The following is a 113,278-nucleotide window of genomic DNA, read 5'->3' as shown; positions in this document are numbered from 1 at the left end:
TCGCCGCAGAGCTGTCCCTGGACGACGTGGTCGACGCGGTGCTGGCCGGCTTCGCCGACGGAGAGAAGGCCGCGGCGGCCGAAGGGCACGTGATCGTGGTGCGCTGCCTGGTGACGGCCATGCGGCACGCCGCGCGCTCACGCGAGATCGCCGAGCTGGCGATCCGGTTCCGCGACAAGGGTGTCGTCGGCTTCGACATCGCCGGCGCCGAGGCGGGTTACCCTCCGACTCGTCATCTCGACGCGTTCGAGTACATGCGCGGCAACAACGCGCGCTTCACCATTCATGCCGGCGAGGCATTCGGCCTCCCGTCCATCCACGAGGCCCTGGCGTTCTGCGGGGCAGACCGGCTGGGGCATGGGGTGCGGATCGTCGACGACATCGAGGTGCTGCCCGACGGCACCGCTGTGCTGGGCCGGCTCGCGGCCATCCTGCGTGACAAGCGCGTCCCGCTGGAGATGTGTCCGAGCTCCAATGTGCAGACCGGCGCGGTGGAGAGCATCGAAAACCACCCGTTCGACCTGCTGGCTCGACTGCGATTCCGGGTCACGGTCAACACCGACAACCGGCTGATGAGCGACACCACCATGAGCCAGGAGATGCTGCGGCTCGTCGAGGCTTTCGGTTACGGATGGAGTGACCTGGAACGGTTCACCATCAACGCGATGAAGTCGGCCTTCATCCACTTCGACGAACGGCTGGCGATCATCGACGAAGTGATCAAGCCCCGCTACGCGGTGCTCATCGGCTAGAACGGCGGCGGTTCGTCACCGGGCTGGGGTGGCACGGGGTCGCGTCGTCGACGGTTGCCGGCCCGCTCGGCGCGAATCCCGGCAGTTCGCTCCTGGCGTCGGCTGCGCCTGCGCTTGGGCATCATCGCGGCTCGCTCACCACAGTCGTCCTCAGCGCGCTTAGAGGGTACCGGCAGGTCGCCGGTCGGCACCGTCAGCGACGGGAACAACAGGGCACTACCGGGTGTGGTCACGTAGGTGTGACCGGACGGAGCCGTCCAGATGACCGTGCCGTCTGGCAGCTGTTTGTCGCTCCAGCCCCAGAACGTCTTGAGCAAATGATGAAAACGGCAAAGGCACTTCAGGTTGGACGCGTGCGTGGGTCCGCCCGCGCTGTGCGGAATCGTATGGTCCACGTCGCAATGGGTCGCCGGTCGATCGCAGCCCGGCGCCCGGCACGTCAAGTCGCGAGCACGAACGAAGTCGGCGAGCTTCGTCGACGGGTGATATCTCGGCTCGGGAGGTGCGTCGACCGGGACGGTCAGGGGCTGCAGCTTCGCCGATCGGGCCAGTTCGCGGAGCACCTCGGCGGGGATGAGGCCGTTGCCCTGGACCATGGCCGGGTTCTCGCTGGAGCCGTCCAGGGCGGACTGGTTTGCCACGACGTGCACCACCACCCCGCTGCGCTGTCCGCGTGCGGAGCTCAGGTCGCACTCGGCGCGGCCACACCCGCACGCCAGCTGGTCGGCACCGGCCGCGAGCGCACCCAGGGCGTCCGCCCGCCGCTGTGCCACTGTCCGGGGATCATCCGGGCACACGGTGGCGGCCAGTTCGTTCAGCCGCCGGTCCAGTGCCTCCCCGGCGGTGGCGAACACGACGCCGTTCAGATAGGAGAACCCTGTTTCGCTGGCGGTGACGTCGAACCGACGGTCGGCGATGTCCTCTCGGCTGCGCCGGACGGCGTCACGATCGACCTTGGCCACGACGCGGTCCACCGCTGCGGCCAGCCGGTGCGAGGTCATTGATTGCCAGCGCCGCGCACGCGCCGCCAACTGGGCGTCAACCGCCGCGCGTGCGGTCTCGTCGGTCACCAGCTCGGTCCGGTAGACGATGACGCGAAACAGCCTGAAGTCGATGTCACCAGCCCGGAAGGTGTCGGCGACCAGGGGAAGTTGCTCCCGCATGGCGCGGGCGTACCGCAGATTGCTGCGGCCCATCGCGACGCTGGTACGCAGCGCCGCGGCGACTTCGGCCGCCACCGCGTCATCGGTGTCGATCGCCCACTGTTCGCGTTCGCCGTGCTGAGTGAGCCGCAGCGCGTACAGCTCGCCGATGGCGTCCAGCTTGTTGGCCGCCGCCATCGCCTCGGAGCGGGCCGCGTGCCCCATCCGGGTGAGCAGCTCGGCAGGACTATCGAACATGTGTTCGAGTATGCCAGCGGGGTGTGACAATTCTCGATACCGGAACGTTGCGGCCACTGAGCTGCAGCGATACCGTTATTGACAGCCGCTCCATGTAACTTGGAATGATGTCCAAGCGCGCCATCTTCAAAGGCGTGTCCGCAGATCGTTTTTTCCACGGCCTGGGGCGGATCATTGTCCGTCACCCTTTGCTGGTCATCGCGGCTTGGATCGCCCTTGCCGGGGCACTGTTCATCCTCATTCGGCCGCTCGCGGTGGTGGCTGCGGAGAAGACGCCGGACTTCCTGCCGAAGAACGCTCCGGTCCTGGTCACCGGTCAGGAGATGCAGAAGGCCTTCAAGGAGGCCGACACCGGCAACTTCTCGGCGATCATTCTCAGCAACGAGAACGGCCTGACGCCGGCGGACGAGGCGACGTATCGCAACCTCGTGGACAAGCTCAGGGCCGACACGAAGAATGTGACGTCTCTTCAGGACTTCGTCCGCATCCCCGAGTTGCGCGAAGTCATGACCAGCAAGGACCAGAAGGCGTGGAACTTGCCGGTCAGCCTGGCCGGCACCATGGGCACCCCGTCGGGTCAGGAGGCGTACCGCAATTTCGCCAAGACGGTGAAAGACGCGACCGCGGGGTCGTCGCTGCAGGTCAACGTGGTCGGCGGCGCGGCGACGTTCGAGGATCTCAATGAAGTCGGCGTGAAAGACCAGCACCTGATCGAGGCGGTCACCGTCGTCATGGTGTTCGGGATCCTCATCATCGTCTACCGCAGTCTCGTCGCCATGATCATGCCGCTGATCACGATCGGCGTCTCGCTCGTCGTTGCGCAGCAGTTGGTGGCCGGTCTCGGCGAGTTGGGGCTCGGCGTTGGAAGCCAGACCATCGTCCTGATGACCGGCATGATGATGGGCGCCGGGATCGACTACGCCGTCTTCCTCTACAGCCGCTACCAGGAACTCCTCAAGACCGGCATGGCGTCCGACGACGCGCTGGTCGAGGCACTGGTCTCCATCGGCGAGGTGATCGCCGGGTCGGCGGGCACCGTCGCCCTGACCTTCCTCGGGATGTCGTTCACCAAACTGGCGATCTTCTCGACAGTGGGCCCAGTCCTGGCGGTCACCATCACCGTCGGCTTCCTCGCCGCGATCACGCTGCTCCCGGCGCTGATCGTGCTCGCCGGCCGGCGCGGCTGGGTCAAGCAACGCAAGGACCTCACTCGCCGGATGTGGCGGCGGTCCGGCATTCAGATCGTCCGCAGGCCTGCCCTGTACCTCGTCACCAGCGTCATCATTCTGGGAGCCCTGGCCGCATGTACCGCGCTGACCAAGTTCAACTACGACGACCGCAAGAACCTGCCGCCTGATTCGGAGAGCAATCGCAGCTATCAGGTGATGGACAAGCACTTCCCGATCAGCAGCACCCTCCAGCAGTTCCTCTTCATCCAGTCACCGAACGATCTGCGTAGCCCCAAGGCGCTGGCCGACATGGAGCAGATGGCTGCCCGGGTGGCGCAGCTGCCCAACATCGACATGGTGCGGGGTCTCACCCGGCCGACCGGGCAGATGCTCGAACAGGCCAAGGCCACGTATCAGGCCGGTGAGGTGGGAACCAAGCTCGGTGAGGCGTCGGACCTGATCGCGACCAACGACGACAAGCTGTCGCAGCTCACCGGCGGCGCCGACAAGATGGCCGACGTGCTGAACCAGATCCGCAACCAGCTGGTGGGTTCCATTGTCAGCGTGCGCGGGCTGGCCAGCGCGCTGGACGACATGTCCCGCAAGTACGGCGGAGCCACCACGCTCAACCAGCTCGACAAGACGGCGGCACTGCTGGGCAGCATGCGCTCGCTTGGCGACGCGCTGGGCCTCAACGTGGCCCGGATCAGTGATGTGACCGATTGGGCGACCCCGTTGGTCAACGCGCTCAACCAGAGTCCGCAATGCGACGCCGATCCCGAGTGCGTGGCGTCCCGCTCGGATCTGCAGCGCATCGTCGATTCGAGCAACACCCCGGCGATGGCGGCAATCGCCGACATCGGCCGCCAGTTGCAGGCGACGAACGGGACCGAGAAGCTCGACGACCTGGTGAAGACGCTCGGCCAGAACATCCAAAAGGCCACGACCGCCGCGCGATCCCTGGGCGTAGGCGAACCGGGCGGCGTGGAGAAGAAGATCAACGACGCGGTCCAGGGGGCGAACCTGCTGGCCGATTCGAGTCGTCAACTGGCAATGGGTGTCCAGCTTCTGGTCGACCAGACGCGCAACCTTGGAAACGGGTTGGACCAGGCTTCGGCGTTCCTACTGGCGATGAAGCGGGAGGCCGCCGACCCGCCGATGTCCGGCTTCTACATTCCCCCGCAGATCCTCAGCCAGGACGAGTTCAAGAAGGCCGCCAAACTGTTCATCTCGGAGGACGGACATTCTGCCCGATACCTGGTTCAAACCGCCCTGAACCCGTTCAGTACCCAGGCGATGGACCAGGTCACGGCCATTGTCGACACCGCCAACAGCGCACGCCCTAATACGATGCTCGATGGTGCCACCATTTCTATGGTCGGCTTGTCTTCGATCAACGCCGACGTTCGCAGCTATTACAACGGCGACATCCGTTACATCATGATCATGACCCTGGTCGTGGTGTTCCTGATCTTGGTCGTGCTGCTGCGCGCACTGGTCGCACCGCTGTATCTCGTTGTCTCGGTGGTGCTTTCGTACGGCGCGGCGCTCGGCATCGGGGTCGTGGTGTTCCAGCTCATCCTCAAGCAGGAACTGTCCTGGGGTGTGCCCGGAATGGCTTTCATGGTCCTGGTGGCCGTCGGCGCCGACTACAACCTGCTGTTGATATCGCGGATCCGGGATGAGGCGAAGTACGGGGTGCGCTCGGCCGTTATCCGGACGGTCGGCGCGACGGGCGGAGTGATCACGTCGGCGGGCCTGATCTTCGCTGCGTCGATGCTGGCCATCACCGTCAGCAGCATTCTCACCGCCGTGCAGATGGGCTTCGTGATCGGTGTCGGCCTGCTGTTGGACACCTTCATCGTGCGGACGCTCACAGTTCCGGCGATGGCTGTCCTTGTCGGAGAAGCGAACTGGTGGCCCTCCCAGCCCCCGCGGGTGAAGTACCAGGAGGCCAAGTTGGCCGCCCGCGCGGCGGCCGCCGCCGAGGGTTCGGTCGCGCCACTGGAGTCCGACACCGACACCGACACCGACGAGCTTGCGCCCCTCACTCCGGACGCGGCCGAATCAGGACCTCTCGCAGCCGGTCTGCGAATTGGGTTGGCGCCCCGAGGAATCCGCCGTGGTCTCCCGGGAACTCCGCAACTTTGACCCCCAGCAGTTCGGCGAGCTCGACGCTGGTGCGGTAGGTGAGGGGGTGTCCGGAGTCCTCGCCGACCCCCACCACGATGTGGTGCGCCGACAGCGCCCCTCTGTCGGGTAGATACCTGGTCGTCGGCCGCAGTTCGTGTTCGAAGAAGCGGTGACCATGAACCGGTGCCACGCGGGACCGAAGCCCTCGGCGCGGAACGTGTCGACGATCGCATCGGTCGCGCCGCGCTGCTGCTCGGCATCGGGCAACAACTCCAGCAGCGGCGGTTCGTGGGCCACCAGCGTCCGGACCCGGTCGGCACGGCCGGCCACCAGCACGTCGGCGTCGGCCGCACCCAGGTCGTCGAGGATTGCCGCGACGTCGTCGGCGCGCTGATCGGGGGTGGCGTCGTCGTCCGGGGCGGAGGTGGCGCTCGTGCCGTGTCCCCGCGGGTCGTAGGTGACCACGGTGTGATCGCCCGCCAAGGCCTCGGCCAGCGGGGCGAACTCCGCGGCGCCCATCGGTGAGCCGATCACCAGCAGCAGCGGTCCCTCGCCGCGGATCTCGTAGTGCAGGGTGGCCCCGGGAACGGTGACGTGTCGATTGATCATGCCGGTACTGACTGCTCGGCCGGACTCAACTCATCGTCACTCGCGGCGCAGCCGCGACTCCACGAAGCGTTCCAGCTCTTCCCACTCCTTGACCGCCGCCGCGTACGGGGCGCCGGGGCGCGGGTGCTCGTCGGGCTCAAGCACATAGTTGACCAGCTTGCCCAGCGAACGGTCGTCACCGAGCAGCCGGTCGACGGTGTCTTCCTCGGAGTAGTCCCCGACGTCGCGAACCAGCTCCACGGCCAGCTCGAGCTGATCGCGGTCGATGGCGTCCGGCCCGTCGGAGATGTCGTCGGACAGCCCGGTCAGCACGTAGATGTTGTCGTCGGTGACCTCGACGCGCAGCGAGCCGTCGGTGGCCGCGGTGCGGATGTCGTCGTAGGTACTCAGGTCGGACAGGTCGTGGTCGTGCTCGTCGGCCAGGTACCGGGCCAGTGCCCGCTCGGATCCGAACACGCTGATGCGGCCGTTGCGGCCGAGGAAGATCGGCCGGTCGTCGAAGTAGCAGCGCAGCGTGTACAGCGTGCCGCCGGCCGTCATGATCCGCACCGGGTCGATTCCGACCTCGGCCCAGAAGTCCTCGTCGCTGGCGAGCACCACGGCCGCGTGCGGGGCGGCCTCGACCGCCGACTCGGAATCCTCGTCGCCGTCTTCGGAGTCGGCGATATCCTCCTCGTCGATCTCCTCTTCGTACGGTTCGGTCAGTTCGTCGGCGGCCAGCTTGGAGGCCCGCTCGTCGACGTCCGGCGTGGAGATCACCTCGTCGATCGCCGCCAGCACGCCGTCCCAGCCCCGCGCCACGATGTCACCGATATTGCTCCAGCGCTTGAGCCCCGCCTTACCGGTGAACTGCTCGATGCCGCCGGCCACCAGGCCGAGGTTGGGGTTGCCGTTGAAGAAGCGGGTGACTGCGGGCAGTTCGCACACCGAACCGATCGACGACACCACAGCCAGCGTGTTGGCCAGCGTGGTCACCGACTCCTCGGTTGGCTTGTCGGCCAGCAGCTCCTCGACGGCGATCAGGTCGGCATGCCGGTTCTCCCGCGGCTCGAGCTTGTGCGCATTCGCCGCGGCCAGAGCCTCCCACGCCGGGTGGTCGGCCAGGTCGTTGTCGGTGTTGGTCCGCACGAACGCGACCAGGTCGGCCACCGATTCGAAGGCGTAGAGGTCGTCGTCCTTGCCGAGGAACGCCTCCCACTCGTCGCCGGCGTCGCGCCAGCGCGGGGCCCACAGTGTGTACAGGTCACCAGCGGTCACACCCAAGCGGACCGGAACGAGCTCAGCAGCCATGCCGGACAGCCTAACGACGCCGTCTGGACACCCTTGCACTAGCAGGCCGCATACAGTCTCTGCGCATGGATGTGCGTGTCGTCAACCACCCGCTGGCCGCCACACGGCTGACCACCTTGCGTGACGAGCGCACCGGCAACGCCGCGTTCCGTTCGGCGCTGCGCGACCTGACCCACATGCTGGTCTATGAGGCCACTCGTGACGCGGTGTGCGAGGAGATCAGCGTGCGCACTCCGCTGGCCGACACCATCGGTGCGCGGCTGGCCCGCCCGCCGCTGCTGGTGCCCGTGCTACGCGCCGGCCTGGGCATGGTGGACCAGGCGCACGCCCTCATTCCCGAGGCGCGGGTCGGCTTCGTCGGTGTCGTCCGCGACGAGACCACCCACCAGCCGACGCCCTACCTGGAGTCGCTGCCCGCCGACCTGAGCGCCCAGCCGGTGATGGTGCTCGACCCGATGCTGGCCACCGGCGGCTCGATGGCCTACACGATCGGGCTGCTGCACGGCCGCGGCGCGGTAGAAATCACGGTGGTGTGTGTGGTGTGCGCACCCGAGGGGATCGCCGCCCTGGAAAAGGCCGCGCCGGAGGCCAAGCTCTACACCGCCGCCATCGACGACGGGCTCAACGACATCGCCTACATCGTGCCGGGACTCGGCGATGCCGGCGACCGTCAGTTCGGGCCGCGCTGACTACCACCCGCGCGCGGCGTCGAGCAGTTCTCGCTGGATCTCGGCGGCGGCGCGGCGCGCCGCGGTCAGCTCGCCGGCGACAGCCCGGCGAACTTCGGTGTAGCACTTGACTTTCGGCTCGGTACCCGACGGGCGCACCACCACCCGCACCGAGGTCTGCTCATCGCCTCCGGCCAGGATCAGCGCGTCGGTGCGCTGCTGGCCGAGTGCCTCGAGCAGGTCGCTGGCGGTGACCGGAAAGCCGGCCAGCTGGACGGGGGGGTGCGCCCGCAGCCGGGCCATCATCGCCGCCGCCTGACCCGGGTCCTCCACGCGGCGTGACAGCGCCGCCGTGGTGTGCACACCGTGGCGCAACGCCAGCCCGTCGAGGGCCCCCGGCACCGAATCGCGTCGCATCCCAAGGGCAGCCACCAGGTCGCACGCCAGCACCGCGGCGCTGATGCCGTCCTTGTCACGCACGGCGGCCGGGTCGACGCAGTGGCCGATTGCCTCCTCGTAGGCGTACACCAGCTTCGCCCCGGGGATTCCGGCATCGGCACGGGCCAGCCACTTGAATCCGGTCAGGGTCTGCACGTGGCGGGCGCCGTGATCGGCCGCGATCGCGGCGAGCAGCTGGGAGGAGACGACGCTACTGGCCACCACGCTGGCGGCGGCCTGCCCGGCTGGCATCGCGGCCAAGATGTAATCGCCTAGCAGCCAACCGGTTTCGTCACCGGAGAGCATACGCCAGCCGGCGACGGTGGGGATGCCGACCGCGCAGCGGTCGGCATCGGGATCCAGCGCGATGGCGATGTCGGCGCCGACGCGGGCAGCCAGCGCGAGCAGGCCGTCGGTGGCGCCGGGCTCCTCCGGGTTGGGGAAGGCCACGGTCGGGAAGTCCGGATCGGGCGCGAATTGGCTTGCCACCGTGTGCACGTCGGCGAAGCCGGCCAGATGCAGCGCGCGCAGCGCCAGCTCACCGCCGACGCCGTGCATGGCTGTCAGCGCCACCCGAACAGATCCCGCACCACGGCGCACGGCGGCGGCGCGCTGGACGTAGGCGTCCACGAGTTCGGTGCCGGTGGCGGTGACAGATTCGCGGGGGATCTCATCAGCCGGCGGAGCGGCGGCCATCGCCGCCTCGATGTCGCGGTCGGTCGGGGAGATGATCTGCAGGCCGCCGTCGAAGTACACCTTGTAGCCGTTGTCGCTCGCCGGGTTGTGGGAGGCGGTGATCTGCACGCCGGCGGCCGCGACGGTGTGACGGACCGCGAACGCGACGACGGGCGTCGGCACCGGGTGCGGGAAGGCGAGCACCGAAAAGCCCTGCGCGGCAATCACTTCAGCGGTTGCTGAGGCGAAAGCGTCCGAGCCGTGCCGGGCATCGCGGCCGACGACCACCGTGGAGCCGCCCAGGCCTCGATCCTTGAGCACCTGGGCCACCGCCCAGCTGGCCCGGGTCACCACCGCCACGTTCATCGAGTCGGGTCCGCCGCGGACCGGGCCGCGCAGCCCGGCTGTGCCGAAGGTCATCGGGTGTGCGAACCGCGCGGCCAGTTCGTCGGCGTCGCGTGCGGCCAGCTCGGCAGCGGTCACCGGATCGGGATCGTGGGCGATCCATTCCTCGGGCCTCATGGGTCGGTCAGCGACTGCACTGGCACCTGCAGACGCGCGTGCTCATAACCAAGTTATACCTGCGGCTGACTCAGAGGCGGGCCAGCACCGACCCCAGCAGCGAACCCATCGCCGTCGCGGACGCGCGGCCGGCGGCCAGCACCTCGGCGTGACTGAGCGGCTCGCCGGTCATCCCGGCGGCCAGGTTGGTCACCAACGACACTGCGAGCACTTCGGCGCCCGCCGCCCGCGCGGCGATCGTCTCGTGCACCGTCGACATGCCGACCAGGTCGGCGCCCAGCGTGCGCAGCATCCTGATCTCGGCCGGCGTCTCGTAATGCGGGCCGGGAAGCCCGGCGTACACGCCCTCGGCCAGGGTGGGGTCGACCTCACGGGCCAGGGCCCGAAGCCGCGGCGAGTACGCGTCGACCAGGTCCACGAACTGCGCACCGGTCAGCGGGGAGCGGGCGGTCAGGTTCAGGTGGTCGCTGATCAGCACCGGCTGGCCGACCCGGTAGTCCGATCGAAGGCCGCCCGCCGCGTTCGTCAGGACCACGACCTCGGCGCCAGCTGCGCGCGCCGTGCGCACCGGGTGGACCACGTCACACAGTTCGTGGCCCTCGTAGGCGTGGATCCGGCCGAGGAACACCAGGACGTTATGCGAGCCGATCGGGACCGACAGCACGCGACCGCGATGCCCGAGGGCGGATGGGGGGATGAAGCCCGGCAGCCCGGACATCGGGACCTCGGCGGCCGGTGTGCCCAGCGCCTCGGCTGCCGGAGCCCAGCCCGAGCCGAGGATGATGGCCACATGGTGGCGAGGCACACCGGTGCGCTCGGCGATGACGGATGCCGCGTGCTCGGCGTCTGGACCCACAGCCAGGCAGCCTATCGTCGTGACGACGATGCGTCCGGGGAAGAATGCGATACTTCCGGGATGCCAACGATCACCGCGTCGACCCGCACCGAGGACGTCGTCGCGGCCCGTCGCAGCGATCTGATCGAGCTCTCGCACTCCATTCACGCCGAGCCGGAGCTGGCGTTCAACGAACACCGCAGCTGTGCGAAGACCCAGGCCCTGGTGGCCGAGCGCGGGTTCGCGGTCTGTGCGGCGCCCGGCGGGCTGTCCACCGCGTTCCGGGCCGACTACGGATCCGGCCCATTGGTCATCGGCATCTGCGCCGAATATGACGCCCTACCCGGGATCGGGCACGCCTGCGGACACAACATCATCGCCGCCTCGGCCGTAGGCACCGCCCTGGCGCTGGCGGACGTCGCCGACGACCTCGGGCTGACGGTGGCCCTGATCGGCACACCCGCCGAGGAGTCCGGTGGCGGCAAGGCCCTGCTGATCGAGGCCGGCGTGTTCGACGACGTCGCCGCCGCGGTCATGCTCCATCCCGGGCCCATCGACATCGCCGCCGCGCGCTCGCTGTCGCTGTCCGAAGTGACGGTGACCTACACCGGTCGCGAGTCGCACGCCGCCGTCGCGCCGTACCTGGGTGTCAACGCCGCCGACGCGGTGACCGTCGCGCAGGTCGCCATCGGGCTGCTGCGTCAGCAGATGGCCCCGGGCCAGATGGCGCACGGCATCGTCACCGATGGCGGATCTGCCACCAACGTCATCCCCGGCCGGGCCCGGCTGCAGTACACGATGCGGGCCATCGACAGCGCCTCGCGGCGGGCGCTTGAGGACAAGATGCGTGGCTGCTTCGAGGCGGGCGCGGTGGCGACCGGATGCCGCTACGACATCGTCGAGGCGGCTCCGGCGTACGCCGAACTAACCCCCGACAGCTGGCTGGCCGAGGTGTTCCGCGCCGAGATGATCCGGCTCGGGCGGACCCCGGTGCCGGCCGAGGTGGAGGCCGCCATGCCGCTGGGCAGCACCGACATGGGCAACGTCACGCAACTGCTTCCCGGCATCCATCCCGTCGTCGGCATCGACGCCGGGGGGGCGCTAATCCACCAGCCGGGCTTCGCCGCGGCGGCCGCCGGGCCGAGCGCCGACCGGGCCGTGATCGAGGGCGCAATCATGTTGGCGCGCACGGTCGTTGCACTGGCCGAGACGACCGCCGAGCGGGACCGGGTGCTGGATTGCAAGGCGGTCCGGCCATGAGTCTGGCCGACACCGCCGAATCCTGGCTGGCCGCTCACTACGACGACCTGGTGGAGTGGCGCCGCCACATCCACCGCCATCCCGAACTGGGTCGCCAGGAGTTCGCCACCACCCAGTTCGTCGCCGACCGGCTGGTCGAGGCGGGGCTCAACCCCAAGGTGCTGCCCGGCGGGACGGGTCTGACGTGCGATTTCGGCCCGGAGCATGCGCCGCGGATCGCGTTGCGCGCCGACATGGACGCGCTGCCGATGGCCGAGCGAACCGGCGCCCCGCACAGCTCGACCGTGCCCAACGTCGCCCACGCCTGTGGCCACGACGCGCACACCGCGATGCTGCTCGGCGCCGCGACGGCGCTGGCCTCGGTGCCCCAACTTCCGGTCGCGGTGCGGCTGCTCTTCCAGCCCGCCGAGGAGCTGATGCCCGGCGGCGCCATCGACGCGATCGCGGCCGGCGCGCTGACCGGGGTGTCGCGGATCTTCGCGCTGCATTGCGATCCTCGGCTGGCGGTCGGCCGGGTGGCGATCATCCCCGGCCCGATTACTTCGGCGGCGGACTCGCTCGAAATCACCCTGCACTCGCCGGGCGGGCACACCTCGCGGCCGCACCTGACCTCGGATCTGGTCTATGGGATGGGCACGTTGATCACCGGCCTGCCCGGGGTGCTCTCGCGGCGGATCGACCCGCGGCACAGCACGGTGATGGTGTGGGGTGCGGCCAACGCCGGCGTCGCGGCCAACGCCATTCCGCAGACCGGCACCCTCGCGGGCACCGTTCGCACCGCGAGCAGGGAAACCTGGGTGTCGATGGAAGCCCTTGTCCGCGAGACGGTGTCGGGCCTGTTGGCGCCGCTGGGCATCGAACATTCGCTGCGGTACCATCGCGGGGTTCCGCCGGTGGTCAACGAGGAGCGCTCCACCCAGATCATGACGCACGCCATCGAGGCCGTGAACCCCGAGGCGCTGGCCGACACCCGGCAGTCCGGGGGCGGCGAGGACTTCTCCTGGTATCTCGAGCAGGTGCCCGGCGCCATGGCCCGCCTGGGTGTGTGGAGCGGCCAGGGGCCGCAGCTGGATCTGCATCAGCCGACGTTCGACTTGGACGAGCGTGCGCTGGCGGTCGGGGTGCGGGTGTTGGTCAACGTTGTCGACCAGACGGGGGACTTCTGATGAAACTGTTGGTGACCGGCGGGGCCGGATATGTGGGCAGCGTGTGCGCCAAGGTGCTCCTCGAGGAGGGGCATGAGGTGGTGGTGGTCGACGACTTGTCGACCGGCAACGCCGATGCGGTGCCCGAGGGCGCGCGGTTCGTGCAGGCCGACATGGCCGACGCGGCCCCGGAGCTGCTCGGTGACGGGTTCTTCGACGGGGTGCTGCATTTCGCGGCCAAGTCCCTGGTGGGCGAATCGGTGGTGGCACCGGAGCTGTACTGGCACGGCAACGTCGTCAAGACGCTGCAGCTGCTCGAGGCGATGCGCGCGGCGGGCACCCCGCGGCTGGTGTTCTCCTCGACGGCCGCCACCTACGGCGAGCCGGAGTCGGTGCCGATCACTGAGGATGCGCCGACGCGGCCGACGAACGCCTATGGCGCCACCAAGCTCGCCATCGACCACGCGATCACGTCGTATGCCGCCGCGCACGGCATGGCGGCCACCAGCTTGCGCTACTTCAACGTCGCCGGCGCCTACGCCGGTCTGGGTGAGCGCCACGCCACCGAGACACACCTCATTCCGCTGGTGTTGCAGGTGGCCACCGGCAAGCGCGAGGAGATCCTGGTGTTCGGCGACGACTGGCCGACCCCGGACGGGACGTGCATCCGCGACTACATCCACGTCCGCGACCTCGCCGATGCGCATGTGCTGGCGCTGCAGACCGCGCAGCCGGGCGCGCACCGGATCTACAACCTGGGCAACGGGACCGGCTTCTCGGTGCGCGAGGTCATCGCGTGCTGCGAACGGGTGGTCGGCAAACCGATCGCCGCGCGCGACGTGGAGCGCCGAGCCGGCGACCCGGCCGTGCTGATCGCCTCCAGCGAGAAGGCGATCGCCGAGCTGGGCTGGAAGCCCCGCCACACGACTCTCGACGAGATCGTCGCGGCCGCTTGGGAGTTCACCCAGTCGCGTGCCTAGCCCCCCGGCCGTGAGTGTGCGTGTCGGCGCAGCGACCCACCGTGCGGGTGGGCATTTCGTGCACGCTCGTCGTCCACAGGGGTGACTTTTCGGTCGCTCAACGGGCGAGCAGCATCACCGGCGTGCATGACGAGCTCACTGCGCTTTTCGACAGCCAGGGCGGGGTGGCGACGGCCGGGCAGATCCTTACCGTTGTGAGTCGGCGCCATCTTGAGATGCTGCTGGAATGTACTGCATTAGAACGTATCTGGCGTGGGGTGTACAGCCTCGGTGTAGCTGACTCGGATCGCAGGCTCAGAGGTCTCGACTTGCTCTGCGGCGAGGTCGTCGGCATCTGCATGGACACTGCGGCCTGCGCTTACGGTTTCGACACCCAGGGTGGCAGCGACTTGCATGTGCTGAACCCCGCTGGACATCAGCTGCGGCATGCCGAAGGGCTTTTCGTGCACCGCCGTGACGGTGCGCCGCTGATCACGGTGTCGGGGCGGCCGACAACGACACCGGCGTGGACGGCCGTCGAAGTGGCTCGCACATTGCGGCGCCCGAGGGCCCTTGCCACGCTCGATGCCGCACTGCGCTCGGGGCGTTGCAGCCGCGACGGGCTGTCGCGAGTCGTGGCGGCGCAGCAGGGGCGCCGGGGCATCGTGAACGTCCGCGACCTCGTTCCGCACGCCGACGGCAGAGCCGAGTCTCCGATGGAAAGCGAGGCCCGCCTCGTCATGATCGACGGCGGCCTGCCCACCCCGGTACTGCAGTACGAGCTTGTCGATGCCCGAGGAAGGTTGCGCAGGCTCGACTTCGCGTGGCCGGAACACACGGTTGCCGCCGAGTACGACAGCGGTGAATGGCACCTCGGCGCCGAAGCGCTTCGGCGCGATCGGGAGAAGCTAGCGGCATTGCAGGACCTCGGTTGGCTCGTCGTGCCGATCGTCGCCGACGACGTGCGGCGCCACCCAAGTGCGCTGGTCGGGCGCATTCATGCCCATCTAGTTGCGCGTGGGTGTGCGTGAAGTGCACGCTGCCACGGCGTGTCGGCGTGCCGACACGCACGCTCGTGAGGAGAAGCTAGCCGCCGCCGTGGCCCGGTCCGATGTTGCGGGCCGGACGGGTCCGCAGATCGCGTACATACTCCGCCGGGGCTCCGGCGATCTCGGCCGCGTCGGCCATCACCCCGAGGTAGCGGGCCGACGGTAGGCCACCCTCCCAGGCGTCCACCACGTACAGCCACGCCAGCACGGGATCGGTTGTGGTGTCCGAGGATTCGCGCTCGATGCGGCACCGGATCTTCTTGTGGAAACCCAGCTCGGACCCTTCCCAGCGGTCCAGGGTCTCCTCGTCGGCCGGCGTCATGTCGTAGAGCACGACGAACACGCGGGAGTCCGGGTCTTCGACAAGGGTGGCCAGCGCGCCCTCCCAGCCGATGTCCTCACCGGCGAAGGTCAGGCGCCAGCCGTGCAGCCAGCCCGTGCCGGCCATCGGGGAGTGGGGTGCCCGCTCCAGCATCTGCTCTGGATGCATGTTGGAGCCGTAGGCGGCGTAGAGCGGCACGGGGGAAAGCCTAAAGGTTCTTCGGGCGAGGAGCGCAGGGACCTGGTGATTAGATAGGCGCGTGACGACGCGGATCGTGATCATCGGCGGGGGCCCGGCGGGCTACGAGGCCGCGCTGGTCGCCGCATCCCGGGGCAAGGACGTCGCCGAGGTCACCATCGTCGACTCCGACGGGATCGGCGGGGCATGCGTGCTCTTCGACTGCGTTCCGTCCAAGACCTTCATCGCCTCGACCGGCTTGCGCACCGAACTGCGCCGTGCCTCGGGCCTTGGCTTCGACATCGGCGTCGAACACGCCAAGATCTCGCTGCCGCAGATCAACAACCGCGTCAAGACGCTGGCCCGCTCGCAGTCCGCCGACATCGGCACCCAGCTGCTGCGGGAGAAGGTCAACGTGGTTGCCGGCCGCGGTGAGCTGATCGACGACGTGCCCGGATTGGCGCACCACCGTGTGAGAGTCACCACACACGACGGCAAGATCGGCATCCTCGAGGCCGACGTGGTGCTCATCGCCACCGGCGCGAGTCCCCGGGTGCTGCCCAGCGCCGTGCCCGACGGCGAGCGCATCCTGAACTGGCGTCAGCTCTACGACCTCGACGAGTTGCCCGAGCACCTGGTGATCGTCGGCTCCGGCGTCACCGGCGCGGAGTTCTGCAACGCCTACACCGAGCTCGGCGTCACCGTCACCGTCGTCGCCAGCCGCGACCAGATCCTGCCGCACGAGGACAGCGACGCCGCCGCCGTGCTGGAAGAGGTGTTCGCCGAACGCGGTGTGACGCTGGTCAAGAACGCCCGCGCCGACTCGGTGGTCCGCACCACCGACGGCGTGCGGGTGACCATTGCCGACGGCCGCACCGTCGACGGCAGCCACGCCCTGATGACCGTCGGCTCGGTGCCCAACACCGGCGACCTAGGCCTCGAGCGGGTGGGCATCGAACTGGGCCCCGGCAAATACATCCCGGTCGACCGCGTGTCGCGGACCGCGGCCTCGGGCATCTACGCAGCCGGCGATTGCACCGGGCTGCTGCCGCTGGCCTCGGTCGCGGCGATGCAGGGCCGCATCGCGATGTACCACGCGCTCGGTGAGGGAGTGTCCCCGATCCGGCTGCGCACTGTGGCCTCGGCCACGTTCACCCGTCCCGAGATCGCCGCCGTGGGGGTGCCGCAGACCGCGATCGACGACGGGACCGTGCCCGCGCGCACCCTGAACCTGCCGCTGAGCACCAACGCCAGGGCCAAGATGTCGCTGCTGCGCCGCGGCTTCGTCAAGATCTTCTGCCGCCCGGCCTCTGGCATGGTCATCGGTGGGGTGGTGGTCGCCCCGATCGCCTCGGAGCTGATCCTGCCCATCGCGCTGGCGGTGCAGACCCGGACCTCGGTGACCGAACTGGCACAGACATTGTCGGTGTACCCGTCGCTGTCCGGATCGATCGTCGAGGCCGCCCGCCGTCTCATGGCCCACGACGATCTCGACTAGCCTGGGCCCTATGAGCGACCCGATCCTCCGACCGGGCAACGGCCAGACCCTCCTCGGACCAGCGCAGCGGGCAGAGGCATGGGAGCGGCTGGGCAGCGAGCAGTTCGACGTCATCGTCATCGGCGGCGGCGTCGTCGGCGCCGGCTGCGCCCTGGACGCCGCGACCCGCGGTCTGAAGGTGGCGCTGGTCGAGGCGCGCGACTTCGCCTCGGGCACGTCGAGCCGCAGTTCGAAGATGTTCCACGGCGGTCTGCGCTACCTCGAACAGCTGGAATTCGGCCTGGTTCGCGAGGCGCTGCACGAGCGCGAACTCTCGCTGACCACGCTGGCGCCGCACCTGGTCAAGCCGCTGCCGTTCCTGTTCCCGTTGACCAAGCGGGTGTGGGAGCGGCCCTACATCGCCGCCGGCATCTTCCTCTACGACCAGCTCGGTGGCGCAAAATCCGTTCCCGCGCAAAAGCATTTGACGAAATCCGGTGCGCTGCGGCTGGCGCCTGGGCTCAAGCGCAGCTCACTGATCGGCGGTATCCGCTACTACGACACCGTGGTCGACGACGCCCGGCACACCATGACGGTGGCGCGCACCGCGGCGCACTACGGCGCGGTGGTGCGGACCTCGACCCAGGTGGTGTCGCTTCTGCGCGAGGGTGACCGGGTGGTCGGCGTGGCGGTCCGTGACTCCGAGGACGGCGCGGTCACCGAGGTGCGTGGTCACGTGGTGATCAACGCCACCGGGGTGTGGACCGACGAGATCCAGGCGCTGTCCAAGGAACGCGGCCGGTTTCGGGTGCGCGCGTCCAAAGGCGTGCACGTGGTCGTCCCGCGCGACCGGATCGTGTCCGAGGTGGCGATCATCCTGCGCACCGAGAAGTCGGTGCTGTTCGTCATCCCGTGGGGCACACACTGGATCATCGGGACCACCGACACCGACTGGAATCTCGACCTGGCTCACCCGGCGGCGACCAAGGTCGACATCGACTACATCCTCGACACCGTCAACTCCGTGCTGGCCACCCCGCTGACCCACGACGACATCGACGGTGTGTACGCCGGGCTGCGGCCGCTGCTGGCCGGGGAGAGCGAAGAGACCTCGAAGCTGTCTCGTGAGCACGCGGTGGCGGTGCCCTCGCCGGGACTGGTGGCCATCGCGGGCGGCAAGTACACCACCTACCGGGTGATGGCCGAAGACGCCGTCGACGCCGCCGCCGAGTACATCCCGGCGCGGGTTGCACCGTCGATCACCGAGAAGGTGCCGCTGATGGGTGCCGACGGCTACTTCGCGCTGGTCAACCAGACCCAGACGGTGGGCGCCCGCTACGACCTGCACCCGTACCGGGTGCGCCACCTGCTGGACCGCTACGGCTCGCTGATCGGGGAGGTGCTGCAGCTGGCGGTCGACCGGCCGGAGCTTCTCGAGCCGATCACCGACGCCCCGGTGTACTTGAAAGTCGAGGCGGCCTACGCGGCGGCCGCCGAGGGAGCGTTGCACCTCGAGGACATCCTGGCCCGGCGGATGCGGATCTCGATCGAGTACCCGCACCGCGGCGTGGACTGCGCCGCTGAGGTCGCCGGCATCGTCGCGCCGATCTTGGGCTGGAGCGACGCCGACTGCGCCCGCGAGGTCGCGACGTACCTGGCGCGGGTGGAGGCCGAGGTGCTTTCGCAGGCTCAGCCCGATGACGCCTCGGCCGACGCGCTGCGCGCCTCGGCGCCGGAGGCCCGCGCGGAGATTCTCGAACCGGTGCCGCAGATTTGAGGCCGCCACCGCTGCCGGTGCGCGACGGGCTGGGGCCGGCGCGGCTGCGGCTGCAGGGCGGTAATGTCGCCGATGAGTTCGGCCGACGGTTCGGCCCGGACGGCCGGGCCAAGGTGCTCGCCGGTGAGGTCGTCGACGCCGACGGCGTGGTGATCACCCCGGCCACCGTGCTGGCGCCCGGCGCGCACGTCTTCCTCTACCGGCAGTTGCCCGAGGAGGTGTCGGTTCCCTTTGAGATCCCGGTGCTCCACCGCGACGACGACATCGTCGTCGCGGACAAGCCGCACTTCTTGGCCACCATGCCCCGCGGCGGCCATGTCGTCCAGACCACGCTGGTGCGGCTGCGCCGTGAGCTCGGCCTGCCTGAACTCAGTCCGGCGCACCGGCTGGACCGGCTAACGGCGGGGGTGCTGCTGTTCACCGTGCGCCGGGAGGTTCGTGGTGCGTACCAGACGTTGTTCGCCCAGGGTCAGGTGCGCAAGACGTATCTGGCCCGCTCGTCGGTGCCGCGCCGTATCGACTTCCCGACGGTGGTGCGCAGCCGGATCATCAAGCGGCGCGGTCAACTACAAGCCGTGGAGGAGCCCGGCGAGCCGAACGCCGAGACGTTGGTGGAGGCGCTGGGTGACGGCCGCTATCAGCTGACCCCACGTACCGGGCGCACTCACCAACTGCGGGTGCACATGGCGAGACTGGGCATTCCGATCGACAACGACCCGCTCTATCCCGACGTCATCGACGTGGCCGCCGACGATTTCTCGGCACCCCTGCGCCTGGTGGCGCGGCGGCTGGAGTTCGACGACCCGATCACCGGGGTGCAGCGGAACTTCGTCAGCTCAGCTGAGCTGTAGGGCGACCTGGTCGCCACCTCACCGTCGGTGCTGGGCTGACGTCGGTGCTGGGCTGAAAGGTCGCAGTGCCCTTGCGGCTGTGGCCTTCGGTCCCTAGCCGCGGGGCGTGATCTGGGTCACGATTTGGCCCATGGATGACGACCACGAGCAGATTCTCATTGCCGCGTACGCCGATCTCGAGCGTGCCCGCACCGACTTCCACGAGTTGGAGAAGAGGGTCAAGCACGGTCTGGAGTTGCGGGCCGCCGCCCTGATCACCAAGGACGCCGACGGGCACCCACAGGTGGTCGAGGCGACCAATCGGCACGGACGGGTTGGCGCGGGAATCGGCGTGGGCCTGGGATTCCTGCTGGGCGTGTTCATCCCGCCGATCGGCCTCGGCGCTGTGCTCGGTGGGGCAGCCGGTGCGTTGGCGGCTTCCTTCGCCGAGCACGAGCTGCGCATCGGCCTACGTCACGAGATCGGCGAGGCCCTCGAAGCAGGCACCGGTGTGGTGCTCACGGTGGTCTATCCGAACGGCCGGGCCCCCGTCGAGAACACGCTGTACCGCGCCACGAAGATGACGGTGTTGAGGATGGATAAGTCGACGGTCAACACCCTCGAGGATGCGGTGGCCAAGGCGATGAGCGAGATCGGTCACCCCGTCAGCACTGGCACGCCGGACACCAGTATGTAACCCTCTCACCGGCGGCATCCGAGGACTCGGCGCGCTGGATCGGGGTGCCGCAGCGGCGGCACAGTTGGCCCGCCCGGCCGTATACCCACAGTTCCTGGCCCGGTCTGAGATTGCCGGTTGTGGTGCGGTTCCATCGGGCCCGGTTGGCCCACAACATGTCTCGAGCGCGTGTGGCGACCCGTAGCGGATCGGCCAGGGTACTGACCGGGCTGGTGGGCAACCGGCCGAACACGAAGCACAGCTCGTTGCAGTACACATTGCCCACCCCGGCCAACACCCGCTGGTCCAGCAGTGCGGCGGCGATCGGACGATCGGGGTCGACGGTCAGGTTGGCCGCCGCGACTTTGGGATCCCAGTCTGGGCCGAGCAGATCGGGGCCGAGGTGGGCGACGACGTCCATGTCGTGTTCGCAGTCCAGAACCTCCAGCACTCCCAGGTCGATACCCGCGGCCTGAATATCAGCTGTCTCCAGCAGGATTCGAACCTTGGAGGCCTGCCTAGTGGGTTTCCCGCGGGGTGTGACCCGCCAGCTGCCGTCCATCTTCAGGTGCGAGTGAATGCTGGCCGGCCCGACCCGGATGAACAGGTGCTTGCCTCGACTGATCACCTCGTCGACGGCGTGGCCGGTCAGGTCGACGGTGGCGTACTGCGGCACCCGAACGTCGCAGCGGGTCAGTGTCTTGCCCACCAGCGCATCGCGCAGGTTGGCCGCGGTGTGGAAGACGGTGTCGCCCTCGGGCATCGATCAACCATAGGAGCTCAGGCGACGCGGACCTCGATCTCACCGGGCTCCGTCGCTGCCGTGCCGGGCGCTGGTGGTGCGACGGACTGGTAGTGCCCGCCGGCCGGTGTAGTGAATTCGGCTGTGTGCCTGCCGCTTTCGTTGAACCTCGTTGTCACCGTCCAGCCGGCAGCCTCTTTGGTGTAGTTGCAGGCCTCGCAGATGCCCAGGCCGTTGAGCGCGCTGGTGGGTCCGCCGCGGCTATACGGCTTGGCATGGTCGCGGTGGCGGATGGGTGCATCGCAGTACGGCATCCGGCAGCGCTGGTCACGCAGTTCGATAAACTCAGCCAAAGCCTTGGGGAACAGCCGTGAGCGCGAGTCCATGGCCACCAGCGCCCCACTGTCCGGTCGGGCGTAGAGTCGGCGCAGCGCGGCCCGCGACCGCCGGTCGGCCACGGCGCCGGTGACCAACTTCTGCGCGACCGCCGAGGGCACCGAGCCGTAGCCCGCGATGGCCGCCGACGCCGACTCCGCCCCGAAGAGCGCCTGGTCGGAGATCACCACGTTGATCGTGACCGGGACCGCCTGGCCGGCCGGCCGCCCGGTCACCCGCTCGAGCAGGGTGTCGGCCATCACCTGGCCGCGCGAGCGCCCGTCGCAGCTCAGGTCGGCTTCCCGCTTGAGCGCCGCGTACACCGACACCCCCTGCGCGACCGGCAGCAGCGCCGTCACATAGGTCATCGTGTCGGGTGCGGGCCGGATGGTGACCGTGCGCTCGGATTCGGCCTTGGCGGCGCGGTCGACGACCGCATGCGGATCCAGCCGGTAGGCGATGGCCTTGGCCGCGGCCGTCAGCGCCGCATCGCCGAGACCCTCCAGCGCGGCGGGGTCTGAACACAGTTCGGCATCCAGCCGGCGGCGGTCCTCGAGGTCAAGGCAGGCGGACTCGCGCACCACGAGGGTGGCCCGCCATTCCGACAGCACGCCGGTCTCCAGGGCCACCAGCGTGTGCGGCATTTCGTGCACCAGGGCCTTCGCGAACCCCAGGTGCCGGCCACCACGAGCCGGTGAATCCCGCCGGGCCAGCGCCACCTCGGTGGCGACCCCGCGCCCGCGCCGGGCCGCCGGGACACCGGCCGCCATCTCCGCGGACCGCCGCGCCTGATCCAGGGCTACCGCCAACCGCGCCTGGCCCGCCGCGGCCGCGGCCTTGAGCCGCTCGAGGGCGGCGATGCGCTCGACCAGCACCGACTCGCCGGCACCGGTATCGATCTCCAATGACTCGAACATGTGTTCGATAGTAGATCACCCCACCGACAGAGATCGTGAGGGCAGTTACCGAATCCGAAGCCCCCGCGGGGTGCGGGCGAATCCAGCATCGACCAGGGCGTCGGCAGTGATCCGGCGATCCGGGTGCGCGGCGGCCTCCAGGGCCGGGACCCCGTCGAGCTTCTCGACCAGGATGCCGCCGATGCGGCCACTGCTGACCAGGTCGGCCAGTGCACCAGCGGCGGCGCGCTGCGCCTCCGCATCGGCGCTGAAGTTCAGCAGCGAGCGTCCACCGCGTTCGGAGAACCACACCAGATCGCCGTCGACCAGCACGACCAGCGCGCCGGCCTTGCGGCCGGGCCGGTGGCCGGCGTCGGTGTCCGCCCTTGCCGGCCACGGCAAGGCCGCGCCGTACGGGTTCGCGGGGTCGGCGGCAGCAAGCACGGTCGCCTGGTAGTCCGGGCGCTCCGGGTCGACCCCGTCGAGGTAGGTACGCAAGCGATCCACGGTCGAGGCCACGGCGAACTGCGCGCCGCCCAGCGACTCGACGAAGTAGCCGCGCTGGCAGCGCCCGGCCTCCTCGAACCCGCTGAGCACCTTGTACAGCGTCGCGAAGCCGCCAGGTATGCCTTCATTAGCGACCGCGCCCTTGGTCAGCACGCCGTGGCGGTTCAGCAGCAGCTCCGCGGAGAAGTGTGCCCGCACAGTCGAATCCGGCTCCGCCGCTGGCAATGCCGACCAGCGTCCGGCGACTGTCGGGTCGACCGGCCGATTCTGCGGGTGTGCGACCGAGTAGCGGCTGAGCCTCGGGGCCCGGCGCTGTCGGTGCGCGGGTGCGGCGGGCCGACGGGTGCCCGGCGTGCGTCCGCCGGACAGCATCGCCCGTACCGGGGCGAAGGTGTCGCCGGTGACCCAGCCCGCCCAGATCAGTTCCCACAGGGCGGTTTTGACCTCATCCTCCGACCCCTGCACGAGCTGGCGGAAGAAGAACGCACCCCGTGATTCACCGGGTGAGCCGAGCACGTCGAAGATCGCGCGGTGGGCGCCGGTGAACTCGATCGCGGCCGGTGCGGCCAGGGTGAGCGCAGCGGTGTCGGCGTGGTGGAAGGCGATCCAGCCGTCGCTGCCGGAGATCGATCCGGCGCCCGACCAGGTGACCTCACCGGAGGCCAGTAGCTCGTCGAGCATCGCCGGCTGGTAGTCGCGAACCCGTGGCGCGAACACCAGCGGTTCGACGGCCGACGCCGGGATCGGCACGCCCGCAAGCTGATCGATGACACCGGCCAAACCGTCGACCCCGGAGGTCGCCGAGCGGCCGACCTGCTGCCAGGCGGGCAGGAACCGCGCGTAGGCGGCGGTGCTGACCGGCTCCACCTGGGCGCGCAACGCGGCCAGCGAACGTCGGCGCAGGATCCGCAGCACCTCGGCCTCACACCACTGGTCGGCATCGTCGGCGGCCACGAACTCACCGCGAACCAGCTTGCCGTCCAATGCCATTCGGCCCAGCACGTCGGCGGCCACGCGCAGGCCGAGACCGAACCGGGCGGCCGCCTCGGCGGTGGTGAACGGGCCCTGGGTCCGCGCAAACCGGCCCAGCAGCTCGCCGAGCGGATCGGGCACGGTCTCGGTGAAACTCGTCGGCACGCCGACCGGAACGGCCACCCCGACCGCGTCCCGCAACCGGCCGATGTCCTCGATGCCCACCCACCACGACTGGCCCGCATACGACACCGGCAGAACGCGTTTGGCGGCGTGCAAACCGGCCAGCCAGCCGCCGACATCGGTAGCCGTCGAGCGCACGGCGATCTCGGCCTCGGTGAGCGGGCCGAGCAGGCGCAGCAGGTCTGCCACTGCCTCGGCATCGCGAGCCTTGCGGTCGTCGGTCAGATGCTGCAGCTGCCGCGACGTGGCGGCGATGATCTCGGGGTCGAGCAGCTCACGCAGTTCGACGCGGCCGAGGAGTTCGGCCAACAGGGTGCTGTCCAGTGACAGGGCCGCCGCACGACGCTCGGCCAGCGGACTGTCGCCCTCGAAGATGAACGCGCCGACGTACCCGAACAGCAGCGACGCCGCGAACGGTGAGGGAGTCTGGGTCTCGACCTCCACCAGTCGCACCCGGCGCTGCTCGATGCGGCTCATCAGGTCGGTCAGGGTGGGCACGTCGTAGACGTCCTGCAGACACTCCCGGACCGTCTCCAACACGATCGGGAAGTCCGGGTATTTGCGTGCCACCTCGAGCAATTGGGCCGCGCGCTGCCGCTGCTGCCACAGCGGCGAGCGCTTGCCGGGATGCCGCCTCGGCAGCAGCAGAGCCCGCGCCGCACACTCCCGGAACCGGGAGGCGAACAGCGCCGAGCCGCCGACTTCGGTGGTCACCAGCGGCTCGATCTCGTCGGGTGCGAAGACGAACAACTCCGCACCGGGCGGGGTGTCCTCGGTGTCGGGCAGCCGCACCACGATGCCGTCATCCGATGCGGTCGGCTTCTCGTCGAGGCCGTAGCGCTCCAACAGGCGCCGGCTGACCGCCAACGCCAGCGGCCCGTGCACCTTCAGTCCGTACGGTGAGTGCAGGATCACCCGCCAGTCGCCCAGTTCGTCGCGGAAACGCTCCACCAACAACGTGGTGTCACTGGGCACAACCTTGGTGGCGGTGCGCTGCTCGTCGAGCAGTTGCCAGAGGTTGTCCGTGGCGTAGTCGGCGAAACCCAGCTCCGCACAGCGTATTTCGAAGCCCTCACGGCCCATCGCCGCGAGCTCGCCGGTGAACCGCCCGACCGCCTGGCCCAGTTCGGCGGGCCTTCCGGCGTCGTCGCCGCGCCAAAACGGCAGCCGCGCCGGCTGCCCCGGCGCCGGGATGACCAGCACCCGGTCGTGAGTGATCTCGGTGATCCGCCAACTGGTAGCGCCCAGCGAGATGACGTCGCCGGGTCGCGACTCGTAGACCATCTCCTCGTCGAGTTCGCCTACCCGTGAGGGCTTTTCGGAGTCGGTGGCAAGGTACACGGTGAACATGCCGCGGTCGGGGATCGCGCCGCCGGAGGTGACGGCCAGCCGCTGGGCGCCCGGCCGGGCGGTGAGCGTACCGGTGTCGCGGTCGTAGACCAGCCGCGGCCGCAGTTCGGCGAAGTCGGTGGACGGATACTTGCCGGAGAGCAGGTCCAGCGTGGCCTCGAAGACACTGCGCGGCAACGTCGCGAACGGGGCGCTGCGACGCACGACGTCGAACCACTTGTCGGCGCTCACCGACTCGAGTGCGCAGACCGCCACGGTATGCTGGGCCAGGATGTCGAGCGGATTGGCGGGCACCCGCATGGTCTCGATCTGGCCGGCGAGCATGCGTTGCACGCTGACCGCGCAGCCGATCAGGTCGGTGCGGTGCTTTGGAAACAGCACGCCACGCGAGATCTCGCCCACCTGGTGGCCGGCCCGGCCGATCCGTTGCAGCCCGCTGGCCACCGACGGCGGGGCCTCCACCTGGATCACCAGGTCGACCGCTCCCATGTCGATGCCCAGTTCCAGGCTCGACGTCGCCACGACGGACTTGAGCCGCCCGGTCTTCAGGTCATCCTCGACGGCCGCGCGCCGCTCCTTGGACACCGAGCCGTGGTGGGCGCGGGCCAGCAGCGCCTCGGCGCCGTAGGTCTGCCCACTGGCCATCTCGTGGGCGGGCGGGCCGCCGGGCACCTCCCGGTTGGGCGCCGCTGCCAGTTCGATACCGGAGCGTTCGGCGTGAATCTCGTTGATGCGGGCGGTGAGTCGCTCGGCCAGCCGCCGGGAGTTGGCGAACACGATAGTCGAGTTGTGCGCCTCGATCAGGTCGACGATTCGGGCCTCGACATCCGGCCAGATGGTGTTGTTCTCCAGGTTGGCCATGTCCGGCACTGGCACCTGCACCGTGAGCTCGAACGTCTTGGCCGCGGGCGGCGCGACGATGGTCGTCGGTCTGCTACCGGACAGGAACCGGGCGACCTCTTCGGGTGGACGGACCGTCGCCGACAGCCCGATCCGCTGGGCCGGCGTCTCCAGCAGCGCGTCGAGGCGTTCCAGCGACAGCGCCAGGTGCGCGCCGCGTTTGGTGCCTGCCACGGCGTGCACCTCGTCGACGATCACCGTCTGCACCTCGGCCAGCGTCTCGCGGGCCGCCGAGGTCAGCATCAGGAACAGTGACTCCGGCGTGGTGATCAGGATGTCCGGCGGCTTGGTGATCAGTTGACGGCGCTGGGCCGGGGGAGTGTCCCCAGAGCGCACCCCGACGCTGATCTGCGGGACGGGCAGTCCGTCGCGTTCGGCGATGCGGGTGATCCCGGTCAGCGGGGTGCGCAAGTTCCGCTCGACGTCGACCGCCAGCGCCTTGAGTGGCGAGACGTACAGCACCCGGGTGCCTTGGCCTTCTCGTAAGGCCAGCTGGTCGATCGCCCACAGGAACGCCGCCAGCGTCTTGCCCGACCCGGTCGGGGCGATGACCAGGGTGTTGTCCCCGTCGGCGATGGCCAACCAGGCCGCGGTCTGGGCCGGGGTTGGCTCGACGAAGGTGCCCTCGAACCAGCCCCGGGTCAGCGGGCTGAACCGGGCCATCGGGGCCAACGGGTTGGGGGAACTCACCTGTTCCAGAGTGCCAGGTGGCACCGACAAATTTGCGTGCGCGGTCCGCGGCGCAGCCATACCGGTGGCTGAAGTGCTCGTCAGAGCGGGGGTGCAGTGACGTCGACCGCCATGGTGCCATCAGAACCTCCGTGCGCGACGGACGCGAGGACGACGAAGAGACACGACGAAGAGACACGCTGTGAAAGCCTCCGCCTGAGAGGCGTTTACTGATCCCCGAGCCATACATGAGGGCGACCATTATGAGGGCTGTGCTGCAGCACCCTAGGACCCTCCGGTTCGCGAAGAGCCGTGTCGGCCGGTGCTCCCCGCGAGCGCGACGGTGGATGATGATCGGTCCGGTGAGTGCCGGGCGGGCTGATGAGCGACGCGATCGGAGTGAATCGCCCCTGGACCTGCCGCCTGCAGTTCTGAGACTGGCTGGTGTGGCGGGCGCAGCCGAACTGGCGCCGACGTTGGACAGACGTCCCGCGATCTGGGAGAACACGAAGGCCACTGCACAGTAGGTGAAGATGATCGGCGCGAAGATGATGACGCTGGGAATGATCACAATCGGGGCGACCGCATTCAAGAAGTGATCGGTCGTCGTCGCTGATGCGGAGCTGCCGGCCTGCCTACCGCGTACCGGCGCCGAGGCGATGGGTGCGGTGGTGGTGGTGTTCTGCAGAAGCGCCCTCGACGCCGCTGTCGACGAGACCGCGAAGGAGGCGGTCCTCACGTGGTCGCCGACCGGCGCGGCCGTGACGAGCCCGATCGCGAGGATGCCGGCACAGAGGGCTGCGCCGCCGGCGGAGAAAGGGGCCCGCGCGGGCGGGTTCGGCGTGACCGCATCCATCACTATTGCCTGCGGTGCGAGGCAGGGTTGCCCGTGGAACCGGGGCGGCAGACGATGCGGCGGCGGAAGGGGGCCGAGGCGTCGCCGCCCTGTTGGCCCCGAGGCCTGAGGTGAGCTTCTGGGGGGCCGAAACCACCAGCACGAGTCCCAGAAACGCAAAGGTTCACCTGTTGACCGGCTAAGTTGGTGTTGGAGGTCGACGGGATGCGTTGCGCAAGAACGGCGCTCGGAGATAGCGCCGATTCCAGGCTGTATGTGAGCCCAGGACTACTCAGCCTCGGCGGTGCGGCTCAGCAATCCGGCCAACTCCTCGCGGCTGGCGGTTCCGGTCCTGACCATCGCGCGGTAGATGTGGCTCTCGACGGTGCGCACCGACAAAGTCAGCCGCGCCGCCACTTCGCTGGGCCAGTGCCGCCGCGCGGTCCGAACACCCCAACGCCGATCCGCGGCGGTCCTCGTCGCGGTACGCGAGGGCGGCGTGGGCTGCGGCGTCGACGGCGGCAAGCACGTCCCCGAACTTCTCGAATTCGTCTGACGCGGAGACTAACTCAGCTGCATCCCCGTCGTGCAGCACGGAAGCGAAGCGTGCGGCCAGGCCGACGCGCAGCCCCTCGACAATCGAGGCGAGCTCGGTGAGCCGGGGAACGCAGCTGCGGTCCCCGAATTGGGTTGCAGTCTGCAGACACATCACTTCTGCAGGAATTGCCCTTTGGCAGCGGCTCTTTCTGCCGCGGCCAGCGCTGTGGCGATCGCCTCGCTGACTGCCCCCTGTCCGGCAGCCACCCACGCTCGTGCCAGGCTGCGTTCGTAGTCCAGTGACCGGAAAGCCCTTGGCCGCTTGTCGAGGGAAGCGAGCCCAGCGGAGGCTTCCGTGGTTGCGCTGCGCATTGCCAGCGCCGTCACGCGTGTGACCTGGTAGCGGTATCCTCAGCCTCATGGCCTCGTCGAGCAGCGAGACCGCAGCGTCGAGGCGCCCCGCCGAGTTGTGCGCGACCCGCCACTGCGGCGCCCAGTAGTTGCGCCGCCCCTGGCAGATCAGCTGCCTGCCGACGTACCCGCTCGGCCACATCCAGGGCATCGGCAATCCGCCCGGCCAGCAGCAGTGCGGATGTCGATGTCCGCGGTGGCCCACCGGCTCGGGAAGAACTGCACCGATCCCTGAAGCCGCTGCACCTCCTCCACGGTGCGCGGAACCAGTTCGGGGTTGTCCCGCACCAGATCCCAGGAAGCCTGGTTGCGCAGCAGTGGCACTTTGTTGAGATCGACCACCAAGCGCATGAGCGCAGAGACTAGCCCGGCTCGGCGGCCGTGACCGAGGATCGGTGTCGACCGCTACCTTGATCCTGGTGTTCGGGCTCACGTTCGAACGGCCTGGGCCAGCGCGGCCGGGATTCCGGGGACCCGCGCGACCGCGTCGAGCAGGGCGTGGGCGCAGGAGTCGGCCAGCCAGTTGGCGTCGACCGACGGATCCAGGATGCGCTGGCGGCACAGCTCGAAGGTGAACGCCAGCCAGCCGTAGACGATCACCTGCAGGTCGCGTTCGACCTTGGAGCCCAGATCTCCGGACACCACATCGGTGACCGCCGCCATGATCCGCTGCATCTGCCGCTCGTTGTCGACGTCGTCGATGCCGCGTAACACCGGGTCGGTGCGGCCCATCCCAATGTAGGCCGCCCACGCACCGTGCGGATGCTCCTCGTCGTACCGCATGTAGGCCAGTACGCCGCTGCGCAGTCGGTCGAACAGGGTTTGCCCCTCGGCCGCCGGGGTGTTGGTGGCCTCGAAAAGCCGCTCGCTCTCCGCGCGGACCACGGCGGCGAAGAAGGCCCGTTTGTCGGGAAAGTAGTGGTACATCAGGGCACGCGACACCCCGGCCCGTTCGGCGATCTCGTCGATGCGGACCTCGTCGTAGGGTCGCTGCCCGAAGACCTCGGCGCCCAGGGCGAGCAGCTCGCTGCGCCGGTCCTTCGGGGATAGGCGTCGGCGGGCGGTCGGCTCGGACATGCGCCCATACTGGCACATGTACAACAGCCGCTGACGATTCACGAACGCGTGGCGCCGATGGGTAACGCAGCGCCGGCGCAGGATGGGACTGCGCCCGTCGGCCGGGGCAGGCGGCCTCGTTCGGGCATCGACGGTTGCTCCTAGCCGAAATGCACGCCCTGAGCCAGCGGCAGCTCCGAGGAGTAGTTGACCGTGTTGGTGGTCCGCCGCATGTAGGCCTTCCACGAGTCCGACCCGGACTCTCGGCCGCCACCGGTCTGCTTCTCGCCGCCGAACGCCCCGCCGATCTCCGCACCCGAGGTACCGATGTTGACGTTGGCGATCCCGCAGTCCGAACCGTCGGCGGCCAGGAACCGCTCCGCCTCGCGGACGTCGGTGGTGAAGATCGCTGACGAAAGACCCTGCGGGACAGCATTGTTCAGTGCAATCGCCTCGTCGAGCGTCTTGTAGGTCAGCACGTAGAGAATCGGTGCGAACGTCTCGTGGTGCACCACCTCGGTCTGGGCGGGCATCCGCACCACCGCGGGCGCGACGTAGAACGCGTTCTCACCGTTCTGGCCGCCGATGTGGTGACGCTCGCCGCCGATCACCTCGCCGCCGTCGGCGCGGGCCTGCTCCAGCGCGCCGACCATGTTGCGGTAGGCGGTCTCGTGGATCAGCGGTCCGACCAGCGTTCCGTCCGCCGCCGGGTCACCGATCGGAAGGGTGCGGCAGGCGGCGACGATCCGCTCGACCAGCGCGTCGACCATCGAGGAGTGCACAATCAGCCGCCGCAGTGTGGTGCAGCGCTGACCCGCGGTGCCGGCCGCCGAGAAGACGATGGCGCGCACGGCAAGGTCGAGGTCGGCCGACGGGGTCACGATGGCCGCGTTGTTGCCGCCGAGTTCGAGCAGGACCCGGCCGAAGCGCTCGGCGACCCGCGGGCCGACCTGCCGTCCCATCTGTAACGAACCGGTGGCCGACACCAGCGCCACCCGCGGATCGTTGACCAGCAGTTCGCCGACCTCGCGCCCGCCGAGCACCAGCCGGCTCACCGCGGACGGGGCGCCGACGTCGGCGGCCGCCCGCTCGATCAGCGACTGGCAGGCGATCGCGGTCAACGGGGTGAGTTCGGAGGGCTTCCACACCACCGTGTCGCCGCACACCAGCGCCACCGCGGAGTTCCACGCCCACACCGCGACCGGAAAGTTGAATGCGGTGATGACACCGACGACGCCGAGGGGATGCCAGGTCTCCATCAGACGGTGACCGGGACGCTCGGAGGCGATGGTGCGGCCGTACAGCTGACGGGACAGCCCGACGGCGAAGTCGCAGATGTCGATCATCTCCTGGACCTCGCCGAGCGCCTCGGAGGTGATCTTGCCCGCCTCGATGCTCACCAGCGTGGCCAAATCGGCCTTGTGTGCGCGCAGTAGCTCGCCAAGGCGCGCCACCAGTCGGCCGCGCACCGGTGCCGGCGTGCCACGCCAATCCGGAAATGCTTGCGCTGCTTCGGAAATCGCGGCATCAGCCTCGGCGGGGGTGGTCTCGGCGACGGTGAACAGGACCTCGCCGGTCACCGGGGTGCTGGCCTGCCGGCCGGGTACGCCCGGTTCGGCGAGATCCACCTCGGCACCGATGGCGTCGAAGGCGTGGCGTACCCGGGCCTGCAGTTCGGCGAGGGTGGGCAACGCGGTGGCGGTGGTGGTGCTCATGCGGGCGGCTCCTGGGCGGTTGCGTCATACAGGTCATACGGATCGTGGATGTGGTGACCGATGGCGGCGGCCATCCAGTCCAGGCCGTAGCCGGATTCGTCAGCCCCGGCGGCTGCTTCGGTGTCGACGTCGAGGTTCGACCGGAAGATCCCCGCCGCCGAGGCGGGCAGGAAGTCCTCGTAGACCACCGGTGCCGCCGGGTCGCCCTGGTGGTAGTAGGCCAGCCCCGCCGACGCCATCTCGTCGTCGGTGTTCGGGAAGTAGTCGCCCCACACCGCGGCGGGGTCGGCGGTGGCCATGGCGGCATCGAACTGTTCGCGGCCCTTGCGGGTCAGCGCGACCCCACGCGCCTCGACCTCGCCGAAGCGCACCCGCAGCGTGCCCTCGCTCACCGTGCCGTCCGCCTCGCGGAACCGCCGCGGCTCGGCGAGCGCACGAAAAGACGTCTGGCGCAACAACACATCCGGACCGTCCCAGCGCGGCGGTCCCTGGATGGCGTCGATCATCGCGATTCCGCGCTCGGTCATCCGCCGGTAGAGGTCGTCGATGTCCAGGACACGCGGGGTCAGATGGTTGATGTGGGTGGTATTCACCCCGGCGATGTCGGCGGCCACCGCCGACACGGCGGTCAGTTCGGCGTACCAGGCGCGGTCCACCGGTTCGGACGACAAGACGAACGACGCCACCGCACGCGCGAGGAAGTCCCCGGCTCGGTCCGCGGCACCGCAGCCACCGTCGGCCGCGATCCGGCGGGCGTCGGCGATCAGCGCGGGATCGAACAACCGACGCCCACCGAGGAACCGCTCCACCCTGGACCGCAGGTCGCTGTCGAAGAACCGGCCGTCGCGCATGGCCAGCATCGACGTGAACACCCGAAACGGGTTGTGCGCCAGCTCTTTGGAGTCGACGGGCCGAAAGACCGTGGACACTACCGGAACGGGGGAGGCGGCGTCGCGCAGGTCGTAGAAGCCGACCGGGTACATGCCGAACGCCGCGAACAGGTCTGCGACGTCCGCCAGTTCGGCCGGGGTGCCGACGCGGATCGCGCCGTGCCGTTCGGCGGTGACCCGGTCCAGCGACCCCAGTCGCTCGGCTTCGGGGTGGGCGGCCATGTAGTCGCGGTTGACGGCCTCGCTGGCCTCCACGAGCGTGGTGTATGCGGGCACCTCGGCGCCGTACATCGTCGACAGGGCGGCGGCGAAGCGGGCACGCAGCTGCCAGGTCGGGATCTGCGGTGTGCTCATCGGGCGCATCCCGTCCGATAGTGTGCGGCCATGGCGGAGAGCGGGGAACCGGCCCGCGGCCTCGACGAGATCGACCGTACGCTGGTGCGTGAGCTCGTCGCCGACGGCCGGGCCACGCTGGCGCACCTGGCCGCGACCACGGGCCTTTCGGTGTCGGCGGTGCAGTCGCGGGTGCGGCGGCTGGAGGCCCGCAATGTGGTGACCGGATACAGTGCCCGCGTCGACCCCGAGGCGTTCGGGCACATGCTGTCGGCGTTCGTCGCGATCACCCCTTTGGATCCTTCTCAACCTGATGATGCGCCTACTCGCCTGGAGCACATCGCCGAAATCGAGGCATGCTACTCGGTGGCCGGCGAGGAGAGCTACATCCTGTTCGTGCGCGTCGAGTCACCGCGGGACTTGGAAACGCTGCTGCAGCAGATCCGCACCGCCGCGAACGTACGTACCCGAAGCACGATCATTCTAAACACATTTTACAGTAATCGCGCATATCTACCGGAATAGTTCCGGCACGGACGGGCTAGAATCCGTTATTTTCTAGGCTGAAGGACGTTTGACGGGTGCCTTCTTGACGGCCTTCTCGGCCGGGGCCTTCTTCGCCGCCGCTTTCTTCGCGGGCGCCTTCTTGGCCGCCGCTTTCTTCGCGGGCGCCTTCTTGGCCGCCGCTTTCTTCGCGGGCGCAGGCGCGGCGGGGGCCAGCACGTGCTGATCCTCGCGCTGCTCGACCTCCGAGAAGTGCCGGGCGACCAGTGCCGAACCCAGTCCCATCGCCAGCGCCACCGGCCAGTCGATCAACTCGAGTACGGCCAGACCACCCAGTACGCCGTAGAACGCCAGCTGGTCAGGTGGGGGAACCCGCACGGCGCCGATCAGGGGCAGCCGGATCGAGAAGCGGCGGGCCTCCGCGACACGCTTGGATGCGTCGCGCTGGGCCGCCGCGAGCGACCTAGTCATTGTGAACATGTTCGTGTCCTATTCACTCTCGAGACCCGTTGAGGTCATGGGACTTCGCTTGCCTGGAGTTGTGACCGAAGCCCTGCGCCTCAGCGGACCCGACGCCCTCGTCATGGTGGGGGTTCGACTGCTGACGCCCCCGGTTCGGGAGATCTACGCCCTGCTGGTCCAAGCCGGCATCGTCGTCGTCGACGACTGACCCGGCGACCAGCGCGTAGCCCTTCGAACCGATCCACTCCAGCACCGCCGGAGCCAGCGCCGACAGCGAGGCGGCGACCGCGGTGGCGAGGAAGGCCTGACCCCAGCCCAGCGGATCCACCGGGGTGCATCCGAAGATCTGGCTCACCCCCGGTGTGCTGATCACCGCGGCCAGCACGAGGAACGAGCCTGCCGCCGTCGAAACCACAAGCGGCGCACGGGAATCCGCGAGCGTCTGGGCCAGCTGCGTGGAGACCAGGCCGATCAGTGCGATCGTCGCAGCCCGCCGCTGGGTACCGGTCATCCGGCCCATCAGCCAAGCCAGCGTGGCGCCCGCGGTGGTGGCCGTGCCGCGGATGGCGATCGCCCGCCACATCGCCGACTCGTCGCGGTGCAGCGTGCCGGTGCCGCCCTGGTTGCTGACGGCCAGCGCGGCGGCGGGCAGCGCGTCGGTGAGCATGTTGACCAGCAGCATCTGGCGCGCGTTGAGCACCGACCGTCCGGTCGCCAAACTGGTGATCAGCGCGAACGCCACTTCGCCGGCATTGCCGCCCAGCAGCATCGACACCGCCGACTGCACCCGGCGCCACAACTGCTCGCCTTCGTCGAGCGCGTCGAGCAGGGCCTCGATTCGGCCGTCGAGCAGCATCACGTCGGCGGCGGTGCGGGCCGGGTCGCTGCCCGGGGCGGCCACCCCGATACCGACGCTGGCGGCCCGGATCGCCGCTGCGTCGTTGGCGCCGTCGCCGACCATCGCAGTCACCAGACCGATGCGCTCGAGCGTCTGCACCACGTCGATCTTGTGCTCCGGCGACATCCGCGCGAAGACCAGCCGCTCAACCACGGCCTGCTCCCGCTCGCCGACCGACATCGACTCCCACTCGCTGCCGGTGATCACCTGCTCCTCGGTGACCGCGAGGCCGAGGTCGTTGGCGATCACCGCGGCCGTCACGGGGTGGTCGCCGGTGATCAGGCGGACCCCGATGCCGCGGGCGCCGAGATCGGCCAGCAGCGCCGCCGCAGTCGGGCGCGGTGTGTCGGCCAAGCCGAGCAGCCCGATGGGCGTCAGCCCTGAGCCGCACAGCTGTTCCATCGCGGCCGGGTCGGCGGCCGCCTGGGCGGCCTCCAGCTCGGTCAGCTCTCGCTCGGCCACGGCCAGCACCCGCAGCCCCTCGGCGGCAAGGCGCTCGATCGCCGGCCCCAGCCGATCGCGGTCGCCGTTCAGGGCCGCTGAGAGCACCTCGGGTGCGCCCTTGATCGTCAGCCGGGTTCCGACGAGTGCGGCGGCGAACGGCCGTCCGGACTGGAACGGCAGGTACGCGTCGCGCTCCGATGCGTCGACGGGCCCGGCGGCGCGGCGCACCGCGGCGTCGGTGGCGTGGTCGGCGCGGCCGTTGCGGGCGAAGACGGTGCTCAACGCGGCGCGGACGACGTCGTCGCGGCTATGGCCGCGTACCGGCTGCACCTGCTTGACCTGCAGCCGATTCTCGCTGAGTGTGCCGGTCTTGTCGAAGCACACCACATCGAGGCGGGCCAGCGCCTCCACCGAGTTGGCGTTGCGGATCAGCACGTGCTCGCTGGACAGTCGGCGGGCGGCCGCCAACTGTGCCAGCGTCGCGACGAGGGGCAGGCCTTCGGGCACCGCCGCGACCATCAGAGCCACCGCGCTGCCGACCGCCTCGCGCAGCGGCGTGCCGCGCAGCGCCGAGAAGGCGCCGACGGCCGCCCCGCTGGCCAGGCTCCACGGCAGCGCCCGGCTGGTGATGTGGGCCAGTTGGCGCTGCAGGCCGATCTGGCGGCTCTTGGTCGGGGCCATCGCCATCGCGCGGTGTATCTCGGTGCTGCGCCCGACCGTGGTCACCACCGCAACCGCGGTGCCGGCCACCATCGTCGTGCCGGCGTAGACCATGCCGGACCGTTCGGCCAGCGGCGCACCCGGCGTCGGGTCGGTCTGCTTGGGCACCGGCAACGACTCGCCCGTCAAAGTCGACTCGTCGACCTCGACGTTGGCGGCCTCGATGAGCCGCGCGTCGGCCGGCACCACCTCGCCGGCGTGGATCTCGATCACGTCACCAGGTCGCAGCGTCCCCGCCGCGACATCCTCGGTGGCGCCCTCGTCGAGCGGGCCCACGCGGCGTCGGGCCAGTGGATCCTGCACGGCCAGCAGGCGGCGCAGCACCCGCTCGGCATGCAGCTGCTGTTCGGAGGACAGCGCGGCGTTGGCCAGCAGGACTCCGCCGACCAGGGCGGCATCCAACGGGGAGCCGAGCAGCGCGCTGGCCACCGCGCCGGTGGCCAGGATCGGCGTGATCGGGTCGGCCAGATTGGTCCGCATCTCGCCGACGAACTCACCGGCCAGCGACCAGGTGGCCGACGCGGCCCGCCCGGCCAGACGCGCTGGCGCCAACAGCAGATTCGGCGCGGCAGACGGCTGTCTGGGTGCCGATGCGGGGCGGGGCAGTAGTCGTTGCACCTCGCTGACCGGCAGGGAGTACCACTCGTGGCCGGGCTCGGGAGCGGGCAGTGCGTCGCCGAAAACCTTGTTGCCCGCGGTGAATCCGGCCCATAGACCGCCGAGCACACCGGCGTTGACCGACTCGGGGCCATTGCCCGGCACGCCGGGGATCAGCATCAGCGCGCCGATGGCCGAGCTGGACATCGACAGCCGCACACCGTGACTGCCGGCCGCGCGGGCCGCGGGCATCGCGTGCAGGATCCGCCAGACCGCGAGAAGGTCAGGGACGAACATGTCGGCGCCCCACGGCGGCACCGCGCCCCGCATGATGCCGATGGTGATCCCAGCCTCGTGCGCGGCGGTCATGTCGGAGGTGGTCACCAGCGCCACCGTCGCGCCGTCGGCGCCCGCCTGCGCGACGGCGTCGGCCAGGGTGTCGTCCAAAGACCCGGTCATCGGGAAGAGCGTGTCGAAACCCTGTGTCAGCGAACGCAATCCGTCGTCGTCGACGGAGACCAACCGCACCCCGGCCCGGCGCGCCTCGGCGACCACCGCGGTGGCGAACGGGTCGCGGACCGGACTGACCAGCGCTTCGCCGGCGCGCCCGGCGCCGCGGATCGACGACAGCTTGTGCCAGCCGGGCCCGAGCTTGCCGTCCTCGAGCGCGAACTGGGCCGCCTCCCACGCCTTGGTGCGATGCAAGTTGGTCACCCCGCGGACCCGGGTGATGGTCAGCTCATCGGTGTAGAGGGCGCGCGGATCGATAACGATGACGTCGACGCGGTCCAGTGCGCGCAGCACGCGGGGCCGCACCACCAGGGCGTCGTGATGAGTGGTCAGCCCACAGGTCATCGCAGCGCCGAATGCCTCCCGGGTGGCCCGCGTCGGCTTGGGTGCGGTAACCAGGGCGGTGGCCCCGGTGATCGCCGGGTTGCGCGACAGTGCGCCGATCACCGCGGCGGCGCTCAGGCCGATCCAGCCGAACCGGTTGGCGAAGTCCTCGCCGGGCCCGGCGGCGAAGATCGCGGTGCCTGGCGCGGGCGAACCGCCCTCGGGGCAGTTCTGCGCCAGCAGTTCTTCGTGGCGGCCCCAGGCCAGCCGCGCGTTCCAGGCTTCGACGGTCAGCATGGTCCGCGCCACCGCTTCGGCGGCGGCCGACGTCGGTGACACCGTCAGCGCTGCGGTCACCGAGTTGGCCACCGAGAACAGCAGATCGGTGCCTTCCGGGCCGAGCCGGCGGACCAGTTGATGGCGCACCGCGGGGATGTGGTCGGCCACCGTCGGGACCACCGACACCAGGTCGGGCACACCGGGCAGGCGCAGCGCCGTGCCGACGAGAGAGACGCCGAGGCTGGCGGTCGCGGCAGCAGCACCGAGCGCGCGGGCCACCAGAACGGAGTCGTCGCCGGGCAGGGTCAGTGGATGCTGACGGCGCGCGGGCTCGGTGCGGGCCCGCCGCTCGGCGTCGGCGACCACATCCGACAGGTTCTCGGCCGGTCCCTCCGGGGCCACGGTGACCACCAGTCGGGCCACCGAGCGGTTGAGCACCGCGTCGGTGACGCCCGGCACGGCGCGAACGGCGGCCAGCACCTCCTCGGCGATGGCAACCGCGTCCGGCCCGGCCAACCCGCGCACCTCGATCCAACGGCGCGCGCCGCGCCGGCTGATCCGCCGGTGCGGGGGGCCGCCGATCGCCTCGACCGCCATTCCCGCTGCCGCTCGGCCGACGGCGCGCGCGCCGGGGACAGCGCCGAGCGCGCGGCTTCCCACCCGGACGGCAGTGCTACCGCCGAGCAGCGCCGCGCCGCCGGCCAGCCCGACGGCGGTCGCGGTGAGCTGAATCGGTGCGGCGATCAACCCCCCGAGACCGGGCAGGCCAGGTCTGAATGACATGTCAGAGACGGTACCCGGCAAACATGACGTCTACGCTGTGAGCCCTTGACGCGGCACGCTTCGTAAATATTGCTTTCGAATAGCTAAAAGTTCATAAAGATTACGATAGAATCGCCTAATGACGGAACTGTTGTCGCGCGAAGACGTGGTGTCGGTGGTCCCGGATGCCCACCGGGGGTCGGCCATCGAACCTGGGAACGTGCATACGGTGCTGGCCCGCAGCATCCTGGCCGACGGACTGGACCTGGTGCTGGACCTGGACCGCTCGACCGGTGCCCATCTGGTGGACGCCCGCGACGGCAAGCACTACCTCGACATGTTCACCTTCTTCGCGTCCTCGGTGCTGGGGATGAACCACCCGGCACTGGCCGGCGACGAGCGGTTCCGCGCCGAGCTGGCGCAGGCCGCCGTGAACAAACCGTCGAACTCCGACGTCTACACCGTGCCGATGGCCCGGTTCGTCGAGACCTTCGCCCGCGTGCTGGGTGACCCGGCGCTACCACACCTGTTCTTCGTCGACGGCGGAGCGCTGGCGGTGGAGAACGCGCTCAAGGTCGCGTTCGACTGGAAGAGCCGGCACAACGAGGCGCGCGGCATCGACCCGGCGCTGGGCACCCGGGTGCTGCACCTGCGCGGCGCCTTCCATGGCCGAAGCGGCTACACGCTGTCGCTGACCAACACCGACCCCAACAAGGTGGCCCGGTTCCCGAAGTTCGACTGGCCGCGGATCGACGCGCCGTACATCCGCCCCGGCGCCGATATGGACGCGGTGGAGGCCGAGTCACTGCGGCAGGCCCGCGCCGCCTTCGAGGCCCACCCGCACGACGTCGCCTGCTTCATCGCCGAGCCAATCCAGGGCGAGGGCGGCGACCGGCACTTCCGTCCGCAGTTCTTCGCCGCCATGCGCAAGCTGTGCGACGAGTTCGATGCGCTGATGATCGCCGACGAGGTGCAGACCGGATGCGGCATCACTGGCACCGCGTGGGCCTACCAGCAGCTCGGGTTCACCCCGGACGTCGTGGCGTTCGGCAAGAAGACTCAGGTCTGCGGCATCATGGCGGGCCGGCGCGTCGACGAGGTGGCCGACAACGTGTTCACCGTCAGCTCACGGATCAACTCGACCTGGGGCGGCAACCTGGTCGACATGGTCCGCTGTCGCCGGATCCTCGAAGTGATCGAGGCCGACGGGCTCTTCGCGCACGCCGCGGGGATGGGCGCGCACCTGCGCGGCGCACTCGCGGAGCTGGCTCTTGAACTCCCGGAGTTGGTTTACGACGTGCGCGGCCGTGGGCTGATGTGTGCGTTCAGCCTTCCCACGACCGCGCGACGCGATGCCCTCCTGGCCGCGCTGTGGGAGCGCGGCGTGATCATGCTCGGCAGCGGAGCGGATAGCGTCCGGTTCCGGCCCGCGCTGACCGTGACGCGCGCGGAACTGGACCGGGCGGTGTCCGCGGTGCGGGAGGTATTGCTCGGCGCGGTCTAGCATTCGGGGCATGCGGCTGCCTGCGCTTCTGGGTCTGGTGGCGGTGGCGCTCGCCGGGTGCGCGCAGACCGTCGCCGGCAGCGCGGTTTCCAACCCGGCCCAGGCGATCACGCCCCTGCGCGCCGATGACACCGATCAGGTACTGATCAGCGCGTCACAGTTGCGCGACATCGTGGGAGTGAAGCTGCAGACCGACGCCGACCAGGCGCGGCCCATACCGGGCACGTCCGCGGTACCGGCCTGCTCGGCACTGGACGCCGCCGGGATGCAGGCGTTCCTCGGCGACAGGTGGTCCGGGTTTCACGTGCTGTTGTTCACCGACGGCGACAAGCATGACCACGTGGTGGCCGAGGCCGTTGCCGTGTATCCCGATGCCCGTTCTGCGACAACGCAATTCAGCTCCGGTACCAACAGCGCGAAGGCCTGCGATGGTCAGCGGGCGTTGAGTGCCGGCGGCGACGCCGCGTGGAAGTTCACCGTCCCGGAGATCAATGCCGACACCGTGCGATGGAGCAAGCATCAGATTGGCATCCCGTTCGACTGGACCTGCTACGGCGAGGCCAGGCTGCGCAACAACGCCATCGTCCAGGCCATGGCGTGTCAGGGCGACGACGGCGGGCAGGTCACCGTCACCACGATGACCGACCGGATGTCGGCGAGCGTGTGGGAGTTGTCGGGCCACTGAGCACAACCAGCACCTCACCGCGCTCGCTGGGTGCGGGCTGGTGGAAGCGGTGCCCGTGGGGCGCGAGATCCAGAGCGGTCACGGTAAAACGTAATAGTCTTCGGCGTATGTCCGAGGAGGCCACAGACCTGACCGATGACGCCGGGGTTGAGCACGCCCTGGCCGGGGGAACCCCACAACGGGTCGGCTGGTTCCGGTTCTATTTCGACGACCAGCGCTGGGAATGGTGCCCGCAGGTGCAGCGGATGCACGGCTACGAGCCCGGAACCGTGCAACCGACCACCGAACTCGTGCTGTCCCACAAACATCCCGACGACTACGGTCAGGTCGCTGCCACGCTGGAAGAGATCCGCCGCACGTCGGGCGCGTTCAGCACCCGCCACCGCATCGTCGACACCCACGGCGACGTCCACGACGTCGTCGTGGTCGGCGATCAGCTGCACGACGACAGCGGCGCCGTCATCGGTACCCACGGTTTCTACGTCGACGTCACACCCACGCTGAGCCAGGAGAAACGGGAACTGCTCAACGAGGCGGTCGCCGAGATCGCCGAATCCCGGGCCGCCATCGAACAGGCCAAGGGGATGCTGATGGTGGTCTACCGGATCAGCGCCGACACCGCGTTCGAGCTCCTGCGCTGGCGGTCACAGGAAACCAACGTCAAACTGCGGGTGCTCGCCGAACAGATCGCCGAGGACTTCCTGGCCCTCGAGTACGACGAAGCCCTGCCGGCCCGCGGTGTCTACGACCACCTGTTGCTCACCGCGCACACCCGCGTCGGCGACTGATATGCCCTTCGGGTCAGTAACTGCGGATCAGTGCGATCAGTTTTTCCTTGCTCAGGCCCGAGTAGCCCGAGATTCCAAGTTGCTTCGCCCTCTTCTTGAGCTCGGCCACGGTCCAGCCCTCATAGGCGCAGGACCGACTCGGGCGAAACAACCGGATATCGTCGACACCGGTCTTCGCCGCAGCGGTGTTCGACATCTCCTACCCCTTTGCTGAGGTTCTCCTCTACCTCGCAGGAGGCTGTACCCGCGTCGGCCCGCGGGCCAAACGTTGTCCTGACTAGCGGATCTCGTCCTCGTCGGGATCTTCGACGATCTGTCGCTGCTCCTGCCAGTCTGATTCGTTGCTCTCCAGCGGCGCGGGCCCGTCATCGAGGGGTACCCGCTCGCCGGGGTCTACGCTCTCCAGGTCAGCCGGTTCGGCCGCAGGACGAACCTGCTCGACGGCGTCGGCGACGGGGACGTCGTCCGGGAAGGATTCGGGCTCAGTCATCATGAGCCAAGATACCCATGAGCGGGTATCGCGGTGATCGGACGTCGGCCATGTGGACTCACCAGGTTTGACAAGTGCCATCGGCGGGGTACGAGGGAGCCACCATGACGATGACATCCTGGGCAGCGCTGTGCTCGATACCCTCACGCGCGTCGAGTACCCCGGCCAACCGCCTCGCCACACGATCATGGATAGCCCGACACGGGACCGGAGTAGTGTCGGGACGACCTTGCCAGGAGGCCAGATGACGGATGACGAAAGCCGAAGCGGCGGCCACCAGCGCAGCGCTGGTGCGGTCGAGTTGAGGGTTGCTGCGCGGCTGGAGAACCTGGCCGTGCTGCGCACACTTGTCGGCGCAGTCGGGACATTCGAAGACCTGGATTTCGATGCCGTCGCAGATCTGCGACTGGCGGTGGATGAGGCCTGTACACGGCTTATCCGCTCGGCGGCGGCCGACGCCGCCCTGGTGGTGGTCGTCGACGCGCACGAGGACGCCGTGGTGGTCGAGGCCTCCACCCACTGCGACACCTCTGACGTCGTCACTCCCGGCAGCTTCAGCTGGCACGTGCTCAGCTCGCTGACCGACGATGTGCAGACGTTCCACAACGGTCACGAGCCCAGTTGCGATGGGCAGGTCTTCGGCGTCACCCTGACCACGAGGCGGGCGGGCTCCGCACGGTGAGTTCCCGAGCGGCCAACAGTTCGTCCCCGCGGGCGAACTCGGAGTACGCCGACGTCCCGGACATGTTCCGGGAGTTGGCGAAGCTCGAGCCCGACTCACCGGAATTCCAGCGTCATCGAGACCGGATCGTCGAGCGTTGCCTGCCGCTGGCCGACCACATCGCCCGCCGCTTCGACGGCCGCGGCGAGCCGCGCGACGACCTGGTCCAAGTGGCGCGCGTCGGCCTGGTCAATGCCGTCATCCGGTTCGACGTCGAGACCGGTTCGGATTTCGTGTCGTTCGCGGTGCCCACCATCATGGGCGAGGTCCGCCGGCACTTCCGCGACAACAGCTGGTCGGTGAAGGTGCCACGCCGGCTCAAAGAACTTCACCTGCGGCTCGGAGCTGCCACCTCGGAGCTGTCCCAGCGGTTGGGTCGGGCGCCGACCGCCACCGAGCTGGCCGAGGAACTCGGGATGGACCGCGAAGAGGTGGTCGAAGGCCTGGTCGCCGGCAGCTCCTACAACACCCTGTCGATCGACAGCGGTGGCAGCGACGAGGACGCCCCGGCAATCGTCGACACCCTGGGCGAGGTGGACCTGAGCCTGGATCAGATCGAGAACCGGGAAGCGCTGCGACCGTTGCTCGCAGCACTTCCCGAGCGGGAGCGCACTGTGCTACTCCTGCGGTTCTTCGAATCGTTGACGCAGACCCAGATCGCCGAGCGGGTCGAGATTTCCCAGATGCACGTCTCGCGCCTGCTCGCGAAGTCGCTAGCTAGGCTCCGCGACCAACTACAATAGCCGGCGGGGTTCGCCGTCGAAGGCCTCGCCGAAGCGGCGCACCGCCTCGGCGGCCGCCGCCGCGGCGCCGTCGTGGCCCTGTCGCGCCCGCGTCGCCGGCGCGGTGTTGGCCGGGTCGAGGGTCACCTCGGCGAGCAGTTCACCGGTGGTGGGTTCGCACACGGCCCACGAGTAGCCGGTATCTGCCGCCCAGCGGGCCAGACTGTCGTCGACATAGCCCGGGTCGTGCTCGCCGAGTTCGGCCAGTGCCGGTCGGTCGTCGATCCGGTCGTCGGCGCGCAGAGCACGCAAATACCAAGTGCCGGCGTTGATTTCGACGGGCTCCATGTCAGCGGCAGGGGCCGTAGAGCAGTATGCCGACCACGGGCAGCGCCAGCCATGCCAGCCAGCCGTGCGGCACCAGCACGGTGAAGGCCAGCGCGATCAGTGGGATGAGCGCCATCACGTACGCGCGCCAGTCGCGGGTGGTCTCGACGGGCGAGGCGGAGACCTCCGGCTTGGCCGGCAGGTCGGCGAACACCGGCTCGAGGTCGGCGCGGGTCACCGCGGCGGCGATCGCCGCGCTGCGTTCGGAGAACTCGTCGGGAGTCAACCGCCCCTCGGAGAACTGCTTGCTCAGCAGGTCCATGGCTTGCTCGCGCTCGGCAGTGCCGATGCGAATTCGTTCGGTTTCCTCGCCCACGGGTACATCATGCTCGATAACGACGACGCCTTTTACTTGATCTCGCAGAGCACGGTGCCCTGCGTGATCGCGAAGCCGGCCTCAGCGGAGAGTCCGGTGATGACACCGTCCTTGTGAGCGGTCACCGGGTTCTCCATCTTCATGGCCTCCAGCACCACGACGAGTTCGCCGGTCGCGACCGTCTGGCCCTCCTCGACGGCAACCTTGACGACAGTGCCCTGCATCGGGGCGGTGACGGCGTCACCGGAGGCGGCGGCACCGGCGTGCGCACCACGCTTGCGCGCCTTCGGCTTCTTGCGGATCACACCGGACTCGGCGGACCCACCGCCGCTGCCGAGCGCGAGGTCGCCGGGCAGCGACACCTCGATGCGGCGCCCGCCGACCTCGACGATGACCTTCTGCCGCGGCTGGGCTTCTTCCGCGTCGACCGGACCGCCGCCGGTGAACGGCTCGATGGTGTTGTTCCATTCGGTCTCGATCCAGCGGGTGTGCACCGTGAAACCGTTCTCGTCACCGATGAACGCCGGATCACTGACCACCGCGCGGTGGAACGGGATGACGGTGGCCAGGCCCTCGATGGTGAACTCGTCAAGAGCCCTGCGGGCGCGTTGCAATGCTTCTTGCCGAGTCGCGCCGGTGACGATCAGCTTGGCCAGCATCGAATCGAACTGCCCGCCGATCACCGAACCGGACTCCACGCCCGAATCCAGCCGCACGCCGGGGCCGGTGGGCGGGTCGAACAAGTTGACCGGGCCAGGGGCAGGCAGGAAGCCGCGGCCGGCATCCTCACCGTTGATGCGGAACTCGATCGAGTGGCCGCGCGGCGCCGGGTCCTCGGTGATGTCCAGCGCCTCACCGTTGGCGATGCGGAACTGCTCGCGCACCAGGTCGATCCCGGAAGTCTCCTCGGTGACCGGGTGCTCCACCTGCAGGCGGGTGTTCACCTCGAGGAAGGAGATCAGGCCGTCCTGGCCGACCAGGTACTCGACGGTGCCGGCGCCGTAGTAGTGCGCCTCCTTGCAGATCCGCTTCGCGGACTCGTGAATCTCCTTGCGCTGGGCGTCGGTCAAAAACGGCGCGGGCGCCTCCTCGACGAGCTTCTGGAATCGGCGCTGCAGCGAGCAGTCGCGGGTGCCGGCGACGACGACGTTGCCGTGCTGGTCGGCGATCACCTGGGCCTCGACGTGGCGCGGCTTGTCCAGGTAGCGCTCGACGAAGCACTCGCCGCGACCGAACGCGGCGAGTGCTTCGCGGGTGGCCGACTCGAACAGCTCGGGGATCTCCTCGATGCTGCGGGCGACCTTCATGCCGCGACCGCCGCCGCCGAAGGCGGCCTTGATGGCGATCGGGACGCCGTACTCCTCGGCGAAGGCCACCACCTCGTCGGCGTCCTTGACCGGATCGGGGGTGCCGGGCACCAGCGGCGCCTTGGCGCGCGCGGCGATGTGGCGGGCGGTGACCTTGTCGCCGAGGTCCCGGATGGACTGCGGGCCGGGCCCGATCCAGATCAGTCCGGCATCGATGACGGCCTGGGCGAAGTCGGCATTCTCGGCCAGGAAGCCGTAACCCGGGTGGATGGCGTTGGCGCCGGACTTGGCCGCGGCGTCGAGCAGCTTGCCGAAGTCCAGGTAGGACTCCGCCGAGGTCTGCCCGCCCAGGGCGAACGCCTCGTCGGCGAGCCGCACGTGCGGCGCGTCGGCGTCGGGTTCGGCATAGACCGCCACACTGGCCAGACCCGCATCCCTGGCAGCCCGGATCACCCGGACCGCGATCTCGCCGCGGTTGGCGACGAGGACCTTGGAGATGGTCTGACTTGGCGTCTGATTGGGCACCGCGCCTCCTCGTTACACGTGACTCTAAGAACGTCTTAAAACAGGTTCGCACGGCAGTCTAGGCGGCGCTCGTTCGGCGCGAACGAGCCGGTGGCCCTACTATCGAGTAAGTTCAGTGGGCTTCCCGCAGACGGCGCTTGATCCGGGCCAGCATCGCCGACATCCCGCGCAGCCGAAGCGGACTGATCAGGGCCGCCAGGCCCAGTTCGGAATAGAAGTCGTCGGGCACGGCCAGGATGTCAGCGGTAGTTTGCCCGTCGAGGCCGGCCGCCAGGATCGAGGCGAACCCGCGTGTCGTCGGCGCTTCGGCGGGCGCGCTGAAGAACAGCCGGATGTGGTCGGCGTCGGAGGCGTCGACGTGCAGGAAGAGCGGCGACTGGCATTCGGGGACCGGTTCCATCGCCGCCTCTTCGAGGTCGGCGGGCAGCGGCGGCAACTCGTTGGCGAACTCCAGCAACAACGTGAGTTTGTCCTGGCCCTGCACGTCGGCGAAGTCCGAGACCACTTCGGCCAGGGCCGCCGGCATGCTCACGATGGACCGGGAACTGATCCTGGTTCGCCGCCGGCGACGATCGGCACCCGCACGGTGTTGCCCCACTCGGTCCAGGATCCGTCGTAGTTGCGCACGCCCGGGATGCCCAGCAGGTAGGTCAGCACGAACCAGGTGTGGCTGGACCGCTCACCGATGCGGCAGTAGGCGATGATGTCGTCGCCGGGTTTGACGAAGGAATAGACCTCCTCCAACTCGGCGCGGTTGCGGAAGCGGCCGCTGTCCTCGGCGGCTTTGGCCCACGGCACCGATACCGCAGTCGGAATGTGCCCGCCGCGCAGTGCGCCCTCTTCGGGATAGTCGGGCATGTGGGTGCGCTCCCCGGTGTACTCCTGGGGCGAGCGGACGTCGATCAGCGTCGAACGGCCAAGGGAGGCCAGCACATCGTCCTTGTAGGCGCGAATGGCCGCGTCGTTGCGCTCCACGACGGGATAGCCGGTGGTGGTCTTGCTCGGCACGTCCAGCGTGGTGTCGCGGCCCTCGGAGATCCACAGATCGCGTCCGCCGTTGAGCAGTCGGACGTCCTGATGACCGAACAACGTGAACACCCACAGCGCGTAGGCCGCCCACCAGTTGCTCTTGTCGCCGTAGATCACGACGGTGTCGTCGCGGGAAATGCCCTTGCGGTTCATCAGTTCGGCGAACTGCTCACCGGTGATGTAGTCCCGCACGTACGGGTCGTTGAGATCGGTTTGCCAGTCGATCTTGACCGCGCCGGGAACGTGGCCGATGTCGTAGAGCAGCACATCCTCGTCGGACTCCACGATCGCGAGGCCCTTGGAGCCCAGATGGGCTGACAGCCAATCGGCGGTGACCAGCCGTTCGGGATGGGCGTAGTCCTTGAGGGAGGGGCTGGGATCTGCAGGAAGCGGCACGGCGTCGAGCCTACCGCCGATCACCGGACCGGATTGGCCGCCCACAGGTCGCCGATCGACAGTCCCACGGCGTTGAAGAGCTCGTGGGTCAGCGCCAACCCAAGGCCCACGACGTTGGACGGATCACCGTCCACACCGTCGACGAACCAGCCGCCCAGCCCGTCGAGGGTGAACGCTCCGGCAACGTTGAGGGGTTCGCCGCTGGCAATGTAGTCGGCCAGGTCGGTGTCGTTGGGTGTGGAGAACCGCACGGTGGTCACCGCGGCGCGGGTCCGGCTCTGCACGGCCGCGCCGTTGACAACGCGGATGACGCAGTGCCCGGTGAAGAGGTGACCGTCCCGGCCTGCCATCGAATTCCATTGCTGCGCAGCCTGTTCCAGGGTCCCCGGTTTGCCGCTGAGCCGGCCGTCGACGAAAAGCATCGAATCGCAGCCGATCACAACACAATCCGCGGCTACGTCGTCATCGAGGACCGCGCGCACCGCCTCTGCCTTGGCCTGTGCCAGGGCGTTGACCACATCAGCGGGATCGGCGCCGGATCCCAGGCGCGCCACGATGGCGTCCTCGTCGACACCGGAGACGACCACCAGCGGATCGATTCCGGCGCTGCGCAGCACCCGCAGTCGGCCGGAGGAGGCCGAACCCAGAACTACGCGGGTTCCGGTCATTTGCGCATGTGCGTCCGCTCCAGCAGCGTCACCCGCTGCCAGCTGGTGACGGTGTAACGCAGCTTGTCCACCGGGTGGCCCCACAGGTTGACCTCCTGGGGACCGGGCGCGTGCCGGCCGCCACCGGCACTGGCCAGACCGGTGAGCAGCGCCGCAATATCCTCGTCGGTCGGGTCGCCCCGCTCGATACGGATCTCGGGCACGCCCGGTTCGGGGGCGTCCAGCGTGATATCGCGCGGGTCGCTGACTTCGGTGATGTCCGCGTGCTTCACAGGAGCCCTCCAATTGTCAGCGTCACAGCGGAATGTTCCCGTGCTTCTTCGGCGGTACCTGAGCGATCTTGCGCTCCAGCAGCCGCAGGGCGGTTGCGATGTAGCCGCGGGTGTGTGACGGCGGGATCACCGCGTCGACGTACCCTCGCTCGGCGGCGATGTACGGGTTCACCAGGGTGTCCTCGTAGTCCTGCTGGAGCTCGAGGCGCAGGGCGTCGACATCCTCGCCGTTCTGCGCCGCCGCCTTGAGCTGCGACCGGTAGACGAACCCGACCGCGCCCGAGGCGCCCATGACCGCGATCTGAGCCGTCGGCCAGGCGACGTTGACATCGCAGCCCATGTCCTTGGACCCCATGACGCAGTACGCGCCGCCGTAGGCCTTGCGGGTGATGACCGTGATCTTGGCGACGGTGGCCTCGCCGTAGGCGTAGAGCAGCTTGGCGCCGCGCCGGATGATGCCGTTGTACTCCTGGTCGGTGCCGGGCAGGAAGCCGGGAACGTCGACCAGCATCACTATCGGAATGTTGAAGCAGTCGCAGGTCCGCACGAAGCGGGCGGCCTTCTCCGAGGCGTTGATGTCCAGGCAGCCGGCGAACTGGGTGGGCTGGTTGGCGACGATGCCCACCGCGCGGCCGTCGATCCGGCCGAAGCCGACGATGATGTTCTGCGCGTAACCCGCCTGGACCTCGAGGAACTCGTCGTCGTCGAGGATGCGGGTGATCACCTCATGCATGTCGTACGGCTGGTTCGGCGAGTCCGGGATCAGCGTGTCGAGCTCGAGGTCCTCGTCGGTCAGGTTGTCCTCGATGGCGCCAGGGTGCGGCGGGGCGGGGTAGCGCGGTGGGTCGGCGTAGTTGTTGGGCGGCAGATAGCTCAGCAGGTCGCGGACGTAGTCCAGGGCGTCCTGCTCGCCGGAGGCGACGTAGTGCACGGTGCCCGACTTGGCCATGTGGGTGTGGGCGCCGCCCAGCTCCTCCATGGTGACGTCCTCGCCGGTGACCGTCTTGATGACGTCGGGTCCGGTGATGAACATCTGGCTGGTCTGGTCGACCATGATGACGAAGTCGGTCAGCGCGGGGGAGTAGACGTGTCCGCCCGCGGCCGCGCCCATGATCAGCGAGATCTGCGGGATCACGCCGGACGCCAGGATGTTGTTGCGGAAGATCCGGCTGTAGAGGCCGAGTGAGACCACACCCTCCTGGATGCGGGCGCCCGCGCCGTCGTTGATGCCGATGAGCGGCCGGCCGGTCTTGACGGCCAGCTCCTGCACCTTGACGATCTTCTCGCCGTAGACCTCGCCCAAGCTGCCGCCGAACACCGTCGCATCCTGGCTGAAGATGCAGACCTCGCGGTTGTCGATGGTGCCGTAGCCGGTCACCACGCCGTCGCCGACGGGGCGGTTGTCCTGCAGGCCGAAGTTGGTGCTGCGGTGTTTGGCCAGAGCATCGAGTTCGACGAACGAGCCCTCGTCGAGCAGCGCCAGGATGCGTTCGCGGGCGGTCAGCTTGCCCTTGGCGTGGACCTTGTCCACCGCGGCCTCACCCACCGGGTGCTGCGCCTCCTCGGCGCGCTTGCGTAGGTCGGCCAGCTTGCCGGCCGTGGTGTGGATGTCGATCGTGTGCTCGGCCGCCGGTTCCCTAACGCTCGTCATGGTTGCCGATGGTATCGGCAACCTTAAGGAGGCGCTAAGGGCACTGGGTGTCTTGCCAACCCGCCCGCCGTGCCGTAGGAGATGACCATGGGATATCCGGAGAACGTCCTGGCCGATGACGAGCAGGTGGTGCTGCATCGGCACCCGCACTGGAAGCGGCTGATCGGACCGGTCCTCGTGTTGTTGATCACCACCGCGCTCGCGGCGTTCGTGGCCGCAGTGGTCAACAGCACCAGTTGGGATCCGACGGCCAAGAAGGTGCTCTACATCGTGATCGCCGCGATCTGGGCGATCCTGGTCGGCTGGCTGACGGTGTGGCGGTTCTTCTGCTGGCTGACAACGCATTTCGTGATCACCGACCGCCGGGTGATGTTCCGCCACGGGCTGCTGACCCGCTCGGGCATCGACATTCCGCTGGCCCGGGTCAACAGCGTGGAGTTCCGGCACGGACTGCTCGACCGGATGCTGCGCACAGGCACGCTGATCATCGAGTCGGCGTCGCAGGATCCCCTCGAGTTCCACGACATTCCGCGTGTGGAACAGGTGCACTCACTGCTGTATCACGAAGTCTTCGACACCCTGGGTTCCGAAGAATCGCCCAGTTGACGCGGTATCCGACGGCGTCGCAGCGGTGTGACATTGCCGGTCTCGGACCCGGACTCGTACTCGTCCTCCAGCGCTTCGGCCAGACCACCCGCGGTGAGGGAGGACTCCAGCGCCCTTTCGTGATCGCCGCTCAGCTCGTCGGGGAACACCCAACGCCGGAACGCCCAGAACCGGAATGCCATCTGCAGCAGGTTGCCGATGACGTAGGCCGCCAGGAAGTCCGAAATGTTCTCGATGGTCAGCGAGACGTGCGGCACCCGCAGCTCGAGCACGTAGCTGGAGAACCACAGCGGAGCCATGCTCAGCAGCACGCCGACACCACTGAATCCGAAGAACAGCAGGGCTTCGTGATGGCGTTCGCGGCCGCCGCGGTTGCGGAAGCTCCACTCCCGGTTGAGCACGTAGGACGCGATCACCGCGACGATGCCGGAGATGACCTTGGCGGTCACCGGCTTGGGCTCGAGGATCGTCAGCTTCAGTGTGTAGAAGATCGCCGAGTCGATGACGAACGTCGTGGCGCCGACGATCGCGAACTTGATGAGCTCGTGATGCCGCTCGGCGAAGGGCCGGATCGGACGGGGCAACCGCGCGATCGTGGCATCAGCGAAAGACACAAAGAGCAAGTCTACGGAAGTAACCGCAGGTGTGCGTACTTGCGCAGGTCTGACACCATGATGGCCGTGTCGAACAGCCCCAGACCTCCCATCGTCGCCATGGTCGGCGGTGGGCAGCTGGCCAGGATGACTCACCAGGCTGCAATCGCGCTGGGCCAGAGCCTGCGGGTGCTGGCCGTCAGCCCGGAGGACCCCGCCGCCCAGGTGACCCCGGACGTCGTGATCGGCGAGCACACCGACCTCGACGCCCTGCGCCGGGTGGCTGCCGGCGCCGACGCGCTGACCTTCGACCACGAGCATGTACCGACCGCCATGCTCGACACCCTGGTCGCTGAGGGCGTGACGGTGGCGCCGCCGCCCGACGCGCTGATGCACGCCCAAGACAAGGTGGCGATGCGGCGCAAGCTGGAGGCGCTGGGCGCCCCGATCCCGCGGTACGCCGCCGTGTCGGCCGTCGGGGACGTCGACGCGTTCGCGGCCCGCATCGGCGGCCCGGTGGCGATCAAGACTGTGCGCGGCGGCTACGACGGCCGTGGGGTGGTGCTGGCCCGGGATCTGGCGCATGCGCGCGAGGTGGTCGAGGGCTTCCTGGCCGACGGCGTGCCGGTGTTGCTGGAGGAGCGGGTGTCGATGCGCCGCGAGCTCTCCGCGCTGGTGGCTCGCTCGCCCTTCGGTCAGGGCGCGGCCTGGCCGATCGTGGAGACGGTGCAACGAGACGGCATCTGCGTGACGGTGCTGGCGCCGGCGCCGGGCCTGTCCGACGAGCTGGCCTCCTCGGCCGAACAGTTGGGTCTGCGGCTGGCCGCCGAGCTCGGCGTGGTCGGCGTGCTGGCGGTCGAGCTGTTCGAGACCACCTACGGCACGCTGCTGGTCAACGAGTTGGCGATGCGGCCGCACAACTCCGGGCACTGGACGATGGACGGCGCGGTCACCAGTCAGTTCGAGCAGCATCTGCGGGCAGTGCTCGACTATCCGCTCGGGGACACCAGCGCGATCGCCCCGGTGACGGTGATGGCCAATGTGCTTGGCGCGCCGCAGACTCCGTCAATGGGTTTCGACGAGCGACTGCACCATCTGTTCGGCCGCATCCCGGAGGCCAAGGTCCACCTGTACGGCAAGGCCGAACGGCCGGGCCGCAAGGTCGGACACGTCAACATCGTCGGCACCGACGGTTCTGAAGTGGAACGCGTACGGGAACGTGCCGAACGGGCGGCACACTGGTTGTCGCACGCAGAGTGGACCGACGGATGGGACGGGCATGCCTAACGCACCCCTAGTCGGCGTGATCATGGGCAGTGACAGCGACTGGCCCGTCATGGAGGACGCCGCGCTGGCGCTAGCCGAGTTCGAGGTGCCCTTCGAGGTGGGCATCGTATCGGCGCACCGCACGCCGGGCCGGATGCTAGAGTACGCCCGCGGTGCGGCCGAGCGCGGAATCCGGGTGATCATCGCGGGGGCGGGTGGTGCGGCGCATCTGCCGGGGATGGTGGCCTCGGTCACGCCGCTGCCGGTGATCGGGGTGCCGGTGCCGCTGGCCAAACTCGACGGGATAGATTCGCTGCTGTCGATCGTGCAGATGCCGGCGGGCGTGCCGGTGGCGACGGTGTCCATCGGCGGCGCCCGCAACGCCGGGCTGCTGGCGGTACGGATCCTGGCCGCGTCGGATACGGCGCTGCTGAAGAAGATGGAGAACTTCCAGGACGATCTGGAGGCGCAGGTTCTGGCCAAGGACCGGGCGCTGCGTGAGCGATTACTCGGAGAATGATCCCGCGGGTAAAGTCGCCGACGGACAAGCAAGGAGGCTGTGATGGCTGGCTGGAGCGGAGATTCGTCGTTTGACGTTTTCAAGATGCCCGAGGAGCACGATGAACTGCGGACAGCGATCCGGGCGCTGGCGGAGAAGGAGATCGCTCCCTTCGCCGCCGAGTGCGACGAGAACGCGCGGTTCCCGCAGGAGGCCCTGGAGGCTCTGAACGCCTCGGGTTTCAACGCGGTGCATGTTCCCGAGGAGTACGGCGGTCAGGGTGCAGACTCGCTGGCGGCCTGCGTCGTCATCGAGGAAGTCGCCCGGATCGACGCCTCGGCGTCATTGATCCCGGCCGTCAACAAGCTGGGCACGATGGGCCTGATCCTGCGCGGCTCGGATGAGTTGAAGAAGAAGGTGCTGCCCGACATCGCTGGCGGCCTGATGGCGTCCTACGCGCTGTCCGAGCGCGAAGCCGGCAGCGACGCCGCCGCGATGCGCACCCGCGCCAAAGCCGACGGCGACGACTGGATCCTCAGCGGCGCCAAGTGCTGGATCACCAATGGCGGCAAGTCCACCTGGTACACCGTGATGGCGGTGACCGACCCGGACAAGGGTGCCAACGGCATCTCGGCCTTCATGGTGCACGTCGATGACGAAGGTTTCACGGTGGGCCCCAAGGAGCGCAAGCTCGGCATCAAGGGTTCACCGACCACCGAGTTGTACTTCGAGAACTGCCGGATCCCGGGTGACCGGATCATCGGTGAGCCGGGCACCGGTTTCAAGACAGCGCTGGCCACCCTCGACCACACCCGTCCGACCATCGGTGCGCAGGCCGTGGGGATCGCGCAGGGTGCATTGGACGCCGCGATCGCATACACCAAGGACCGCAAGCAGTTTGGCACGTCGATCTCCGATTTCCAGGGTGTGCAGTTCATGCTCGCCGACATGGCGATGAAGGTCGAGGCGGCCCGGCTGATGGTCTACTCGGCCGCCGCGCGCGCCGAGCGCGGCGAAGGCAACCTCGGCTTCATCTCGGCGGCCTCGAAATGCTTCGCCTCCGATGTCGCAATGGAGGTGACCACCGACGCCGTTCAGTTGTTCGGCGGGGCAGGTTACACCGTCGACTTCCCGGTGGAGCGGATGATGCGCGACGCCAAGATCACCCAGATCTACGAGGGCACCAACCAGATTCAGCGGGTCGTGATGTCCCGCGCCCTGCTGCGCTAGCCGGCGGCTGGGCGCAGGTGGGTGATGTCGCCCGCCGACACCGTCACCACCTCGGTGCCGGTATCGATGAGCAGGCGACCGATCGCGTCGACTTCTGTTGCGGTCCCGATGATTTCGTGATCGCCGGGCAGGATGGCCCGAACCCGGCCGCCCAGCGTCAGGCTGTGGCTGCGGTAGTCCTCGACGAGGGCCTCATCGGGGCTCTTGGCGCCCTGCCAGCGCCGGATGCGGGTGCTCAGCTCGCGCAGGATGGTGACTGCCAGGAGGTCGCGGTCGAGCACCGAGGCGCCGAGCGTCTTCAGTGAGATGGCCCTGGGATCGGGCGCTTCCTCGGCGGTCAGCGTCACGTTCAACCCTAGGCCGACGACGATCACCGGATCGGGCGAGGCCACCTCGGCGAGGATCCCGGCCAGCTTGCCGGTGCCCACCAGGACGTCGTTGGGCCACTTCACCCCGGCTTCGATGCCCGTGGTCTCCCGGACGGCGTCGACCAGTGCCACGCCGGTCAGCAGCGGAAGCCATCCCCAGGCCGAGGGCGGAACTCCTTCTGCGCTGACACCGATCGACAGGGCGATCTGCGAGCGCGGCGGGGCCGACCAGCTGCGGCCGTTGCGTCCCCGGCCCGCGCTCTGGTGTTCGGCGAGCAGCACGGTGCCGGCGACGTCCTCGCCTGCGGCGTGCCGGGCCAGCAGGTCGGCGTTGGTGGAGCCGGTGGACTCCACCACGTCGAGGGGTCGTAGTGGGAGGCCGGTGAGCTGTTGGCGCAGCGATGCGAGGTTCAGCGGGGCCCGGTCCACGTCGGCCAGCCTACGATGCTCCGCACTTGGGGCAGATGATCGGACCGAGGATGGCGACGCACCGCTCGCTGGGAGGAACGCCACTGCTGGGTTTAGGTGGGTTGGCCGGCGTGCCCAGTGTTGGCCTTGGTCTCACGCCAGATCCCGCGTGACCTTCTCCGTCTGGCGTCGCCGATCCAGAACCGCCGGATCGGGATTGGCGACCTGCACGAGCGACGCCCCGGCGACGAAAACCGCCAGCAGATTGGCGACGATCTGCTCAGACGTGGACCACGGCGCCGACGACATCACCCGGTCGCAGGTCGAGAACCCTTGAGCTGCAGCCGAATCCCGGGCCTCCTCCAGTATGTCGGCAACGCTGCGGCCGGCTAGAGCCGGGCCCGGACGCTGCTCGGCCACCACCTGGTCGCCGTGCACTCGCACCGCGGTGGCGTAGTCGGTCACCCCGATCGGCAGGTCGGCCACCGGCTTGCCGAACGGATCCAGCGACAGCACTGCCACCTCCCCGCCGCCGACTGCCTCATCGGCCTCGTCCAGTCGGTCACAAGTGCACAACGCGAGGTCCGCCGGGCCGGACAGCACAACTTCGGCGCCGGTCCACCAGACGCCCAGCAGGACCGCCGCGGTCTGCCAGTGCGCCGGCAGCAGCACCGCCACCCGAGTGCCCGGCCGTGCGCCGAGTTCGTCGCGTAACAGGTTGGCGGTCTTGGCCGCCCAGTTGGCCAGCGTCACCGTCGACAGCTCGATGCGTTCGCGGGTCGCATCGTCGTAGTAGGTGATCCGCGGACCCATCGGATCGCCGCGCAGCAACGGATCCAGAACGGCGTCAGTCAGATTCATCAGTTGACGCACTTGGGGTCGTCGGACCCCGCGGTGATGATCGGCGACGGCGGGGGCGGCGCCTGGTCGCCGGCCTGACCCGCGGCCTGGCTCACCGTCGCCGCCGTCGGCAGCGTGCCGTCCAACCCGGAGCCCGGCCCGGTGTAATCCGACGCCAGCACCACCCGCGCGGTGCCCGCCGGGATCGAGCCGTCGGCCACCACGGGCAGACCGCCGAGCTCCTTGGCGACGGCCTGGGCGCCGAAGTCGTCTTCCTTGGCGGCCTGCACCTGGCTGCGCGTGACGTGGTCCTTGTCGTTATTGCCCACGTTGCCTGCCGTGAATCCCTTGGCGGCCAACACTTCCGATACCGCCGCGGCCAGTCCGTTGATCTCGGAGTCGTTGACCACCTCGGTGGTGGTCTGATCCGGCGAGTAGGCCACCTTCTCGGTCTTGCCCTCGTCCTGGTCGTGCAGCAGACTGGCCACCCAGTGGTGAACCTGGGACGGGTCCACCCGGACCACCGACTGCATTCCGTCATCGCTCCAGCCGGCCTCGTCGAGCACCGGAATGGTGGCGAAGGCGACGTTGCCGCCGGCGAGGTGCTCGAGCTGCTTGACGAAATCCATGATGTCCCAGCCCGACGAGAGCACCACCGAGCGCTGGATCGCTCCCTCCAGCCGGTTCAGCGTCGCTGGACTGGTCAACGTCTTGCCCGAAATGATTTGGTGGGCAAGCTGAGCCATCACCACCTGCTGGCGCACCACCCGGTCCAGGTCACCCCGCGGCAGGTCGTGGCGCTGCCGGACGAAGCTGAGCGCCTGCGGCCCGCTGAGCTTCTGCCAGCCCGCGGGGAAGTCCGCACCGGAAAGGGGTTCGTACACGGCGTCTTTGAGGCACACATCCGCCCCGCCGAGGGCGTCGGTGATCAACGAGAAGCCCAGCAGGCCGATCTCGGCGTAGTGGTCGACCGTCACTCCGGTCAGGTCGGCAACGGTCTTGATGAGCGCTTCGCGACCCGCCTCGGTGGCCTTGGGCTCAGCCTGGATGGGGTCCATGCCCTGCTCCTCGACGAGCTCCTTCATCTTCTCCAGCTTCACCTGGCCGTAGACGCCGTTGATCTTCGTCTTGTCCAGGCCGGGCGCCTTGACGTAGGAATCGCGCGGGATCGAGATCGCGGTGGCCGACTTCCCGTTGTTGGGGATGCGCACCAGGATGATCGTGTCGGTGTTCGTCGAGATGTCGTCGCCGGCGTGCAGCGTCGCGAGCTCGTCCTCGGACAGCGGATTGCCGTGGGCGTCGGTGCGGCTGTCCATACCCACCAGCAGGATGTCGATCGCGCCGTCCTGGCCGCCACCGCCCAACTCGGCGGTGCTGAAGTGGAAGATGCCGCCCTCGAACGAGCGGATCTTGCCCCAGGCCACACCGGTGCCGACCATCACCGTCACCGCGATCAACGCGACCACGGTGCGAGCCACCCGCCGGGCGCCCGTCACTGCTTCGGTGTCAGCAGGCATCAGCCAAGGCTACTGGCGAGAAGGGCGCATCCCCGGTAGCCGAAACCGGCGTGCCAGACTCGAAGTCGTGACGAAACGGATCGTGATCACCGGGGCCGGCGGCCAGGTCGGGCGGCTTCTCGCAGGTGAGGCCGCCCGCCGGGGCTACGAGGTGAGTGCCCTGACGCACCGGGAATGGGACATCACCGACGCACCAGCCGCCGAGCGGTTCGTGGCCGAGAACGACCTGGTGGTCAACTGCGCGGCCTTCACCAACGTCGACGGCGCCGAATCCGAACCCGACGGCGCCTACGCCATCAACGCCACCGGCGCGGAGAACGTCGCCCGCGCCTGCGCCCGGGTTGGCGCCCGCCTGGTGCACATCTCCACCGATTACGTCTTTGGGGGCGAGCCCGTCGGCGGTGAGCGACGTCACCCCTACGACGTCGGAGACACCACCAACCCTCTCAGCGTCTACGGCCGCACCAAGCTCGCCGGTGAACTCGCCGTGCTGGCCGCGCTGCCCGACGCCAGCATCGTGCGGACCTCATGGGTCTACACAGGCGGCGCGGGCAACGACTTCGTTGCCGTCATGCGCAGGCTGGCCGGCACCGACCGCACCGTCGACGTCGTCGACGACCAGATCGGATCGCCCACTTACGCCAAGGACCTGGTCGGCGCGCTGCTCGAGGTCGGCGAGGGTCATATCCGCGAGCCGATCCTGCATGCCGCCAACGAGGGTGCGGTCAGCCGCTTCGAGCAGGCCCGCGCCGTTTTCGAGGAGGTCGGCGCCGACCCGGAGCGGGTTTGTCCGGTCAGTACCGCACAGGCCCCCCGCCCCGCCCACCGGCCGGTGTACTCCGCGCTGTCGATGACGACGTCGGTGCGGGCCGGTCTGACCCCGCTGCGGCCATGGCGCCAGGCTCTGGCCGACGCGCTTGCCCGGCCAGCTGACGACGGAAAGATAACCTCTACGTCGTGACCTCCAGCCGACCCCTGACCGTGGTGACGGTGACGTACTCCCCGGGGTCGCATCTGGATCGCTTCCTGTCGTCGCTGACGGTTGCCACCGATCGGCCACTGACCGTCGTGCTGGCCGACAACGGGTCGGTCGACGGGGCGCCGGAAGAGGCGCTGGAGCGCTACCCCGGCACCCGGCTGCTGCGCACCGGCGGCAACATGGGCTACGGCAGCGCGGTCAACCGCGCCGTCGCCATGGTGCCCGCGGACGACGAGTTCGTGATCGTCGTCAATCCCGACGTGGTGTGGAGTCCCGGCAGCATCGACGCGCTGCTCGAAGCCGCCGAGCGCTGGCCGCGGGCGGGCACCCTGGGACCGCTGATCCGCGACCCCGACGGCTCGGTGTACCCGTCGGCACGGCACCTGCCCAGCCTGGTGCGCGGCGGCATGCACGCCGTGGTCGGGTTCGCCTGGAAGCGCAACCCATGGACCAAGGCCTACCGCCAGGAGTACCTCGAGCCCAGCGAGCGGCCGGTCGGCTGGCTCTCGGGCTCGTGTCTGTTGGTCCGCCGGGCGGCATTCGACCAGGTCGGCGGATTCGACGAGCGCTACTTCATGTACATGGAAGACGTCGACCTCGGCGACCGTCTGGGCCGGGCCGGCTGGCTCAACGTCTACGTCCCGTCCGCGGAGATCCTGCACGACAAGGGACACTCCACCGGTCGCGATCCGGCCAGAAACCTGCGCGCCCATCACGACAGCACCTATATTTATCTTTCCGATCGTCATTTCGGATGGTGGCGGGCGCCTCTGCGGTGGACCATTAAGGGCGCGCTCAAGGTGCGCTCCTGCGCAGCGGTACGCAAGTCGAAACGGGAGCTGGCGAAAGGGTTGGGGGCTCGGTGAGTGACGTGAATCCGGCGGCGGTCGACGCCGTTGTACTAGTCGGCGGCAAGGGCACCCGGTTGCGGCCGCTGACGCTCTCGGCCGCCAAGCCCATGCTTCCGACCGCCGGACTGCCGTTTCTGACCCACCTACTGTCCCGGATCGCCGACGCCGGCATCGAGCACGTCATCCTCGGCACCTCCTACCAGGCGGCCACCTTCGAAAGCGAGTTCGGCGACGGCTCCAAGCTGGGTCTGCGGATCGAGTACGTCACCGAGGAACACCCGCTGGGTACCGGTGGCGGCATCGCCAACGTGGTACCGAAGCTGCGCAACGACACCGTGATGGTGTTCAACGGCGACGTGCTCTCCGGTATGGACCTGCGGCAGATGCTGGCCGCCCACAACGACAGCGACGCCGACCTGACTCTGCACCTGGTCCGGGTAAGCGACCCGCGGGCCTTCGGCTGCGTGCCCACCGACGCCGACGATCGCGTGCTCGCGTTCCTGGAGAAGACCGAGGACCCGCCGACCGACCAGATCAACGCCGGCACCTACATCTTCAAGCGGGACATCATCGACCGTATCCCGCGTGGGCGCGAGGTGTCCGTGGAGCGCGAGGTGTTCCCGGCGCTGCTGGCCGACGGGGTCAAGGTGTGCGGCCACGTCGACTCCAGCTACTGGCGCGACATGGGCACGCCGGAGGATTTCGTACGCGGCTCGGCGGATCTGGTGCGCGGCCTGGCACCCTCGCCGGCGCTCGGCGGACGGCGCGGGGAGAGCCTGGTGCATGACGGAGCATCGGTGGCGCCGGGCGCGGTGCTGATCGGCGGAACCGTGGTGGGCCGCGGCGCCGAGATCGGACCCGGCGTGCGGCTCGACGGTGCGGTGATCTTCGATGGCGCCAAGATCGAGGCCGGCTCGGTGGTGGAGCGCTCGATCGTCGGCTTCGGCTCCCGAATCGGGCCGCGGGCGCTGATCCGCGACGGCATCATCGGCGACGGCGCCGACATCGGTGCACGCTGCGAACTGCTGCGCGGTGCCCGGGTGTGGCCCGGCGTGCTGATCCCGGACTGCGGAATCCGCTACTCGTCGGACATCTAACGCGCGCGCCGGCCGGCGACCGCGGCCAGGTGCGCGAGCGCGGTGTCGCTGCCCTCGGGCAGCTCGTCAATCGGCCACCAGCGCAGGTCCAATGACTCGTCGCTGATGACGATCTCCGCCTGCGCGGGCGCCCGCGCGATGAACTGCAGATCCAGGTGCCGCGTCGGCACACCCAGGGAACACGTGACCGGATGGACGTGGATGGCCCCGAGATCGGCGTCGATGCTCAGGCCCTCGATGCCGGATTCCTCGGTGGCCTCCCGCAGCGCAGCGGCGACGATGTCGGAATCCTCTGCCTCGCAATGCCCGCCGAGCTGTACCCAGCGCCCCAGCCTTGGATGCAACGTGAGCAGCATCTCATCGCCGGAGTCTGAGACCACCAGCGCCGAGGCGGTGACATGGCCTGGGACACAACTGCGTTGGCATGCGTCGGGGCGCGCATGCAGGTACGCCAGCACGGCGTGGCGACACGTGTCCTGGTCGGAGTTGGGCGCCTCCCACCCGGTGAGGAGTTCGATGGCCGAATCCCTGACGCTCATTTGCGCACCAGCAGATCGCCGACCGGTGCGGGATCGCGCGGCTCGGGGGGCTCGAGCGGATAGCCGATCGCGACGGCGCCCAACGGTTCCCAATCCTGCGGCAGTCCGAGGGCATCGCGCACCAGAGCGGGGGTAAAGATCGTCGAGCCGATCCAGCAGCTGCCCACCCCGCGGACCGCGAGCGCGACGAGCAGCCCCTGCACCGCCGCTCCGACCGCGACCGTGAACATGGTGTGCTCGGCGGCGGTGCGGACCGGATCCGGATAGCTGTGGGCGCCTTCGGGAACGAGGAACGGAATCACGACCTCGGGGGCGTCGTAGAGGATCTGCCCACGGGACACCCGCTTTTCGACGCTGTCCGCCGGCCTGCCGTCACCGGTCAGGTCGGCCCGCCAGGCGTCCTTCATCCGGTCCAGCACGTTGACTCGCCCGCCGTGGTCCTGCAGCCAGACGAAGCGCACCGGGCGGGTGTGGTGGGGAGCCGGAGCGGTGAGCGCCTCGGCGACCGCCGACTCGATGAGCGCGGGGTCGACTGGATCGTCGGCGAACCGGCGCACCGAACGGCGCAGCAGTTGTGCTTGGCGACGGCCCAATTCGATCGACTCGGCGGTGCCGAGCCAGAACAGATCGTCCTCGCCACCGCGCAACAGGCGCGCAGCGGTGGATCCGTCGTCGGCCAGACCCAGCCCGCGCACCACGGCGATGGGCACCGCGGTCAGCTTGCCCTTGACCAGATCGGCCGCCGCGGCGATCTCGTCGGCCACGGCGACTTCGGTCACCAGCAGTTCGTTGCCGTGCGTGTCGATCGCACCGGCGTAGCCGTAGAGCACGGGCAGCCCCGCCGAGCCGATCGCCGCATCGGTCTGGCCGTTGCGCCAGGCGCGGCCCATGGTGTCGGTGATCAGCACGGCGACGTCGACGCCCAATCGATCGCGCAGCGCGGAGCGCAGCGATGCGGCACTGCCGTCGGGATCAACTGGGAGCAAGGCCAATTCGGTCGTCCCGATGTTCGAGCCGTCGACGCCCGCCGCGGCCTGTACGAGGCCGATGCGGTTCTCGGTGATCAGCGTTCGGCCCTTGCGTGCCAGAACCCGCACCGCCTCGGAGTCGATCAGTCTGCGGCGCAGCGCATCCCGCTCCTCGGGGTCGGCGGGTGCCGCCACGATGCGTCCCTCGCACTTGGACACCACCTTGCTGGTGACGACGACGACGTCACCGTCGCGCAACCACGGTGCGGCCGCCGCGACCGCCGCGGCGAGATCATCACCGGGGCGGAACTCGGGAAGACCGCTGACGGGCAGGATCTCGATCGGTGCCGCCGTGCCGTGCTCGTGGCTCACAGAGCCACGCCCGCGAGTTCCAGTGCGGCGCGGACCATCTGGGCAGTGGCCTGCGGATCGGACATCAGCAGCGGGATCGCTTTCACGGTGATCCCGGGTATTTCGGCGTGGTCGCCCTCGGAGATCAGCCAATAGTCCAGGATCCCGGTGCCCGACCGTGCGCCGTAGTGCCGGCCAACGGCTTGGGAGGTGGTTTCCACGCCGATCACCGACAGGCATTCGTCGGCCATGCCGCGCAACGGCTTTCCGTCGATGATGGGGGAGTAGCCGACCACCGGGGCGCCGGTGGAGCGCAGCGCCGCGCGGATGCCTGGAATGTTGAGGATCGCGCCGATGCTCACGACGGGGTTCGACGGCGCCAGCATGACCACCTCGGCGTCGTTGATCGCGTCGGCGACACCCGGTGCGGCCTTGGCGTTCTCCACGCCGATGAAGGCGAAGCTGTGGGTGGGCACCTGGGCGCGATAGCGCACCCACCACTCCTGGAAGTGGATTGCCTTGCGATCGCCGGATTCCGGGTCTGTGATCACGACGTGTGTCTCGCAGCGGTCGTCACTGGCTGGCAACAGCCTGGCTCCCGGTGACCACCGGTGGCATAGCGCTTCGGTCACTTGCGAAAGGGGATATCCCGCACGAAGCATCTGACTGCGCACCAGATGCGTCGCCAAATCTCGGTCACCCAGACCGAACCAGGCGGGCTGCGCTCCATAGGCGGCCAATTCCTCTTTCGCATTCCACGTCTCGTTGCGGTGTCCCCACCCCCGCTCGGGATCGATTGCGCCGCCGAGGGTGTACATGCACGTGTCGAGATCCGGACAGATCCGCACGCCGTGCATCCACGCGTCATCGCCGATGTTGACCACCGCGGTGAGTTCGTGATCAAGATCGCTTGTGGCCCCTGAGATCTGGCCGGCGAACTGGCCCAGGCCGAGCAGTCGTTGCACCCCCAGCAGGAACCGGGCGCCCCCCACGCCGCCGACCAGAACGGTGATCTTCACAACGATCGACACTAGGCGGTCAGGTCATTGGGCGCCGCACGCGGTCACGATCAAGTCACCTCCGAGACACGCCGGGGCATCGACTCGCCGAATTCCCGCAGGAAAGTGGTATCAAATTCTGTTGAATCGCTTGACCGGACCATCGTGGGCGTGTCTAATCACATCTGTGTCATTTCGCGGTCCATGCGCCGTTTTCGGTGTCGCAGACCGAGATTCGACCGTATGTTCGAACTGGGATGGCCACACTTTCATAGTGGGCGACTGATGCAGGTATCTACGAAACCAGGTGAGGAGGCGGAAATGTCCTATCAGCACTTCATTGGCGCGTTGGGGGCGCCGCACACCATTACCGGCTCGCAGAACACGGGGGCAACGGCACGCGCTCATTTGAGTCTGGTGCGCGATCCCGTCTATGTGACACCGATGGAACCAGGCGACGAGCAGTGGCAGGAACGCGCGCTGTGCGCGCAGACTGACCCTGAGGCGTTCTTCCCCGAGAAGGGTGGTTCCACCCGGGAGGCCAAGCGCATCTGCCTGGGCTGCGAGGTGCGTGATTGGTGCCTCGAGTACGCCTTGGCGCATGATGAGCGCTTCGGTATCTGGGGCGGACTTTCCGAACGGGAGCGTCGTCGCCTCAAGCGCGGCATCATCTAGCCCGGCACTGCCCCTAGGTGCGTGGGTCTGTAACGAATCCCCGGGGCGTGGTGGGGTGTTGGTCCAGGTCGAGGACTGTGGGGTGTCGGAATGGCCAGCCGTTTCGCGTGGCGGCGAAACACTTTTGCGGTTCGGGTGGGTCGCGGGGGCCCGCCATACGGGCCCCAGATCACCTCAAGCGGTGGCCAGCGTCGTTGTTCCGGTGTAGGAGAACAGCTTTCGCAGGTTGTGGCAGGCGGCGAGGAGCCGCCATTCGGACCGGGCGGGATCGTGGCCACGCAGCAGGAGCTGGCCCGCTCCCTGGGTTGTCTTCATCTGCCCGAACACGGGCTCGACGATGACCTTTCGCCGGGAGTAGGCAGCCTTACCCTTCTTCGTGCGCAGCTTGCGCGCCATCCGAGCCTTGGGGGTGGCATTCGTTGGGATCCGGCCCCGCGGCGCATGCGGCACCGTTTCGCCGTGTTTGAGTCGACCCGTGGCGATCAAAGGATCGGTGCCCGCCGCGTGTGCGGCGGCGATGTTGTCCTCGCTGAAATAACCGGCATCGGCGAGCATCTGAGCGGGCGTGGCCCCGGTGTTGGTGATCGTCTGATCGAGCAGGTCGCCTAACGCGGGATTGTCGGCGCCGGAGGCCGCGAAGTCGGTCGCGACGATGACCTGATTGGGCCTCGTCGACCACCGCCTGAGCGTTGTAGCAGTAGTGGAAGCTGCCGTCGGCGGTCTTCATGATCCGGCTGTCCGGGTCGGTGAAGTTGCGCTGCGCCTTGGGCTGCGGGGTGGCGGACTCCGCGGCCCGCCGAGCCGATTCCTCGGCCACCTCACCGGCCTGACCGGCCTTGGCCGCTTTGGCGCGGGCCTTACCGGCGGCCTGATCTTTCGCGTGTTGTTCCAGGTCGGCCTTGGCTTTGCGGATCTTCGCCAGCCGTGTCTCGCGCCGGGCCAGCTCCCCCTGCAGGTCACCGCCACGATTGTCGACACCGTGGACGGCATCCTCCTGCGCGTCGACACGCTGGGCCTCACCCATCATCTCGGCGACCTCCGCCGCCAGCCGCGCGTGCGCCTCGACCATCCGGTCGTAGCTCATCGCCTTGTGCCGCGAGGCGTTCGCCCGGACCTTGGTGCCGTCGAGGGCCACCCGACCCATCGTCACCATGCCCGCCTCCCGGCACAGCGTGAGCACCTCGACGAACAGTGCCTCCAGCGCGTCAAGATGACGGGTCCGGAATCGGGCGATCGACCGGAAATCCGGTGCCGTGTTCGCCGACAAGAACCGGAACGCCACATCGTCATGGCAGCGGGTCTCGATCTTGCGGGACGAACGCACCCCGGTCGTGTACCCGTAGAGCAGCAATTTGAGCATCAACCGGGGGTGATAGGGCGGAAAGCCGCGGGCCTCGGTGTAGGCGGCCAGAAACGGTGACAGATCGAGAACCTCGTCGACCAGTTCGGACACGAACAACGCCAGATGATCGCCGGGAAGCCAGTCCCGCAGCGACGGCGGCATCAGAAACGACTGATCCTGGTCATACAGCCGGAACGTCTTATCGACCGGACCCTGCCCCCGCGCCCGCGGAGACCCCGCCACCCCACAATCGATCTCCAACATCTGATCCCCGGCTGCTGTCACGCTCACAACCCAAGCCTTGTCGATCGCACGCCCAGACAGCAGAACGACACACCCACGACCGCAAGTTACTGACCCACGCACCTAGTCCTCTTCGATGCTCGGGTCGATCACCGATGGCTCGACTCCTAGATATGTGGCGACCTGAGCCACCAGAATGTCATGCAACAAATCGGTCAAGTCAATGGAATCCTTGGCCCGCCGTTCGATGGGCTTGCGAAACAGCACGATTCGCGCACGTGTGTTCTGACCGCGAACGTCGACTCCGGCCGGGATCAGCCTGGCCAACGCAATAGGGCCGTCGGCAACGACCTCCGGTGGCCACTGCACACTGTCCGGGTCTTTCGGTGCGATGCGCGGAATCTCGTCGACGGCGACGTCGAGCCCGGTGAGCCGTTGCTGCCACCGTCGCTCGATCGGCTCGTAGGCCTCCAGCACCGCCATGTCAAAGCGCTCGGCGCGGCTGCGCCAACCCGGCACCGTGGGGGGCAGCAGTGGGCCGCGCATCTCACGGCTGCGGCGCGACCCGGCGCCACCACCGGATCGCCCACCTCGCCGGGAACTGCGGGAATCGACCACGGGAGCGATCGTAACGGTTGTGAATCGGCGGCCTCGCGCCCGCGCGTGTCCGCCGACCTCCCGTGATAGCTGCGCGATAACCTCACGGACGTGAATGTTCCGCGTCGCTGCTGCCGGCCCGCGTGCCCCCACTATGCGGTGGCGACATTGACGTTCGTGTACTCCGATTCCACGGCCGTCGTCGGACCCCTGGCGATCGTGCGCGAGCCGCATTCGTGGGACCTGTGCTCCGGCCACGCCAACCGCATCACCGCCCCGCGCGGCTGGGAATTGATGCGCCATGCCGGTCCGCTGCCGGAATTCCCCGACGACGACGATCTGATCGCCTTGGCCGACGCGGTCCGTGAGGGCCGCGAGTTGTCCTCCGCGGCTCCCATCGCCGGATTCTCCGACCCCGGCGGCGCGGCGCACGCGCCGGCGCCGGGCGCCGGGATGATGCCGTCGGCCGTGCACCGGCCGGCCGCGGCGGGTCGGCGCCGAGGGCACCTGCGCGTCCTTCCGGATCCGACGGACTGACCTGAAAGGACACCCGTACCGGGGCGTCCGAACAGATAGGCTGGCGGCCAAGAGTCCCCCAGTCAGGAGATCCGCCATGTCCAGGCCCGCCGCCGTGGTCAACCGTGTCATCAAGGCTTACGACGTGCGTGGTCTGGTCGGTGAGGAGATCGACGAAGCCTTTGTCGCCGACGTCGGCGCGGCATTCGCTCGCCTCCTGCGCGGCGAAGGCGGCCAGGGCCGCCAGGTCGCGGTCGGATATGACATGCGGGAGAGCTCACCAACCTTGTCGGCGGCATTCGCCGAAGGTGTGACGGCCCAGGGACTCGACGTCGTGCGGATCGGACTGGCCTCCACCGATCAGCTGTACTTCGCCTCGGGTTTCCTCAACTGCCCGGGTGCGATGTTCACCGCCAGCCACAATCCGGCCGCCTACAACGGCATCAAGCTGTGCCGGGCCGGGGCCAAACCGGTCGGCGACGACACCGGTCTGTCGATCATCCGCGGCGAAGTCATCGCCGGAGTGCCGGCCTACGAGGGTCCTCGCGGTGATATCCGCGACCAGGATGTGCTCGCCGACTACGGCCAGTTCCTGCGATCGCTAGTGAACATGACCGAACTGCGCCCGCTGCGCGTCGCGGTCGATGCCGGCAACGGCATGGCCGGGCACACCGCGCCCGCCGTGCTGGGTCCGATCTCCGCACTGACCCTGCTGCCGCTGTATTTCGAGCTCGACGGAACGTTTCCCAACCACGAGGCCAACCCGCTGGAACCGGCCAACCTGGTTGATCTGCAGAAGTTCGTCCTGGCGTCGAATGCCGACATCGGCCTGGCCTTCGACGGCGATGCCGACCGCTGTTTCGTAGTCGACGAACTCGGCAAGCCCATCTCGCCGTCGGCGGTCACCGCGCTGGTCGCCGGACGCGAGCTGAGCCGCGAGATCGGTGCGGCGGTGATCCACAACCTGATCACGTCGCGGGCGGTGCCCGAGCTGGTGATCGAGCGAGGCGGCACACCGGTGCGCTCCCGAGTGGGGCACTCCTATATCAAGGGGCTGATGGCCGACTCCGGTGCGATCTTCGGTGGCGAGCACTCCGCGCACTACTACTTCCGGGACTTCTGGGGTGCCGACTCGGGCATGCTGGCCGCGTTGCACGTGCTGGCCGCCCTCGGTGAGCAGGATCGTCCGCTGTCGGACTTGATGGCTGACTATCATCGTTACGAATCGTCCGGCGAGATCAACTTCCGCGTCGACGACGCCCCCACTTGTGTCGAAGCGGTCCTCAAATCCTTTGGTAGCCAAGTTGTTTCACTCGACCACCTGGACGGTGTGACGGTCGACCTGGGCGACGGGGCATGGTTCAACCTGCGCACCTCCAACACCGAGCCGCTGTTGCGGCTCAACGTCGAGGCGCGCACCGCTGAGGAGGTCGACGACATCGTCCGGCGAGTGGGCGCGGGGATATCCGCGCACAGCGAGGCTGTCACATGAGTGCGCCGCACGCCACGGTCGATCTCGACGACGCCGAGGGCCTGTTGGAAGCCGACCGCGACGGGCTGCTGCGGGCCGCGGCGAGTGCGGGGGCGCAGGTGCGTGCCACCGCGGCGGCTGTCGAGGAGGGCGCGCTGGAGTCGGTGACCGGCCATCGGCCGCGCACCCTGATCTGGGTCGCCGGCCGCGGTCCGGCCGAAACCGCGGGCACGATGCTTGCCGCATCGTTCAGCGGGATCGCCGCCGAGCCCATCGTCGTGGCATCCGAATCGCCACCGTGGATCGGCCCACTCGACGTTCTCGTGGTGGCCGGCGACGACCCGGGCGACCCGGCCCTGGTCAGCGCCGCCGCCACGGCCGTGCGCCGGGGTGCCGGCGTGGTGGTCGCCGCCCCGTACGAGGGCCCGCTGCGCGATGCCACCGCCGGGCGTACCGCCGTACTGGCCCCGCGACTGTGGGTGCCCGATGAGTTCGGCCTGTGCCGCTATCTCGCCGCCGGCCTGGCCACCCTGCAAGCCGTCGACCCGGGGTTGCAGACCAACCTCACCGCGCTGGCCGACGAACTGGACGCCGAGGCGCTGCGCAACAGCGCCGGCCGTGAAGTGTTCACCAACCCGGCCAAGGCGCTCGCCGACCGGATGACCGACCGCCAAGTCGTGCTCGCTGGTGACTGTGTCGCCACCTTGGCACTGGCTCGTCACGCCGCGGCGGTGGTGCTGCGGGTTGCGCATCAACCGGTGGCGGCAGCCGGACTGGCCGACGCGGTGGTCGCGTTACGTGCTGGAATGGCAAAGGGTTTCGCGACCTCCGGGGACGCACTGTTCCACGATGAGGAGATCGACGGGCCGCTGCCGAGCCGGACGCGGGTGCTCGCGTTGACCCTGGACGCCGAGCGACCGGCGGTGGCTGCGCGGGTGGCGGGGCTGGATGATGTGGACGTGGTGGGGGTTGAGGACGTCGGTGAGGCCGGCTCGGTTCCGGTGCTGACTGAGCGCGCCGAACAGCAGCTGGCCACACTGGCGGTCCGGTTGGAGATGGCCGCGGTTTACCTGAGACTGGTGGGGGGATAGCAGGGCAGTGGAGCTGCTACGAGGAGCGATACGCACCTACGCGTGGGGGTCGCGCACCGCGATCGCTGAATTCACCGGAAGAACATCACCTACAGCGCATCCCGAGGCCGAGTTGTGGCTCGGGGCCCATCCGGGCGACCCGGCCTGGCTGGAGACGGGCACTAGCGAGACGTCGTTGCTCGACGCCGTGCGCGCCGATCCCGAAGGCCAGCTCGGCTCGGCGGTGCGCGCCCGGTTCGGCGACGTGCTGCCGTTTCTGGTCAAGGTGCTCGCAGCCGACGAGCCGCTGTCGCTGCAGGCTCATCCCAGCGCTGAGCAGGCCATCGAAGGCTATCAGCGCGAGGATCGTCTCGGCGTGCCGCTGAACTCGCCGATCCGCAACTACCGCGATCGCAGCCACAAGCCGGAGATCCTGGTTGCGCTGGGCGAGTTCGAGGCGCTGGCCGGGTTCCGCCCGGTTGCCCGGTCGGCCGAATTGATGCGCTCGCTTGCGCTTTCCGAACTCGACCCGTACATCGCGCTGCTCAGCGGGCAGTCCGATGCCGACGGCCTTCGCGCGCTGTTCACCACCTGGATCACCGCACCGCAACCCGACCTGGACGCGCTGATCCCCGCGGTCTTGGAAGGCGCGGTCGGCTACGTCCGCTCCGGCGCAACGGAATTCGCGGCCGAAGCCAAGACCGTCCTGGAACTCGGCGAACGTTATCCGGGCGACGCCGGCGTGCTGGCCGCGCTGCTGCTCAACCGGATCACGCTGCGGGCCGGGGAGGCGATCTTCCTGCCGGCCGGAAACCTGCACAGCTATCTGCACGGCGTGGGTATGGAGGTGATGGCCAACTCCGACAACGTGCTTCGAGGTGGTCTGACCCCTAAGCACGTCGACGTCCCGGAGTTACTTCGGGTGCTGGACTTCACCCCGGCCGACCACGCCACCCTGCACCCGCCCACTCGTCGCGACGGCATCGAGCTGGTCTACGACACGCCTGCGCAGGAGTTCGCCACCTCGGTGCTGATGCTCGACTCCGAACGCCTCGGCCGCGAGATCGACGCCCCGGCACGGCACGACGGCCCGCAGATCCTGGTCTGCACCGAGGGTGCGGTCGTGGTGTGCGCCAAGTCCGACGTGGTCACACTGCACAAGGGCTCCTCGGCGTGGGTGGCTGCCGACGACGGCCCGATTCGGCTGAGGGCGGATCAGCCGACGAAACTCTTCCGCGCTACGGTTGGTCTCTAAACAGGAGGACAACGCATGTCGACCGAGGGCAGCACCAAGGCGATCCTGGCGGCGCTGGCGGCCAACGCGGGCATCGCTGCGGCGAAGTTCGTCGGATTCCTGATCACCGGCAGTTCCTCGATGCTCGCCGAGTCCGTGCACTCGGTCGCCGACACGTCCAACCAGGGGCTGCTGCTGTTCGGCCAGCGCCAAGCCCGCAAGGAAGCCGACAGTCTGCACCAGTTCGGCTACGGACGCAGCCGCTACTTCTACGCGTTCGTGGTGGCACTCGTGCTGTTCTCACTCGGCGCGATCTTCGCGCTCTACGAGGGCTATCACAAGATCTCGCACCCGCAGCCGCTGACCTCACCGCTGGTCGCCATCGTCATCCTGGTCGTCGCTATCGGCTTGGAAAGCTACAGCTTTCGCACCGCGATGGTGGAGTCGCGGCCGCTCAAGGGCGGCAGCAGCTGGTGGGAGTTCATCCGGCGGTCACGTAACCCGGAGCTGCCGGTGGTGCTGCTGGAGGACACCGGCGCGCTGATTGGTCTTGTCTTCGCGTTGCTGGGCGTCGGCCTGACCGTGCTGACCGGCGACGCGATCTGGGACGGCATCGGCACGATGATGATCGGCGCGCTGCTCGGGGTCATCGCGGTCATCCTGATGATCGAGATGCACAGTCTGCTCATCGGCGAGGGTGCCACCGCCGACGACTGCACCGCCATTCAGACCGCGCTGGAGCAGACCGAACACGTGGACCGTGTCATCCACCTGCGCACCCAGTATCTGGGCCCGGAGGAGATGCTTGTCGGTGCCAAGATCGCGTTGGCGGCCGACACCGATCTGCTCACGGTGGCGACCACCATCGACAATGCCGAGGCGGCGGTGCGGGCCAAAGTGCCCGCAGCCAAGGTCATCTACCTGGAACCGGATCTCGATCGGGCTGTGCGGGTTTAGCGCCGCGCTGTCCACCACAGCCCCATTCGGTCTCGGCGGCACCGAGGAACTGATCGAGCAGCGACCCCACCGGGCGATACCATCACGTCCTGAGCTCACGCATCCAGGCCACCCGGGTCTCCGCCCGCGGCTACCGCAACCGCGAACACTTCAAGACCGCGATCCACGTCCACCTCGGCGGACAACAGCCCTATCCGGCCATGCCACGACCCACGGACTTCCCGGAAGAGCCCAGAAATGGGGTTCCGCCGCGCCGAAATGGTATCGGCGAAGGTACGCGGGCGCTCGCGCCCGACCCACACCCGCTTAAGGCGTAGCGGCGTCGGTGCCAGAGCCGCAGCGGGCCTTCAGGTCGACCAGTGGCTGGCGGATGGCCTGAAGTTCGGCCTGCTCCTGCGGATTGGCCGCAAGGTAGTCCTGCACCTGGGTCCGGATCTGGTCACGGGGCTGGCCTTGAAGACCGGTGAAGAAGTCGTTCACCCACGGATGGGTGAACAGGTACACCGACGTTCCCGCTGAGACACCCGCCGCTACCTGTGCAAGATCGCCGGCAGTGCAATTGGGGGGATCGGCCAGCGCCGACGGGACAGCGGCGAACATCACACCGACGACTGCGCCGGTACCGAGCGCACCGACAGCAGCGCTAGGACCAGACGGGCATTGAGCAACATGACGGACTCCTTTAATCAATTCGGTACGAAGAGCCACGGCAACCCATTCTGCGATCACCGTGAGGTCGGATCGGGTGCTGTCGTTGCCGAGCCTGCCCGCACTACCGGCGACCACCGCCACCGCGGACGATCGGGACATTGACATTCGGAGGGTTGAAGTTCGGGACTATGTCCGCGATGTCATCTCGGACGTTAAGGTCCGGGATGTCGACGTCTGGGATGTCCAGGTCACGATGTCGTCTGGGACATTGACATTGGGAAGGTTGACGTTGCCTGGGACGTTGGGGACGTTGACGTCGGGGACATTGATATTGCCCGGGACGTTGGGCAAGTTGACGTTCGGGATATCAAGGTTGGGGACGTTGATGTCCGGTCCGGGAATGTCGGGGCCAGGGATATTGAGGTTTTCTCAGTAATTTCCCCTCTGAAGAGTTGACAGGACGATTGCGGCGGCAACAATCTGGCCAATTCTGGTTGGGCACAGTGAGGTTTTCTCACTTGGGGCGTGTGAGGTTGGTGTGACTGGAGTTTCCAGCGTGTCGTGAGAGCAGGACGTGGGGTCCCTGCTCAAGGATCGGTTTCGACCAAGAAAGCCGTTCCGCTGCAAGAGGACCCCACGTGTTCACCTACTCTGCCATCTGCGACGTCCCCGAGGAAACCCTGCTTCATGTGACTACGTTGCTGCACGCGCACCGGCGCGAGATCGGCACCCGCGCCGGGCGACGCGCGGGCACGGTACGCACGCAGGCCAAGCTGGTGCTCCGCTGGTTCCGCGACGACGCCCCGATCCGGCTGCTGGCCTTCGAGGCCGCGCTGCCGATCTCCACCTGCTACCGGTATCTGCACGAGGCGATCGACGTGATCGCCGACCAGGCACCCGACCTGCACGACGTGCTCGACCGGGCAAAGGGACAGGGCTGGTCGCATCTGACGCTGGACGGGACGCTGATCGAGATCGACCGGGTGAACGAGCGCGCCGAGGCCGGTCATCACCTGTGGTACTCGGGTAAGCACAAGACCCAGGGCGGCAACGTGCAGATCCTCGCCGACCCGCGCGGGTTCCCGGTGTGGTCCAGCGAGGTCGAACCGGGCAGCGTGCATGACATCACCGCTGCCCGCGCACACTGTCTGGGCGCGCTGTACAAGGCCGCCGCCGACGGTCTGCCGACCTTGACCGACAAGGGCTACCAAGGGGCCGGGATCGGGGTGCACAGCCCGATCAAGGGCCGCGACCTCGCCGTTGACAATCGCAGCTACAACGCGCTGCTGACCGCGATCCGAGCGATCGGGGAACGCGCGAATGCCGAACTCAAAGAACGCTGGCGGTGCCTTCGGCGAATCAGACTGTCGACGGGATTTCGCCTGCCGGGGAGGAGATCGCCTGGGTGGTCGGCGCCTGAGTTCGGACGTTCAGCTTCGCGCCCCGGTGTCGTTTCGCCAGTCCCGCCGGTCGGCCCACGACGACCCACGTACCCTCCTGCATCACCGGATGATCGGGACAACCGAAGGGACATGGCGATGACCCGTAACTGGCGGACCAAGTCGGTGGAGCAATCCATCCTCGACACCGACGAACCCGGCACCCGGCTGCGCAAGGACCTCACCTGGTGGGACCTGACGGTGTTCGGCGTCTCCGTCGTCGTCGGTGCCGGTATCTTCACCGTCACCGCGTCGACATTCGGCAACATCACCGGCCCGGCGATCTCGGTGTCGTTCATCATCGCGCACGGCCAGGCCAACCTCGCCACCGCCTTCGCCATCAACGGGGTCGCCTGGGCGGCCAAGGTGATCTCGATCGGCGCGCTCGCCGGCTTGACGACCGTGGTCATGGTTCTGGTGCTCGGCCAGTCCCGGGTGCTGTTCGCCATGTCGCGCGACGGACTGCTGCCGCGGACGCTGGCCCGCACCGGTCCGCACGGCACGCCGGTGCGCATCACCGTGATCGTCGCCGTCCTCATCGCGGTCGCGGCCACGGTGTTCCCGATCGGAAAGCTCGAGGAGATGGTCAACGTCGGCACGCTGTTCGCGTTCGTGCTGGTGTCGGCCGGCGTGGTCATCCTGCGGCGCACCCGGCCGGATCTGGAGCGCGGGTTCAAGGCGCCGTTCGTGCCGGTGCTGCCCATCCTGTCGATCGCGGCTTGCGTGTGGCTGATGCTGAACCTGACCGGTCTGACCTGGATTCGGTTCGGCATCTGGATGGTCATCGGCATCGTCGTCTACCTCGCCTACGGCCGACGGCACTCGGTGCTGGGCCAGCGAGAGGCGGCTGCCACGAGTTAGGTTACAAAACTGCCCGGACTGCGGCGCGGCCCTGTCGGACTTCGAGATGGTGAAAGTCGCCCGGCCGTGACCACCGCCGCGTCGGCTACCCTCGCGCGCGCTGCTGCGGGACGCTCCCTGCTGTCCGGCGAGGCCGAGCCGGACCTGCTGCAATTGATCACCACCGACAGCGCGCCGATCATCACCCGGTCCTCCCAGCGACTGACCGAGGCGTTCGTGAGCAGCTCGGTGCACGCCAGCGAGGAGGACGCCGGGGTGATCGCCCGGGCCGTGGTCCGCCTCGCGCTGAGTTACGTCTCGATGCCGCCGGAGGCCGACAACGACGTCGCCGCCGACCTGGCGCGGCTGATGACGCCGTTCGCCGAGCGTTACGGAGTCCAGGACGTTTCCTGATCGTCATCGGCCGTGTTTCGGCCGCGGGTACGGTGCGCCCATGGCCGAAACAAACCGCCGCTTCCTTCTCCGTGAACGCCCGTCCGGACGAATCGGTCCGGACACCTTCGAACTGAACGAACAACCGGTCCCCGCGCTCGGCGACGGCGAGGCGCTCGTCCGCGTCGACTGGATCTCGCTGGACCCCACCAACCGGATGTGGATCAACGACACACCCACATACCTGCCCCCGGTCGGCATCGGCGAGGTGATGCGCGCGGCGGGGATGGGCGAGGTGGTGGCGTCGAACAACCCCAACTACACGGTCGGCCAGACCGTTCAGGGCCTGCTGGGTTGGCAGGACTACGCGGTCGTGTCGGAGACGTCGATGGTGAATCTGGTCGACGTCGCCGACGGTGTCTCGCCGAGCGCCTATCTGGGCGTACTCGGGATGACGGGACTCACTGCGTGGGTCGGCATCCGGGACATCGGCAAGCCGAAGCCGGGTGAGACCGTCGTGGTCTCGGCCGCCGCGGGAGCGGTCGGCTCGGTTGCCGGTCAGCTGGCCAAAGCCTCCGGTGCCCGCGTGGTGGGTGTCGCCGGCGGACCGCAGAAGTGTGCCCTGCTCACCGACGAGCTGGGGTTCGACGCGGCAGTGGACCATCGTGCCGACGACTGGGCCGCCCAACTCAAGGCGGCGACGCCGAACGGTATCGACGTCGACTTCGAGAACATCGGCGGCCCGGTGATGGATGCGATCTTCGGGCGATTGAACATCAGCGCCCGGGTGGCGCTGTGCGGCCTGATCTCGGAGTACAACGCCGAAGACCCGCCGCCCGGACCGCGGGCGTTCGGCAACCTGCTGATCCAACGCGCACTGGTGAAGGGATTCATCGTCCTCGACCACTTCGGCCAGGCGCCGGAGGCGGTCACCGAGATCGCGGGCCTTCTGCAGCAAGGAAAGCTGAAGCCGCTCGAGACGGTCGTCGAGGGCTTCGAGCAGCTGCCGACCGCGATCAACATGCTGTTCGACGGCAAGAACGTCGGAAAGCTGGTCGTCAAGCTTCGCTGAACCCGGTATGGTCCCGGCCAGTGGTGCGGGATAACGTTGTCGGCATGACTTTGACTGCGGACTCGCGCAACGGAATCGACTACAAGGTCGCCGACCTGGAATTGGCCGAGTTCGGCCGCAAGGAGATCCGGCTCGCCGAGCATGAGATGCCCGGCCTGATGTCGCTGCGCCGCGAGTACGCCGACGTGCTGCCGCTGAAGGGCGCGCGGATCTCCGGCTCGCTGCACATGACGGTTCAGACCGCCGTCCTCATCGAGACCCTAGTCGCGCTCGGTGCGGAGGTGCGCTGGGCGTCCTGCAACATCTTCTCCACCCAGGACCACGCGGCGGCGGCCGTCGTCGTCGGCCCCCACGGAACCCTGGAGGAGCCGAAGGGCACCCCGGTGTTCGCGTGGAAGGGCGAGACGCTCGAGGAGTACTGGTGGGCCGCCGAGCAGATGTTGACCTGGCCGGGTGAGCCGGCGAACATGATCCTCGACGACGGTGGCGACGCCACCATGATGGTGTTGCGCGGCGCCCAGTACGAGAAGGCCGGTATGGTGCCGCCCGCCGAGGAGGACGACTCCGCGGAGTGGAAGGTGTTCCTCGGCGTACTGCGCGAACGGTTCGAAACCGACAAGGACAAGTGGACCAAGATCGCCGAATCGGTCAAGGGTGTCTCCGAGGAGACCACCACCGGCGTGTTGCGCCTGTACCAGTTCGCCGCCGCGGGCGAGCTGTGCTTCCCGGCGATCAACGTCAACGACTCGGTGACCAAGAGCAAGTTCGACAACAAGTACGGCACCCGGCACTCGCTGATCGACGGCATCAACCGCGGCACCGATGTGCTGATCGGCGGCAAGAACGTGCTGATCTGCGGCTACGGCGACGTCGGCAAGGGTTGCGCGGAGTCGTTGAAGGGCCAGGGCGCCCGCGTCGCGGTGACCGAGATCGACCCCATCAACGCCCTGCAGGCGCTGATGGAGGGCTTCGACGTGGTGACCGTCGAGGAGGCGATCGCCAACGCCGACATCGTCATCACCTCGACCGGCAACAAGGACATCATCACCCTCGACCACATGAAGGCGATGAAGGACAAGGCCATCCTGGGCAACATCGGCCACTTCGACAACGAGATCGACATGGCCGCCCTGGAGCGCTCCGGCGCCAAGAAGATCAACATCAAGCCTCAGGTCGACGAGTGGGTGTTCGACAGCGGCAAGTCGATCATCGTGCTCTCCGAGGGCCGGTTGCTCAACCTCGGCAACGCCACCGGTCACCCGTCGTTCGTGATGAGCAACAGCTTCTCGAATCAGGTCATTGCTCAGATCGAGCTCTGGACCAAGACCGATGAGTACGACAACGAGGTGTACCGCCTGCCCAAGCACCTCGACGAGAAGGTAGCCCGCATCCACGTCGAGGCGCTCGGCGGCTCGCTGACCAAGCTCACCAAGGATCAGGCGGAGTACATCGGCGTCGACGTCGAGGGCCCGTACAAGCCGGAGCACTACCGCTACTGAGCCGCTCGCGTTTGCGCACAGGGCGCCGGGGTCTGCCCAACGCGCCCAACTGCGGCCAGTTCTGAGCACTAGGCTCGCTGCGTGCTGATCGTCATCGAGGGACTCGACGGAGCTGGCAAACGCACGCTGGGTCGCGGTCTGCAGCAGGCCTTCGAGGCCGACGGCCGGTCGGTGACGACGCTGGCCTTCCCGCGCTACGGCGACTCGGTCACCGCTGACCTGGCCAGCGAGGCACTGCACGGCCAGCATGGTGATCTCGCGGACTCGGTGTACGCGATGGCGGTGCTCTTCGCGCTCGACCGTGCCGGGGCCAAGGACCAGATCGCCGCGCTGTGCGCCGCGCACGACGTCGTCGTCCTGGACCGCTACGTCGCCTCCAACGCCGCCTACAGTGCCGCGCGTCTGCACCAGGACGCGGAGGGGGAGGTGGTGTCCTGGGTGGGCGAACTCGAGTACGGGCGGTTCGGCCTGCCCAGGCCCGATCGCCAGATACTGCTGGACGCATCGGTCGAACTGGCCGCCCAGCGCGCCCGGCGCCGGGCCGAGCAGGAAGCCGACCGGGCCCGCGACGCCTACGAGCGCGACGACGGCCTGCAGCAGCGCACCGGGGCGGTGTACGCCGGTTTGGCGGCGGCGAACTGGGGCGGGCCGTGGTCGGTCGTGGGCCCGGACGTCGATCCGGCAGAGCTCGCCCGGTCCGTGCGCCCTGGGTAAATGTCGCAACTCGCCCGTGTGGTAGCCGGGGTTTGTCGCGGTTCGGTGACACCATGGACAATATGAGGCAAAGGATTCTGGTTGTCGACGACGACCCGTCGTTGGCCGAGATGCTCACCATCGTGCTGCGGGGTGAGGGTTTCGACACCGCGGTCATCGGCGACGGTTCGCAGGCGCTGACGGCGGTGCGTGAGCTGCGCCCCGACCTAGTGCTGCTGGACCTCATGCTGCCCGGCATGAACGGCATCGACGTGTGCCGGGTGCTGCGTGCGGATTCCGGTGTACCGATCGTCATGCTGACCGCCAAGACCGACACCGTCGACGTGGTGCTCGGCTTGGAGTCGGGCGCCGACGACTACGTGATGAAACCGTTCAAGCCGAAGGAACTCGTCGCACGGGTGCGTGCCCGGCTGCGCCGCAACGAGGACGAGCCGGCCGAGATGCTGTCGATCGCCGACATCGACATCGACGTGCCCGCCCACAAGGTCACCCGCAACGGTGAGCAGATTTCGCTGACGCCGCTGGAGTTCGACCTCCTGGTAGCGTTGGCACGCAAACCGCGACAGGTGTTTACTCGAGATGTGCTGCTCGAACAGGTGTGGGGTTATCGCCACCCCGCTGACACCCGTTTGGTGAACGTGCATGTCCAACGGTTGCGGGCCAAGGTCGAGAAAGACCCGGAGAACCCGCAAGTGGTGCTCACCGTTCGAGGAGTGGGATACAAGGCCGGACCCCCGTGATCCGCGCGCGCGTTCGTGGTCCGTGGGGGCGTTCAGGCCCCCTGGTTCGGGGCACGAGTGCGCTGAGTCGGGCGGTCGCACGGATCTGGCGCCGCTCGCTGCAGTTGCGCGTCGTGGTGCTGACACTGGGTTTGTCGCTGGCGGTGATCCTGGTGCTCGGTTTCGTGCTCACCAGTCAGATCACCAACCGGGTGCTCGACGTGAAGGTGCGTGCCGCTACCGAGGAGATTGACCGTGCACGCAACACCGTCAGCGGCATCGTCAGCGGTGAGGAAGCGCGGTCGCTCGACAGCAGCCTGCAGCTCGCGCGCAACACGTTGATCTCCAAGACCGGCCAGTCGTCCGGCGCCGCGCTGGCCGGCACGTTCGACGCCGTGCTGATGGTGCCCGGCGACGGACCGCGGGCGGCCACCGCCGCCGGACCCGTCGATCAGATCCCGAAGTCGTTGCGCGACTTCGTCAAGGCCGGACAGGTCAGCTACCAGTATTCGGCCGTGCGCACCGAGAGCTTCTCCGGTCCGGCACTGCTGATCGGAACTCCGACTCCGTCGCGGGTGCCCAATCTCGAGCTGTACCTGATCGTCCCGCTCAATGGCGAGGAGAGCACCATCACCCTGGTGCGCGGCACCATGGCCACCGGCGGTGTGGTGCTGCTGGTGCTGCTGGCCGGGATCGCGCTCCTGGTCTCCCGGCAGGTGGTGCTGCCGGTGCGCTCGGCATCACGCATCGCCGAACGCTTCGCCGAAGGTCACCTCTCCGAGCGGATGCCGGTGCGCGGCGAGGACGACATGGCGCGGCTTGCGGTGTCGTTCAACGACATGGCCGAAAGCCTTCAACGCCAGATCACCCAGCTCGAGGAGTTCGGAAATCTGCAGCGCCGGTTCACCTCCGACGTCAGCCATGAGTTGCGCACGCCGCTGACCACCGTGCGGATGGCCGCGGACCTGATCTACGACCACTCGGAGGAACTCGACCCGGCGCTGCGGCGCTCGATCGAGCTGATGGTCAACGAGCTCGACCGGTTCGAGACCCTGCTCAACGACCTGCTGGAGATCTCCCGCCACGACGCCGGTGTGGCCGAGCTGTCGGTCGAGGCGGTCGACCTGCGCTCGACGGTCAACAAGGCCCTGGGCAACGTCGGGCACCTCGCCGACGACGCCGGAATCGAACTGCTCGTCGACATGCCCGAGCAGGAGATCATCGCCGAAGTCGACCCGCGCCGGGTGGAACGCATTCTGCGCAACCTGATCGCCAACGCCATCGACCACGCCGAACACGAACCCGTGCGCATCCGGATGGCCGCCGACGAGGACACCGTCGCGGTCACGGTCCGCGACCACGGTGTGGGGCTGCGGCCGGGCGAGGAGAAACTGGTGTTCAGCCGGTTCTGGCGATCTGACCCATCGCGGGTACGTCGCTCCGGGGGCACCGGGCTTGGTCTGGCGATCAGCATCGAGGACGCCCGGCTGCACCAGGGCCGGCTGGAGGCCTGGGGTGAACCCGGCACGGGCGCATGCTTCCGGCTGACGCTGCCGCTGGTGCGCGGCCACAAGGTGACCACCAGCCCGCTGCCGCTGAAACCCCTTGCGACAGAACCCCGGGAAGCCCGCAAACAGCAACGGCAACTCCGGCAGCGCGAACCGGCCGGAGAGAGCGTGTGATGCGCCGGTTGCTGGCCATGTTGATGGTCGGACTGGTTGCGGCGGTGGCGGGGGGATGCGCAGGAGTACCGAATTCGTCGGCCCCGCAGGCCATCGGAACCGTCGAGCGGCCGCAGCCCAAGAGTCTGCCCAAGCCCACCCCCGGCATGGACCCCGACCAGTTGTTGCGCGAATTCCTCAAGGCCACCGCCGATCCGGCCAACCGCCACCTCGCGGCCCGGCAGTTCCTCACCGTGTCGGCATCGAACTCCTGGGACGACCAGGGCAGCGCGTTGCTGATCGACCAGGTGGTGTTCGTCGAAACACGTTCTCCGGACCGGGTTTCGGTGACGATGAAAGCCGACATTCTGGGCTCGCTGTCAGACGTCGGCGTGTTCGAGACGGCCGACGGACAACTTCCCGACCCCGGTCCGATCGAGTTGCTGCAGACCCCCGACGGCTGGCGGATCAACAAGCTGCCCAACGGGGTGTTCCTGGACTGGCAGCAGTTCCAGGCCACCTACAAGCGTGCCACCCTGTATTTCGTCGATCCCACGGGCAAGACTGTGGTGCCCGATCCCCGCTATCTGGCGGTCTCCGATGCCGATCAGTTGGCCACCGAACTGGTGAGCAAGCTGATCGGCGGACCGCGTCCGGAGATGGCCAATACCGTGCGCAACCTGCTCGGCCCGCCGCTGAAGATGATCGGCCCGGTGACCCGCGCTGACGGCGGTAAGACCGGCATCGGTCGAGGCTACGGCGGCGCCCGCATCGAGCTGGAGAACCTGACCACCACCGATCCGCACAGTCGGCAACTGCTTGCCGCACAGATCATCTGGACCCTGGCCCGGGCCGACATCAAGGGCCCCTACGTCATCAACGCCGACGGCGCGGCACTCGACGATCGGTTCGCCGACGGCTGGAACACCACCGACGTCGCGGCCACCGATCCGGGTGCAGTCGACGGCGCCTCGGCCGGCGTACATGCGCTGGTCGGCGGCGCCATGGTGTCGCTGGACGGCCAGCGGGCGACCCCGGTGCCCGGATCGTTCGGCGCGATGAGCGGCCAGTCGGCGGCGGCGCTGTCGCGCACCGGCCGCGATATCGCCGCGGTGGTGACGCTGCGCCCCGGCGCGCCGGACATGGCGTCGTCGTTGTGGATCGGCCCCAACGGCGGGGCCGCCGCGCAGGCCACGGATTCCCGGTCGCTGACCCGGCCGTCGTGGGCCCTCGACGACGCCGTGTGGGTGGTGGTGGACGGCAACAGCGTGGTGCGGGTGATCCAGGAGGAGGCCTCGGGCCAGCCCGCTCGCATCCCGGTGGATTCCGCCGCGGTGATGTCGAGGTTCCCCGGCGCGATCACGGAGTTGCAGCTGTCCCGTGACGGAACCCGGGCGGCGATGGTGATCAACGGGCAGGTGATACTCGCCGAGATCGAGCAGACCCCGGTCGGTGAATTCGCGCTGACCTATGCGCGCCGGCTGGGTTTCGGCCTGGGCTCCTCTGTGGTGTCACTGTCCTGGCGCACCGGTGACGACATGGTGGTCACCCGCACCGATCCCGCCCACCCGGTGTCCTATGTGAACCTCGACGGCGTGAACTCCGACGGGCCTAGCGGCAACCTGGTGATGCCCGTGTCATCCGTTGCGGCCAACCCCTCCGCGGTCTACGTCTCCGACGCCAGGGGAGTGTTGCAGCTGTCGGGCACCACTGCGGAGAACGGCCAATCCTGGTCGGATGTAAGGCCTTTCATGATTCCGGGCGCCGTTCCGGTGCTTCCCGGCTGACAAGGAGAGCAGCTGCCCGAACCCGTACTACCCGGCGTGATCCGCCAAATCGGCTACATCGTCAGCGATTTCGAGCAGACGATTGACGGCCGGGTGCAGTTGGGTGTCGGTCCCTGGTGCGTCATGCGGGGCATCGCCATGTCCTGTCTGTATCGGGGTGAGCCATGCTCGGTGACGTTGACCATCGGCTTCGCCAATAGCGGCGACCTGCAGCTCGAGGTTATTCACCAGGACGACGACACCCCGTCGATCTACCCAGAGTTCACCGATGCCGGTGGTGAGGGCTACCACCAGCTCATCGCAGGGGTAGCGACGCTGTCGCGACATTTCTGCCGCTGGTGTGCGTAATATCCTGGTCAGAAGGCTGAATTGTGGCCAGGTGGCCGGAGCAGTAGCGTTTGCTCCGTGAGTGGGGACCTTCGTGTCGAACCGGCCGCTCTGGTGGGGACGTGTGAGTCGCTGTCCGGTGCCGCCGAGCATCTGCTGGGCCGGTTGAAATCGCTGGACGGTGCCGTCACGTCGATGCTGACGGGCTGGCAAGGCTGCTCGGGCAGAGCCTTCGGGGATGCGTGGCGAATGTGGCATCAGGGCGCCGACGAGGTGGAGAAGGCGCTGGCGATCATGGCCGATCTGCTCGGGCAGGCGGCGAAAGGGTTCGAGTCCCACGAGCAGGCCGGCGTCGAGCAGCTGCGCGGAGTCTGCGGTGGCTGAGGCGTTTTCAGTCGACCCGCAATCGCTGTCCGAGGCGCTGGCCGAGATGGCCGACTTTCAGCGGACCGCCGAAAGTCTGCTCGCCGAGATCGAGGCGACCGTCGCGAGGTTGCACGGCACGTGGACGGGGCAGGCGGCTGCCGCGCACGCCGAGGCACACCGGTCGTGGACACTTGGCGCGGGGTTGATGCAGGAGGCATTGAAGCGTCTGTACGGTGTCGGCGATACGGCGCACGCCAACTACACCGGCGTCATGCAGACCAACCAGAGCATGTGGTCCTAGCGGGATCGCATGCCGCCGCTTGTTGTCGACCCGTCGGTTCTGGATAGTGCGGGTTCGACGCTGATTGATATTGGCAAGGACATCGGCCTGACGATGTCGACGCTGTCGGGCACGTTGTCCGGGTGTTCGAGCATGTGCGGGAACGATCCGATCGGTGCGGCGATCGGACGAGCCTACGATTCCTCGGCGGCCGCGGTGGTGCAGGCGATGGCCGCGGCGCGCAACGGCCTGGTTAATCTTGGTGAGGGAGTGCGGGTTTCGGCGCACAACTACTCGTTGGGCGAAGCCCAGTCGGATGTGTCGGGCCGAGCGCACCCGCTGCCGGTGCCGGCGGCCTCGGGTCCGATCAGCGCATCACCCCCTCCCTCGGCGGTGGGCGCGGGGGATGCCGCGCCGGCGGGCTTCGGCTGGGTGGCCAAATACATCGGGATGATCTGGCCCAACGGTGACTCCGGGCGGCTGCGGGCCGCCGGAGCGGCGTGGACGGCGGCCGGGACGCAGCTGGTGGTCACCGAGACCGCTGCCGGGGCACCGTTGGGAATCATTGGGGGCCAACAGATCCCCGAAGCCGAGGCGATGGGTCAGGCTTTTGCGGCGTCGATCGACGGCGCGGTGCAGATCATGAATCAGTGCACCACCATGGCCGCGCAGCTGACGGCCTACGCCGCCAAGATCGACGCCGTCAAAGGGGCCATCATCGACCTGTTGAGCCGGATCTGCGATCCGATGACCGGGTTCAAGCAGGTGTGGGATGTCCTCACCGGTGAGGACGAGGACGAGATCAAGCAGATCGCCAATGATATCGAGACGGTGGTCGACAACTTCAAAGCCGAGACAGCGGCGCTGGCCTTGGAGATGTCGGCAGCGATGGCCGCGGCCGAGACCGTGGCCACGGCGATGGGCGAATATGCCGCCAAGGAGTGGAACCAGTTCCTGCACGGCACCGATGTCGGGCAGGTGGTCGACCAGGATCTGCGTTTCGTGAATGGCGTTGTGGGCCAAGCCGGTGACCTGCTCAAGGACAACTGGAAATACGGACCGTTCCGGGCGATGACCCAGCCCGATCGGTGGTTCGAGGACTGGGAGAACACCGTCACCGGAATGGCCCCGCTGGTCGGCCTCGGCGGTGGCGGCGCTCCGGGCGTCGGTGAATCGTGGAAACAGGTCGGAAAGGAAGTCAGCCACTGGGATCTGTGGTCGAAGGATCCGGCCGAGGCGGCCGGTCGCACCGCGTTCGACGTCGGCACACTCTTCGCGCCGGGCGGCGGTGTCGGGGCTGCGGGCAAGGCGACGCACGGTGCGGCCGAAGCGGCGGAGGCGGCGGGCAGAGCGGCGCCGCATGTTGCCGACGCTTCCCCCCAGGTGCTCAAGGAGGTGGCCAAGGGTGCCGAGTCGACGTTGCCACCTCCCGTGCACGTGCCGGCACCGGCGGGTGGTGCGCCTCGTCCGCTGCCCGACGGGCCTGCGAAGCCGGCTTCTCCCGATGCGGCGCGGCCGAAGCCCGCTGCGCCGCCGCCGGCCGAGCCCAGATCGGCGCCTGTCACGAGTGCGGGGCCGCACGGGCCGACGGAACGCGCCCCGAGCGCGGCCGGCACGGCGGAACACGAAGCTCCGGTGGAGGGGCCGAAGCCAACCGGCGAGCCTGGCGCCCCCACGCTTGAGCCTGCCCCGTCTCGGGCGGGCTCCGAGGCTCCGTCGTCGGCATCGTTGCCGGAGTCAGCCCCATCACAGGCCTCCGGGGCGCGAGGTGCAGCGGGCCATTCCCCGGATGCACCATCAGGTGGACATACGCCATCACCGTATTCGGACGCGCAAAGTGCAGGCCATCCGGCGGCGACGCCCCATGACGGTGGCGCGGGAAATGGTGGTGGGCCGCTGCACGGCGATAACGATCGCTCGCATCCGACACACGGCGACTCGAGTAGTCACGAAACCGGTGAAAAACCTACCGATCCGGTTCACTCGCATGAGCCAGCGGGTCAGGGCTGGGAGCGTCAAGACAACTACGATCCCGTCGACCCGACCTATGGAGAGCCCCTTGAGCAGCATTGGGAGTTCGTAGACAATCCGGTCGATCCTGAACGTATCAATCCGCAAGTGGCCGAATTGATCGCAGATCCATCAGCTCCCTTTGGTCGCGCACCAGACGGACACGCTTTCACGGCCGCCGAGTATGCGGAGAGATTCAACAAATTCGGACCCGACGGTCAACACTGGTCGCGTTTTCCCAACAACGCGGGTGCGGTGCAACACAGCATCGTTGAGTTCGACGACTTGCCAGCGTTTCAATCGCATTTCGGGCTCAAACTGGACCGCATCGGTGACGACAACGGCAAGTTTCTTGCAGTCATGTTGGATGGCCATCCGGCGACCTGGGAAGAGCGAGCATTGCATGTCGATTCCCTGCAGAAGGGCTACTACAGCTACACCATCGAGAACTTGCCGCCTGGTTGGAAGATCGAAGCATCTGAGGCCGCCCGCGGCTTGGGTCAGCCAGGAGGATCAATTCAGATCCGCTTCGTCGACGAATCGAATGAAGTTGTCACAATCGACCAGCTTACGGAAGAGCTAGGGGTCCTCAATGAGAAGTGAAATTGGCGTAACCTCACAATTCGAGCTGTGGGCGGAGAAGGCAGGATACAGCGTCACCGAGTCGTCATCGGAAGACGGTCGTGCCATAGTTTGGAACTCGGGCGGTGAGATCCGCTATTTCATTGGCAAAGGAGCCGAAGAATGGATCGTGGTCACGAGTTCCGAACGCATGGGCAAGGAGGAGTTCGTGCTGGCTTCGCCGCTTCCCGACCTGATCGAACGGAAATTCTTGGCTATTTTCGCCAGACTGGTTAGATCCCACAGTGGCTTGGTGCGTTTGTCGCGCCCAACATCCACCGCCCATCTCGCAGCTGGCTACTCTGTTGGTGTACAGCATTTCTGGGGGAAGGACCGTCGCACCCTGATCGATTCGCAGGGTCGTGTGATTGCTGTCGTAAGCGGCGGTGAGCTGGTCGGCACCGTGAACGCGGTTGAGTTGTCATTGTTTGCGTCGCATACATCGGATGCGATCGTTCAGTCGATGATGGATCCCGCTGGCAAACCGTTGTTTTCGGTGCGGAACGGATAGATGCCCGGCTGTGGTGCGCAGATGAACTGCAGTGACTTCAGGACTCCGCGGCACCCATGTTAGGCGATGAGCCCTTGGGGACAATCGCAGTCACCTGTCACACCCCACCACCACACTGACCCCATGCTCGACCTCGTCCTGCCGCGCGAGTGCGGAGGCTGCGGCGCGCCGTCGACCACGTGGTGCGACACCTGCGCGGCAACCCTGGCCGTGAAGTCCGACGAACCCCATCTCGTCACCCCACGCGTCGACCCGGGCGTGCCTGTCTTCGCCCTCGGCCGCTGTGCCGGCCCCCGCCGGCAGGCCATCGTCGCCCTCAAGGAGCACGGCCGCGGCGACCTCGTCGTCCCGCTGGCCCGAGCCCTGGCCCTCGGTGTCCATCAGTTGCTCTGCTGGGGCATCATCGACACCCCGTTCACGATCGTCCCGGCGCCCACTCGCGCCTCGGCCGCCCGCCGCCGCGGCGGTGATCCCGTCACCCGCATCGCCACTGCCGCGACCACGAACCACCCGCTCATCGCCGTCGTCGCGGCCCTGCGCACCAGGGCACTGGTCCGCGATTCGGTCGGGCTGACCAGCGCGGCGCGCGAGCGCAATCTGCGCGGCCGGGTGCGGATCGCCCGGCGGGTGCACGGTCCGGTTCTCCTGGTCGACGACATCGTGACCACCGGCGCCACGGCCCGGGAAGCGGTCCGAACGCTTCGGACGGCAGGGACGCACGTGACGGCTGTGCTGACCCTCGCGCACGCATGACTTTGGTCCCTGTAACGAAGGCCGAAAGAACTGAAAACAGGTGCATCAAAAGGTGGCACCACCGTATGAACACCGACTACCGTCGGGGCCAACATGCCGTGAACACATCACGGGCGGCTTGGCACACAGGTCCGCCACTTCACCGAGAACGGTAGGAGGTGAGTTCTTCGACCTCTGGCGCAGGCGGGTGAGAGTCCGTGCCTTTCCCGCCCGGCGCAGTCATCGAATGACAGGCTGGGCACGCCCGAGTGCGTGCCACCCGAAACAGAAACGAGTTGTCAAGCATGTCAACACAATCCGTGAACGCCGATCAGCTGACCGACGCCGACGAATCCTCCGAGACCGACTCCAGCGCCGACGTCCAGGTGACGGGTCGCAACGTCGAGGTCCCCGACCACTACCGCGTCTACGTTGCCCAGAAGCTCGCTCGCCTTGAGCGGTTCGATCGCTCGATCTACCGCTTCGACGTCGAGCTCGAGCACGAACCCAACCGTCGCCAGCGCAAGAACTGCCAGCACGTCGAGATCACCGCGCGGGGACGCGGCCCCGTCGTCCGCGGTGAGGGCTGCGCCGACAGCTTCTACGGCGCCTTCGAGGCTGCGGTCCACAAGCTCGACAACCGGCTGCGCCGCAGCAAGGACCGGCGCAAGGTGCACTACGGCGACAAGACCCCCGTCTCGCTGCACCAGGCCACCGCGGTGATCGACGCCGCCGAGGCGTTCTCGCCCAACAACGACTCTGCGTCTGCCGTCGACGAGCAGCTGGTCGACGACCACGAGCCCGGCCGCATCGTGCGCACCAAGGAGCACCCGGCCCAGCCCATGACGGTCGACGACGCGCTCTACGAGATGGAGCTGGTGGGACACGACTTCTTCTTGTTCCACGACAAGGAGTCGGATCGTCCCTCAGTGGTCTACCGTCGCCACGCCTACGACTACGGCTTGATCCGGCTCGCGTAGCGCGAGCCGGACCGAGGCTGACGGGGCCGAACCAGCGCGTCACCTAGGATGGAGGGCGCTCAAGCCGCCAATCCACAGGGGAACTAACTGTGCTGTCGAAGTTACTGCGCCTTGGTGAAGGTCGCATGGTCAAGCGCCTCAAGGGGGTGGCTGACTACGTCAACACCTTGTCCGACGACGTAGCGCAGCTCACCGAGGCCGAGCTGCGGGCCAAGACCGACGAGTTCAAAAAGCGCGTTACCGGCGGCGAAGACCTCGACGACCTGCTGCCCGAGGCCTTCGCCGTCGCCCGCGAGGCGGCCTGGCGGGTGCTGTCGCAGCGCCACTTCGACGTCCAGGTCATGGGTGGTGCGGCCCTGCACTTCGGCAACGTCGCCGAGATGAAGACCGGTGAGGGTAAGACGCTGACCTGTGTGCTGCCCGCCTACCTCAACGCGCTGAGCGGCAAGGGCGTGCACGTCGTCACCGTGAACGACTACCTGGCCAGACGCGACAGCGAGTGGATGGGCCGCGTGCACCGCTTCCTGGGCCTGGACGTCGGGGTGATCCTGGCCCAGATGACGCCCGAAGAGCGGCGTGCCGCCTACGCCGCCGACATCACCTACGGCACCAACAACGAGTTCGGCTTCGACTACCTGCGCGACAACATGGCCCATTCGGTGGAAGAAATGGTGCAGCGCGGCCACAACTACGCCATCGTCGACGAGGTCGACTCCATCCTCATCGACGAGGCCCGCACCCCGCTGATCATCTCCGGCCCGGCCGACGGTGCCTCGCACTGGTACAGCGAGTTCGCCCGCATCGCGCCGCTGATGGAGAAGGACGTCCACTATGAGGTCGACATCCGCAAACGCACCGTCGGCGTGCACGAGCTGGGCGTGGAGTTCGTCGAGGACCAGCTCGGTATCGACAACCTCTACGAGGCGGCCAACTCGCCGCTGGTCGGCTACCTCAACAACTGCCTGAAGGCCAAGGAGCTCTTCCAGCGGGACAAGGACTACATCGTCCGAAATGGCGAGGTCCTGATCGTTGACGAGTTCACCGGCCGCGTGTTGGTGGGCCGGCGCTACAACGAGGGCATGCACCAAGCCATCGAGGCCAAGGAGAATGTGGAGATCAAGGCCGAGAACCAGACGCTGGCCACGATCACCCTGCAGAACTACTTCCGGCTCTACGACAAGCTCGCCGGCATGACCGGTACCGCCGAGACCGAGGCCGCCGAGTTGCACGAGATCTACAAGCTCGGCGTGGTCCAGATCCCGACGAACCGCGGGATGATCCGCAAGGACCAGACCGACCTCATCTACAAGACCGAGGAAGCCAAGTACATCGCCGTCGTCGACGACGTGGTGGAGCGCTACGAGAAGGGCCAGCCGGTCCTGATCGGCACCACCAGCGTCGAGCGCTCGGAGTACCTGTCTCGGCAGTTCCAGAAGCGGCGCGTCCCGCACAACGTCCTCAACGCCAAGTACCACGAGCAGGAGGCCGGCATCATCGCCGAGGCCGGCCGGCGCGGCGCGATCACGGTGGCCACCAACATGGCCGGCCGCGGCACCGACATCGTGCTCGGCGGCAACGTCGACTTCCTGGTCGACAAGCGGCTGCGCGAGCGGGGCCTGGACCCGGTTGAGACCCCCGACGAGTACGAGGCCGCCTGGCACGAGGAGCTGCCCAAGGTCAAGGCCGAAGCCGCCGAGGAGGCCGAGGATGTCATCGCCGTCGGTGGCCTCTACGTGCTGGGCACCGAGCGTCACGAGTCCCGCCGTATCGACAACCAGTTGCGCGGCCGTTCCGGGCGCCAGGGCGACCCGGGTGAGTCGCGGTTCTACCTGTCGCTGGGTGACGAGCTCATGCGGCGCTTCAACGGCGCGACGCTGGAGTCGCTGCTGACCCGACTCAACCTGCCCGATGACGTGCCGATCGAAGCCAAGATGGTCACCCGCGCGATCAAGAGCGCGCAGACCCAGGTCGAGCAGCAGAACTTCGAGATCCGCAAGAACGTCCTCAAGTACGACGAGGTGATGAACCAGCAGCGCAAGGTCATCTACGAGGAGCGCCGCCGGATCCTCGAAGGGGAGAACCTGCAGCAGCAGGCCCACGACATGCTGGTCGACGTCGTCACCGCCTACGTCAACGGCGCCACTGCCGAGGGCTATTCCGAGGACTGGGATCTCGAGCAGCTGTGGACCGCACTCAAGCAGCTCTACCCGGTGGGCATCGACCACCACGACCTGATCGACTCCGACGCCGTCGGCGAACCCGGCGAACTGACCCGCGAAGAGCTGCTCGACGCGCTGGTCGCGGACGCTGAAAAGGCATATGCCGCGAGGGAAGCCGAGATCGAGGTGCTGGCCGGCGAGGGTGCCATGCGGCAGCTCGAGCGCAACGTGCTGCTCAACGTCATCGACCGCAAGTGGCGCGAGCACCTCTACGAGATGGACTACCTCAAGGAAGGCATCGGCCTGCGGGCCATGGCGCAGCGCGACCCGCTGGTCGAGTACCAGCGCGAGGGCTACGACATGTTCATGGGCATGCTCGACGGCGTGAAGGAGGAGTCGGTCGGCTTCCTGTTCAACGTCCAGGTCGAGGCCGTGCCGCAGGCACCGACAGTCGCCCCGGTCCAGACTCCGCAGGGCCTCGCCGACCTTGCCGCGCCGCAGGATGAGGAGGTCGCCGGGCGACATGCCGCTCCGGCAGCTCTGCGCGCCAAGGGTATCGACGACGAGGACTCGCGCCAGCTGACTTACAGTGGCCCGGCCGAGGACGGTTCGGCCGAGGTGAAGCGCAACGGTGGCGGCAAGCACGCCGCCCCGGCCGGCGGCAGCCGCAAGGAGCGCCGGGAGGCCGCGCGGCAGCGCGCCAAGGACGAGAAGACGCTGCGTCGGGGCTAGTGGTCGAGCGAGACGGTCGACTCAGCCGATGTGCAGAGCGACGACCTGCCAGCGCAGCCCGGTGGGCGTCGTGACCTGCTCAACTCGGCAGGCGATCGCGCGCACCCGCTCGTCGCGGGTATAGACCGCGGCCACCTCGGCGGCCGTGCCGTCGGCGCTGGCCGGCTGTACCCGGACCCGGCGCAGGCGTGCCGCGCTGCGCCGGTCGTGATGGGCCACCGCGGGCAGCAGCGAGTCGACCAGTCCGGCGGCCAGCAGCGGGCGCAGCTGGGACAGCGGTCGCCGACGATCGATCACCTCGAGCACCCGCCGCAGGGCCGCGTCGGCAAACCCGCCCGCGGCCCGCATCGGGGGCGCGTCGACGGGTGGTGCGACCCGTTGCGGTGACCAGGCGGCCCGCGGGCGCAGCAGACACACCGGGCCGGGTTCGTGCAGCGTGGGCGGCTCGTAGTCGACGACGGGAACGACGCTGGGCATGGGCACTCTCCGGTGATCGGCCGACAGGGGACCGGTCGCTGGAGAGGGGCGAACCGATGGCGACATGATGGCACAGCGGGCGCGACCGCGTATGCACCCGTAATGCGGGCCCTGGCGTCGCCGGTTACCGTGGCGAGACAGTTCGGCTGAAGACGTGAGGGGAATGTCGCAACGATGGTGACTCGGCTGTCAGCATCGGATGCGTCGTTCTACCACCTGGAAAACACCTCCACGCCGATGTACGTGGGCTCACTGTCCATCCTGCGCAAGCCGCGCTCGGGCTTGAGTTACGACACTCTGCTGGAGACGATCGAGCGCCGGCTGCCGCAGGTTCCGCGCTACCGGCAGAAGGTCCGCGAGGTGACGCTGGGCCTGGCGCGCCCGGTGTGGATCGACGACCCGGATTTCGACATCGCCTATCACGTGCGGCGGTCGGCCCTGCCGTCGCCGGGCAGCGACGCCCAACTGCACGAGCTCATCGCCCGGCTGGGCTCCCGGCCGTTGGACCGTTCGCGCCCGTTGTGGGAGATGTACCTTATCGAAGGACTGGCCAAGAACCGCCTGGCGGTCTACACCAAGTCGCATCAGGCGCTGGTGAACGGCATGACGGCGCTCGAGATCGGCCACGTCATCGCCGACCGCACCCAGCGGCCACCCGCCTTCGGGGAGGACATCTGGATCCCGGGCCGCGAGCCCAGCAGCCGTCAACTGCTGCTCGGTGCCGTCGGAGACTGGCTGGCCCGACCTGGCCAGCAGCTGGACGCCGTTCGCTCGATGATTGCCGACGTGGTCACCAACAGCGCCGAACTGGCCGATCTGGTTCGCCGGGCGACCGACCTGGCCAGGACGGTGGCCCGCGGCACCGCACCGGACAGTCCGCTGAACACCGAGGTCTCGCGCAACCGGCGGTTCACCGTGGCGTCCGGCTCACTGGCGGACTACCGGCGGGTCCGGTCACGCTACGACTGCGACGTCAACGACGTGGTGCTGGCCGTGATCGCCGGCGCGCTGCGCAACTGGCTGCTGTCGCGCGGGGAGCCGGTGACCACCACCTCCACAGTGCGGGCGATGGCCCCGACGTCGGTGTATCCGGAGGCCGAACTGGAGTCCTCGGGCCCGGGGCAGGCGATCAGCGAGGTGGCCCCGTTCCTGGTGGATCTACCGGTGGGCGAGAACAATGCGGTGGTGCGGCTGTCGCAGATCGCGCACGCCACCGAATCGCACTCGGCGGCGGCGACCCTGGTCGATGCCCGCACGATCGTGACGCTGTCCGGCTTCGCGCCACCGACGTTGCATGCGATGGGCACCCGGGTGGCCACCCAGTTCTCCGCGCGCCAGTTCAACCTCCTGATCACCAACGTGCCGGGACCGCAGTCGCAGATGTACCTCGCCGGGACCAAGATGCTGGAGACCTATGCGGTGCCGCCGCTGCTGCACAATCAGTCGCTGGCCATCGGCGTGACGTCGTATTGCGGGATGCTGTACTTCGGCATCAACGCCGACCGCGATGCGATGAGCGACGTCGACGTGCTGCCCTCGCTGTTGGCCGAATCACTCGACGAACTCCTCGTGGCGGCTCAGTAGATTCTACCTGCGACGTAGTATGCGGCGGTGAGCAAGGACCATCCCGACGGTGAGGCCCCGAAAAAGAAGGCCGACCGCAAGATTCCCAAAGATGTGTACGACGCCGAATTGTTCCGGCTGCAAACCGAATTGGTGAAACTTCAGGAGTGGGCCAAGGTCACCGGAGCGCGGATCGTGGTGGTGTTCGAAGGTCGCGACGCCGCGGGTAAGGGCGGCACGATCAAACGCATCACGGAATACCTCAGCCCCCGGGTCGTGCGCATCGCCGCCCTGCCCGCGCCCACCGAGCGCGAGCGCGGCCAGTGGTACTTCCAGCGCTACATCGAACACCTGCCGGCCCGCGGGGAGATGGTGCTCTTCGACCGGTCCTGGTACAACCGCGCCGGTGTCGAACTGGTGATGGGGTTCTGCACCCCGCAGGAGCACACCTTGTTCTTGCGCCAGTGCCCGCTCTTCGAGCAGATGCTCATCGACGACGGGGTCATCCTGCGCAAATACTGGTTCTCGGTGTCCGACGACGAGCAGTTGCGCCGGTTCAAGTCCCGCCGCAACGACCCGCTGCGGCGCTGGAAGCTCAGCTCGATGGATCTGGAGTCGATCTACCGCTGGGAGGAGTACTCCCGGGCCAAGGACCAGATGATGGTGCACACCGACACGCCGGCCAGCCCGTGGTTCGTGGTGGAGTCGGACAACAAGAAGCACGCCCGGCTGAACATGATCGCCCACCTGCTCTCGAGCATCGAGTACGACGAAGTCGATCACCCGAAGGTCGACCTGCCCAAGCGGCCGTTGCTGGGCAACTACCACCGGCCGCCGCGTGAGCTGTCGACCTATGTGCCCGACTACGTCTCGACCCTGCTCGGCGACCCTGAGAACGGCGCTGATTAAGTGCGGGTTTACATCCCGGCCACCCTGTCCATGTTGCAGCAGTTGGTGGCCGTCGGGTCGATGCAGCCGCTGTCCGGTACGGCGTTCGCAGTGACGCCGACGCTGCGCGAGTCCTACGCCGAGGGTGACGACGAGGAACTGGCCGAGGTGGCCATCGGGGAGGCGGCGCTGGCGTCGCTCCGACTGCTGGCCGCCGAGCCCGCCGGCGAGCTCCCGCTGCGCCGGACCGTCCTGGTGGCCGATGCCCCCGATGCCGACGTCACCCCCCGCCCCGATCTCGACGATGCCGTCGTGCGGCTCAACGGGCGGGTGGCTTTGAGCCAGGTGGTGGCCGCCTACGTCGACAACGCCGCAGCCGAACCAGCGGTGCGAGCCGCGATCGACGTGATCGACGAGGCCGATCTGGGTGACGAGGACGCCGAGCTCACCGTCGGCGACGCCCAGGACCACGACCTGGCCTGGTATGCCACCCAGGAGCTGCCGTTTCTGCTCGATTTGCTCTGAGCGTGTAGATACGGAACCGTAGGTTACGGTACCGTAGGTTAAATCGACAGAGAGCGGCGGGGATGGCGAAGAACGAGGTCAAGATCAAGGCGAAGGTGGCCGACACCGTCCGCCCGGCGGTGGCCGGGGCCGGCAAGCGACCCGCTGTCGACGCGCTGCGCGCCCTGGTCGGGCGGATCACCACACCCCTGCTGCCCGACGACTACCTGCAGCTGGCCAACCCGCTGTGGTCGGCCCGCGAGCTGCGCGGCCGGGTGCTCGACGTGCGACGCGAGACCGAGGATTCTGCCACACTGGTGATCAAGCCGGGGTGGGGGTTCAGCTTCGACTACCGGCCCGGGCAGTACATCGGCATCGGGCTGTTGGTCGACGGGCGTTGGCGCTGGCGGTCGTACTCGCTGACCTCGGCGCCGGTGACGGGCCCCGGCCGGTCGCGCACGATCACGATCACCGTCAAGGCCATGCCAGAGGGCTTCCTGTCCACCCATTTGGTGGGGGGCGTCAGGCCGGGCACCATCGTGCGGCTGGCCGCCCCGCAGGGCAACTTCGTGCTGCCTGACCCGGCGCCGCCGTCGGTGCTATTCGTGACCGGTGGCTCCGGAATCACCCCGGTGATGTCGATGTTGCGGACGCTGGATCGTCGCGGACAGATTGGCGACATCGTCCACATCCATTCCGCCCCAACGGAATCCGACGTCATGTTTGCCGCCGAACTCGCGGAGCTGGCCCGTGGACACGAGGGCTACCGGCTGATGGTCCGCACGACGCGCACGCAGGGCCGGCTGGATCTGCAGCATCTCGACGACGTGGTTCCGGACTGGCGGCAGCGCCAGACCTGGGCCTGCGGTCCGGAGGGGATGCTCGATGCGGCGCACAAGGTGTGGCAGGCGGCCGGGGTCGCCGACCGGTTGCATCTGGAGCGCTTTGCGGTGTCGCGGGCGGCGGCTCACGGCCAGGGTGGCACGGTCACCTTCGGGCGGAGCGGCACGACCATCGATGCCGATGCGGCGACCTCACTGATGGAGGCCGGCGAGAAGGCTGGTGTGCAGATGCCGTTCGGCTGCCGGATGGGCATCTGCCAGTCCTGCGTGGTGAGCCTGGTCGACGGGCATGTCCGCGATCTGCGCACCGGCGCCGAGCACGAGCCGGGGACGCGGATTCAGACCTGTGTGTCATCGGCGTCGGGTGATTGTGTGCTGGATATCTAAGGTTTACTGGCTAGTAACCTACGGGTACGTAGGTTACGGTAGCGTAGGTAGAAGGAAGGGAGGCGTGACAGATGGCAATTACTGACCTCGAAGCGTTCGCGCATCTGACGGACGCCGACATCGAGAGCTTGTGTGTCGAGCTCGACACCATTCGGCAGGACATCGAGGATTCCCTGGGCGCGCGGGACGCGCGCTACATCCGCCGCACCATCGCCGCGCAGCGTGCGCTCGAGGTCGCGGGACGGCTGACGCTGGCCGCGAGCTCCAAGCGCTCGGCTTGGTGGGCCGGCACGGTGACGCTGGGGGTGGCCAAGATCATCGAGAACATGGAGATCGGCCACAACGTCATGCACGGCCAGTGGGACTGGATGAACGATCCCGAGATTCACTCCTCGACGTGGGAGTGGGACATGATCGGGGCGTCCAAGCACTGGCGTTTCACCCACAACTTCATGCACCACAAGTACACCAACATCCTGGGCATGGACGACGACGTGGGCTACGGCGTCATCCGGGTCACCCGCGATCAGCGGTGGAAGCGGTTCAATCTCTACGGCAACCTGATGTTCAACACCCTGCTGGCCATTGGCTTCGAGTGGGGAGTCGGGCTCCAACACCTGGAACTCGGCAAGATATTCAGGGGCCGCGACGACCGGAAAGCCACGTTGATCCGAGGGCGCGAGTTCGGCGTCAAGGCGGGCCGGCAGGTCTTCAAGGACTACGTCGCCTTCCCGGCGATCACCTCGCTGTCGCCGGCGGCTACCTACCGGTCCACCGCGACGGCCAATGCGGTAGCCAACGTAATCCGCAACATCTGGTCCAATGCGGTGATCTTCTGCGGCCATTTCCCTGACGGCGCAGAGAAATTCACCAAGACCGACATGGTCGGCGAGAGTAAGGGCCAGTGGTACCTGCGCCAGATGCTCGGCAGCGCCAACATCGACGGCGGTCCGGTGATGGACTTCATGACGGGCAACCTGTCCTACCAGATCGAACATCACCTGTACCCGGACCTGCCGAGCAGCCGGCTCGCAGAGATCTCGGTGCGGGTGCGTGCGGTGTGCGACAAGTACGACCTGCCCTACACCAGCGGGCCATTCCTGGTGCAGTACGGGAAGTCATGGCGCACCATCGCCAAGCTGTCGCTGCCGGACAAGTACCTGCGCGACACCGCGGACGATGCGCCGGAGACCCGCAGCGAGCGGATGTTCGCGGAGTTGGAGCCCGGCTACGCCGGGATCGATCCGCGCACCGGCCGCAAGCGTGGGCTGAAGACGGCGATCACCGCCGTGCGGGAGTGGCGCCGGGAGAAGCGCGCGGCCAAGGCCGCCTAGCGAAGAGAGTGCATTCGCGGGGTCGAGTGTGCTTGTAGGGCGGGAAGACTCGCGAAATCCCGCCCTGAGCGCACACTCAATGCCCCGAGCGCTCCTACTTCGGGATCCAGGCGAAGGTGTCGGGGTCCGGGCCCAGGCGACCGGCCACGCCCTTGTCGAGTTCGGTGATCTCCTCGATCTGGTCATCGCTGAGTTCGAAGTCGAAGATGTCGAAGTTCTCCCGGATGCGTTGCGGAGAAACCGATTTCGGGAACACGATGTCGCCGCGCTCGACGTGCCACCGCAGCACCACCTGAGCGGGCGACTTGCCGATCTGCTGCGCGATCTGACCCACGACCGGGTCGCCGAGCACCTTGCCCTGTGCGATGGGTGACCAGGCCTCGGTGACGATGGTGTGCTCGATGCCGTAGGCGCGTACCGCGTCGTTGGTGTAGTACGGGTGTACCTCGATCTGGTTGACGGCGGGCACGGTCTCGGTGTCCCGGGCCAGCTCCTGGAGGTGATGGACCTGGAAGTTCGACACTCCGATGCTGCGGGCGCGGCCGTCTTTCTTGAACTCCTCCAACATCTTCCAGGTCGAGACGAAATCACCGTCGTAGAGTGTCGGCAGCGGCCAGTGGATGAGGAACAGGTCGACATCGTCGAAGCCCAGCGCGTCGATGCTCGCGTCGAACGCGCGGCGGGCGTCGTCGGGTTTGTGGTAGCCGTTGTTGAGCTTGCTGGTGATGAACACCTCGTCGCGGTCGATACCGGAGTCGCGTATGCCCTGCCCGACGCCCTTCTCGTTCTGGTACATCTCCGCAGTGTCGATGTGGCGGTAGCCGATCTCGAGCGCCGTGCGCACGGCGGACGCGGTGTCGTCGGGCGGGATCTGGTAGACGCCGAAACCGAACTGCGGAATCCGGTTGCCGTCGTTGAGGGTGATGTCGGGAACCTTGGGTGCTGAAGTCATTTCTGCGGTGTGCCTCTCTGTTGTCTAGGTCGAACAATTCAGTACGCGGCGGACTCGGTCAATGCGGAGAGCAGCCGTCGAGCCGCGGCGACGCGCCGGGCCTGCGACCCGGTCAGGGCGTCGAGCGCGCATTCCGGGTCGGCAGGCGGACCCATGTGCCCGCAGCCGCGTGGGCACTCGTCGATCGCGTCAGCGAGATCGGAAAAGGCGCGTAGCACGTCGTCGGGCTCGATGTGGGCCAGGCCGAACGACCGGATCCCCGGCGTGTCGATCACCCATCCGCCTTCGGGCAGCGGCAACGCCATCGACTGGGTGGAGGTGTGCCTGCCCTTACCAACCCCGGACACTTCGCCGGTGGCCCGCTCCGCTTCGGGCACAAGGCGATTCACCAATGTCGACTTGCCGACTCCGGAATGCCCCAGCAGCACGGTGACATGCCCGGTCAGCAGATCGTCGGCGGCGTCGAGTGGGTCGTCGCGCCCGCCGGTGATCACTGTGAGGTCCAGTTCGGCGAACTGCGCTGCGAACGGTTCTGCGGGTGCCAGATCGGTCTTGGTCAGGCACAGGATTGGCCGCAGGCCACCGGCGTAGGCTGCGATCAGAGTGCGGTCGACCAGTCCGGTGCGTGGCGGGGGGTCGGCCAGCGCCACCACGATCAGCAACTGATCGGCGTTGGCCACCACCACCCGTTCGGTGGGGTCGGTGTCATCGGCGGTGCGCCGCAACACCGTTCGGCGCTCCCCGCGCCGCACGATGCGGCCCAGCGTGTCGGGCCGGCCGGACAGGTCGCCCACCACGTCGACCTGGTCGCCGACGACGATGGGGGTCCGGCCCAGCTCGCGTGCCCGCATCGCGGTCACCCGTCGCTGCGGATCGCCCTCGAGCACGCAACCCCAGCGGCCGCGGTCGACGGTGACCACCATCGCCGGCACGGCGTCGGCATGCTCCGGACGGGTCTTGGTGCGAGGACGCGAGCCACGGCCCGACCTGATCTTGACGTCGGACTCGTCGTACTCGTGTCTTCTCAATCGCGCCCCAGCATCTCGGCCCACAGCTGGGGAAATTCCGGCAGGGTCTTGGCGGTGGTCGCGATGTCCTCGACCGCCACGCCGGGAACCCGCAGGCCGACGATCGCTCCGGCCATTGCCATCCGGTGGTCGGCATACGAGTGCCAGGTGCCAGCATGCAGGGGGGTCGCAGTGATGAGCAGCCCGTCGTCGGTCTCGGCGCAGTCGCCGCCCAGGGCGTTGATCTCGGTGCTCAGCGCGGCCAGACGGTCGGTCTCGTGGCCGCGCAGGTGCGCGATGCCCGTCAGCCGCGACACCGAGCCGGGTGCGGCCAGCGCGGCCAGCGCGGCCACGGACGGAGCCAACTCGCCCACGTCGTGCAGGTCGACGTCAAAACCCGGGTAGCTGCCCGCACCCTGCACTTCCAGGTACGAATCAGTCTGCCGCACAGTCGATCCCAGCATCTCGAGAATGCCGAGAATGGTATCGGCGGGCTGCACGCTCACCCTCGGCCACCCGGCGATGCACACCGCCCCGCCGCTGACCACGGCCGCGGCCAGAAACGGTACCGAGTTGGACAGGTCGGGCTCGACCTCCCAGTGCCGGGCGGCGATCGGGCCGGGCAGTACCCGCCACTGGTTGGCCACGGTGTCGTCGACGTCGACACCGGCCTCGCGCAGCATCGCCGCCGTCATCGCTATGTGCGGCGCCGAGGGAACCGAGGTTCCGGTGTGCACGACGGTCAGTCCCTCGGTGAACGCCGCGCCGCACAGCAGCAGTCCGGAGACGAACTGCGAGGACGCCGAGGCGTCGATGTTCACCGTGCCGCCGTGGACCGTCCCGTGTCCGCGGACCAGGAAGGGCAGCCCGGAGCCCTCGACGTCGACCCCGAGTCCGCGCAGCGCGTCGAGAAGCGGAGCGATCGGCCGGGCCCGGGCCTGCTCGTCGCCGTCGAACTCGACGGCAGCGCTGCTCAACGCCGCCAGTGGCGGAACGAACCGCAACACCGTGCCGGCCAGGCCGCAGTCAATGCGGGCCTGCGTGCCGGGGTTCAGGCCGCCGCTGACGGTCAGGTCGGCGCCGTCGCCTTCGACGCGCAGGCCCAGGGTCCGCAGCGCGCCGATCATCAGGTCGGTGTCGCGGCTGCGCAGTGCGCCGCTGATGGTGGAGCCGCCCTGTCCCTGGGCCGCGGCCAGCGCGGCGAGAATCAGCGTGCGGTTGGTCTGGGATTTGGAGCCAGGCACCGTGACGGTGGCGTGGACGGGGGTCGGCGTGCTCGGTGCCGTCCACTGCTCGATGCTCACGGCTACATCCTGCCTTGTCGGGCGTTCTTGCCACTATGGAGGCATGTGCGGACGATTCGCGGTCACCACCGACCCGGCCCTGCTGGCCGAGAAGATCCATGCCATCGACGAGGCCACCGCCGTGGCGGGGGAGACCAGCGGTCCCAACTACAACGTGGCGCCGACGGCGACCATCGCCACCGTCGTCAGCCGCCACGACGAGCCCGAGGACACTCCGACGCGGCGGGTGAGGCTGATGCGCTGGGGTCTGGTCCCGCCGTGGGTCAAGGCCGCCCCGGACGGCACACCGGAGAACAAGGGCCCGCTGCTGATCAACGCGCGCGCCGAGAAGCTCACCTCCTCGCCGGCATTTCGGGCCTCGGCCAAGAGCAAGCGGTGTCTGGTGCCGATGGACGGCTACTACGAGTGGAAACCCAACCCCGACACCCCGGCCGGCAAGAAGTCCCGCAAGACGCCGTTCTACATGTACCGCTCCGACGGTGAGCTGCTGTTCACGGCCGGGCTGTGGTCGGTGTGGCGGCCCGAGAAGGATGCCAGCTCACTGCTGACGTGCACGATCATCACCACCGACGCGGTCGGCGAACTCGCCGAGATCCACGACCGGATGCCGCTGGTCGTCGGCGAGCGGGACTGGGACCGCTGGCTGGACCCCGACGAGCCGGCCGCCGCCGAGCTGCTCGCCGCCCCGCCCGACATCAGCGGGATCGCGATGCGGGAGGTGTCGACCCTGGTCAACAGTGTCCGCAACAACGGCCCGGAGCTGATCGAACCGGCCGAGCCGGACAACCAACCGGTTGGCCTGTTCTAGTCGGGTCGGGACCGCTACGCTGATAGGCACATTCCGCCCAGCGAGAGGAGCGGCCATGACCGCGGTCGAGCCCAAGTCCGATGAGGCCACCATTACCGTCCACAACCCGGCCGACGGCCGCGTGGCGGGCACCGTCCCGATCGACGGCCCGGACACCGTGGCCGCCAAAGCCCGCGAGTTGCGGCTGTTCCAGCCGGAGTGGGAGGCGATCGGGCCGCGCGGCCGCAAGGTGTGGATGCGCAAGTGGCAGGACTGGATCCTCGACAACTCCGATCACCTGACCGGCGTGCTGATGTCGGAGAGTGGCAAGTCCCGCACCGACGCCAGCCTGGAACCGGTAACCATGGCCGACGCCATCAACTACTGGGCGGGCAATGCCGAGGAGTTCCTCGCCGACCGCCACCCCAAGGCGCACACCCCGCTGTTCCGGGTCAAGAAGCTCATCACCGTGTTGCGGCCCTACCCGGTGGTCGGGATGATCGAGCCGTGGAACTTTCCGATCGCCATGCTCGCACTGGACCTGGTGCCCGCCCTGGCGGCAGGCGCCGCGGTGTTGTTGAAACCCTCTGAGGTGACGCCACTTTCGGCGGTGGAACTGGTCCGCGGCTGGAACGAGATCGGCGCCCCGCCGATCCTGAAACTCGCGACCGGCTACGGCGACACCGGTGCGGCGGTGATCGCGAACGCCGACTACGTCCACTTCACCGGCTCGACCGCGACCGGCCGTAAGGTGGCTGTGGCGTGCGCCGAGCGCCTGATCCCGTTCAGCCTGGAACTCGGCGGCAAGGACCCGGCCATCGTCCTGGCCGACGCCGACATCGACCGCGCCGCCAACGGCATCGCGTGGGGCGGCATGTTCAACTCCGGCCAGGTGTGCATCTCGGTGGAGCGGGTGTTCGTCGAGGCTCCGGTGTACGACGAGTTCGTCGCCAAGCTCACCGACAAGGTGCGCTCGGTGCAGCAGGGTCAGGAGCAGTCCGGCTACAAGTACGACACCGGCGCCATGGCCACCCCTGCGCAGCGCGACATCGTCGAGCGGCACGTCAAGGAGGCCGTCGCCGCGGGCGCCAAGGTGCTCACCGGCGGTAAGCCGACGGGGGTGGGCACGTTCTTCGAGCCGACGGTGCTCGCCGACGTCGAGCCGAGCATGAGCTGCATCGCCGAGGAGACCTTCGGACCGACGCTGCCGGTGATCAAGGTGGCCGACGAGGAGGAGGCCATCCGCCTGGCCAACGACTCGCAATACGGCCTGTCGGCCAGCGTTTGGACCGGCGACACCGAACGTGGCGAGCGGGTGGCACGGCGCCTCGAGGTCGGCGCGGTCAACATCAACGACGCGTTGGCCAACGTCTTCTGCCCCGGCCTGCCGATGGGCGGCTGGAAGGAATCCGGCATCGGCTACCGTGGTGGCGGCGCCGCCGGCCTGATCAAGTTCTGCCGCCAGCAGGCCATCACTGCGCCCAAGCTGCCGACGCAGAAGTCCGAGATGCTGTGGTACTCGTCGCCTAAGATGCAGAGCCGCTTCGCGCTGGCGGCGATGCGCGCCTTCGCCGGCCACGGTCTGCGCCGGTTCGGGCTGGGCAAGAAGGGCTAGCCGCCCTTGTAGCCCGGCGGGTTCGGGGTGTCGACCCACAGGTCGACACCGAGCTCCGAACCCGGCACGCAGTCGTAGACCGACAGGTCGGTGACGCCCGAGTCCAACAGCACGTCCTCGCACAGCAGCGAATGCCCGGTGAACTCCCGAGCCGGCTTGCTCAGCACCGCGTAGGCGGCGTCGGAGTACACCTCGGGCTTGCGGGCCCGGCCCATCGCCTCGTCGCCGCCCAGCAGGTTCTGTACCGCTGCCGTGGCGACCAGGGTGCGCGGCCACAGCGTGTTCGACGCGATCCCGGCCGAACGCATCTCCTCGGCAATTCCCAAGGCGCACAACGTCATTCCGAACTTCGCCATCATGTACGGCGTGGGCTTGAGCCACTCGGATTCCAGCCGGATCGGCGGTGAGAGCGTCAGGACGTGCGGGTTCTCCCGGCCCTTCATGTGCGGTAGGCAGGCCTGCGACACCGCGTAGGTGCCGCGCACCTGGATGCCGTTCATCAGGTCGAAGCGTTTGAGTGGCACCTCCTCGATGGAGCCGAGGTTGATCGCCGAGGCGTTGTTGACGCAGATGTCGATGCCGCCGAACTGCTCGACGGCCTTGGCCACGGCCTCGGCCACCGAGTCGCCGTCGCGGACGTCACCGGCGATCGGCAGCGCCTGGCCGCCGACCTCCTCGATCTCCTTGGCCGCAGTGTAGATCGTGCCGGGCAGCTTCGGGTGCGGTTCGGTGGTCTTGGCCACCAGGGCGATGTTGGCGCCGTCGGCCGCGACGCGCTTGGCGATGGCCAGGCCGATACCGCGGCTGGCTCCGGAAATGAACATGGTCTTGCCGGCGAAGGACATGGGGTCACACTAGAGCGCGGATATCGGCGGTCACCGCCTGGGCGAGGCGAACCAGGTTTTCAGGCGAGAGCGCCACGTCCCAGCCGCGTTTGCCGGCGCTGCACAGCACCCGGTCGAACCTCAGGGCCGAACTGTCGACGACCGTCGGGAGCCGTTTGCGCTGGCCCAGCGGCGAGATCCCACCGAGCACGTACCCGGTGGCCCGCTCGGCGGCCGCCCGCTCGGCCATCGTCGCCTTGCCCAGCCCCAGCGCCGCCGCGGCGGCCTTGAGTGACAGCATCCACGGCACCGGCAGGACAGCCACCGCCAGACCCGACGGCCCCGAGATGACGAGCGTCTTGAAGATCTGCTCGGGTACGACGGACTCGCCGGCCAGTGCGGCCACCGCTTCGTCGCCGTAGGACTCCGAACGCCGGTCGTGGTGATAGCGCAGGACCTCGTGGGCAACGCTCGCCTTCACCAGCGCGGCGATCGCAGGAGTGGCCGCCCGAGTCACGGATGTGAGCTTAGGCCGGGAATTAGCGTGGTCACCAATCCCGTTATGGGGTGTGGCTGCATGCGGTCGAAGGGTCGCCGAGAAAAATCTGTCGGCCACGGTCTTAGGATTGGAAGGAGAGAAAGCCAGTGTCGATTGCCATGACCCTGGTACGCGACGAGCGGACGCCGTCGGTTCTCATCCGCCCGATACCGCTGCCGGAGCTCATCACGGGCACCGCGGCAGAAGGGACCGTGTCAATCACGATGACCGACATCGAGGGCGCCGACGGCTCCGGCCAAGCCGACGCCGCCGTGCGCGAACCCGACGACGAGCTCTTGGCGCGCTTCGAGCGCGATGCGATCCCGTTGATGGACCAGCTCTACGGCGGTGCTCTCCGCATGACCCGCAATCCCGCCGACGCCGAGGACCTGGTGCAGGAAACCATGGTCAAGGCCGTCGGCGCGTTCCGTTCGTTCCGGGATGGCACCAACCTCAAGGCGTGGCTGTACCGGATCATGACGAACACCTACATCAACAGCTACCGCAAGAAGCAGCGGCAGCCCGCCGAGTACCCGACCGACGAGATCACCGACTGGCAGCTGGCGGCCAACGCCCAGCACACGTCCACCGGTCTGCGTTCGGCCGAGGTGGAGGCATTGGAGTCGCTGCCCGACTCCGAGATCAAGGAAGCACTGCAGGCGTTGCCGGAGGATTTCCGGATGGCGGTGTACTACGCCGACGTCGAGGGCTTTCCCTACAAGGAGATCGCCGAGATCATGGACACCCCCATCGGGACAGTGATGTCCCGGCTGCACCGTGGCAGGCGCCAGCTGCGAACCCTGCTGGCCGACGTCGCCAAGGAGCGTGGGTTTACCCGCGGCCAGGATGCGGCCGAGGAGGGGTCGTCATGAGCGGTCACGACCACGTGACCGGCGCCGAGGACGAGTGGCGCCCGTCGATCGGCCCGGTCGATCCGGATCATCCCGAATGCGCGGCGGTGATTGCGGAGGTGTGGACCCTGCTCGACGGCGAGGCGACGCCCGAGACGCGGGAACGCCTTCGCCATCACCTCGAAGACTGCCCGGCCTGCCTGCGCCACTACGGCGTGGAGGAACGCATCAAGAAGCTGATCGCCGTCAAGTGCAGTGGTGAGAAGGCTCCGCAGTGTCTGCTCGAGCGGGTGCGGATGGAGATCCGGCGCACCACGATCATTCGGCGCGAGCCCTGAGGTAGACCCTGAAACGAAAAGTGCCCGGCAACATGCCGGGCACTTTTCGTTTCAGGCGTTGGGCCGCTTGCCGTGGTTGGCTTTGCTGTGCTTGCGGTCCCGCTTCTTACGGCCACGCTTGGCCATGGTGTACCTCCATTGGTTGATCGTTGACTCCAGTGTCTCACGGCCGCATCCGACCGCTGACCACTCGGTCGTGTGGTTCGATAGAGCAGCACTTCATTTGGGTTGGCTTGCAGAGTGAGGGTGGAGATGGCCGAGGATGTTCGCGCCGAGATCGTGGCCAGTGTGCTGGAGGTCGTGGTCAGCAAGGGTGACCAGATCGGCGCCGGCGACATCTTGGTGCTTCTCGAGTCGATGAAGATGGAGATTCCGGTGCTCGCCGAAGTGGGTGGCACCGTGACCGAGGTCAACGTGTCGGTGGGTGACGTCATCCAGGCCGGTGACCTCATTGCCGTGATCGACTGAATCTGTGTCGACCCTCGGTGAGTTGCTCGCCGAGCACACGGTGCTGCCGGGCAGTGCCGTGGACCACCTCCATGCGGTGGTCGGTGAGTGGCAGCTGCTGGCGGACCTGTCGTTCGCCGACTATCTGATGTGGGTGCGCCGCGACGACGGCGCACTGGTCTGCGTCGCCCAATGCCGGCCCAACACCGCCCCGACCGTTCTCATCAAGGACGCAGTCGGCACCGTCGTCGCCGAAGGGGAACTGCCCTTCGTGACCGCAGCCTTCACCTCCGGAGCTATCGGCCGCGGCGGCGGCGAGCCCTCGCTGCGCGAGCCGGGCCCGAACGTCGAAGCCGTGCCGGTGCGCTGCACCAACAAGGTAGTGGCAGTGCTCACCCACCAGACCTCGTTGGCCGAACGGCGCACCTCCTCGCCGCTGGAGAAGGCCTATCTGGACTGCGCCGGCAACCTGCTGCACATGCTCTCGGAGGGCACCTTCCCGAACGTGGGCGACCTGGCGAGCTCGCGGTCCAGCCCGCGCGTCGGCGACGGTTTCATCCGGCTCGACGTCGACGGCGTGGTGGTCTACGCCAGCCCGAACGCACTGTCGGCCTATCACCGGATGGGCCTGAGCGCAGAGCTGGAGGGCCACAACCTCGTGGCCATCACCCGGCCGCTGATCTCCGACCCGTTCGAGGCGCAGGAGCTGGCCGAGCACGTCCGCGACTCGTTGTCCGGCGGCTCCAGCATGCGCATGGAGGTCGACGCCGGCGGTGCGGCGGTGTTGCTGCGGACGCTGCCGCTGGTGGTGCACGGCGCCGCAGCGGGGGCCGCAGTGCTGATCCGGGACGTCACCGAGGTCAAGCGGCGCGACCGAGCGCTGCTGTCCAAGGACGCGACGATCCGCGAGATCCACCACCGGGTGAAGAACAACCTGCAAACCGTGGCGGCGCTGCTGCGGTTGCAGGCGCGCCGGACCAACAACGAGGAGGGCCGCGAGGCGCTGCTGGAGTCGGTGCGCCGGGTGGCCTCGATTGCGCAGGTGCATGAGGCGCTGTCGATGTCGGTGGACGAGGAGGTCAACCTCGACGAGGTGATCGACCGGATCCTGCCGATCATGAACGACGTGGCCAGGGTCGACGCGCCGATCCGGATCAACCGGGAAGGCGCTTTGGGGGTGCTCGACGCCGACCGGGCCACCGCTCTGGTCATGGTCATCACCGAGCTCGTGCAGAACGCCATCGAGCACGCCTTCGACGCCGGGGCCAAGCAGGGCTGCGTGACCATCCGGGCCGAACGCTCGGCGCGATGGCTCGACCTTGTGGTGCACGACGACGGCCGCGGTGTCCCGGAGGGTTTCAGCCTGGAGAAATCCGACCGGCTGGGTCTGCAGATCGTGCGGACTCTGGTGTCGGCCGAACTCGACGGATCGCTGGGAATGCACGACGTTCCGGGCGGGGGAACCGACGTGGTCTTACGGGTGCCGATCGGCCGGCGTCTTAGCGCACGCGCGCCGCAATAGCAAACTGTGACGAAAAATACACGCACTTAAAAAGTAGACGACTCCGGCGCTTGCCGGAGCCGTCTACCGACGTAGTGCGACGGGGTGGTTCAGACCCCGCTGCGGGCCCGGGTGCGAGCGTTGCGGCGCTTGAGCGCGCGGCGCTCGTCCTCGCTCATGCCACCCCAGACGCCGGCGTCCTGGCCGGAATCCAAAGCCCAGGTCAGGCACTCGGTGGTCACCGGGCACCGGTTACAGACGAGCTTCGCGTCAGCGATCTGCGCGATGGCCGGTCCGCTGTTCCCCACCGGGAAGAACAGCTCCGGATCCTCGTCACGGCAGACCGCCTTGTGGCGCCAATCCATTAGTCAATACTCCTTAACTGTGTGCGCGGCGAAGCGCACTCTGTTTACCTTCGGCTGTTAACGCGTGCACGCAAATGTTTCTGCACTGTTGCAACCGATCGTTTCACAGCCTCGACGGATGTCAATAGAACTCCGTTAACACGTGTGCAACGTCACTACGGGGATACGTTCCCGAAGCACTAACCCGTTTGTACTAGACTCAACCCACTTGCGCTCTAAATTCGTCGACGCGAGTTCATTGGCGCTGGTCAGTCCCTTACTTAGCCGGTGGAGCGACCACGTTCAACGCCCCCGGGACTGCACGGAACGTCATTTCTGCGCGCAGACCGACGAAATCCCCGTCGATCTGGCTGGCGACCGGCTCGGTGGCGGTGACCCGCACCCACGCCACGTCGTCCTCCCGGATCAGGTGCGTGGCCTTGATGTCGGGTTTCTTGGACAACATCCGCCGCACCAGCATCAGGTTCTTCCACACGTTCATGCTGGTGGTGGCGAAGACGCCCAGGCCGGTCTCGAAGGTCGTGTTCGGGTTGGTCCACACCGGCCTGGTGTTTGCGTACGTCCACGGGCTGGAGTTGGAGATGAAGGCGAAGTAGACCCCGGAGACCGGCTCGCGGCCGGGCAGCTCGAGGGTCAGGCGCGGCTTCTGGCGGACGCTGAAGAGCACCTCACGCACAGCGACGCGGATGTAGCGGCCCGCGGTGACCTTGCGGCCCTTGGCGCGCTGGGCCTCCACCGCGGCCACCACGTCGCCGTCGACGCCCATCCCCGCGGTGAACACCGCCCACCGCTCGCCGCAGTCCATCAGCCCGATCCGGCGCCACGCGCCGCCGTTGCGGTGCTCGCTGAGCAGGTCGATCAGTTGGTTGGTGGCCTCGATGGGGTCGGGGCTGATGCCCAGCGCTCGGGCGAAGACGTTGGCCGAGCCGCCGGGCACCACCGCGACCGCGGGCATCGGTCCGCTCGGGACGTCCTGCCCGAGGGGTGCGCCCAGCAAGCCGTTGACCACCTCGTTCACCGTGCCGTCGCCGCCGTGGACGATGATCACGTCGATGCCGTCTCGCCTGGCCGCCTCGGCGATCTCGATGGCGTGACCGCGGTGGTCGGTGTGCACCACGGTCAGTTTCACGCGGCTTTCCAGCGCGTGGGCGAGCAGGTCACGGCCGGCCGCCGTGGTCGAAGTGGCGTTCGGGTTCACGATCAGAACGGCGCGCACGAGCGTTGAGCCTAATGGGAGAACTAGGCTCGACGCCGTGACAGTTCCCGCGCCAGCAACCGTGCGAGAAGCTGCCGTGCTGGTGGCCCTCGAGGCCGCCGCCGCGCTGATCGCCGCAGTGGTCTTCGTGGTGCGTGCGTTCGCCGGTGCCGACCAGCACGTGGTCAGCGGATTCGGTAACGCCGCGTGGTTCGGCCTGATCGGCGCCGGTCTGCTGGCGGCGGCCCGGGCCCTGTGGACCGGACGGCGTTGGGGCCGGGGGGTCGCGGTGTTCGCCCAACTTCTGCTGCTCCCGGTGACCTGGTACATCGGGGTGGGCTCACACCAGTGGCTCTACGCGGTGCCGATTGCTGCCGTCGCGGTGATCAGCCTGGTGCTGCTGTTCAGCCCGGCGACCCTGCAGTGGCTGACCTCCTATGACTCGTCGGCCAACGCCGACAATTCCGGGCCCGATACCCGGTAGGTGATCCACTGCGACATCTGCTTGCCGCCGACGGCGTCGTAGAGCGCGATCGCGTTGACGTTCCAGTCCAGCACCGCCCAGCTGAGCCGGCTGTAGCCGTTGTCCACGCATTCCCGGGCCAGGGTCGCCAGCATCTTGCGGGCCAGCCCGCGGCGGCGGAACCTGTCGCGGACGAACAGGTCCTCCAGATGCACCCCGGCGACGCCGTCCCAGGTGGAGAAGTTGCGGAACCACAATGCGATCGCGGCCGCCTCGCCGTCGACCTCGGCGATGTGGCAGAAGCCCACCGGGTCGTCGCCGAAAAGCGCTGTGGCAATCTGGGTTTCGGTGACCGTGCACTCGTGCTCCGCACGCTCGAACTCGGCGAGCTCACGGATCATCGCGACGATCTCGGCCTCGTCACCCGAACGGGCTCGACGGATCAGGGTCACTGCTGGACTCCCAGCGCCGACAGGATTGTTCTGAACTTCGCTGAGGTCTCGGCGACTTCGTCGTCGGGATCGGATTCGGCCACGATACCGCCACCGGCCCGCGCCAGGGCGTGCCGTCGATCGGCGGACAGTTGCGCCCCACGGATCGCCACCACCCAGCGGCCGTCGCCGCGGGCGTCGCACCAGCCCACCGCGCCGGCGTAGAAGCCCCGGTCGCCCTCCAGCTCAGCGATCAGGTCCACCGCCGCGTTGGTCGGCACGCCGCCGACGGCTGGTGTCGGGTGCAGCGCAAGTGCCAAATCGATTGCAGTGGCGCGCGTTTCGCGCAAGGTGCCGCGGATCGGGGTGGACAGGTGCCACAGCGCGGCGGTGCGGCTGAGTTCCGGTTCGGCTGCCACGTCCAATTCGGTGCACAGCGGTTCCAGCGCGGTCCGCATGGTGTCGACGACGAGTCGGTGTTCGTGGCGGTTCTTGCCCGACGCGGCCAGGGCCGCGCCGTTCGTGGCGTCGTCCGCAGGGTCGGCTGACCGGGGGGCCGATCCGGCGAACGGCTGGCAGGTCACCTGATCGCCGCGGCGCGCGACCAGCAGTTCCGGGCTGGCGCCCACCAGCACGCTGCCGATGTGGTCGCCGCCGGCCGGGGACAGATCCGCCAAATAGACGGTGGCCTCGGCATCGTCGTCGGCCAACCGCCGCAGGATCGCCCGCTCATCGAGGCGGCCGTCGGCGACCAGGCGCAGCGCTCGCGCCAAAACCACCTTCTGCAAACCACTTTCGCTGTCGTTGAGGTAACGCAGCGCGGTGCGGATCCGGCTGCGGTGTTCGTCGGGGCCAGGCAGCGTCTCGGCGACCCGCACCGCCGGGATGCCACCAGTCGGCCAGGCCGGCAGCGTGTCGGTGAACGTCACCGACATCGGGGTCAGCAGCGCAGCCCTGCCGCGCAGGTCGAACGGCAGAGCGCCGACCACCACGTCGGCCGACCCGTCGGCCAGTGCGGCCGAGGCGGCCGCGACATTGTCATAGCCCGTCCTGATCCCGTCGGCGACCACCGTCCCGGCGGGCCCGCTCAGCACGAACGACGTCTGGGCCCTCACGTCCCCGCGACCGGCTCGCGGTGACTGGTCATCCCCAGCGCCGACAGCTGCCGCAGTCCGTACTCGAAGCCGCACACCGCGACCGAGGCCGCGCCGAACCCGTAGCGGGCGCCTTCCCGAAGCGGCTGTTCGACCCAGCGGGTCACCACCGATCGGGAGAAGTGGCCGTGGCCGACGAACACCACGTCGCGATCCACCATCCGCTCCAGCGCATAGCAGACCGCTTGGTCGGCGCGCATGCTGACCTGATCGACGCTCTCACCGCCCGGGCAGCCGTAGGTCCACAGCAGCCAGCCGGGCGTCTCGGTACGGATCTCGTGGGTGGTCAGCCCCTCGTAGTCGCCGTAATCCCATTCGGCCAGCAGCGGGGACACCCCGTCGACAGTCAGCCCGGCCAGCTCGGCAGTGGTCAGCGCCCGCTTGCGGGGACTGCTGATCACCAGCGGGTTGTCCAGTTCGAGCCGCTCCAGGGTGAGGGCGGCCAGCCTGGCCTGTTCGCGTCCGTACTCGGTGAGGTCGAGGTCGGTGCGACTGGTGTGCTTGCGGTCCCTGGACCATTCGGTTTCGCCGTGTCGAAGCAGGAACACCCGATGGTTGCCGACGCTCACGCCCTCTGATTCTGCCGGATCCCGTCGTGTGGCGTGGCGCCCGGGACGCCTCGGGCCGGAACCTGTAAGGATGGGTGCTGTGACCCGAGTACTGGCGGTGGCCAACCAGAAGGGCGGAGTGGCCAAGACGACCACTGTCGCGTCGCTGGGGGCGGCGTTCGTCGACGCGGGTAAACGCGTGTTGCTGGTGGACCTCGACCCGCAGGGCTGTCTGACGTTCTCCCTGGGCGCCGATCCCGACAAGCTGCCGGTGTCGGTGCACGAGGTGCTGCTCGGTGACGTCGAACCGAACGCGGCGCTGGTCACCACCGCCGAGGGCATGACGCTGCTGCCGGCCAACATCGACCTGGCCGGTGCCGAAGCGATGCTGCTGATGCGGGCCGGCCGGGAGTACGCGCTCAAGCGCGCGCTGGCCAAGCTGGACGATCAGTTCGACGTCGTGATCATCGACTGCCCGCCGTCGCTGGGGGTGCTCACCCTCAACGGACTGACCGCCGCCGACGAGGTGATCGTGCCGCTTCAGTGCGAGACGCTGGCCCACCGCGGGGTGGGGCAGTTCCTGCGTACGGTCGCCGACGTCCAGCAGATCACCAACCCGGACCTCAAGCTGCTGGGCGCGCTGCCGACGCTCTACGACTCGCGGACCACGCACAGCCGCGACGTCCTGCTCGACGTCGCCGACCGCTACAACCTGCCGGTGCTGGCGCCGCCGATTCCGCGCACGGTGCGCTTCGCGGAGGCCAGCGCATCCGGAGCGTCGGTACTGGCCGGACGAAAGAACAAGGGCGGCAACGCATATCGAGAACTCGCCGCCGCATTGCTCAAGCACTGGAAGTCCGGCAAGGCGCTGCCGACCTTCACCCCGGAGGTATAGGGCGCAGCGGTCAGGGCCCGAAAGCCATCAGCGCGTCGCCGCGCTGTTCGACCACCATCGAGCTGGTGACGGTCGGCACCACCGGACCATTACCGGCCGGGTGGCTGACCGGGATCACCCGCTGGTTGGCGCCGCTGGCCGGGTCGTAGACCCCGATGCCGGAACTCAGGGGGATCAGCAGCCGTCCGGCCATCATCGCGGCCGGGCCGACGGGGGACACCGAGCCGGCCGCCTCGATGGTGTAGCGGTAGGACAGCTTGCTGTCGAAGACTTCGACGCTGTCTCCGGTCCACCAGGTGACGAGGTCGCCGGCGCGGGTCACCGCCTGAGCGGGGTTGGCCAGCACTGGCGGGCCCTTGAGCAGCGTGCCGGACACCTTGGTGCCGGTGTCGTCGTAGACGGCGATCTCGGGCCTGGGAGAAGGCAGGTACACCGCGGTGGTGGTGCCCGACACGGCGAGCACCCGTGCCTCGGAGTCGCTGGCCACCCCGGGCAGCGGCACGTTTTTCGTGTCGGGCTCGTCTTCTTCCTTGGCCGGCTTGAGCAGTGTCAGCCGCAGGTCCTTCTGGTCGCGGCAGGCCTCGAGGACCGAGACGGCCTCGTCGCTGGCCGCCGCCGACATCAGCGTGCAGCCCATGCCGATGCCCTGGTTGACGGGCTTGATCCTGGCATCGATCTCGCCATAGGACAGCTCGCGGACCAGATCGGAGCGCCACAGTTCCAGCCGCGTGGGACCGGCCGCGAGCACCGAGCTGCCACTGGAGCTCAACACGATGCGGTTGTCGGCGTAGGCGGTGCGGGTCGGGCCCCGCCGGCCGGTGCCACCGTTGATGCTGCTGACCTGACCGCAGCCGCGCGCATCGGGATAGACGGCGACGGCGAGGTCATAGACGTAGGACACCCCGCACAGGTCGGTGCCGGATGTCGCCGGCCCAGCGGCTCCGGTGTCGCGGGCGAAGCTCCAGCGGGTCTGGCCGGTCGTGGGGTCAAGGCCCTCGACCGTGCGCCCGTCGCCGGTCACCACGGTGCCGCCGACCACGATCGGGCTCAGCGTGCGCGGGCTGGTGGCCGTCCACAACTGGCGCAGCATGTCGGGCACCATTCGTGCCGGCACGGGGGTGGGCGCCGGGGTGGTCGCCGGACGGCTGATGGTCGCCCTGGCCGAACTGTTCCACCAGAACGACGCGGCGACGACCACGACGACAAGCGTGATCGTCGCCGCGGCGACGAGATCGCCCCTGGTGCGGCGCTCGGGTCTGACCATCTAGCCGACGATAGCGGCGGTTCAGCCGGCGGTCGGCGTGGCTTCCGCGGCGGTGCGCGGACGACGCCGGCGACGGCGCTTACGGGCTGGGCTGGCGTCACCGGATCCGGTGGGCTCGGCGGCCCCACCCTCGGTCTGACCCTCGGCGGGGTTCTCGACGTGTCCGGTGGCCGCCCGACCGCCGCGGGTGCGGCGCCGGGACCGGTTGCGGCCGGGGCGCTCACGCTGGGAGTCGGTGGAGCTGACCCGGGTGCCGCCCTCGGCCTGCTGAGGCTCGCGCGGTGTGCCGATCGAGCCGGTGGCGTCGGCGGGGATGCCCAGCTCCTCGTAGAGGTGCGGCGAGCTGGAGTAGGTCTCGGCCGGATCCGGGCAGTCCAGCTTGAGAGCCTTGTCGATCATCGCCCAGCGTTCGAGCTCGTCCCAGTCGACCAGGGTGATCGCGATGCCGGTCTTGCCGGCCCGCCCGGTGCGGCCGATGCGGTGCACGTAGGCCTGCTCGTCCTCGGGGATCTGGTAGTTGATGACGTGGGTGATGTCGTCGATGTCGATACCGCGGGCGGCGACGTCGGTGGCCACCAGCACGTCGACCTCGCCGGTGCGG

General features: G+C 68.2%; 107 protein-coding genes and 4 pseudogenes (2 of these 111 running past the window's edge). 61 read left to right on the top strand and 50 right to left on the bottom strand.

Annotated elements, in window-relative coordinates; genetic code table 11:
• Positions 1–752, top strand: the 3' portion of a protein-coding gene (locus tag K9U37_RS19010) for an adenosine deaminase (protein WP_243073017.1). Its footprint begins 337 nt before the window's first position; 752 of the gene's 1,089 nt are visible here — the last part of the coding sequence; its start codon lies off the left edge, out of view; the stop codon is at positions 750–752.
• On the opposite strand, the gene K9U37_RS19005 is transcribed toward K9U37_RS19010, so the two are convergent.
• Positions 749–2,152 (bottom strand): HNH endonuclease signature motif containing protein, encoded by a 1,404-nt coding sequence (locus tag K9U37_RS19005; protein ID WP_243073016.1) that lies wholly within the window; start codon positions 2,150–2,152, stop codon positions 749–751. The two genes, K9U37_RS19010 and K9U37_RS19005, sit on opposite strands and share 4 nt — an antisense overlap.
• 107 nt (positions 2,153–2,259) lie before the next feature.
• On the opposite strand from K9U37_RS19005, the gene K9U37_RS19000 reads away from it, so the two are divergent.
• On the top strand, positions 2,260–5,472 hold the full coding sequence (locus K9U37_RS19000; RefSeq protein WP_243073015.1) for an MMPL/RND family transporter: 3,213 nt from the start codon (positions 2,260–2,262) through the stop codon (positions 5,470–5,472).
• Here the strand turns inward: K9U37_RS19000 and K9U37_RS18995 are convergent.
• On the bottom strand, positions 5,389–6,063 hold the full coding sequence (locus tag K9U37_RS18995) for an alpha/beta fold hydrolase (RefSeq protein WP_308197415.1): 675 nt from the start codon (positions 6,061–6,063) through the stop codon (positions 5,389–5,391). The genes K9U37_RS19000 and K9U37_RS18995 overlap by 84 nt on opposite strands.
• Before the next feature lie 36 nt (positions 6,064–6,099).
• Complete coding sequence (satS, locus tag K9U37_RS18990; protein WP_243073014.1) at positions 6,100–7,353, bottom strand: protein export chaperone SatS; 1,254 nt, start codon at positions 7,351–7,353, stop codon at positions 6,100–6,102.
• Positions 7,354–7,418: 65 nt separating this feature from the next.
• Between satS and upp the strand changes: the two genes are divergently transcribed.
• Positions 7,419–8,042, top strand: a complete 624-nt coding sequence (gene upp, locus K9U37_RS18985; protein ID WP_243073013.1) for a uracil phosphoribosyltransferase — start codon at positions 7,419–7,421, stop codon at positions 8,040–8,042.
• On the opposite strand, the gene K9U37_RS18980 is transcribed toward upp, so the two are convergent.
• Both K9U37_RS18980 and K9U37_RS18975 read right to left on the bottom strand, forming a co-directional pair.
• Positions 8,043–9,656 carry a phospho-sugar mutase gene (locus K9U37_RS18980; protein ID WP_243073012.1) on the bottom strand — a complete coding sequence of 538 codons (1,614 nt, stop codon included), beginning with the start codon at positions 9,654–9,656 and terminating at the stop codon, positions 8,043–8,045.
• A gap of 70 nt (positions 9,657–9,726) precedes the next feature.
• Positions 9,727–10,527 carry a purine-nucleoside phosphorylase gene (locus tag K9U37_RS18975; RefSeq protein ID WP_243073470.1) on the bottom strand — a complete coding sequence of 267 codons (801 nt, stop codon included), beginning with the start codon at positions 10,525–10,527 and terminating at the stop codon, positions 9,727–9,729.
• Between the two features lie 45 nt (positions 10,528–10,572).
• Between K9U37_RS18975 and K9U37_RS18970 the strand changes: the two genes are divergently transcribed.
• The 4 genes from K9U37_RS18970 (at position 10,573) to K9U37_RS18955 (ending at position 14,886) form a co-directional block, all read left to right on the top strand.
• Complete coding sequence (locus K9U37_RS18970; RefSeq protein WP_243073011.1) at positions 10,573–11,751, top strand: M20 family metallopeptidase; 1,179 nt, start codon at positions 10,573–10,575, stop codon at positions 11,749–11,751.
• Positions 11,748–12,917 (top strand): amidohydrolase, encoded by a 1,170-nt coding sequence (locus tag K9U37_RS18965; RefSeq protein ID WP_243073010.1) that lies wholly within the window; start codon positions 11,748–11,750, stop codon positions 12,915–12,917. Before K9U37_RS18970 ends, K9U37_RS18965 begins: the two co-directional genes overlap by 4 nt.
• Positions 12,917–13,876 carry a UDP-glucose 4-epimerase GalE gene (galE, locus tag K9U37_RS18960; RefSeq protein ID WP_243073009.1) on the top strand — a complete coding sequence of 320 codons (960 nt, stop codon included), beginning with the start codon at positions 12,917–12,919 and terminating at the stop codon, positions 13,874–13,876. The genes K9U37_RS18965 and galE overlap by 1 nt, the downstream gene beginning before the upstream one ends.
• Positions 13,877–13,998: 122 nt before the next feature.
• On the top strand, positions 13,999–14,886 hold the full coding sequence (locus K9U37_RS18955; protein WP_243073008.1) for a type IV toxin-antitoxin system AbiEi family antitoxin: 888 nt from the start codon (positions 13,999–14,001) through the stop codon (positions 14,884–14,886).
• 55 nt (positions 14,887–14,941) lie between these two features.
• Here the strand turns inward: K9U37_RS18955 and K9U37_RS18950 are convergent, their stop codons facing one another.
• The gene (locus K9U37_RS18950; RefSeq protein WP_243073007.1) at positions 14,942–15,424 is read right to left on the bottom strand and encodes a gamma-glutamylcyclotransferase family protein; all 483 of its coding nucleotides are present in this window, start codon (positions 15,422–15,424) and stop codon (positions 14,942–14,944) included.
• A 61-nt stretch (positions 15,425–15,485) separates the two neighbouring features.
• Between K9U37_RS18950 and K9U37_RS18945 the strand changes: the two genes are divergently transcribed.
• The 4 genes from K9U37_RS18945 to K9U37_RS18930 all read left to right on the top strand — a co-directional run bounded on the left by K9U37_RS18945 (position 15,486) and on the right by K9U37_RS18930 (position 20,184).
• Positions 15,486–16,901, top strand: coding sequence for an NAD(P)H-quinone dehydrogenase (locus K9U37_RS18945; protein ID WP_243073006.1), 1,416 nt, complete (start codon positions 15,486–15,488; stop codon positions 16,899–16,901).
• Positions 16,902–16,911: 10 nt separating this feature from the next.
• Positions 16,912–18,657: a glycerol-3-phosphate dehydrogenase gene (gene glpD, locus K9U37_RS18940; protein ID WP_243073005.1), complete on the top strand. Its 1,746-nt coding sequence runs from the start codon at positions 16,912–16,914 to the stop codon at positions 18,655–18,657.
• Positions 18,654–19,508, top strand: coding sequence for a pseudouridine synthase (locus tag K9U37_RS18935; RefSeq protein WP_243073004.1), 855 nt, complete (start codon positions 18,654–18,656; stop codon positions 19,506–19,508). Before glpD ends, K9U37_RS18935 begins: the two co-directional genes overlap by 4 nt.
• A gap of 130 nt (positions 19,509–19,638) precedes the next feature.
• Complete coding sequence (locus K9U37_RS18930; protein WP_243073003.1) at positions 19,639–20,184, top strand: DUF1269 domain-containing protein; 546 nt, start codon at positions 19,639–19,641, stop codon at positions 20,182–20,184.
• Here the strand turns inward: K9U37_RS18930 and nei2 are convergent.
• The 3 genes from nei2 to K9U37_RS18915 are packed head-to-tail and all read right to left on the bottom strand — an operon-like array spanning position 20,153 to position 26,751.
• Positions 20,153–20,926 carry an endonuclease VIII Nei2 gene (nei2, locus tag K9U37_RS18925; protein ID WP_243073002.1) on the bottom strand — a complete coding sequence of 258 codons (774 nt, stop codon included), beginning with the start codon at positions 20,924–20,926 and terminating at the stop codon, positions 20,153–20,155. The genes K9U37_RS18930 and nei2 overlap by 32 nt on opposite strands.
• Positions 20,927–20,943: 17 nt before the next feature.
• Entirely contained in the window at positions 20,944–22,197 is a 1,254-nt protein-coding gene (locus K9U37_RS18920; RefSeq protein ID WP_243073001.1) for an HNH endonuclease, read from the bottom strand.
• Between the two features lie 45 nt (positions 22,198–22,242).
• Entirely contained in the window at positions 22,243–26,751 is a 4,509-nt protein-coding gene (locus K9U37_RS18915) for an ATP-dependent helicase (RefSeq protein ID WP_243073469.1), read from the bottom strand.
• A gap of 1,226 nt (positions 26,752–27,977) precedes the next feature.
• Between K9U37_RS18915 and K9U37_RS18910 the strand changes: the two genes are divergently transcribed.
• Positions 27,978–28,148 (top strand): hypothetical protein, encoded by a 171-nt coding sequence (locus K9U37_RS18910; RefSeq protein ID WP_243073000.1) that lies wholly within the window; start codon positions 27,978–27,980, stop codon positions 28,146–28,148.
• Between the two features lie 500 nt (positions 28,149–28,648).
• Here the strand turns inward: K9U37_RS18910 and K9U37_RS18905 are convergent, their stop codons facing one another.
• From K9U37_RS18905 to hglS, 4 genes are all read right to left on the bottom strand, one after another.
• Positions 28,649–28,891 (bottom strand): cytochrome P450, encoded by a 243-nt coding sequence (locus K9U37_RS18905; RefSeq protein ID WP_243072999.1) that lies wholly within the window; start codon positions 28,889–28,891, stop codon positions 28,649–28,651.
• 78 nt (positions 28,892–28,969) lie between these two features.
• Complete coding sequence (locus K9U37_RS18900) at positions 28,970–29,617, bottom strand: TetR/AcrR family transcriptional regulator (protein WP_243072998.1); 648 nt, start codon at positions 29,615–29,617, stop codon at positions 28,970–28,972.
• Positions 29,618–29,757: 140 nt separating this feature from the next.
• Positions 29,758–31,311: an L-piperidine-6-carboxylate dehydrogenase gene (amaB, locus tag K9U37_RS18895; RefSeq protein ID WP_243072997.1), complete on the bottom strand. Its 1,554-nt coding sequence runs from the start codon at positions 31,309–31,311 to the stop codon at positions 29,758–29,760.
• Positions 31,308–32,555 carry a 2-oxoadipate dioxygenase/decarboxylase gene (gene hglS / locus K9U37_RS18890; RefSeq protein ID WP_243072996.1) on the bottom strand — a complete coding sequence of 416 codons (1,248 nt, stop codon included), beginning with the start codon at positions 32,553–32,555 and terminating at the stop codon, positions 31,308–31,310. Before hglS ends, amaB begins: the two co-directional genes overlap by 4 nt.
• A gap of 30 nt (positions 32,556–32,585) precedes the next feature.
• Between hglS and K9U37_RS18885 the strand changes: the two genes are divergently transcribed.
• Positions 32,586–33,059 (top strand): Lrp/AsnC family transcriptional regulator, encoded by a 474-nt coding sequence (locus K9U37_RS18885; protein WP_243072995.1) that lies wholly within the window; start codon positions 32,586–32,588, stop codon positions 33,057–33,059.
• Between the two features lie 33 nt (positions 33,060–33,092).
• On the opposite strand, the gene K9U37_RS18880 is transcribed toward K9U37_RS18885, so the two are convergent.
• Complete coding sequence (locus K9U37_RS18880) at positions 33,093–33,509, bottom strand: hypothetical protein (protein WP_243072994.1); 417 nt, start codon at positions 33,507–33,509, stop codon at positions 33,093–33,095.
• 22 nt (positions 33,510–33,531) lie between these two features.
• Positions 33,532–38,055 carry a cation-translocating P-type ATPase gene (locus tag K9U37_RS18875; protein WP_243072993.1) on the bottom strand — a complete coding sequence of 1,508 codons (4,524 nt, stop codon included), beginning with the start codon at positions 38,053–38,055 and terminating at the stop codon, positions 33,532–33,534.
• A 118-nt stretch (positions 38,056–38,173) separates the two neighbouring features.
• On the opposite strand from K9U37_RS18875, the gene lat reads away from it, so the two are divergent.
• The 3 genes from lat (at position 38,174) to K9U37_RS18860 (ending at position 41,011) form a co-directional block, all read left to right on the top strand.
• Complete coding sequence (gene lat / locus K9U37_RS18870) at positions 38,174–39,538, top strand: L-lysine 6-transaminase (protein WP_243072992.1); 1,365 nt, start codon at positions 38,174–38,176, stop codon at positions 39,536–39,538.
• Positions 39,539–39,548: 10 nt separating this feature from the next.
• Positions 39,549–40,223: a sensor domain-containing protein gene (locus K9U37_RS18865; RefSeq protein ID WP_243072991.1), complete on the top strand. Its 675-nt coding sequence runs from the start codon at positions 39,549–39,551 to the stop codon at positions 40,221–40,223.
• A gap of 107 nt (positions 40,224–40,330) precedes the next feature.
• Positions 40,331–41,011 (top strand): PAS and ANTAR domain-containing protein, encoded by a 681-nt coding sequence (locus tag K9U37_RS18860; protein ID WP_243072990.1) that lies wholly within the window; start codon positions 40,331–40,333, stop codon positions 41,009–41,011.
• 13 nt (positions 41,012–41,024) lie between these two features.
• On the opposite strand, the gene K9U37_RS18855 is transcribed toward K9U37_RS18860, so the two are convergent.
• Complete coding sequence (locus K9U37_RS18855) at positions 41,025–41,207, bottom strand: Rho termination factor N-terminal domain-containing protein (protein ID WP_243072989.1); 183 nt, start codon at positions 41,205–41,207, stop codon at positions 41,025–41,027.
• An 81-nt stretch (positions 41,208–41,288) separates the two neighbouring features.
• Positions 41,289–41,501 (bottom strand): hypothetical protein, encoded by a 213-nt coding sequence (locus K9U37_RS18850; RefSeq protein ID WP_243072988.1) that lies wholly within the window; start codon positions 41,499–41,501, stop codon positions 41,289–41,291.
• 244 nt (positions 41,502–41,745) lie between these two features.
• On the opposite strand from K9U37_RS18850, the gene K9U37_RS18845 reads away from it, so the two are divergent.
• Together K9U37_RS18845 and K9U37_RS18840 are read left to right on the top strand one after the other, a co-directional pair.
• Complete coding sequence (locus K9U37_RS18845; RefSeq protein WP_243072987.1) at positions 41,746–42,183, top strand: ATP-binding protein; 438 nt, start codon at positions 41,746–41,748, stop codon at positions 42,181–42,183.
• A gap of 62 nt (positions 42,184–42,245) precedes the next feature.
• On the top strand, positions 42,246–42,965 hold the full coding sequence (locus tag K9U37_RS18840; protein ID WP_252394804.1) for an RNA polymerase sigma factor SigF: 720 nt from the start codon (positions 42,246–42,248) through the stop codon (positions 42,963–42,965).
• Here the strand turns inward: K9U37_RS18840 and K9U37_RS18835 are convergent.
• From K9U37_RS18835 to K9U37_RS18800, 8 genes are all read right to left on the bottom strand, one after another.
• On the bottom strand, positions 42,957–43,292 hold the full coding sequence (locus K9U37_RS18835) for a hypothetical protein (protein ID WP_243072985.1): 336 nt from the start codon (positions 43,290–43,292) through the stop codon (positions 42,957–42,959). The two genes, K9U37_RS18840 and K9U37_RS18835, sit on opposite strands and share 9 nt — an antisense overlap.
• Before the next feature lies 1 nt (position 43,293).
• Positions 43,294–43,647, bottom strand: a complete 354-nt coding sequence (locus K9U37_RS18830; protein ID WP_308197414.1) for a DUF1707 SHOCT-like domain-containing protein — start codon at positions 43,645–43,647, stop codon at positions 43,294–43,296.
• A gap of 32 nt (positions 43,648–43,679) precedes the next feature.
• The gene (locus tag K9U37_RS18825; protein ID WP_243072984.1) at positions 43,680–45,479 is read right to left on the bottom strand and encodes an acetyl/propionyl/methylcrotonyl-CoA carboxylase subunit alpha; all 1,800 of its coding nucleotides are present in this window, start codon (positions 45,477–45,479) and stop codon (positions 43,680–43,682) included.
• A gap of 112 nt (positions 45,480–45,591) precedes the next feature.
• Positions 45,592–46,011: a SufE family protein gene (locus K9U37_RS18820; protein ID WP_243072983.1), complete on the bottom strand. Its 420-nt coding sequence runs from the start codon at positions 46,009–46,011 to the stop codon at positions 45,592–45,594.
• Positions 46,008–46,904, bottom strand: coding sequence for a sulfurtransferase (locus K9U37_RS18815; protein WP_243072982.1), 897 nt, complete (start codon positions 46,902–46,904; stop codon positions 46,008–46,010). The genes K9U37_RS18820 and K9U37_RS18815 overlap by 4 nt, the downstream gene beginning before the upstream one ends.
• Before the next feature lie 20 nt (positions 46,905–46,924).
• On the bottom strand, positions 46,925–47,572 hold the full coding sequence (locus K9U37_RS18810; protein WP_243072981.1) for a Maf family protein: 648 nt from the start codon (positions 47,570–47,572) through the stop codon (positions 46,925–46,927).
• Entirely contained in the window at positions 47,569–47,844 is a 276-nt protein-coding gene (locus K9U37_RS18805; protein WP_243072980.1) for an acyl-CoA carboxylase subunit epsilon, read from the bottom strand. Before K9U37_RS18805 ends, K9U37_RS18810 begins: the two co-directional genes overlap by 4 nt.
• A gap of 22 nt (positions 47,845–47,866) precedes the next feature.
• Complete coding sequence (locus K9U37_RS18800) at positions 47,867–49,495, bottom strand: acyl-CoA carboxylase subunit beta (RefSeq protein WP_243072979.1); 1,629 nt, start codon at positions 49,493–49,495, stop codon at positions 47,867–47,869.
• 87 nt (positions 49,496–49,582) lie between these two features.
• Here K9U37_RS18800 and K9U37_RS18795 point away from each other — a divergent pair, with 87 nt between their 5' ends.
• The gene (locus K9U37_RS18795; RefSeq protein WP_243072978.1) at positions 49,583–50,101 is read left to right on the top strand and encodes a PH domain-containing protein; all 519 of its coding nucleotides are present in this window, start codon (positions 49,583–49,585) and stop codon (positions 50,099–50,101) included.
• Here K9U37_RS18795 and K9U37_RS18790 read toward each other — a convergent pair.
• Positions 50,056–50,715 carry a GtrA family protein gene (locus tag K9U37_RS18790; protein ID WP_243072977.1) on the bottom strand — a complete coding sequence of 220 codons (660 nt, stop codon included), beginning with the start codon at positions 50,713–50,715 and terminating at the stop codon, positions 50,056–50,058. The genes K9U37_RS18795 and K9U37_RS18790 overlap by 46 nt on opposite strands.
• A 57-nt stretch (positions 50,716–50,772) precedes the next feature.
• Here K9U37_RS18790 and K9U37_RS18785 point away from each other — a divergent pair, with 57 nt between their 5' ends.
• The 3 genes from K9U37_RS18785 to K9U37_RS18775 are packed head-to-tail and all read left to right on the top strand — an operon-like array spanning position 50,773 to position 53,689.
• Positions 50,773–51,981: a 5-(carboxyamino)imidazole ribonucleotide synthase gene (locus K9U37_RS18785; RefSeq protein ID WP_272888158.1), complete on the top strand. Its 1,209-nt coding sequence runs from the start codon at positions 50,773–50,775 to the stop codon at positions 51,979–51,981.
• Complete coding sequence (gene purE, locus K9U37_RS18780) at positions 51,974–52,480, top strand: 5-(carboxyamino)imidazole ribonucleotide mutase (protein ID WP_243072976.1); 507 nt, start codon at positions 51,974–51,976, stop codon at positions 52,478–52,480. The genes K9U37_RS18785 and purE overlap by 8 nt, the downstream gene beginning before the upstream one ends.
• Before the next feature lie 42 nt (positions 52,481–52,522).
• Positions 52,523–53,689 carry an acyl-CoA dehydrogenase gene (locus K9U37_RS18775; RefSeq protein ID WP_243072975.1) on the top strand — a complete coding sequence of 389 codons (1,167 nt, stop codon included), beginning with the start codon at positions 52,523–52,525 and terminating at the stop codon, positions 53,687–53,689.
• On the opposite strand, the gene K9U37_RS18770 is transcribed toward K9U37_RS18775, so the two are convergent.
• From K9U37_RS18770 to K9U37_RS18760, 3 genes are all read right to left on the bottom strand, one after another.
• Entirely contained in the window at positions 53,686–54,486 is an 801-nt protein-coding gene (locus tag K9U37_RS18770) for a biotin--[acetyl-CoA-carboxylase] ligase (protein WP_243072974.1), read from the bottom strand. The two genes, K9U37_RS18775 and K9U37_RS18770, sit on opposite strands and share 4 nt — an antisense overlap.
• Positions 54,487–54,618: 132 nt before the next feature.
• The gene (locus K9U37_RS18765; RefSeq protein WP_243072973.1) at positions 54,619–55,326 is read right to left on the bottom strand and encodes a TIGR03089 family protein; all 708 of its coding nucleotides are present in this window, start codon (positions 55,324–55,326) and stop codon (positions 54,619–54,621) included.
• Positions 55,326–56,822 (bottom strand): LCP family protein, encoded by a 1,497-nt coding sequence (locus tag K9U37_RS18760; RefSeq protein ID WP_372489540.1) that lies wholly within the window; start codon positions 56,820–56,822, stop codon positions 55,326–55,328. The genes K9U37_RS18765 and K9U37_RS18760 overlap by 1 nt, the downstream gene beginning before the upstream one ends.
• A gap of 67 nt (positions 56,823–56,889) precedes the next feature.
• Here K9U37_RS18760 and rfbD point away from each other — a divergent pair, with 67 nt between their 5' ends.
• From rfbD to manB, 3 genes are read left to right on the top strand one after another with little or no spacing between them, the layout of a single operon-like run.
• Positions 56,890–57,783: a dTDP-4-dehydrorhamnose reductase gene (gene rfbD, locus K9U37_RS18755; RefSeq protein ID WP_243072972.1), complete on the top strand. Its 894-nt coding sequence runs from the start codon at positions 56,890–56,892 to the stop codon at positions 57,781–57,783.
• The gene (locus tag K9U37_RS18750) at positions 57,780–58,667 is read left to right on the top strand and encodes a glycosyltransferase family 2 protein (RefSeq protein WP_243072971.1); all 888 of its coding nucleotides are present in this window, start codon (positions 57,780–57,782) and stop codon (positions 58,665–58,667) included. The genes rfbD and K9U37_RS18750 overlap by 4 nt, the downstream gene beginning before the upstream one ends.
• A gap of 5 nt (positions 58,668–58,672) precedes the next feature.
• The gene (manB, locus tag K9U37_RS18745; protein ID WP_243073465.1) at positions 58,673–59,749 is read left to right on the top strand and encodes a mannose-1-phosphate guanylyltransferase ManB; all 1,077 of its coding nucleotides are present in this window, start codon (positions 58,673–58,675) and stop codon (positions 59,747–59,749) included.
• Here the strand turns inward: manB and K9U37_RS18740 are convergent.
• From K9U37_RS18740 to cofD, 3 genes are read right to left on the bottom strand one after another with little or no spacing between them, the layout of a single operon-like run.
• The gene (locus K9U37_RS18740; RefSeq protein WP_243072970.1) at positions 59,746–60,288 is read right to left on the bottom strand and encodes an NUDIX hydrolase; all 543 of its coding nucleotides are present in this window, start codon (positions 60,286–60,288) and stop codon (positions 59,746–59,748) included. The genes manB and K9U37_RS18740 overlap by 4 nt on opposite strands.
• Positions 60,285–61,628: a coenzyme F420-0:L-glutamate ligase gene (locus K9U37_RS18735; RefSeq protein ID WP_243072969.1), complete on the bottom strand. Its 1,344-nt coding sequence runs from the start codon at positions 61,626–61,628 to the stop codon at positions 60,285–60,287. Before K9U37_RS18735 ends, K9U37_RS18740 begins: the two co-directional genes overlap by 4 nt.
• Positions 61,625–62,626 carry a 2-phospho-L-lactate transferase gene (gene cofD / locus K9U37_RS18730; RefSeq protein WP_243072968.1) on the bottom strand — a complete coding sequence of 334 codons (1,002 nt, stop codon included), beginning with the start codon at positions 62,624–62,626 and terminating at the stop codon, positions 61,625–61,627. The genes K9U37_RS18735 and cofD overlap by 4 nt, the downstream gene beginning before the upstream one ends.
• 300 nt (positions 62,627–62,926) lie before the next feature.
• Between cofD and K9U37_RS18725 the strand changes: the two genes are divergently transcribed.
• Positions 62,927–63,280 carry a WhiB family transcriptional regulator gene (locus tag K9U37_RS18725; RefSeq protein ID WP_308197413.1) on the top strand — a complete coding sequence of 118 codons (354 nt, stop codon included), beginning with the start codon at positions 62,927–62,929 and terminating at the stop codon, positions 63,278–63,280.
• A 174-nt stretch (positions 63,281–63,454) separates the two neighbouring features.
• Here K9U37_RS18725 and K9U37_RS18720 read toward each other — a convergent pair.
• A pseudogene (locus K9U37_RS18720) lies at positions 63,455–64,886 on the bottom strand (IS1182 family transposase).
• A gap of 102 nt (positions 64,887–64,988) precedes the next feature.
• On the bottom strand, positions 64,989–65,411 hold the full coding sequence (locus K9U37_RS18715; RefSeq protein WP_243073463.1) for a metallopeptidase family protein: 423 nt from the start codon (positions 65,409–65,411) through the stop codon (positions 64,989–64,991).
• A gap of 162 nt (positions 65,412–65,573) precedes the next feature.
• Here K9U37_RS18715 and K9U37_RS18710 point away from each other — a divergent pair, with 162 nt between their 5' ends.
• The 5 genes from K9U37_RS18710 to K9U37_RS18690 all read left to right on the top strand — a co-directional run bounded on the left by K9U37_RS18710 (position 65,574) and on the right by K9U37_RS18690 (position 70,710).
• Positions 65,574–65,999: a DUF3499 domain-containing protein gene (locus K9U37_RS18710; protein WP_243072967.1), complete on the top strand. Its 426-nt coding sequence runs from the start codon at positions 65,574–65,576 to the stop codon at positions 65,997–65,999.
• Positions 66,000–66,075: 76 nt separating this feature from the next.
• Positions 66,076–67,470, top strand: a complete 1,395-nt coding sequence (locus K9U37_RS18705) for a phosphomannomutase/phosphoglucomutase (RefSeq protein WP_243072966.1) — start codon at positions 66,076–66,078, stop codon at positions 67,468–67,470.
• The gene (locus tag K9U37_RS18700) at positions 67,467–68,540 is read left to right on the top strand and encodes a TobH protein (RefSeq protein WP_243072965.1); all 1,074 of its coding nucleotides are present in this window, start codon (positions 67,467–67,469) and stop codon (positions 68,538–68,540) included. The genes K9U37_RS18705 and K9U37_RS18700 overlap by 4 nt, the downstream gene beginning before the upstream one ends.
• Positions 68,541–68,547: 7 nt before the next feature.
• The gene (gene manA, locus K9U37_RS18695) at positions 68,548–69,774 is read left to right on the top strand and encodes a mannose-6-phosphate isomerase, class I (protein ID WP_243072964.1); all 1,227 of its coding nucleotides are present in this window, start codon (positions 68,548–68,550) and stop codon (positions 69,772–69,774) included.
• A 15-nt stretch (positions 69,775–69,789) separates the two neighbouring features.
• The gene (locus tag K9U37_RS18690; protein WP_243072963.1) at positions 69,790–70,710 is read left to right on the top strand and encodes a cation diffusion facilitator family transporter; all 921 of its coding nucleotides are present in this window, start codon (positions 69,790–69,792) and stop codon (positions 70,708–70,710) included.
• Here K9U37_RS18690 and K9U37_RS20730 read toward each other — a convergent pair.
• Positions 70,667–70,792, bottom strand: a pseudogene (locus K9U37_RS20730) (hypothetical protein); the annotation flags it as partial. The gene K9U37_RS18690 and the pseudogene K9U37_RS20730 sit on opposite strands and share 44 nt — an antisense overlap.
• Positions 70,793–71,016: 224 nt before the next feature.
• Entirely contained in the window at positions 71,017–71,310 is a 294-nt protein-coding gene (locus tag K9U37_RS18685) for a heme-binding protein (RefSeq protein ID WP_243073462.1), read from the bottom strand.
• A 689-nt stretch (positions 71,311–71,999) separates the two neighbouring features.
• On the opposite strand from K9U37_RS18685, the pseudogene K9U37_RS18680 reads away from it, so the two are divergent.
• From K9U37_RS18680 to secA, 17 genes and pseudogenes are all read left to right on the top strand, one after another.
• A pseudogene (locus tag K9U37_RS18680) lies at positions 72,000–72,728 on the top strand (transposase family protein); the annotation flags it as partial.
• Between the two features lie 171 nt (positions 72,729–72,899).
• The gene (locus K9U37_RS18675; RefSeq protein WP_243073461.1) at positions 72,900–73,661 is read left to right on the top strand and encodes an amino acid permease; all 762 of its coding nucleotides are present in this window, start codon (positions 72,900–72,902) and stop codon (positions 73,659–73,661) included.
• A 114-nt stretch (positions 73,662–73,775) separates the two neighbouring features.
• Positions 73,776–74,054, top strand: a pseudogene (gene alkX / locus K9U37_RS18670) (TetR family transcriptional regulator AlkX); the annotation flags it as partial.
• Between the two features lie 40 nt (positions 74,055–74,094).
• On the top strand, positions 74,095–75,105 hold the full coding sequence (locus K9U37_RS18665; RefSeq protein ID WP_243072962.1) for an NADP-dependent oxidoreductase: 1,011 nt from the start codon (positions 74,095–74,097) through the stop codon (positions 75,103–75,105).
• Positions 75,106–75,149: 44 nt separating this feature from the next.
• Entirely contained in the window at positions 75,150–76,604 is a 1,455-nt protein-coding gene (gene ahcY / locus K9U37_RS18660) for an adenosylhomocysteinase (protein ID WP_243072961.1), read from the top strand.
• 81 nt (positions 76,605–76,685) lie between these two features.
• Positions 76,686–77,318, top strand: a complete 633-nt coding sequence (locus tag K9U37_RS18655) for a dTMP kinase (RefSeq protein WP_243072960.1) — start codon at positions 76,686–76,688, stop codon at positions 77,316–77,318.
• A 53-nt stretch (positions 77,319–77,371) separates the two neighbouring features.
• Positions 77,372–78,058: a two-component system response regulator MtrA gene (mtrA, locus tag K9U37_RS18650; RefSeq protein WP_243072959.1), complete on the top strand. Its 687-nt coding sequence runs from the start codon at positions 77,372–77,374 to the stop codon at positions 78,056–78,058.
• Complete coding sequence (gene mtrB, locus K9U37_RS18645) at positions 78,055–79,719, top strand: MtrAB system histidine kinase MtrB (RefSeq protein WP_243072958.1); 1,665 nt, start codon at positions 78,055–78,057, stop codon at positions 79,717–79,719. Before mtrA ends, mtrB begins: the two co-directional genes overlap by 4 nt.
• Positions 79,719–81,485 (top strand): MtrAB system accessory lipoprotein LpqB, encoded by a 1,767-nt coding sequence (gene lpqB, locus K9U37_RS18640; RefSeq protein ID WP_243072957.1) that lies wholly within the window; start codon positions 79,719–79,721, stop codon positions 81,483–81,485. Before mtrB ends, lpqB begins: the two co-directional genes overlap by 1 nt.
• Positions 81,486–81,521: 36 nt before the next feature.
• Positions 81,522–81,833, top strand: a complete 312-nt coding sequence (locus tag K9U37_RS18635; RefSeq protein WP_243072956.1) for a VOC family protein — start codon at positions 81,522–81,524, stop codon at positions 81,831–81,833.
• 57 nt (positions 81,834–81,890) lie between these two features.
• Positions 81,891–82,196: a WXG100 family type VII secretion target gene (locus K9U37_RS18630; RefSeq protein ID WP_243072955.1), complete on the top strand. Its 306-nt coding sequence runs from the start codon at positions 81,891–81,893 to the stop codon at positions 82,194–82,196.
• On the top strand, positions 82,189–82,479 hold the full coding sequence (locus K9U37_RS18625) for a WXG100 family type VII secretion target (protein WP_243072954.1): 291 nt from the start codon (positions 82,189–82,191) through the stop codon (positions 82,477–82,479). Before K9U37_RS18630 ends, K9U37_RS18625 begins: the two co-directional genes overlap by 8 nt.
• A gap of 207 nt (positions 82,480–82,686) precedes the next feature.
• On the top strand, positions 82,687–85,071 hold the full coding sequence (locus K9U37_RS18620; protein WP_243072953.1) for a glycohydrolase toxin TNT-related protein: 2,385 nt from the start codon (positions 82,687–82,689) through the stop codon (positions 85,069–85,071).
• A complete protein-coding gene (locus K9U37_RS18615; protein WP_243072952.1) occupies positions 85,061–85,600 on the top strand; it encodes an Imm61 family immunity protein in 540 nt (179 codons plus the stop codon). The genes K9U37_RS18620 and K9U37_RS18615 overlap by 11 nt, the downstream gene beginning before the upstream one ends.
• Before the next feature lie 123 nt (positions 85,601–85,723).
• A complete protein-coding gene (locus K9U37_RS18610) occupies positions 85,724–86,353 on the top strand; it encodes a ComF family protein (protein ID WP_243072951.1) in 630 nt (209 codons plus the stop codon).
• A gap of 284 nt (positions 86,354–86,637) precedes the next feature.
• Complete coding sequence (gene hpf, locus K9U37_RS18605; RefSeq protein ID WP_243072950.1) at positions 86,638–87,312, top strand: ribosome hibernation-promoting factor, HPF/YfiA family; 675 nt, start codon at positions 86,638–86,640, stop codon at positions 87,310–87,312.
• An 89-nt stretch (positions 87,313–87,401) separates the two neighbouring features.
• Entirely contained in the window at positions 87,402–90,203 is a 2,802-nt protein-coding gene (gene secA, locus K9U37_RS18600) for a preprotein translocase subunit SecA (RefSeq protein WP_243072949.1), read from the top strand.
• 21 nt (positions 90,204–90,224) lie between these two features.
• Here the strand turns inward: secA and K9U37_RS18595 are convergent, their stop codons facing one another.
• Positions 90,225–90,680: an Rv3235 family protein gene (locus K9U37_RS18595; protein WP_243072948.1), complete on the bottom strand. Its 456-nt coding sequence runs from the start codon at positions 90,678–90,680 to the stop codon at positions 90,225–90,227.
• A gap of 174 nt (positions 90,681–90,854) precedes the next feature.
• Between K9U37_RS18595 and K9U37_RS18590 the strand changes: the two genes are divergently transcribed.
• From K9U37_RS18590 to K9U37_RS18570, 5 genes are all read left to right on the top strand, one after another.
• Positions 90,855–92,264 carry a WS/DGAT/MGAT family O-acyltransferase gene (locus K9U37_RS18590; RefSeq protein ID WP_243072947.1) on the top strand — a complete coding sequence of 470 codons (1,410 nt, stop codon included), beginning with the start codon at positions 90,855–90,857 and terminating at the stop codon, positions 92,262–92,264.
• 27 nt (positions 92,265–92,291) lie between these two features.
• Complete coding sequence (gene ppk2 / locus K9U37_RS18585; RefSeq protein WP_372489539.1) at positions 92,292–93,152, top strand: polyphosphate kinase 2; 861 nt, start codon at positions 92,292–92,294, stop codon at positions 93,150–93,152.
• Positions 93,153–93,656, top strand: coding sequence for a DUF6912 family protein (locus K9U37_RS18580; protein ID WP_372489538.1), 504 nt, complete (start codon positions 93,153–93,155; stop codon positions 93,654–93,656).
• Positions 93,657–93,718: 62 nt separating this feature from the next.
• Positions 93,719–94,864, top strand: coding sequence for a ferredoxin reductase (locus K9U37_RS18575; protein WP_243072946.1), 1,146 nt, complete (start codon positions 93,719–93,721; stop codon positions 94,862–94,864).
• 71 nt (positions 94,865–94,935) lie between these two features.
• Complete coding sequence (locus K9U37_RS18570) at positions 94,936–96,198, top strand: fatty acid desaturase family protein (protein ID WP_243072945.1); 1,263 nt, start codon at positions 94,936–94,938, stop codon at positions 96,196–96,198.
• 94 nt (positions 96,199–96,292) lie between these two features.
• On the opposite strand, the gene K9U37_RS18565 is transcribed toward K9U37_RS18570, so the two are convergent.
• From K9U37_RS18565 to aroA, 3 genes are read right to left on the bottom strand one after another with little or no spacing between them, the layout of a single operon-like run.
• Complete coding sequence (locus tag K9U37_RS18565; protein WP_243072944.1) at positions 96,293–97,150, bottom strand: aldo/keto reductase; 858 nt, start codon at positions 97,148–97,150, stop codon at positions 96,293–96,295.
• Between the two features lie 38 nt (positions 97,151–97,188).
• Positions 97,189–98,178, bottom strand: a complete 990-nt coding sequence (rsgA, locus tag K9U37_RS18560; RefSeq protein WP_243072943.1) for a ribosome small subunit-dependent GTPase A — start codon at positions 98,176–98,178, stop codon at positions 97,189–97,191.
• Positions 98,175–99,455 carry a 3-phosphoshikimate 1-carboxyvinyltransferase gene (aroA, locus tag K9U37_RS18555; protein ID WP_243073458.1) on the bottom strand — a complete coding sequence of 427 codons (1,281 nt, stop codon included), beginning with the start codon at positions 99,453–99,455 and terminating at the stop codon, positions 98,175–98,177. Before aroA ends, rsgA begins: the two co-directional genes overlap by 4 nt.
• Positions 99,456–99,504: 49 nt before the next feature.
• Between aroA and K9U37_RS18550 the strand changes: the two genes are divergently transcribed.
• Together K9U37_RS18550 and K9U37_RS18545 are read left to right on the top strand one after the other, a co-directional pair.
• On the top strand, positions 99,505–100,269 hold the full coding sequence (locus K9U37_RS18550) for an SOS response-associated peptidase (protein WP_243072942.1): 765 nt from the start codon (positions 99,505–99,507) through the stop codon (positions 100,267–100,269).
• Positions 100,270–100,324: 55 nt separating this feature from the next.
• A complete protein-coding gene (locus K9U37_RS18545) occupies positions 100,325–101,863 on the top strand; it encodes an aldehyde dehydrogenase family protein (RefSeq protein ID WP_243072941.1) in 1,539 nt (512 codons plus the stop codon).
• Here K9U37_RS18545 and K9U37_RS18540 read toward each other — a convergent pair.
• Together K9U37_RS18540 and K9U37_RS18535 are read right to left on the bottom strand one after the other, a co-directional pair.
• Positions 101,860–102,708, bottom strand: a complete 849-nt coding sequence (locus K9U37_RS18540; RefSeq protein WP_243072940.1) for an SDR family oxidoreductase — start codon at positions 102,706–102,708, stop codon at positions 101,860–101,862. The two genes, K9U37_RS18545 and K9U37_RS18540, sit on opposite strands and share 4 nt — an antisense overlap.
• Positions 102,709–102,712: 4 nt before the next feature.
• A complete protein-coding gene (locus K9U37_RS18535; RefSeq protein WP_243072939.1) occupies positions 102,713–103,204 on the bottom strand; it encodes a YbaK/EbsC family protein in 492 nt (163 codons plus the stop codon).
• 245 nt (positions 103,205–103,449) lie between these two features.
• Here K9U37_RS18535 and K9U37_RS18530 point away from each other — a divergent pair, with 245 nt between their 5' ends.
• Entirely contained in the window at positions 103,450–104,097 is a 648-nt protein-coding gene (locus K9U37_RS18530) for a sigma-70 family RNA polymerase sigma factor (RefSeq protein ID WP_243073457.1), read from the top strand.
• Positions 104,094–104,414 (top strand): mycothiol system anti-sigma-R factor, encoded by a 321-nt coding sequence (gene rsrA, locus K9U37_RS18525; RefSeq protein WP_243072938.1) that lies wholly within the window; start codon positions 104,094–104,096, stop codon positions 104,412–104,414. Before K9U37_RS18530 ends, rsrA begins: the two co-directional genes overlap by 4 nt.
• Positions 104,415–104,465: 51 nt before the next feature.
• On the opposite strand, the gene K9U37_RS20630 is transcribed toward rsrA, so the two are convergent.
• On the bottom strand, positions 104,466–104,540 hold the full coding sequence (locus tag K9U37_RS20630; protein WP_011728008.1) for a 50S ribosomal protein bL37: 75 nt from the start codon (positions 104,538–104,540) through the stop codon (positions 104,466–104,468).
• A 126-nt stretch (positions 104,541–104,666) separates the two neighbouring features.
• Here K9U37_RS20630 and K9U37_RS18520 point away from each other — a divergent pair, with 126 nt between their 5' ends.
• On the top strand, positions 104,667–104,882 hold the full coding sequence (locus tag K9U37_RS18520) for a biotin/lipoyl-binding carrier protein (RefSeq protein WP_243073456.1): 216 nt from the start codon (positions 104,667–104,669) through the stop codon (positions 104,880–104,882).
• A gap of 4 nt (positions 104,883–104,886) precedes the next feature.
• Complete coding sequence (locus K9U37_RS18515; protein WP_243072937.1) at positions 104,887–106,383, top strand: two-component system sensor histidine kinase PdtaS; 1,497 nt, start codon at positions 104,887–104,889, stop codon at positions 106,381–106,383.
• Between the two features lie 89 nt (positions 106,384–106,472).
• Here K9U37_RS18515 and K9U37_RS18510 read toward each other — a convergent pair whose 3' ends face one another.
• Both K9U37_RS18510 and K9U37_RS18505 read right to left on the bottom strand, forming a co-directional pair.
• The gene (locus K9U37_RS18510; RefSeq protein WP_243072936.1) at positions 106,473–106,727 is read right to left on the bottom strand and encodes a WhiB family transcriptional regulator; all 255 of its coding nucleotides are present in this window, start codon (positions 106,725–106,727) and stop codon (positions 106,473–106,475) included.
• 256 nt (positions 106,728–106,983) lie between these two features.
• Positions 106,984–107,943: a diacylglycerol/lipid kinase family protein gene (locus K9U37_RS18505; RefSeq protein ID WP_243072935.1), complete on the bottom strand. Its 960-nt coding sequence runs from the start codon at positions 107,941–107,943 to the stop codon at positions 106,984–106,986.
• A 37-nt stretch (positions 107,944–107,980) separates the two neighbouring features.
• On the opposite strand from K9U37_RS18505, the gene K9U37_RS18500 reads away from it, so the two are divergent.
• On the top strand, positions 107,981–108,406 hold the full coding sequence (locus K9U37_RS18500) for a hypothetical protein (protein WP_243072934.1): 426 nt from the start codon (positions 107,981–107,983) through the stop codon (positions 108,404–108,406).
• Here K9U37_RS18500 and K9U37_RS18495 read toward each other — a convergent pair.
• Genes K9U37_RS18495 through K9U37_RS18485 form a run of 3 tightly spaced genes read right to left on the bottom strand, consistent with a single transcriptional unit; the run spans position 108,358 to position 110,539 of the window.
• Positions 108,358–108,786 (bottom strand): GNAT family N-acetyltransferase, encoded by a 429-nt coding sequence (locus K9U37_RS18495; protein ID WP_243073455.1) that lies wholly within the window; start codon positions 108,784–108,786, stop codon positions 108,358–108,360. The two genes, K9U37_RS18500 and K9U37_RS18495, sit on opposite strands and share 49 nt — an antisense overlap.
• A 47-nt stretch (positions 108,787–108,833) precedes the next feature.
• Positions 108,834–109,931: an isochorismate synthase gene (locus K9U37_RS18490; protein ID WP_243072933.1), complete on the bottom strand. Its 1,098-nt coding sequence runs from the start codon at positions 109,929–109,931 to the stop codon at positions 108,834–108,836.
• A complete protein-coding gene (locus K9U37_RS18485) occupies positions 109,928–110,539 on the bottom strand; it encodes an acid phosphatase (RefSeq protein WP_243072932.1) in 612 nt (203 codons plus the stop codon). The genes K9U37_RS18490 and K9U37_RS18485 overlap by 4 nt, the downstream gene beginning before the upstream one ends.
• 70 nt (positions 110,540–110,609) lie before the next feature.
• On the opposite strand from K9U37_RS18485, the gene K9U37_RS18480 reads away from it, so the two are divergent.
• Positions 110,610–111,413 (top strand): ParA family protein, encoded by an 804-nt coding sequence (locus tag K9U37_RS18480; RefSeq protein ID WP_243072931.1) that lies wholly within the window; start codon positions 110,610–110,612, stop codon positions 111,411–111,413.
• Positions 111,414–111,423: 10 nt separating this feature from the next.
• Here K9U37_RS18480 and K9U37_RS18475 read toward each other — a convergent pair whose 3' ends face one another.
• Positions 111,424–112,677 carry an Rv3212 family protein gene (locus K9U37_RS18475; protein WP_243072930.1) on the bottom strand — a complete coding sequence of 418 codons (1,254 nt, stop codon included), beginning with the start codon at positions 112,675–112,677 and terminating at the stop codon, positions 111,424–111,426.
• Positions 112,678–112,698: 21 nt separating this feature from the next.
• On the bottom strand, positions 112,699–113,278 hold the 3' end of the coding sequence (locus K9U37_RS18470; RefSeq protein ID WP_243072929.1) for a DEAD/DEAH box helicase. It continues 917 nt past the right edge of the window; the window shows 580 of its 1,497 coding nt (coding positions 918–1,497); its start codon lies off the right edge, out of view — the gene reads right to left on this strand; its stop codon occupies positions 112,699–112,701.

It is taken from the genome of Candidatus Mycolicibacterium alkanivorans (assembly GCF_022760805.1).
Classification (GTDB): Bacteria; Actinomycetota; Actinomycetes; order Mycobacteriales; family Mycobacteriaceae; genus Mycobacterium; species Mycobacterium alkanivorans.
The sequence above is the reverse complement of the archived record's forward strand: the minus strand, read 5'-3'. Positions and strand labels throughout refer to the sequence as shown.

What these genes read in the sequence shown, in the direction of transcription:
- K9U37_RS19005 (WP_243073016.1), bottom strand. Translation starts at nt 2,152, where the DNA reads ATGTTCGATAGTCCTGCCGAGCTGCTCACCCGGATGGGGCACGCGGCC.
- K9U37_RS19000 (WP_243073015.1), top strand. Translation starts at nt 2,260, where the DNA reads ATGTCCAAGCGCGCCATCTTCAAAGGCGTGTCCGCAGATCGTTTTTTC.
- K9U37_RS18995 (WP_308197415.1), bottom strand. Translation starts at nt 6,063, where the DNA reads ATGATCAATCGACACGTCACCGTTCCCGGGGCCACCCTGCACTACGAG.
- satS (WP_243073014.1), bottom strand. Translation starts at nt 7,353, where the DNA reads ATGGCTGCTGAGCTCGTTCCGGTCCGCTTGGGTGTGACCGCTGGTGAC.
- upp (WP_243073013.1), top strand. Translation starts at nt 7,419, where the DNA reads ATGGATGTGCGTGTCGTCAACCACCCGCTGGCCGCCACACGGCTGACC.
- K9U37_RS18980 (WP_243073012.1), bottom strand. Translation starts at nt 9,656, where the DNA reads ATGAGGCCCGAGGAATGGATCGCCCACGATCCCGATCCGGTGACCGCT.
- K9U37_RS18970 (WP_243073011.1), top strand. Translation starts at nt 10,573, where the DNA reads ATGCCAACGATCACCGCGTCGACCCGCACCGAGGACGTCGTCGCGGCC.
- K9U37_RS18965 (WP_243073010.1), top strand. Translation starts at nt 11,748, where the DNA reads ATGAGTCTGGCCGACACCGCCGAATCCTGGCTGGCCGCTCACTACGAC.
- galE (WP_243073009.1), top strand. Translation starts at nt 12,917, where the DNA reads ATGAAACTGTTGGTGACCGGCGGGGCCGGATATGTGGGCAGCGTGTGC.
- glpD (WP_243073005.1), top strand. Translation starts at nt 16,912, where the DNA reads ATGAGCGACCCGATCCTCCGACCGGGCAACGGCCAGACCCTCCTCGGA.
- K9U37_RS18930 (WP_243073003.1), top strand. Translation starts at nt 19,639, where the DNA reads ATGGATGACGACCACGAGCAGATTCTCATTGCCGCGTACGCCGATCTC.
- nei2 (WP_243073002.1), bottom strand. Translation starts at nt 20,926, where the DNA reads ATGCCCGAGGGCGACACCGTCTTCCACACCGCGGCCAACCTGCGCGAT.
- K9U37_RS18920 (WP_243073001.1), bottom strand. Translation starts at nt 22,197, where the DNA reads ATGTTCGAGTCATTGGAGATCGATACCGGTGCCGGCGAGTCGGTGCTG.
- K9U37_RS18915 (WP_243073469.1), bottom strand. Translation starts at nt 26,751, where the DNA reads ATGGCCCGGTTCAGCCCGCTGACCCGGGGCTGGTTCGAGGGCACCTTC.
- K9U37_RS18905 (WP_243072999.1), bottom strand. Translation starts at nt 28,891, where the DNA reads ATGCGCTTGGTGGTCGATCTCAACAAAGTGCCACTGCTGCGCAACCAG.
- K9U37_RS18900 (WP_243072998.1), bottom strand. Translation starts at nt 29,617, where the DNA reads ATGTCCGAGCCGACCGCCCGCCGACGCCTATCCCCGAAGGACCGGCGC.
- amaB (WP_243072997.1), bottom strand. Translation starts at nt 31,311, where the DNA reads ATGAGCACCACCACCGCCACCGCGTTGCCCACCCTCGCCGAACTGCAG.
- hglS (WP_243072996.1), bottom strand. Translation starts at nt 32,555, where the DNA reads ATGAGCACACCGCAGATCCCGACCTGGCAGCTGCGTGCCCGCTTCGCC.
- K9U37_RS18885 (WP_243072995.1), top strand. Translation starts at nt 32,586, where the DNA reads ATGGCGGAGAGCGGGGAACCGGCCCGCGGCCTCGACGAGATCGACCGT.
- K9U37_RS18880 (WP_243072994.1), bottom strand. Translation starts at nt 33,509, where the DNA reads ATGACTAGGTCGCTCGCGGCGGCCCAGCGCGACGCATCCAAGCGTGTC.
- K9U37_RS18875 (WP_243072993.1), bottom strand. Translation starts at nt 38,055, where the DNA reads ATGTCATTCAGACCTGGCCTGCCCGGTCTCGGGGGGTTGATCGCCGCA.
- lat (WP_243072992.1), top strand. Translation starts at nt 38,174, where the DNA reads ATGACGGAACTGTTGTCGCGCGAAGACGTGGTGTCGGTGGTCCCGGAT.
- K9U37_RS18865 (WP_243072991.1), top strand. Translation starts at nt 39,549, where the DNA reads ATGCGGCTGCCTGCGCTTCTGGGTCTGGTGGCGGTGGCGCTCGCCGGG.
- K9U37_RS18860 (WP_243072990.1), top strand. Translation starts at nt 40,331, where the DNA reads ATGTCCGAGGAGGCCACAGACCTGACCGATGACGCCGGGGTTGAGCAC.
- K9U37_RS18855 (WP_243072989.1), bottom strand. Translation starts at nt 41,207, where the DNA reads ATGTCGAACACCGCTGCGGCGAAGACCGGTGTCGACGATATCCGGTTG.
- K9U37_RS18850 (WP_243072988.1), bottom strand. Translation starts at nt 41,501, where the DNA reads ATGACTGAGCCCGAATCCTTCCCGGACGACGTCCCCGTCGCCGACGCC.
- K9U37_RS18845 (WP_243072987.1), top strand. Translation starts at nt 41,746, where the DNA reads ATGACGGATGACGAAAGCCGAAGCGGCGGCCACCAGCGCAGCGCTGGT.
- K9U37_RS18840 (WP_252394804.1), top strand. Translation starts at nt 42,246, where the DNA reads ATGTTCCGGGAGTTGGCGAAGCTCGAGCCCGACTCACCGGAATTCCAG.
- K9U37_RS18835 (WP_243072985.1), bottom strand. Translation starts at nt 43,292, where the DNA reads ATGGAGCCCGTCGAAATCAACGCCGGCACTTGGTATTTGCGTGCTCTG.
- K9U37_RS18810 (WP_243072981.1), bottom strand. Translation starts at nt 47,572, where the DNA reads ATGACCGGAACCCGCGTAGTTCTGGGTTCGGCCTCCTCCGGCCGACTG.
- K9U37_RS18800 (WP_243072979.1), bottom strand. Translation starts at nt 49,495, where the DNA reads ATGACGAGCGTTAGGGAACCGGCGGCCGAGCACACGATCGACATCCAC.
- K9U37_RS18795 (WP_243072978.1), top strand. Translation starts at nt 49,583, where the DNA reads ATGGGATATCCGGAGAACGTCCTGGCCGATGACGAGCAGGTGGTGCTG.
- K9U37_RS18785 (WP_272888158.1), top strand. Translation starts at nt 50,773, where the DNA reads ATGATGGCCGTGTCGAACAGCCCCAGACCTCCCATCGTCGCCATGGTC.
- purE (WP_243072976.1), top strand. Translation starts at nt 51,974, where the DNA reads ATGCCTAACGCACCCCTAGTCGGCGTGATCATGGGCAGTGACAGCGAC.
- K9U37_RS18775 (WP_243072975.1), top strand. Translation starts at nt 52,523, where the DNA reads ATGGCTGGCTGGAGCGGAGATTCGTCGTTTGACGTTTTCAAGATGCCC.
- K9U37_RS18765 (WP_243072973.1), bottom strand. Translation starts at nt 55,326, where the DNA reads ATGAATCTGACTGACGCCGTTCTGGATCCGTTGCTGCGCGGCGATCCG.
- K9U37_RS18760 (WP_372489540.1), bottom strand. Translation starts at nt 56,822, where the DNA reads ATGCCTGCTGACACCGAAGCAGTGACGGGCGCCCGGCGGGTGGCTCGC.
- K9U37_RS18740 (WP_243072970.1), bottom strand. Translation starts at nt 60,288, where the DNA reads ATGAGCGTCAGGGATTCGGCCATCGAACTCCTCACCGGGTGGGAGGCG.
- K9U37_RS18725 (WP_308197413.1), top strand. Translation starts at nt 62,927, where the DNA reads ATGTCCTATCAGCACTTCATTGGCGCGTTGGGGGCGCCGCACACCATT.
- K9U37_RS18715 (WP_243073463.1), bottom strand. Translation starts at nt 65,411, where the DNA reads ATGCGCGGCCCACTGCTGCCCCCCACGGTGCCGGGTTGGCGCAGCCGC.
- K9U37_RS18705 (WP_243072966.1), top strand. Translation starts at nt 66,076, where the DNA reads ATGTCCAGGCCCGCCGCCGTGGTCAACCGTGTCATCAAGGCTTACGAC.
- K9U37_RS18700 (WP_243072965.1), top strand. Translation starts at nt 67,467, where the DNA reads ATGAGTGCGCCGCACGCCACGGTCGATCTCGACGACGCCGAGGGCCTG.
- K9U37_RS18690 (WP_243072963.1), top strand. Translation starts at nt 69,790, where the DNA reads ATGTCGACCGAGGGCAGCACCAAGGCGATCCTGGCGGCGCTGGCGGCC.
- K9U37_RS18685 (WP_243073462.1), bottom strand. Translation starts at nt 71,310, where the DNA reads ATGTTCGCCGCTGTCCCGTCGGCGCTGGCCGATCCCCCCAATTGCACT.
- K9U37_RS18675 (WP_243073461.1), top strand. Translation starts at nt 72,900, where the DNA reads ATGACCCGTAACTGGCGGACCAAGTCGGTGGAGCAATCCATCCTCGAC.
- K9U37_RS18665 (WP_243072962.1), top strand. Translation starts at nt 74,095, where the DNA reads ATGGCCGAAACAAACCGCCGCTTCCTTCTCCGTGAACGCCCGTCCGGA.
- ahcY (WP_243072961.1), top strand. Translation starts at nt 75,150, where the DNA reads ATGACTTTGACTGCGGACTCGCGCAACGGAATCGACTACAAGGTCGCC.
- mtrA (WP_243072959.1), top strand. Translation starts at nt 77,372, where the DNA reads ATGGACAATATGAGGCAAAGGATTCTGGTTGTCGACGACGACCCGTCG.
- lpqB (WP_243072957.1), top strand. Translation starts at nt 79,719, where the DNA reads ATGCGCCGGTTGCTGGCCATGTTGATGGTCGGACTGGTTGCGGCGGTG.
- K9U37_RS18620 (WP_243072953.1), top strand. Translation starts at nt 82,687, where the DNA reads ATGGCCGCGGCGCGCAACGGCCTGGTTAATCTTGGTGAGGGAGTGCGG.
- K9U37_RS18615 (WP_243072952.1), top strand. Translation starts at nt 85,061, where the DNA reads ATGAGAAGTGAAATTGGCGTAACCTCACAATTCGAGCTGTGGGCGGAG.
- K9U37_RS18610 (WP_243072951.1), top strand. Translation starts at nt 85,724, where the DNA reads ATGCTCGACCTCGTCCTGCCGCGCGAGTGCGGAGGCTGCGGCGCGCCG.
- hpf (WP_243072950.1), top strand. Translation starts at nt 86,638, where the DNA reads ATGTCAACACAATCCGTGAACGCCGATCAGCTGACCGACGCCGACGAA.
- K9U37_RS18595 (WP_243072948.1), bottom strand. Translation starts at nt 90,680, where the DNA reads ATGCCCAGCGTCGTTCCCGTCGTCGACTACGAGCCGCCCACGCTGCAC.
- K9U37_RS18590 (WP_243072947.1), top strand. Translation starts at nt 90,855, where the DNA reads ATGGTGACTCGGCTGTCAGCATCGGATGCGTCGTTCTACCACCTGGAA.
- K9U37_RS18575 (WP_243072946.1), top strand. Translation starts at nt 93,719, where the DNA reads ATGGCGAAGAACGAGGTCAAGATCAAGGCGAAGGTGGCCGACACCGTC.
- K9U37_RS18570 (WP_243072945.1), top strand. Translation starts at nt 94,936, where the DNA reads ATGGCAATTACTGACCTCGAAGCGTTCGCGCATCTGACGGACGCCGAC.
- K9U37_RS18565 (WP_243072944.1), bottom strand. Translation starts at nt 97,150, where the DNA reads ATGACTTCAGCACCCAAGGTTCCCGACATCACCCTCAACGACGGCAAC.
- K9U37_RS18550 (WP_243072942.1), top strand. Translation starts at nt 99,505, where the DNA reads ATGTGCGGACGATTCGCGGTCACCACCGACCCGGCCCTGCTGGCCGAG.
- K9U37_RS18545 (WP_243072941.1), top strand. Translation starts at nt 100,325, where the DNA reads ATGACCGCGGTCGAGCCCAAGTCCGATGAGGCCACCATTACCGTCCAC.
- K9U37_RS18540 (WP_243072940.1), bottom strand. Translation starts at nt 102,708, where the DNA reads ATGTCCTTCGCCGGCAAGACCATGTTCATTTCCGGAGCCAGCCGCGGT.
- K9U37_RS18530 (WP_243073457.1), top strand. Translation starts at nt 103,450, where the DNA reads ATGACCGACATCGAGGGCGCCGACGGCTCCGGCCAAGCCGACGCCGCC.
- rsrA (WP_243072938.1), top strand. Translation starts at nt 104,094, where the DNA reads ATGAGCGGTCACGACCACGTGACCGGCGCCGAGGACGAGTGGCGCCCG.
- K9U37_RS18520 (WP_243073456.1), top strand. Translation starts at nt 104,667, where the DNA reads ATGGCCGAGGATGTTCGCGCCGAGATCGTGGCCAGTGTGCTGGAGGTC.
- K9U37_RS18510 (WP_243072936.1), bottom strand. Translation starts at nt 106,727, where the DNA reads ATGGATTGGCGCCACAAGGCGGTCTGCCGTGACGAGGATCCGGAGCTG.
- K9U37_RS18495 (WP_243073455.1), bottom strand. Translation starts at nt 108,786, where the DNA reads ATGATCCGTGAGCTCGCCGAGTTCGAGCGTGCGGAGCACGAGTGCACG.
- K9U37_RS18480 (WP_243072931.1), top strand. Translation starts at nt 110,610, where the DNA reads ATGGGTGCTGTGACCCGAGTACTGGCGGTGGCCAACCAGAAGGGCGGA.
- K9U37_RS18475 (WP_243072930.1), bottom strand. Translation starts at nt 112,677, where the DNA reads ATGGTCAGACCCGAGCGCCGCACCAGGGGCGATCTCGTCGCCGCGGCG.